We start from the raw sequence: 113,658 nt of genomic DNA, 5'->3' as shown, positions 1-113,658 counted from the left end.
GCTCGTTCGCTTCCAGCGCGTCGGCGAGCTTGCCGAAACGCGTGGCGAGTTCGGCATCGTTCGTCTGGTTCGCCAGCGCGCGCGCCCAGTACATCGCCAGGTAGAAATGGCTGCCGCGGTTGTCGATGCCGCCGACCTTGCGCGAGGGCGACTTGTCGTTGTCGAGGAACTTCGCGTTCGCCTCGTCCAGCGTGTCGGCCAGCACCTTCGCGCGCGCGTTGCCGGTGTGGTTGGCGAGGTGTTCGAGCGAAGCGGCCAGCGCGAGGAACTCGCCCAGCGAATCCCAGCGCAGGTAGTTCTCCTCGACGAACTGCTGCACGTGCTTCGGCGCCGAACCGCCGGCGCCGGTCTCGAACAGGCCGCCGCCGGCCATCAGCGGCACGATCGACAGCATCTTCGCGCTGGTGCCCAGTTCCATGATCGGGAACAGGTCGGTGAGATAGTCGCGCAGCACGTTGCCGGTGACCGAGATCGTGTCCTTGCCGTCGCGGATGCGCGAGAGCGACAGCTTCATCGCCTCCACCGGCGACAGGATGCGGATGTCCAGGCCTGCGGTGTCGTGGTCCTTCAGGTAACGCTCGACCTTCGCGATCAGGTTCGCGTCGTGCGCGCGCTGCGGATCGAGCCAGAAGACCGCCGGCGTGTTCGACAGGCGCGCGCGGTTCACCGCGAGCTTCACCCAGTCCTGGATCGGCGCGTCCTTGGTCTGGCACATGCGCCAGATGTCGCCGGCTTCGACCGTGTGCTCCATCAGCACGTGGCCGGCGTCGTCGAGCACGCGCACCACGCCGTCGGCGGGAATCTGGAAGGTCTTGTCGTGGCTTCCGTATTCCTCGGCCTTCTGCGCCATCAGGCCGACGTTGGGCACCGAGCCCATCGTCGCCGGATCGAACGCGCCGTGCGCCTTGCAGTCGTCGACCACGGCCTGGTAGATGCCGGCGTAGCAGCGGTCGGGAATGATCGCCTTGGTGTCCTGCAGCTTGCCGTCGGTGTTCCACATGCGGCCGGAGTCGCGGATCATCGCCGGCATGGACGCGTCGACGATGACGTCGCTGGGCACGTGCAGGTTGGTGATGCCCTTGTCGGAGTTGACCATCGCCAGCGACGGGCGACGCGCGTATTCGGCGGCGATGTCGGCCTCGATGGCGGCGACGGTCTCCGGCGGCAGCGACGGCAGGCGCGCGTAGAGGTCGCCGATGCCGTTGTTCGCGTCGAAGCCGGCGCGGGCCAGCACGTCGGCGTGCTTGGCCAGCGTGTCGCGGTAGAAGCGCTTGACGACGATGCCGAACATGATCGGATCGGACACCTTCATCATCGTGGCCTTCAGGTGCAGCGAGAACAGCACGCCGCGCGCGAGCGCGTCGTCGATCTGCGCATCGACGAACGCCGACAGCGCCTTGGCGCTCATCAGCGAGGCGTCGATCACTTCGCCGGCCTGCACCTTGATGTTGGTCTTGAGCATGTTGCGGCGGCCGTCTGCGCCGGTGAGCTCGATCGAGACCGTGCCGGCCTTGTCGATCACCTTCGACTGCTCGCTCGCGTAGAAATCGCCGGCGTCCATGTGCGCGACGTGCGAGGCCGAATCGGCGCTCCACGCGCCTATGCGGTGCGGATGCTTGCGCGCGTAGTTCTTCACCGACAGCGGCGCGCGACGGTCGGAATTGCCTTCGCGCAGCACCGGGTTCACCGCGCTGCCCTTGACGCGGTCGTAGCGCGACTTGATGTCGTTCTCCTGCTCGCCCTTCGGCTCTTCCGGGTAATCCGGCAGCGCGTAGCCCTGCTGCTGCAGCTCGGCAATGGCGGCCTTGAGCTGCGGCACCGACGCGGAGATGTTGGGCAGCTTGATGATGTTCGCGTCCGGCGTGGTCGCGAGCTGGCCCAGTTCAGCCAGGTCGTCGGCGATCTTCTGGTCGGGCTTAAGCAGTTCGGGGAACTGCGACAGGATGCGGCCGGCCAGCGAGATGTCGCGCGTTTCCACCGCGATGCCCGCCGGCGCGGTGTAGGCCTCGATGATCGGCAGCAGCGACTGCGTGGCCAGGAACGGCGCTTCGTCCGTCAGCGTGTAGAGGATCTTGGGCGTGTTGGGCATGTCGGCGTGACTCGCTAGCGGAAGACGGGGGCGGGTGCGCGGCTCGTCGCGGCGTGGCGCCGGCGCGGCCTGTTCGACGCGCGCGCCTGGGCGGCGCGCAACCCTGGCATTGTCGCGGTTTCGATGCAGCGCGGCAAAGCGCGTGGGCGCAACAGTGAGGCGCGCGGGTAGCGCACGCCGAGGCGCGCGCTACCGCACGCGAGGGTATGGCGTCGGAGGCTGGCGGCGGGCGATCAGGCCGCGCCGCAGCACTTCTTGTACTTCTTGCCGCTGCCGCACGGACAGGGCGCGTTGCGGTCGGGCGTGGCCTCGCGCCGGATCGGCTCGCGCGGCGTCAGCGTGTCGATGCGCAGGTGGTGCAGGTCGGCGAGCATGCCCGGCAGCGAGGCGATGATCTCCAGCCGTTCGCGATAGCTGACCGGCTCGCCGGGCGCTTCGGGATCCTCGCCGACGATCTCGCCGCTGGCGAGGCGATCGAAGCGCAGGAAGATCTCGTCGACCCAGTCGTGCTCGTCGAGCCACTGGTCCCACTTGATCTCGCTCAGCTCGACCGCGCGGAAGAAGCCGAATGCCCAGTCGCGGCCGACATCGAGTTCGTCGTCCTGTTCCTCTTCCGGGTTCTCCGGCAGCCAGAGCAGCGGCGCGAGATGGTCGGGCAGGTCGTCCTCGCCGAAGCGCACGCGCTGGTTGACCATGTTCCAGTGGCCCAGCAGCAGCGCCTGGACCTGTTCGCGTTCTTCCTCGTCCTTCCAGCGCGGGGGCGTGCCCCACACGGCGTCGTGCCACTGTTCGAACGGGACGGTTTCCGGCGCCACCGCGAGCGCGGAAAGGTAACCGTCCAGCGCCTCCAGGTTGAACCCCTTGAACGGCACGGCGCGCTGCTCCAGCAGTTCGGCCAGGCGTTCGATCTGGTCGTCGTCGAGGTAGTTCGGGGCGGCTTTCATGGCGGCTCGTGCTTCGCGGGGGCGCGTCATGGTAGTCGCAGTGGGGTTGCCTCGCCGAGAATTCGCACATGAACCCGAAGCCGTCCGCGCCCATGGCGCCCTCGACCCCGTGCCCCTGCGGCCGCGGCCGCCCGTATGGCCAGTGCTGCGGCCCGCTCCACGCGGGCGCGCCGGCGGCCGATGCCGAGGCGCTGATGCGCTCGCGCTACTGCGCCTACGTGCTCGGTGATGCCGCGTACGTGCTGGCCAGCTGGCATCCCGACACGCGGCTGGAGACGCTCGACCTTGAGGACACCGCGTCGACGCGCTGGCTCGGGCTCGACGTGAAGCGCCACACACCGCTGGATGCGGACCACGCGACCGTCGAGTTCGTCGCGCGATATCGCGTTGGGGGCGGCTCGGCGTTCCGGCTGCACGAAATCAGCCGCTTCGTTCGCCAGGACGGCCGCTGGTATTACGTGGACGGCATCCTGCCGCCGCGTTGAACCCCGCGCCGGGGGAACACGCAGATAAAAGCACGCGGATAAAAACACGCGGATAAAAAAAGGGCGCGGTAACGAGCCGCGCCCATGCTTGCCCACCAGTGAGGTGGGGGAGAGAGACGGTTACTTCACCTCGAAGTCGCGCGTCTGCACGACCGCGCCATCGAGGAGGACTTCAAGCTTGTACTTGCCGGTCGGGAACCCGCCGGGCTTGCTGATGGTGAAGACGGTCTGGCCGGGACCGGCGAAGTTCACGTCGGCGGTGTCTTCCTTGACGGTCTGGCCGTCCTGGAAGGTCCACTTCGCGCCGAGCTTGGCCGGCACCGCGGCCGCCGGATCGGACGTCGTCGTGCCGACGGACGCGTTGATCGTGTCGCTGGGCTTGAACGTCGCGGTCGGCGAAGCGACCTTCTTGTCGGCGCCGACGGTCGGGCCGAGGTCGACCGTCGTGACGGTGACGGTGGCGACAGGAGCAGGCGTCGGAGCCGGCGCGGGAGCGGCCGGTTCAGTCGTCGCCGGCGGCGTGCTGGTGACGACGGGTTCTTCCTTCTTCTTGCAGCCGACCAGCGCGACGGACGCGAGCAGCGCGGTAGCGACGGCGGTGTGCAGGTGGTTGCGGATCATCGGGACGTCTCCTGGATTGTCGTTCGTTCACTCGCCCGCCGGCGGGATGCGCAGCACCTGGCCCGGCTGGATGCGATCGGGATCGTCCAGCTGGTCGCGGTTCGCGTCGAAGATCGCGTTCCACTTGCTGGCCTTGCCGTAGAACTGCTTGGCGATGTGCGAAAGCGTGTCGCCCTTCTGCACGGTGTAGGACTGCGCTTCGCCCGCGGTGGCGGACGTGATCTGCTCCGTCGAGCTGATCGACGACTGGACGTCGCTGAAATCGGGACGGATCTGTTCCGTGCTCTCGACCTTGCTCTGCACGTCCGAGAAATCGGCCTTCTTGTCGGGTTGGGTCACGTTGGAAGCCTCCTGTCGTGAGGGCGGAGGCACATTGGCACGCGTCCCGTTAAGGAAATATGGCGACCGGGTAAGCGCTGCGCTTGTTCATTGCCGTTCGTCGCGACCGGGTGCAGGGCGCTCGATTCCCGGCGTCGCGCGCCACGGATTGATGTCCAGTCCACCGCGCCGCGTGTAGCGCGCTTCGACCGACAGCCGCTGCGCGCGCGTGTGTGCGAGGAGATCGACGAACACGCGTTCGACGCATTGTTCGTGGAACTCGGCGTGATCGCGGAACGACACCAGGTAGCGCAGCAGTCCAGCGCGATCGAGCTTCGGCCCGTGGTAATCGATCACGATGCGCGCCCAATCGGGCTGACCGGTGACGGGGCAGTTCGACTTGAGCAGCGAGCTGGTAAGCGTCTCGGTGACCACGCGCGACGCATCGGCGGAGAGATGGTCGGCGTTCGGCGGGCCGTAGTCGTCGATCTCGACGTCGAGCGAATCGATGCAGTCGAGCACCGCGTTGTCGGGAGCGGCTTCGTCGATCGGCGGCAGGCCGAACCGGACGTCGACCGGCGCGCCGGCGACACGCGTGAGGTCTTCGACGATGCGTGCGTGCACCTCGGCGTCGGAGTCGAAACGCGCCGCGTTGAACGAGTTCAGGTAGAGCTTGAGCGACTTGGATTCGACCAGGTTCGGCGACGTCGCGGGCACCGTGATGGTCGCGGTGCCCACGCGCGGCTTGCCGCGGCGGTCGAGCCAGCTGAGCTCGTAGGCGTTCCAGCGGTCCACGCCGATGAAGGGCAGCTCGCCGGATGCGATGCCGATGTGATCGCGGCCGAGCGAGCGGGCGATCGGGAACAGCAGGCTCGCGTCGTATTCGCGCGGATAGTCGACGTGGCGACCGAGGGGGAGATCGTGGGTCATGCGGCGATTTTACAGGTGCGACCTGCGCCGCCTTCTTTGAAGCTGCGGATGAAGCGACGTGGCGATGTGCCGATCGCGGCGGGGGACCGTCACGTTTCGATGAAGTTCCTGCACCTCCCAGTACAGTATTCAGGTTAAATTTCGGTTAGGTCCGGATACTCCACGGCACCGGCGCCACTCGCGTTTCCCCCAAACAGGCGCCGGGCACCTAATAAAGAGGCTGAGACCTTATGAAGCGTTCCCTGCTTGCCCTGACCCTGCTCGCCGCGCTGCCGTTCGCCGCGTCGGCTGCCGACAACGTCTCGTACAACTACATCGAAGGCGGCTACGTCGGCACCAGCACCGACACCATCGGCGGCTTCAACGACACGCCGGATTCGGATGGCTGGTCGGTCGGCGGTTCCGGCGCCATCGCGCCGAACTTCCACCTGTTCGGCAACTACAGCAGCCAGGAGTTCGACCATAACTTCGGCGACCTGGACCGCTGGCGCCTGGGCGTGGGCTACAACCACGAGATCAACTCCAGCGTCGATTTGCTCACCCGCGTCGCCTACGAGAAGGCCGAGTTCGATGCCATCGACCTGGACGGCTGGAGCGTGGAAGCCGGCGTGCGCGCGGGCCTGACCCCGAACATCGAAGCCTTTGCGCTGGCCGGTTACGAGGACTACGACCAGGGCGTCGACGGCGAGTTCTACGGCCGCGTCGGTGCGCAGGTGAAGTTCAACCAGACCTGGGGCATCAACGGCGAAGTGAAGTTCGTCGACGGCTACACCGAGTACTTCGTCGGCCCGCGCATCAGCTTCTGATCGCAGCGTCCGATCCCGCCACTGGCGGACAACGAGTTACACGACAGCGTTCTCTCTCCCCCATGTCGTGATTGGAAGCCCGGCCCCCGCCGGGCTTCTTTTTGTGACTACAGGCACCCTTGTATTAACGATTTCTTCACGATATGGTGCGCCGGCCGCTGCAATGGCGGTCAGGGACCAATACCAAAAGGATCAGGGGACTCATGAAGAAGCGTTTTGTTCTGGCTGCCATGCTGGCGGCCGCGCCGTTCGTCGCCTCCGCTGCGGACAACGGTGTCAGCTACACCTACATCGAAGGCGGCTACAACCAGGCCCGCATCGATCACGACGACGAAATCCTGGGCGACTTCGACGCCGACGGCGGCTATCTGCGCGGTTCGTTCGGCGTGAGCAAGTCCGTTTACCTGTTCGGCAGCTACGCCAGTGGAGAAGACAGCGACAACGTCAGCCTCGACATCGGTCTGCCCGATCCGTACGAAGCCAAGGTCGACGACGAACTGACGATCAGCGAATTCGGCGTGGGCTTCCACTCGGCCATGGGCGAGCGAGTGGACTTCATCGGCGAGCTGGCCTACTTCCGCATGGAAGAAGACTTCAAGGTCCACGACGACGAAGGCACCTTCACCGACAAGTGGCACGTCAACGGCGGCCGCGCCTCGGTCGGCATCCGTGGCGGCAACGAGCACGTCGAAGGCTGGGTTAAGGTCGGTTATCTCGACGCCAGCGACTTCAGCGGCAACTTCGTCGGCGGCGTCGGCGGCCAGTACAAGTTCAACCAGACCTGGGGTCTGGTGGGCGAAGTGGAAGTGTTCGACGACCTGTCCCGCTACATGGTCGGCGTGCGCGCGAGCTTCTGACCGGCGCTGCAACGCAACCACCAAAGACCCGGCTCCGGCCGGGTCTTTCGTTTGCGATGCCCGCCTCATGCCGCGCGGGTGCTTTCGTGCCAAAGTGCGGCCTGGTTTGCACGCGCCTTTTCTGGGGATCGGATGAAGAAACAACTCGCACTCGCGGCTGCGCTGGCGGCCGCGCCGTTCGCCGCACTCGCCGGTGGACACAGCTACACGTACCTGGAAGCCGGGTACGCGCAACTCAACCAGGAACTGCCGGCACCGGCAGGATTCGACATCGACGACATCGAGGCCGGCGGCTTCTACGTGGCCGGTTCGGCGGAGGTCGCGCCGTCGATCCATCTGTTCGGCGCCTACCGCAAGGGCGACGACGACGTCAGCGTCTCGCTGCCGATGGGCGGGGGTGAAATCGGCAGTGCCGGCATCGACATGTCGCAGGGCGTGCTCGGCGCCGGCTGGCACCACGACCTGCGCGATCGCACCGACTTGGTCGCCGAACTGAGCTGGCTCCGCACGAAGATCGACGTCAAGGACGACGAGGAAGGCGCGGACGAAGGCGACGATGTCCGCATCGCCGTGGGCGTGCGCCATCTCATCGCCGACAACGTGGAGCTGTGGGTGAAGGGCAACTACACCGACGGCGATCTCTACGACGGCGCCTTCAGCGCCAGCGCCGGCGTGCAGTACAAGCTCACGCAGACGTGGGGCCTGGTGGCCGAAGCCGAAGGCGGTGGCGACACGTCGATGTTCGGCGTGGGCGTGCGCGCGAGCTTCTGACGAAGTGATCACGCGGGAAACAAAAAACCCGGCCTCGGCCGGGTTTTTTCATGGATCTGCGAAAACTCAGCCGAACAGGTTGCGCGGGTATTCCGGTTTCTGTTCGCGCGAGAGCAGGAGCTTCAGGCCCTCGGCCGGCGTCAGGTCGCCATGCAGCACGCATTGCACCGCGCTGGAGATCGGCAGTTCGATGCCGTGGCGCTCCGCCTGGCGCATGACCTCGTCGGCCGTCTGCACCGATTCGACCACCTGTCCGATCTCGCGCACGGCGTCCTCGATCGACTGGCCGCGGCCAAGCGCGAGGCCCAGGCGACGGTTGCGCGAAAGATCGCCCGTACACGTGAGCACCAGGTCGCCCAGGCCCGCCAGGCCCATCAGCGTCTCGGCCTTGCCGCCGATGGCGTGATTGAGGCGGAGCATCTCGTTGAGCCCGCGGGTGATCAGGCCCGCACGCGCGTTGAGGCCGAGCTGCATGCCGTCGGCGACGCCGGTGGCGACTGCGAGGACGTTCTTCATCGCGCCGCCGAGTTCGGCGCCGAGCATGTCGTTGCCGGTGTAGGCGCGGAACGCCGGACCGTGCAGCGCGTCGGCGACGGCCTGCGCGAACGGGGCGTCGTTACCGTGCACGGTCAGTGCGGTGGGCAGGCCCTGCGCGACTTCCTTCGCGAACGACGGGCCCGTCACGACGGCCAGCGGCACGTCGGGACCGAGCACCTCTTCGGCGACTTCATGCAGGAACCGGCCGCTGCCCGGCTCGAAGCCCTTCGTCGCCCACGCCACGCCGGCGTGCGCCGGGCGATGCGGGGCGAGCTTGCGCAGGGTTTCGGCGAAGGCATGCGAGGGGACGACGACGAGGACGAAGTCGGCCCCCTTCAGCGAATGCTCGAGATCGGTGGTGGCACGCAGCGACGCCGGCAGCGGAATGCCGGGCAGGTAGCGCGGGTTCTCGTGGCGGGTTTCGATGGCCTCGATGCCGTCGGCATCGCGACCCCACAGCACGGTCGGGTGACCGTGCCGTGCGATCAGGGCTGCCAGGGCGGTGCCCCAGGAGCCCGCGCCAAGGACCGCGACGTTAGGAAGTGCGTTCGCTTCCATGCCGCGGCGCGATCAGGCGTTGCCGGCGGTCTCGGCGTCGGCCAGACCCGACTGCTGCTGCGCGGCGCGCTGGCGGAGGCCTTCGGCGTAGAGCGCGTCGAAGTTGATCGGCTGCAGGTAGAACGGCGGGAAGCCGCCGGCCTGGATGAGGTCGCTGATCAGCTGGCGGGTGTACGGGTACAGGACGTTCGGGCAGTGCGTGCCGAGCATCGCGTCCAGCGTCTGCGCGTCGAAGCCGGCCAGGCCGAACACGCCGGCCTGCTTCACTTCGGCGACGTACAGGGTCTTCTCGTTGGCCGAGCAGGTCAGCGTGATGCCCAGGACGACTTCGAAGGCGTTGTCGTTGAGGCGCTGCACGCTCTGGTTGAGGTTCATCTGGAGCTGCGGCTGCGCCTGCTCGTTGAAGATCGCCGGACCGCCCGGAACCTCGAAGGAGACGTCCTTGACGTAGATCTTCTCGACGGTGAACGCCGGGCCGTTGGTTTCGGCGGACGCGGCATTGCCGTTGACGTTTTCTTCGGACATCTCTCGTGCTCCAAGCGTTGAAATTGCGGTAAGTGGTCGATTATGGCACGCGTTCACGACGTGCCCGGCTGTTCAGAATGCGTGGGCGAAGGCGCCCCGACGAGCCACGAGGGCCGGTCCCCAGGGACGGTGTTGGGGCATGCGCGACGGCGATCAACCCCGCCGCGCGCGGCAAAAATCGCGCGTCAGGCGCGACCCTTCACCAGCGGCAGGTCGGCCGCCTGCCAGGCGCCGATGCCGCCGTCGAGCCAGTACACGTGCTTGAAGCCGGCCTTCTTCAGGCGCTTGGCGGCATCGGCCGAGCCCTGGCCGTTGCGGCAGACGACCACGACCGGAAGTTCCTTCGCGCCGGCGAGCAGCTTGCTCTCCGGATCGAACTGGCTGGGCTGCACCGACTTGCTGCCGGCGATGTGGCCCTTCTCGAAGTCGGCGCTGGCCGACAGGTCGACCACCAGCGCGTTCTCGCGGTTCATCAGGCCCGTCAGCTCGGCCGGGCGCAGCGCCTTGTAGCCGCGGAACAGGCGCGCGACTTCGGTGTAGAGGATCGCCACCGTCAGGCCGACGAGGCCGAGCGAGAGGTAGAGGTGGCGCTCGGCGAAGGCCAGCAGGTCTTGGAAAGTCACGGCATCACGGCGCAGGAAACGGGGCCGGGATTGTCGCCCAGTGGCGACGGCGGCGCAAAACCGCGCGTTTTGTTACTCGCCATCCCACAGGTCCCGGCATGCCGGACACCAGCCACCAGTTCTTGGACGCCTCGTCCCAGCGCCATTCCTCGCGGTAGCGGACCGTGCGTTCGGCCTGCGTGTGGCGGTTGACCACGCCGATCTCGATGTCCCGCAGCGCGATGCCGCCCTTCTTGTCGGCCGAGCTGTTGCGCTCACGATAGGCGGTGATCTGGACCTGCTCGTAGCGCTTGAGCTCCAAGTCCGACACGGGATGTGCTTCACGGTAGCCCGGTTCGATCAGGCTCAGCGCGCCCTCGAAGTCGCCCCAGCGGATCGCCCCCGACCACGCGTACTGGTTGGCCTGCAGCTGGTCCATCTTGCCGCGGGCAAACGCCGGCGCGGCAGCCACGAGCAGCAATGCCAGCACGGCCAGCAGCAGGGTCTTGGTCAGGCGCATCGCGTTCCCCTCGATTCGAGCGCCCATGCTAGCCGCTGATCGCGCCCGCCGCGCGCGGCTTGGCGATGGCGACATAGCGGGCGGTGAACTCCGTCGCGATTCCGCCGTCGGGCAGCTTCGCTCGGGCGACCAGGCCGATGCGCGCCCGGCCGCGTTCGCGCAGCGTGGCGATGAAGCCGGGCCACGCGGCCTCCGGCGCCAGTTCGGCTTCGACGTCCAGGTCGGCGAACAGCGGCGCGAGGTAGCGGATCTGGCTGTCGGCGACGAACACCTCGGCCTCGAGTCCCGCTTCCTCGACATGCAGCGACACCAAGCCCCAGGACGCCAGCGTCATCATCGACGCCAGGCTGCCGCCGAACGCGCACCCCTTGTCGTTGACGTGCGTGGACAGCGGCGCGTGCAGGCGCAGGCGGTAGCCGTCGTAATCGGCGACCGACACGTCCATCGCCGCGACCGGCGGCATCGACTGGTAGTGATGGTGCAGGCGGGCGAGTGCGTCGGCGTACGGATGCAGGGCGCGTGGATCGGAAGTCATGCGAAGGCCGGAAATGGGGGACGCGCGGGACGGCTATGCTGGTGCGATGCACGCTCCCGCGACGCCCGGATGGTACGTGATCTCGCTGCGCGCACGCGGCGAGCACGCGCCGATGCGCGCTGCGGCCGCTTCCGCGGGTGCGGGATTGATCGCGATCTCGCCGTGGCGCCTTCATCTGCGCGACGACGCCGACACACGCGAGCGACTGCGTGAAGCGCTCGCCGCACCGCGCGTGGTCGTTACCAGTCCCGTCGCGGTGCGTGCGGCGCGACGCCTGCAACCGTTGCGCGCGCTGCCCGGACAGCGCTGGTTCGCGGTCGGCGAAGGCACGGCGATCGCGCTTCGCCGCGCGGGTGTCGCCGATGTGGAAGCGCCGCGTCGCATGGACAGCGAAGGGTTGTTGTCGCTACCCGGACTGGCGGAACTGACCGGGCAAACGGTCGGTTTCGTCACCGCGCCCGGTGGGCGTGGCGTGCTGGTTCCCGCACTCGAAGCGCGTGGTGCACGGGTGATCCGCGCCGACGTGTACGAACGCATCGCCGTCGCGCTCTCGCCGCGTTCGCTCTCCCGTCTGGCCGAACTGGACGCGCCGGCGAAGCTCGCGCTCTCCAGCGCCGAAGCGCTGCAGCTCGTCGTCGATGCGCTTCCCGAGCCATTGCTCGAACGCCTGCGCCGCGCGCAGGTCATCGCCGCGAGCGAGCGTCTGGCCGACATCGCACGTACGCACGGTTTCACCGACGTGGTCATCGCACGCAGCGCGCGACCGGCCGACCTCGTTGCTGCGGCGGCCGGCACGCCCGCGGAGTGACGCGCGTCGCCATCCGGTAGCATGGCGCCCTCCGCGCTTTGCCGAGTCAGCCGTGTCGACCGTGTCCCCTCCCGCCCCGACCCCGCCGCCCGCCCGCCGCTCGCGGGGCTGGATCGCGTGGCTGATCGTCGTCGTGCTCGCCGTCATCGCCGGCGCGTGGGGATGGACGCAGTGGCAGGCGCGCAACGAGCGCGACCGCGAGCAGCAGCTCGATGCCGGCCAGCGCCTGGACGCAGTGGAAGGCCGCATCGATTCGATCCGTCGCGACCAGCGCTCCCAGCTGCAGCGACTGCAGCAGGCCGACGCGACCAACCGCGTGCTGCGCGATGAAGTGCTTGGGATCGGCCAGCGTTCGTCGCTGATCGAGGACACCGTGTCCAAGCTCGCCGATCCCAACCGCCACGGCGAACAGGCGCTGCGCCTGGACGAAGCCGAGTTGCTGCTCAACATGGCGCAGCAGCGCCTGCTGATCGCCGGCGACCTGGAAGGCGCGCGTCGCGCCTACGTGCTCGCGGGTAACGTGCTGGACGGCATCGACGATCCGGCGTACCTGAGCCTGCGCCAGACGCTGCAGCAGGAGCGTGCCGGCCTCGACGCCCTCGGCGTCGAACCGCGCATGCGTGCGATGGCCGAACTGGACGCGTTCGCGCAGACGATCAGCACCGCGCCGGTCGAAGCGCAGTCCACGTTGCCGTCCGACGCGCCGTGGTGGCGCCGCGCGTTCGCGACGCTGATCGACGTGCAGCCGAGCGACCGCACCGTCGCCGTGCAGCCCGCCGATCGCATCGCCGCGGCGTCGGGATTGCAGCTGGAAATCTCGCTGGCGCGCGCCGCCGCAGAACGTCGCGACGAAGCCGGTTTCCGCAAGGCGCTGCAACGCGCCGAAGGCTGGATGACGCGCCTGTGGCCGCCGTCGCCGATGCTCGACCAGCAGCGCGCCAAGCTGCGCGAAATCGCCGGACGCGAGCTTTCACTCACGCTTCCGACGCTGGGCAGCACACTGCAGCAGCTGCGCCAGTTGCGCGCCGCGGGTTGATCGCAACCTCGCCCGCGCGCATCGCCGGATGGCCCGGCACGCACGAACACATCGACGACCCCGCGACAAGGAGCCGCCCATGAACCTGTTCCGCAACGTGCTGTTCTGGATCGTCCTGGCGCTGGTCGGCGCGCTGGTCGCGCAGTTGCTGGTGCTCGACCCGGGCTACGTGCTCGTGCGCTACGGCGGCAACGACTACACGACGAATGTTCCCAAGGCGATCGCGCTGCTGGTCGTCGCGCTCGCCGTGCTGTGGTTGCTGTGGAAACTGGCGACGCTGCCGTTCGTGGCGATGCGTCGCCATCGCCGCAAGCAGTCGCGCGCGCGGCTGATCGACGGCATCGATGCCGTGCATCGCGGCGAATGGACGCGCGCGGAAAAGCTGCTGGAGCAGGCCGCGCAGGAACCCGACGCATTGGCCGTCGGTCGCATCGGCGCGGCACGTGCGGCGATGGCGCGCGGCGACGAAACTGCGGCGCGTGCGCACCTCACGGCGATCGGCACGGCGAACCCGGCTTCGCGCGCGATTGCCGAAGCCGAACTCGCGCTGGCGCAGGGCCGCGCGAGCGAGGCGCTGTCGATCCTCGATGCGCCTTCGGCGACGCCGCTGCCGCCGCGCGGGCTCGTGTTGCGCGGCGAAGCGCTCGCGTTGCTCGGCCGCAGTGGCGAGGCCTACGGCACGCTGGGCGCGCTGCGCCAGCAGCAGGCATTGTCGAACGAACGGCTCGGCGCGCTGGAAGCGCAGTGGGCCGCCGCGTCGTTGCGCGACGCGGCCGATGCGAACGTGCTCGCCGATCGCTGGGAGGCCTTGCCCAAGCCGCTCCGCAACGATCCCGCCGCCGTGGCCGCCTACGCCGAGCGCGCCGCCGCGATGCGCTGGGACGAAGCGGCGTCGAAAAGCATCGAGCAGGCGCTGGACGCGCAGTGGGACGAATCGCTCGCCGCGTTGTACGGACGGTTGCCGGTAAACCAATTCGAGCAGCGCCGCGCCACGGCCGAACGCTGGCTGCCTGCGCACCCGGCGAGCCCCGCGCTGCTGCTCACGCTGGCGCGCCTGTCGCGCGCGCAGGGCCAGTGGCCGCAGGCGGAGCAGTACCTGCATCGCGCGCTGGCGCAGGGTGGCAACAGCGAGGCGTGGGAAGAACTGGGCGATGGCTTCGCGGGGTCTGGCGAGGAGAAGCTGGCCCGCCATTGCTACGCCAACGCGCTGCGCGCCGCGCGCGGCGAAGCGACGCAGCCGTTGCCGGGGCGCGACATGCGGCAGACGATCTTCGACCAGGCGGTCGTGGAGGAGCGCGACGCGCACGGGGTACCGCGGTTGCGGGAGTGATGGGCGCCGCGGTGTGCTTCGTGGCGACGTTCGCCGCGGGTGCCCATTCGCGACCGCATGACCGTCATCTCAGCGACGGCTGGCTTCGCTCCCATCGTCATCCCGACGAAAGCCGGGACCCAGGCTCGTAACGTGCGGGCACTCTCGGGTCGATGACCCACCTCACCGTCATTCCAGCGAAAGCTGGAATCCATCTTGATCTTGCGGTTGCCGGTTGCCGGTTGCCGTTGCCGTCGCTGTTGCTGTTGCTCGTCATTCCCGCGAAGGCGGGAATCCAGGGACGTTTCATGCTTTCCCTGGTTACGTTCGAAGAGCAAAGAAGAATCACCAGCCAGGCTTCCGATCGCCTGCGGCGCTCGGGTCACTTTTCTTTGCTTGCCCAAAGAAAAGTAACCAAAAGAAAGGGCCTTCCATTTGCCCAAATCAATCCCACGACCGGCAAGCGAGTAGGCGCGTTCGCGATTCGCCATCCATGGCTCAGCGCTCACCGCCGCACATCCTGTGCGGCGCCCTTCGGGGCTAGCAACGTAGAAGGCTGTTCAACAGCAACAGCAACAGCAACGGCAGTAGCAACGGCAAATGGTTTCCAGCTTTCGCCGGAATGACGCCGCGTGCGCTTTAGCCCCTCTCCAATGGGCGAGCGAAGGGAGTGCAGAGCTGAGAGGGGTTGGGCAACGAAGCGTCAACGGCAAACGACCTTTGCCGCACAGCGCTCGCTTTAGCCCCTCTCCCATCGGCGACCGAAGGGAGTGCAGAGCTGAGAGGGGTTGGGGTGAGGGGAACGAAGCGTCAACGGCGAACGACCTTCGCCGCACAGCGCTCGCTTTAGCCCCTCTCCCATCGGGAGAGGGGTTAGGGTGAGGGGCAACGAAGCGTCAACGGCAAACGACCTTTGCCAGACAGCGCTGCGCTGTTGCTCGGCCCGTCACACGCAGAAGAAAAGTGGTTCCAGCTTTCGCCGGAATAACGACGCGTGCGCTTCAGCCCCTCTCCCGCCTGCGGGAGAGGGGTTGGGGTGAGGGCAGGCTGGCGGGAGCCTCACCGCGTCCGATAAAACGCCGGCAGCGTCGCCAGGAAGTCCGCTCCCGCGCCGCGAAAGCGTGTGTAGTTCTCGCCGATGCGCGTCACCACCAGCAGGCGGGAGCCGACGATGCCGAACATCAGGCTCGCCAGCATCAACGCGATGCCCGCGAAGGTCACCGGCAACACGTCGCGCTGCACGCCCATCGCGATGACGCCCAGACCCAGCGTCACGCCCACCGACGCCACCGCGAGATTGGCGCGACGGCGCCGCAGATGGCGCGCGCACAGGCCCAGCGTCACCGGCGTGCGGCGACGCACGAACAGCGCGATGACGAGATAAAGCAGCAGGCCGGCAAACACCACCAGGTACAGCGCCGGGTGATGCCAGTAGAAGCGCGCATGTCGCAGCGGCAGTTCCGCCGGTTCATTGCACTTGATGCAGCGGCCGGGCAGCGTGCAACCCGGCCGGACGACCAGGTCCTTGCCGTCGCGCCAGCAGTCGCCACCGAGTTCCGCGGACAGCGCTTCGCTCAGCCGCGACACAGGCGGCTGGTACGGATTCAACGTCCCCATCGATTTCCCCTCGAACCGCAGTGCCAGCGCACACGCCCGCTGGGAGCGTTCGCGGACCGCATCGCCGACGGTGTCCCCACACCGCCTGGCCCGCGTGTCGATCCTAGGCCCGAAAGGACAGATTGTGCAAACTCCGTTCCAGTTCGAGGGGGTCGGAACGACGGCGCCAGCCAGAAAGACTGGCGCGCGAGTCGCAGACACTGGCGCATCAGGCCAGATCACTGGCGCGCGAGTCGAAATGAGTGGGGCGCGAGGTAAAACGGCTGGCGCTTCAGCCAGAAAGGCTGGCACGCCAGTAAAAAACACTCGCGTGCGAGTCTTCGAACCTGGCGCGCGAGGCGAAAAGACTGGGACGCCAGTCCCGCGCACTGGCGCGCGAGACGGAAAGACTGGCGCGCCACGTCATGACACTGGCGCACCCGGACCGCGACACGGCCGGGCGGCCAGCAAGGACGCTCAGCGCTCCAGGATCGCCACCACCCCCATGCCGCCGGCGGTGCAGATCGACACCAGGCAGCGGCCGCCGCCGCGCTGCTTCAGCTCCTTCGCGGCCGTGGCGACGATGCGCGCGCCAGTCGCCGCGAACGGGTGACCCGCCGCCAGCGAGGAGCCGTTCGGGTTGATCTTCGCCACGTCGATGCGACCCATCGGCGCGTCCAGGCCGAGGCGGGCCTTGCAGTAGTCCTCGCTCTCCCACGCGCGCAGCGTGCACAGCACCTGCGCGGCGAAGGCCTCGTGGATTTCGTAGAAATCGAAGTCCTGCAGGGTCAGGCCGTTGCGCTTGAGCATCTCCGGAACCGCGACGGTCGGCGCCATCAGCAGGCCTTCGCCGTGCACGAAATCCACCGCCGCGACCTGCGCGTCGCGCAGGTAGCACAGCGGTTCCAGGCCGTGCGAACGCGCCCATTCGTCCGAAGACAGCAGGCAGGCCGCCGCGCCGTCGGTCAGCGGCGTGGAATTGCCCGCCGTCAGCGTGCCGCGGCCGGAGGTCTTGTCGAAGGCCGGCTTCAGCGAGGCCAGCTTCTCCAGCGTGCTGTCGGCGCGCAGGATGTTGTCGCGCGCCACGCCGCGGAAGCTCACGACCAGGTCGTTGAAGAAGCCGCGCTCGTAGGCGGCGGCGAGCTTGAGGTGCGAGGACAGCGCCCATTCGTCCTGCGAATCGCGCGAGATGTTCCACTGCTTGGCCATGTCCTCGCAGTGCTCGCCCATCGACTTGCCGGTGCGCGGCTCGGCCACGCCCGGAAACTCGGGCTTGAGTTCGCGCAGGTGGAAACCCTTGAACGCGGCCAGCTTGTCGCGCGGCGTCTTGGCGCGCGAGGCCTCGAGCAGGCGGTGGCGCAGCTTGCGGCCGTAGACGATCGGCACGTCGGACGTCGTGTCCGAACCGCCGCCCACGCCCACATCGATCTGGCCGGCGGCGATCTTGTTGCCGATGGTGATGATCGAATCCAGCGAGGTGCCGCACGCGCGCTGCAGGGTGATGCCCGGCGTCAGCGGCGACAGGCCCGAGGACAGCGCGGCTTCGCGGCCGAGGTTCCAGTCGCTGGAGTGCTTGATCACCGCTCCCATCGCGACTTCGCCCAGCTGCTGGCCGTGCAGGCCGAACTTCTCGACCAGCGCGCCGAGCGTGCGCACGGACATGCCGAGGTTGCCGACGTCCGAATAGGCGGTGTTCTGGCGGCAGAACGGGATACGGACGCCGCCGAGCACGGCAACGGGACGGGCAGGACGCATCGCTACACCTCGCGAAAAACTCGGAAAGGGGGAAGTCGCCGGGGCCTTTACACCCGGGCGGGCATAATGGCCCTGAAGTGTACCGCCGGCTCCCGCGGGCGACCACACGCCACCGTATCCTCGATACCGGAAGCCATGACTCCAGCGCAGATCGCCATGCCCACGCCGCCCGCCACCCTCCACGTGCTCGGGGCGCTCGCCCTGGAACTGCGCGGCGATGCGCCGGTCCACCGGCAGGCGCTGGCGCAGGCCGAAGTGGGCGCGCTGGCGGAGCTGATCGCGGACGACCTGGCCGGCTTCGTGCCCGAAGCGGCGTCGCTGGACCTGATCACCGTCGGTGCGCATTACGACCCGGTCGAGCTGCTGCGTCCGGGCTGGCCGCTGCATCGCGAACTCGACCAGCTGGCCGCCCGCGCCCCGCGCGCCGGCGTCGCGCCGGATGCGGGGCGGGTCATCGCGTTCGGCGCGCACGACGCGCACCTGCCTGGCGCATTGACGCCGTCGACCGATCACCTGGGCGGTCCGTTCCGCCTGGTCCCGTTCGTGCTCGGCGGCAGCGAAGCCGTGGCGGCGCGCGTGGGCGAGGCCTTCGAGCGCGAACTGCTGGAACGCGGCATGGCCGGCGCGGCGACCGCGCTGGCGGCGCAGCAGGCCTTCGGCGTGCAGGTCGAACACGCGCGCTACCTCACGGTGCACGACCTGGCCGCGATGATGGCGATGCAGTACGACCATGCGGGCCTTGCCGAACTGTGGCCGCTGCTGGAAACCGCGCTGCTGCAGCCGGAAGGCGAGCACTGGCTCGACGCGCCGCCGGAACCGCTGGTGCACTACACCAGCGGCGAGGCACGCATCGCGATGTTCGAGCCGCGCGCGTGGAAGACGCGCTACGCCACCGAAGCACCCTGCGACACGCCCGAATGCCGCGCCAAGCTCGAGGCACAGCATCGCCATTTCCAGGCACGCCAGCGGCAGATCGCCGCGGTGCTGGGCGCGCACGGGATTCCAGTGAATTTCGTGCATTGCCCGGATGAGGGGCGCGCGGCGCTGGCGTGAGGTTGTCGCGCGGTGGTGGTTCTTCGGAACCGTCGTTCCCGCTGACGTTGGAACCCTTCCAACCGGCATCCCGGCGAAAGCCGGGACCTAGGCCCGCAGCGTCTGGGCACTCCGATGGCGGTGAACCACATCACCGTCAGCGACAGCTGGAGTCCCCCCAACGTCATCCCGGCGAAAGCCGGGACCCAGGCCCGCAGCGTCCGGGCACTCCACGGCGGGTGAACAACCTCTCCGTCATCCCGGCGAAAGCCGGGATCCAGGCCCGTAACCTCCGGGCATCTCGTGTCGGCGACCCACCTCACCGTCATTCCAGCGAAAGCTGGAATTCATCCTGACCTTGCCGCTGCCGCTGCCGTCACCCTTGCCCATGCTCTTGCTCGTCATTCCCGCGAAGGCGGGAATCCATGGACTTTTCACGCTTTACCCGCAGCGTCGAAGAGCAAAGAAGAATCACGATCCAAGCTTCCGATCGCCTGCGGCGCTCGGATCACTTTTCTTTGCTTGCCCAAAGAAAAGTAACCAAAAGAAAGGGCCTTCCATTTGCCCAAATCAATCCCACGACCGGCAAGCGAGTAGGCGCGTTCGCGATTCGCCATCCATGGCTCAGCGCTCACCGCCGCACATCCTGTGCGGCGCCCTTCGGAGCTAGCAACGTAGAAGGCGGTTCAACAGCAACACCAACAGCAACGTAAGCCACCGCGGCTCCGCTTACGCCGCCCCGCCCCCCACCTCAGCCGCAGCCGCCGGCTTCGCGCTTTCCGGGCTGATCTTTTCGATCGTGTGGCGCAGTTCGCGGCCGAGGATGAACTTGGCGTCCTTCGCCCACGTGTCCAGGCGGCTGTCGAAGGCGAGCTTGCTGTTCTCGTCCGGCCACACCAGGCGCATCTCGCGCAGCTTCTGGATGAAGCCGCGGAACAGCGTCTTGTCGAAGAACTCCGGCGCGGCCGGCGCGTAGAGCAGCGACAGGCGCTGCGCGGCCAACTGGCAGAGGCTTTCCAGTTCGGCCGCCGTCAGCGTGCCCGGGCCGTTCTTCACCAGCACCGAAATGGCGATGTAGTAGCGCTCGAAGGCCTGCTGCAGCGAATGGCCGATCGCGCGCAGTCGGAACACCTCGTCGCTCTGGCCGGAATTGCGCGCGAGGATGCCGCCTTCGTCGTCGCTGATCTTTTCCAGCAAACCTTCGCGGATGAAGACGTCGATGGTGCGGTTGAGGCGCTCGGCGAACTGCTCCTCCGTCCACGGCAGGAACAGCTCGGCCTGCAGGAACGGATACACGCTGCGGCCCAGGCGCTGCACGCCGTTGATGCTCATGCGGCGGTTGTTCTGGAAACAGCAGGCGATCCACGACGCCGCCGTGAACAGATGCAGCACGTTGTTGCGGAAATAGCTCAGCAGCACCGCGTTGTCGCCGCTCACGCCCAGCACGTCGCCGAGGGGATGCTTGGTGCGGGTGAGGACGTTGATTTCCTCGCCGTGCGCGATGATTTCCTCGACCGGGTGCGGCGTCACCGTGACGCGGTCGGAATAGGGCAGCTCGGCCAGCAGCGTCTTGCTCAGCTGGATCTGCGCGCGCAGGTCGGCTTCGCCCATCGCGTGCTTGGGCGTGGACAGCAGGGCGAGTGCGAGCAGGTTGATCGGATTGACGTCGGCGGCGCGGTTGACGTTCACCTGGATGCGCTGCGCGAGCGCGTCCACGGTGTCGGACAGCCACGCCGGCTTTTCCTCGTCGCTGACCGGCGCGCCGTCCCAGTCGGGCGCGTGCTCGGCCAGCACGTCGCCCAGGCGGATCGGTTCGCCGAAGTTCACCACCACCTGGCCGTAATTGCTGCGCAGCACCTTCGGGATGCCCATCAGCAGCTGCCAGATGGATTCCTTTTCCTTCGGCTTGCCGGACAGCTCGTCGAGGTAGCTGTTGCCTTCCATCAGCTTCTCGTAGCCGATGTAGATCGGCTGGAACAGTACCGGACGCGTGGGCTGGCGCACGAAGGCGCGCACCGTCATCGCGACCATGCCGCCCTTCGGCGGCAGCAGGCGACCCGTGCGTGAACGGCCACCCTCGACGAAGTACTCGATCGAATAGCCGCCGGCGACCAGCTGCGCGACGTACTCGCTCAGCACCGCCGAATACAGCGCGCTGCCGCGGATGCTGCGACGGATGAAGAACGCACCGCCCTTGCGCAGCAGCGTGCCGACGACCGGCAGGTTGAGGTTGATGCCGGCCACGATGTGCGGCGGCACGATGCCGCGCGTGTACAGCAGGTAGCTCAGCAGCAGGTAGTCCATGTGGCTGCGGTGGCAGGGCACGTAGACCACTTCGAAACCGGGCGCGTCGTCCTTCAGCTTGTCCAGGTGGTGGACGAGCACGCCGCGGTAGATGCGGTTCCACACCGGCGTCAGCAGGAAGCTCGCCGAACGCACGACCGGATGCGAATAGTCGGCCGCGATCTCGTACGCGAAGCCGTGCGCCTTCTTCCACGCATCGGCGAGCGAACTCTTGTCGCGCGCGGCCTGGTCGGCGATGGCGTCCTTCACCGTGGGCGAAGCCAGCACCTGGTCGACGAGCAGGCGGCGCGTGGAAAGATCCGGGCCGATCACCGCCGCTCGGATGCGGCGGAAATGCGCGCGCAGCACGCGCGAGAGCTTTCGAACCGTGCGCTCGGGCGGCAGGCCTTCGTCGACGATCGCACGCAGGCTCACCGGCGGGGCGAAGCGCACCAGCGTGTCGCGACCGTTCAGCGCGATCGCCAGCAACCGGCGGAAGCGGCCGACCAGCGTCCAGTTTTCCGAGAACAGCACCGAGAACCAGCCGCTGTTCTTGTCCGGCGCGCGGCCGACGAAGATCGACACCGGCACCAGTTGCACGTCCATCGACGGATCGGCGCGGTGCGCGTCGAGCAGGTGCGCGAGCGAGCCCGAATGCGTCTTGCGCGACGGCGGCGCGGTACCCAGCGACTGCTGCAGCTGGGTCAGCGTGTTGACGTTGCGGCGGGACAGCGCGAGGTAGGCGCGCTTGCGCTTGAGCGGGTCGCCCGGCAGCGGCTGCAGTGGCGAGGGCAGGCCGGCCTCGCGGCAGGCGCGTTCGAGGATCAGCGCGTTGGACAGGCCGTAGTCCTCGAGCACGTAGCAGACCGGTCGGCCGCTCCATTCCTCGGGGATGTCGGCCGCCGGATTGCGCGGTTCGACGGTGACCTGCACCCACGGCGCCATGATCCGGCCGAGCAGCTTCGCCCACCACGGGCGACGCACGGACGGACGACGCGGGCCGCCCGGGCGACGACCGCGGTCGTCATCGCGAACGTGGCCGGCGGCGTCGATGGGGAGTTCGGTCTGCGCCGGGTCGGCGCCGGATCCGGACGGCTCCGCGGCTTCGGGCTCGCGGGGCGCTTCAGCGTCGGGCGACGGGACAGCGGGAGTCGTCGCCGCATCCTCTCGGGCGGGCGAAGCGGCGGTCGTCGCGTCCTTGTCGGCGTCCGGGAAAGGCAGGGGCGTCTGGTTCGGCATCGCGGGCATTATGCCCTTGCGGCCTTGCGCGTTCAGGGCGCGGTGGCGGCAGGCGGGGCGTGGGTGGCGGCCGGCGGAGCGGTTCGCGCGGCGCCGTCGACGGCGGCGACGGGCGCATTCTGATCGGTCGCTGGCTTGGGAGCCGCGCCGTTGGCCGAGCGGGCGGCTTCGGCCTCGGCGTGGCGCAGGGCGTCGGTCAGGTACCAGTGGCCGTCGCGACGTTCGACCGCGAGCTCGGCCTCGATCGCCTTGCCGGCCAGCGTGTACTGCAGGCGGATCCGGGCGCGCTCGCCCTCGCGTGCGATCAGGCGCGCGCGCGCGGTGGCGAGGTCGGCATCGACATCCAGCCCGTACACCTTCACCACGCGCTTCATCCGCTCGAAGAACGGACCCATGCGCTCCAGGCTGTGGCGCATGCCCAGCTGGCGGAAGCGGTCCGGCCCGCCGGCGAGGCCCGTCTGGCGAGCGCCGGCGACCAGCGAGGGAATCGTCTGGCGCGCGAGTTGCACGTCGCCCAGCGGTGCCTTCTGCGCCCAGCGGCTGATCGCGCTCACCAGTTGCACGTAGTGCGCGCGTTCGTCGTCGCTGTAATCGCCTTCCGCGCGCAGGTACTGCGTCGCGAACAGTCCCAGCGTGGCCGCAGCGGAGCGGAGCTCGGCGTTCGCGCCGGAAAATTGACGCCGGTAGACGGTCAGCAGCTGCTTCTCCGCACCGGGTGCGGACAGGGCGTCGATGAAGGCGGGCAGGCGGTCGTCGAGCGGGAGGTCGGTCAGCGGCCAGCGCGTGCGGCCTTCGTTCCAGGCGGTGTCGAGCCGGGCGTGCAGCTCCGGCGGGACGGCGTGGCGCGAGTAGCTCACCAGGTCGTTGCGGCGAAGGTCGCGGATCAGCTGTTCGACCGCCTGCGTGGGTTCGGTCGGGGTCGGCTCGACCACCGGCGCGGGCGCGCGCTGGCACCCGGCCGCCACGAGGGCGGCCAGCAGCGTCAGCGCGGCGGTGGCGCGGGTGATCGGTCTCATGCGGATGCGGCTTCCCCCAAGTCGCTCGCGGCATCTTGGCGGCGTGACTGGAAGCCGGCAAGCCAAGGCCGTCCCGGATTGGAAATGTGGATGCGCGCGTCGAAATACCGGCATGGCGTCACATTCTTTGGGTCAAAAAGTGACGCGAACCGTCCAAATACGTCTTCAGCTTCGGAAAATGTGATCGAAATCTCGTTCAGGATTGGCGAAATCAGCTGCTTCACGCATTCCTAACGGGTCGAAACCCGTTTTGAGACTCTTGGCACAGTTTCTGCTTTCCAAGCCCTGACCCGGCATTTTCGCCGGCGCAAGCGTCCTGCCACGCGCCGGACCTTATTCACTCCAAGGGCTTAGTACTCATGAAGAAGATCCTCCTCGTTGCCGTCGCTGCTGCCGGCCTCGTCTCGGTCGCTCCGGCCTTCGCCGTCGACGGCACGATCACCATCAACGGCGCCGTGACCGGCACCACCTGCACCATCGCCAACAACGGCAACGTCACCGTGACCCTGCCGTCGGTCTCCACGACCTCGCTGACCGCCAACGGCGCCGTCGCCGGCCAGAAGGCGTTCGCCCTGAACCTGAGCGGCTGCGCCGCCAGCACCAAGGCCACGGCCTACTTCGAGCCGGGCGCGAACATCGATCCGGCCACCGGCAACCTGCGCAACGCCACCGGCGCGGGCAACGCGACCAACGTCCAGGTCCAGCTGTACAACTCCGACCTGAGCGCCATCAACCTGTTCAGCAACAACGCCAAGCAGGTCACGATCGGCACCGCCGGCCCGATGAACTTCTACGCCGGCTACTACGCCACCGGCCAGGCCACCGCCGGTACGGTCGCCACCAGCGTCATCTACACGATGACCTACCAGTAAGCAGCCGTACCCCGGGCGCGGCTTTCGGGCCGCGCCCGCCTCGGTTCCCCCGGACCGACCCTTTCCAGGACCCTCCCATGACCGCCTTCCTCCGCGCCGCCGCCGTGGCGCTGCTCGCCGCGTGCACCCTCGCTCCGGCCGCCCAGGCCAACGTGCTGATCGGTGGCACCCGCGTGATCCTGCCCGCGAAGGACGGCGAGGTCACCCTGCGCCTCACCAACGAGAACGACACGCCGGCCCTCGTGCAGGCCTGGATCGACAACGGTGATGCGAAGTCCACCCCGGACAATGTCGACACGCCGTTCCTGATCACCCCGCCCATGTTCCGCATGGAGCCCAAGCGCGATCAGAACCTGCGCATCCTCTATACCCGCGAGCCGCTCCCGGCGGACCGCGAATCGCTGTTCTGGCTCAACGTGCTCGAAGTGCCGCCCAAGCCGGTCGAGCGCGGCCCGGACGCCAACTACCTCCAGCTGGCGCTGCGTTCGCGCCTCAAGCTGTTCTTCCGTCCGGAAGGGCTGCAGGGCGATCCGATCAAGGCGCCGGCCGAACTGGTGTTCCACGCCGTCGGCAACGCGCTGGTCGTGAACAACCCGACGCCGTTCCACATCACGCTCACCGACATCGTCGTCCAGGTGGGCGGCAAGGCCGTGGCCGTCGAAGGCGGCATGGTCGCGCCGAAGTCCGAACTGCGCCTGGCTGCGGCCGGCCTGTCCGCGCCTGCCGGCACGCCGGTCCGCTTCAACGCCATCAACGATTTCGGCACCCCGGCGCCGTTCGTGGGGGCGACCGCTCCGTGACGTTGCGCACCGGCCAATTCGTGCCGGTACCCTCGCGCGTGCCGGGCCGGGCCCTGCTCGGCGCGGCGATCGCCTGCGCGCTGCTGGCGGCCACCGCCGCGCACGCCGCGCCGGCGCCGACCGCCCCGGCCGATGCGCAGTTCGACATGTCGCTGCTCGTCGGCGGCAGCCAGCAGACCGACCTGACCCGCTTCGAGCGCGGCAACGTCGTGATGCCGGGCATGTATCGCCTCACGCTGTTCCTTGCCGACGAATTCACCGGCTTCGCCGACGTGCGTTTCGAATCGCCCGAACCGAACGCCAACGCCCTGCCGTGCATGACGCCGGAACTGTTCGGCGCGCTCGGCCTGCCGATGGAAAAGCTCGACGAGGCCGCGCGTGCGCGCCTGGACTCGGGTTGCGTCGCGCTGCCGGAGCTGATTCCCGGTGCCACCGCCACCTACGACCAGAGCGAGCTGCGCCTGGACGTGACCGTGCCGCAGGCCTGGCTCGGCTACCGCGCGCGCGGTTACGTCAGCCCCGACCAGTGGGACGACGGCGTCACCGCCGGCCTGCTCAACTACAACGCCAACCTGTACCGAACGCGCAGCGGCGGGCTGGAGCAGACGTCTGGTTTCGTCGGCCTCAACGCCGGCCTGAACCTCGGTGCCTGGCGCCTGCGCCACGACGGCAACTACAACTGGCAGTCGTCGGTCGACGGCGCGCCGTCGACCCATCAGTACCAGTCGATCTCCACCTACGCCCGGCGCGACATCGCCCAGTGGCAGGCGCAGCTCACGCTGGGCGACAGCTACACCAGCGGCGAGATGTTCGACAGCGTCGGCGTGCGCGGCGTGCAGTTGTCCACCGACGACCGCATGCTGCCCGAATCGCAGCGTGGTTACGCGCCGACCGTGCGCGGCGTGGCCGAGACCAACGCGCGCGTCAGCATCCGCCAGAACGGCATGCTGCTGCTCGAAACCACCGTGTCGCCGGGTCCGTTCGTCATCGACGATCTCTACGCCACCGGCTACGGCGGCGACCTCACCGTCACCGTGACCGAGGCCGACGGCCGCGTGCGCGAGTTCCAGGTTCCGTATGCGTCCGTGCCGCAGCTGCTGCGCCCGGGCACGTCGCGCTTCTCCATCGCCGCCGGCGCCGTGCGCGACGACGCCTCGGAAGACGAGCCGATGATGGTGCAGGCGACGCTGCAGCGCGGCCTGACCAACCGCGTGACCGGCTATGCCGGCGCGCTCACCACCGACGGCTACGTCGCCGGCTTGGGCGGCGTCGCGCTCAACACGAGCCTGGGCGCGATCGCGCTCGACCTCACCGCCGCACGTACCAAGATGCCGACGCAGGAAGCCGAGACCGGCCAGAGCCTGCGCGCGACGTACAGCAAGATCCTCCCGAACTCCGGCACGTCCTTCAGCCTGGCGTCGTACCGCTATTCGACCAGCGGCTACTACAGCCTTCGCGAGGCGCTGGCGGCGCGCGATTTCGCGCTCGGTCGCCCGGTCGACACCGGCATGGACGACACGCTGCCCGGCGTGCTCACGCCCGAACAGCGCGAAGCCCTGCAGGGCCGCGACGCACGCCTGGACGCCTACACCAGCGCCCTGGAGCGCCAGCGCAACCGCTTCGACATCAACGTCAGCCAGCAGCTGGGCGAACGCGGCGGCCAGCTGTACGCCACCGCGTCGGCGCGCGACTACTGGACGCGCGAAGGCACCGACACGCAGTTCCAGCTTGGCTACAACAACCACTTCCGCGCCTTCAACTACAGCGTGTCGGCTACCCGCCTGCGCAATTTCGATGGCCGTTACGACAACCAGTTCTTCGTCAATTTCAGCGTGCCGCTGGGCAGCTCGCCGCGCGCGCCGACCCTGACCGCCGGCGTGGTGCGCCAGGACGACGGCCAGCAGCAGACGCAGCTGAGCGTCAACGGCACCGCCGGCGAAGACGGCCGCTTCAGCTACGGCGCCACCGCTGCGCACAGCGACGAGGTCGGTTCCTACGGCAGCGTCAATGGTGCGTGGCGCGGCAGCGCCGGCGTGCTGTCGGGCAGCTACGGCGAAGGCGATGGCTATTCGCAGGGTTCGGTCGGCCTGATGGGCACGCTGGTCGCCCATCCGCACGGCGTCATCGCCGGCCAGCCGATCGGCGACACCATCGCGATCATCTCCGCGCCGAACGCCAAGGGCGCGCGCGTGGTCAACGCACCGGGCGTGCGCGTCAACCGCTTCGGCCAGGCGCTGGTGCCGTACCTGACGCCGTACCAGTACAACTCCATCGAGCTGGACCCCAAGGGCCTGCCGCTGGACGTGCAGCTGCAGTCGACCAGTGCCCGCGTCGCGCCGCGCGCCGGTGGCGTGTCGATGCTGACCTTCGAAACCGAATACGGCCGCGCGCTGCTGCTGCGCGTGCGCATGGGCGATGGCCGCCCGGTGCCGTTCGGCGCCGAAGTCACCGACGTGCAGGGCCATGCGCTGGGCACCGTCGGCCAGGGCGGCCGCCTGCTGCTGCGCGGCGCCATGAAGGAAGGCACCGTCTCGCTCAGCTGGCAGGAAGAGGACAAGCCGATGCAGTGCACCTTCACCTACCAGACGCCGGAGCCCAAGCCCGGCGCCGCTCCCACCGCCCTGCCGATGGCCGACGCGCGCTGCACGCCGACCGTCACCTTCGCCGCCGCCAGCCTGTGATCGACTAGGCCTCCCGATGACGACCGACCCGACCGCGAACGTTGCCCAGACCACCACGCTGATGCGCCTGTTCCGCGTGTGCTGGGCGCTGCTGATGCTGGGCTTCCTGTATGCGGCGCTGCCGTCGAACGCGTTCGCCGCCACGTCGAACTGTTCGACCAGTTCGTCCGGCAGCCTGACGATGGGCAGCGTGAGCGTGCCGGTCAACGCGGCCAACGGGACCACGCTGGGCACGCCGGTGCAGCTGACGATGACGTTCAACTGCACCAACGTGCCCACCGATTCGTCGGGCAACAACCTGTACGTGCAGGCGGGCAACCTCGCCGCGCGCGATGCGGCCGACACCGGCGCCAACGGCATCCTGTTCGACACCAGCATCGCCGGCATCGCGCTCAAGATCACCGCCAGTCCCGACCAGGCGTCGGCCAGCGCGTGTCTGCGCTGCGGCCCCAACTCGACGGCCGGCTTCGAAATCGGCGCGCTCGACCGGACGTGCACGGGCAACGGCAACAACCGCCGCTGCACCGCGACCATAACCGAGACCTTCACCGCGCAGTTCGTGAAGACCGGCACCGTCACGCCGGGCACCGTGCAGGGCCTGCAGCTGATGCAGTTCTGGTGGTACGAGTACGGCACCACGGCCAGCAGCGGTCCGATGGGCACGGCGCTGACGCTCAATGGCGGCGCGCGGGTCTCCTCGGTGGGATGCAACGTCGATACCGGTTCCCAGAACATGACGGTGACGATGCCGACGGTCTCGACGTCCGCACTGAAGACGCAGGGCGCGACCGCCGGCCGCACGCGCTTCAACATCAACCTGTCCTGCCAGGCGGGCACCACGGCGAGCATCACCTTCGCCACGACCAACGCCTTCAACAACGCCAGCGGCATCATCGCGCCGACGACGGGCACCGGCATGGCGGCCAACATCGGCATCCAGCTGCTCGACGGCACGGCGTCGGCGGCGGTGCCGTTCAATGCCGCGCAGTCGCTGGGCACCACGCCCAGCGGTGCGTGGGCGGTGCCGTTCCATACGCAGTACTACCGCACCAGCAGCAGTGCGATCACCTCCGGCACCGTGCGCGGCACGCTGACCTTCACCATGACCTACCAGTGAACCGCGCGGGTGCGGCGGCTAAAGCCGCGCGCATCCGGGTCGTAAACCTTCCTGTTCAATCGTAGGTCTGCGTCGCCACCCATACCGCGTTCTGGTTGCCGGCGTCGCGGACGTAGCCCGCGTAGTAGCTCACCAGTTGCGAGCGCGCATGCGCCGCGGCGGGTTCCACCTGCAATGTGTAGGTGGTGGTGTTCGACGAACCCGCACATTGGGTTCGAAGGTGATGCGGCACGGTCTGTGCAGGGGTTTGGATTGCGGCAGGCATGCACGTGGGATTGACCACGCTGCCCGTGAACGTCATGCGGCCGCCGGCCGCGTGCGCATTCGCGCCTGCCGTTACCAGTACTACCACCATTGCGCAGAGCACGGCGCCCACCGTGACTCTGACTCGCTTCATGGCCTTTCCTTGCGCCTCTATGCGCGTAGTTCGCCTGTTCGCTCCATCGGCCGGGCTGAAGCTTCCTGAAGGGCTTTGCCCGGTCGGCGTCCGAGAATTGCAACCGACGTCACAGTTCAAGCGGCATCGTGCCGCCCGGACAGCGAAGCGCATCCGGGATCACGGCGGTGTGTTCTGGCGAAGGAAAGACCGACCGTCCGTCGCCGGCGTGGGCGCGCGGGCGAAGAAAAAGGAGGCCGGGGGCCTCCTTCAAATCCGGCCGGGGCCGGAGGACTTCGAGTTGTGGCATGGCTCCGGCTCGCGCCGGACGGAGGGCAGACTACCTGCCCTCCAAACCTAATGCAACCTCTCAAGAAACAGGTTGCAACCCATTGATTTCAAATAACGAAATCAGGGCGCGAGGTTCAACGCCGCGCGCTTGGCCTCGCGGCGCGCTTCGCGCGGCTGGGCCCAGTCGTTGTTGAACAGCGCCGGCTCCCAACTGCCGTAGGTCGGGTTGGGGAGCATGAACCAGCGCTCGCCGAACCAGTCGCCGTATTCGTCCAGCAGCTGCGAGCGGCCGTCGCGCGTGTTCGCCGTGACCTGCACGAAGTCGCCGAGCTGGTCGCCGAACTGCATTCAGCACGCGGTACTGCTGCCCGGCGAGGCGGCGACGGCAATCCTTCTCGCTGCCGTTCTGCTCGCAGCCTTCCACGACGGTGCCCAGGCCGAGGAACACACTGTCGTCCTTCACCGGCATGCCGACGGCCTTGAGGTTGGCGATCGTCGCGTCCTTCAGGTGCACCGCGCGGTTGGAGAGGTAGAGGATCGTCACGCCCTTCGCGCTCGCGGCCTTGGCGAACTCGACCACGCCCGGCACCGCCTTGGCTTTCTTCTCGGCGACCCAGGCGTCCCAGGTGACCTCGTCGTACTCCTTGCCCTGACTGACCAGGCGGGCCTGGTAGGGCGAGTTGTCGAGCACGGTCTCGTCCACGTCCATGACCACTGCCGCCGGCAGGCCGGTGGACGGGTTGCCGCGCTCGCCGGTGACCAGCGCGTCCCAGTTCTTTTCGTTCAATGCGACATCGAGCCTGTCCGCCGCGGCGCGGTAGACGGTCGTGGTCGCGGCCTGGTATTCGGCGCTGGTCTGCACCCAGAGCACGGCGTTGAGGTTGTCGTCGGCCGGCGCGGTCGGCTTCGCGGTCGCAGCGGAGGACGCTGCGGGCGCGGGCGCGGGTGCGTCGGCGGCCGGTGCCAGCGTGTCGCTCCGCTTGCATGCGCCCAGCGCGAGCGCGCAGGCCAGGACGGTCAGGGTGAGTACGCGGTGCGACATGGCGTGGGGCCGTTGACGATTGGGCCCGCGAGTTTAGCCGACGTCGTCGGCATGTCCGGTTTCAGCCGCATGGCAGCGGCAATGCGACAGGGCCGGCAAGGCCGACCCTGTCATGGTGCTTCGAAAGGATGCTTCAGAAGCGCAGTTCGACACCCAGCGTCGTGGTCGAGGCCGTGCCGATGTCCTCGTCGTAGTCCGCATCGTCGAAGTCGGAGTACGCGTAGCCGTTCACCATCACGTTGACGCTGAGGTAGCGCGTGAGATCCACGCCGACGCCCGCACCGAAGTACGCGCCATCGGTGTCCAGCTGCGTCGAGCTGGTGTAGGTCTCGCGCGGGAACGTCAGCACCTGTTCCTCGTAGCGCTCGTCGAGATCGGCGCGGAAATCGGCGTAGCCGGCGCGCGCGATCGCGAACCAGCGGCTGTTGCCGAAGGCGAAGCGCGCGTTCGCGCCGATGTGGTTGTAGCGCGTCTCCAGGCTGCTTTCGGAACGGCTCCGGATGAAGGAATCGGAGTACTCCTCCACGTTGCCGACCGCATCGACGCGGCCCGTGCCGGCCTCGATGCCCACCTGGACGTAGGGGCCTGCCTGCCAGCGGTAGCCCAGGCTGAAGGCCTGCGTGTCGGCGCTGTCCTCGCCGGTGTCGATATCCTCGTACGTCGCTTCGCCGAAGTTGCCGGCCAGGAAGAACTGCCCCTGCGCGTGCGCCATCGGCGACAGCGCGCCGCACGCGAGCGCCAGCAGCGCCGCGTATCCATGCTTGATCATCTAAACCCTGCTCCTGTGATTGACAGGGCGCTCCCCGCGCCCCGGCCCGCTCCGGGCGCGCGAATTCTAGCCGTGCGCGCGCCCGCGCGCCCAGCGTCTGCTCAGGTTGTGGCTACTTGCAGCGATACCTGCTTGCGACCGTCGGCAACCCATTGCGAGCCGACTTCGCTGAAACCGAAGGCCGCGTGGAAACGCCGCGACGCCTCGTTCGGCGGCACGGTGTAGAACTCGCAGGTCACGGTGTCGACGTCCGACGCGCGCGCAAAGTCGAACAGGTCGCGATACAGCAGCGGCCCGAGCTTGCGTCCCTGGTGCGTGCCGGCGACGACGACGCGATCGACGTACAAAAAGCGCGGATAACGCTGCGCGAACCACACGTAGTTGGGACTGTCGTAGGCGACGCCTTCGCGGAACGCCAGCAGGAACGCGACGACCTCGTCGTCCTCGCACGCGACGCGGTGGTACGCGGCCATCGCATCGAGTCCGCGCAGGCGCGAGGCGTCCATCGGACTGAGCATCTCTTCCGATTCGAGGTTCAGCGCGAGGATGCGTGCGTGATCGGCCGCGCTGGCGGGACGAATGGAGAAGCTCACGCGGCGGCCTCGTAGAGTTCGATCGGCAATCCGTCGGGATCGGCGAAGAAGGTGAAGCGCCGACCGGTGTATTCGTCCACGCGCAGCGGCTCCACTTCGACGCCAAGCGATTCCAGTTCCGCCGCGCTGGCGGCCACGTCGGTCACTTCGAACGCGAGATGACGCAGACCGCGCGCTTCCGGTCGCGACGGGCGCGGCGGCGGCGACGGAAACGAAAACAGTTCGATCTGCGTGCCATCCGGCAGCGCGAGGTCGAGCTTCCACGAGTCGCGCGCTTCGCGGTACGCCTCGGCGACGACGCGCAGGCCGAGCACGCGCGTGTAGAAATCCTTCGAACGCGCGTAATCGGAGGCGATGATGGCGACGTGGTGGATGCGGTGGAGATGCATGTGGTTCGTCATTCCACGAAAGCTGGAACGCATTCTGCGCCGCGCGAGGATCGAAAGCGATCCGCGCGACTCGCGGAGTTACTCGCCCAGCAATGCCTTGATCGCCGCGAATCCCGCCGCCGCGCGTTCCTGCTTGCGTGCCGCGTCGGCGACCGGATCGGCGCCGTCGCGCTGGATCTCCGCCGCCGGCAGTTCGTCGAAGAAACGGCTGGGCTTCAGGCGCAGCTTGTCGCCCCACTTGGACGCCTCGCGCGAATGCGACAGCCACAGCTGTTCCTTCGCGCGCGTGATGCCCACGTAGAGCAGGCGGCGTTCTTCTTCCAGCGAGCCTTCCTCCAGCGCCATTTCGTGCGGCAGCGTGCCGTCTTCCATGCCGACGATGAAGACGTAGCGGAACTCCAGGCCTTTGGCGGCGTGCAGCGACATCATGCGCACCTGGTTGCCGGCTTCGCCCTTGTCGGCGTGCGACAGCAGCGCGAGTTGCGCGGCGAGTTCGCCCGGGCCGGAGCCCTTGCCGCCGTCGAACCATTCCGACAGCTCTTCGAGGTTTTCCTTGCGTCGCTGGAAACTCGCCTCGTCCTTGCACTGCGCGCGGATCGACGCGAGCAGGCCGCTCTTTTCGGCGAGCATGCGCACCAGTTCCGCCGGCGAGATCTTGAAAGCCTCGCCGCGCAGGTGGCGCACGATGCTGACGAAACCATCGAGCGCGTTGGCCGCACGCGGCTGCAACTGCTTGAGCACGCCGATCTGCTCGGCCGCGCGCGACATCGGCATGTGCGCCTGCTGCGCGAGTTCGGCGAGCCTGGCCAGCGTCGTCGCGCCGACTTCACGCTTGGGCGACTGCACGGCGCGCAGGAACGCGGCGTCGTCGTCCGGATTGGCGATCAGGCGCAGCCACGAAAGCGCGTCCTTCACTTCGCCGCGTTCGAGGAACGCCGTGCCGCCGCTCAGGTGGTACGGCACGCGCAGCAACTGCAGCGATTTCTCCAGCACGCGGCTCTGGAAGTTGCCGCGGAACAGGATGCAGAAATCGCTCCACGGCGCCTGCTTGGCGGCGGCGAGGAAGTGGATCTCGGCGGCAACCTTCTCCGCTTCGTGCGCGCTGTCGCGGCATTCCCACACGCGGATACGCTCGCCGTCGGGCTGGTCGCTCCACAGCGTCTTGGGATGCTCGTGCGGGTTGTGCGCGATCAGCGCGTTGGCCGCGCGCAGCACGCGGTTGGAGCAGCGGTAGTTCTGCTCCAGCTTGATGATCTGCAGCGATGGATAATCCTTGCCCAGCTGCAGCAGATTGTCCGGATTGGCGCCGCGCCAGGCGTAGATCGACTGGTCGTCGTCGCCCACGCAGGTGAACAGGCCCTTCTCGCCGGCCAGCGCCTTCAGCAGGCGGTACTGCGCGTCGTTGGTGTCCTGGCATTCGTCGACGAGCAGGTAGCCGATGCGTTCGCGCCATGCCAGCCGCAGCGTTTCGTCGCCTTCCAGCATCTGCACCGGCAGGCGGATCAGGTCGTCGAAATCCACGGCGTTGAACGTCGAAAGCCGCGCCTGGTAGCGCTGGTACATCAGCGCCGCTTCCATTTCGCGCGGGCTCTTCGAGACGGCCAGCGCTTCCTCCGGCGACAACCCCGCGTTCTTCGCGCGCGAGATCAGGTTGCGCATGTCGTCGATCGCGTCGGGCTTGCTGCCCGGCGGCATCAGGTCCTTGATCTGCGCAGTGCTGTCGTCGCTGTCGAAGACGGAAAAGCCGCGGCGCAGGCCGGCCTTGGCGTGGTCGATCTGCAGGAACTTCAGGCCCAGCGCATGGAACGTGCAGACCGTCAGGCCTTCGGCGGCGTCGCCCTTGATGCGCTTGGCGACGCGCTCCTTCATTTCCTTCGCCGACTTGTTGGTGAAGGTGATGGCCGCGATGCGCTTGGCCGGCATCGCGCGCGAGGCGATCAGGTGCGCGATCTTCTCGACGATCACGCGCGTCTTGCCGCTGCCCGCGCCGGCGAGCACGAGCAGGGGGCCGTCGGTGTGCAGGACGGCGGCGCGTTGAGGAGGATTGAGACCGTGCATGGGGCGCGTTTGCTGCCGCTGGGGCGGCCGCGTATTGTGCCGGAAGCGCCTTTCGGATGGGCGCGGCGCGAGGCTGAACACGCCGTGGGATGATCCGGTGGCCACCGTGCCGATGTTCCGTATCCGAGTGGAAGTCCCGACGAAAGGAAGGATCGCCATGCCAACCGCACGTTTCCTGATCCCGGCGCTGCTCGCGCTTGTGTTCGCGACCGACGCGCGCGCCGACGAGGCGCCGCCGCTCACCGGCGCCAGCTTCATGGAGCTGGACGCGATGCTGCCATCGCTGCGCGGACGCCCGAACGAGGAGTTCCGCGTGCAGGGTCTGAAGGCGTACCAGCAGCGCCACTTCGACGAGGCGATCGCCCGGTTCGAACTGGCCTCCGGCTATGCCGACAAGTATTCGCAGCACTATCTCAGCCTGATCCACTGGCACGGGGTCGGCACGCCGGTCGATCGCGTGCAGGCCTACATCTGGAGCGACCTGGCCGCGGAGCGCGGCAACGCGCGCCTGCTCGCGATACGGGAGAAGATGTGGGCGCAGCTGAGCTCGCAGGAACAGGCGCGTGTTCCGCGCGAAGGCGAGGCGTACTACGCACGATACGGCGACGACATCGCCAAGCCGCGCGCCGAAGCCGAGATGCGCCGCTTCGCGCGCGACATGACCGGCAGCCGCGTGGGTTATCGGAACCAGCGCATCGAAACCGGCGGCGGTCCGGTGAACGGCGTGTTCCTCACCGAGGTCGGCAGCAACGCCGCGGCCTACGCGGTCTCGGTCGCGGGTTCGCCGGACGAGCTGTACGGCAGGGAAGGCGGCCTGCGCCGCCTGGACGGATACTGGCAGGAACAGGATCGCCTGCTCGACGGCACGGTCGAAGTGGGTGAGCTCGAAACGGTACGACGCGGCGGCCGCGGGCCGATCGCTCCGCGCGAACGCTGACGCACGACCCCCATCATCATCGCGGAGAACGCCATGGAACTGGTTGCCTCGATCCTCTTCGCCACCGCGCTGGCCGCCGGGCCGACGACGCCCTCGCCGGAGGCACTGGACGCCGTCGTCGCGCCCAGCGATCGCATGAACGCCTCGGACCTCGACGAACGCACGCGCCTGGCGGCGAATTTCCCGAACGAACGCAACCGCCTGTTTGCGAGCGAGGCCGCGGCGCAGGGCCGCTGGGACGATGCCCTGCGTCTGTTCACCACCGCCGCTCGCTACGCCGACAAGTACTCGCAGCACCGCATCAGCCTGATGTACTGGCATGGCGTGGGCGTGGAGCGCGATCCCGCGCTCGCCTACGCGTGGGCCGACCTCGCGGCCGAGCGCATGTATTCGAGCTTCGTCGTGCTGCGCGAGAAGATGTGGCTCGAGCTTGATGAAGCCCAGCGCGAGCGCGCGCTGCACGAAGGCGCGGCGCTCTACGCGCGATTCGGCGACCAGGTCGCCAAGCCGCGGCTTGCCGCGGAGATCACGCGCCAGAACACGCAGATCACCGGAAGCCGCGTCGGCTACACCGACGGCCGCCTGTACGTGCACGCGCCGGCGCCCGGTGCGAACACCATCGAGGACACGCAGGGCGGGTTCGACCTGCGCGCGATGTACGCGCCGTGGCGACTCGACCCCGAGCGCTACTGGGCCGTCGAGGACGCGATCTGGAAGGACGGCTCGGTCGAAGTTGGCCCGGCCCGCAAGGCGCACGCACGCGACCGCGCCGACGACTGATCCGTCCCCCTGAAGGCGCGCGCGGCCGCGGTTAGACTCGGCGCTCGCCCCTCGAACGGATCCGCCATGCGCCTGGGCCTGGCCGCCAACCGCCTGCACCACCTTCGCGAAGACGCCGCACTGTTCCGCTGGCTGCAGGCTTGCGAGCCGGGCATCCGCGAACTCGGGCTGGAACTGCACACCGTCGGGCGCACATTCGACGCGATCGCCTCGGCGGGGTTGCTGCCCGGCTACACCGGGCTTCGCCGCTATCCGTACGGACGCGACGGCGGCTTGATGAAGCTGGTGGCCGAAGTCGTCGGCCTCGGGAGCCCCGAACGCACGCTCGACGGCGCGATCTACCTCATCGATCCGGTCGATCCGTCGTCGGTGTTTCCCGAAGCGATCGCGCTCAAGCGCCAGTGCGTGATCCACGGCAAGCCGTTCATCTCGACCGTGGCGTCGGCACGCGACTGGATCGAGGTGGAGCGCATGCACGCCGGTTTCGCGCCCGATCCGAAGGCCGACCCGCTGCACGCATTCGAAACGCAGACGCTGGCGCTGATCGCGCACGACGCGATGAAGCCGCAGATGATGGCCTACGCCGCCGAGCACTTCGACGTGCTGTCGCGATTCCAGCGCCGCGTCGCCACGGGCACCACGGGGCAACGCCTGAACGAGCTCGCATGGAGCCGCGGCTGGCCGCAGGGGCAGGCCTGGGTCCAGCGGTTCGAAAGCGGCCCGATGGGCGGCGACGCGCAGATCGCCGACCTCGTGCTGGAGCGCCAGTGCCAGCGCGCGATCTTCTTCGAGGATCCGCACGTCGCGCGGCAGCACGAGGCCGACATCCAGCTGCTCGAACGCGCCGTCACCACCGTCACCTTCGACGCCGTGTGCATCACCTCGCCGGCCGTGGCGACCCGCTGGGCGGCCGCGGTGCGCCTGCGGGCGGAGCGTCGCGGCTGACCAGCGCCGGAGACGCATTCCGGCCTTGATTTCAAGCCTGTAGTGCGTGCCGTGCGCGCCGTACACTGCACGCATGGCGAAGCTCTATTTCTATTATTCGGCGATGAACGCCGGCAAGACCACGACGCTGCTGCAGTCGGCGCACAACTACCGCGAGCGCGGCATGCGCGTGGCGATCCTGACGCCGCGCCTGGACGATCGCGCCGGCACCGGCGTGGTCGCCTCGCGCATCGGCCTGCGCTCGGAAGGCATCGCGTTCGAACGCACCGACGACCTGGACGCCATCGTGCGGCGCGACATCGCCGAACACGGCCCGCTGAACTGCGTGTTGGTCGATGAAGCGCAGTTCCTGACGAAGTCGCAGGTGTGGCAGCTCAGCGAAGTCGTCGATGCGCTGCGCATTCCGGTGCTGTGTTACGGCCTGCGCACGGATTTCCGCGGCGAGTTGTTCGAAGGCAGCCAGTACCTGCTCGCGTGGGCGGACGAGCTCACCGAGATCAAGACCATCTGCCACACCGGCAAGAAGGCGACGATGGTCGTGCGCGTCGACGCGCAGGGCCGCGCGGTGCGCGAAGGCCCGCAGGTCGAGATCGGCGGCAACGATCGCTACGTGTCGGTGTCGCGCGCCGAGTACAAGAAGGTCATGAGCGGCGAGGGCACGATCGAGCCGGTGCAACCGCCGCTGCCGTTGTAGCTCGAATCAACCGCAGCCGCGGACGATCGCCGCGACCTCGCGCGGGATCGCGCCGCCGTCGGGCTGCGCCTCGCGCAGCTGTTCCTGCAGCGTATCCAGCCGCGCCATGGCGGTATCGCGGTCCGGCCCATGGCAACGCAGCTGCGCCGCATAGGCCTGCGCGCGCCACGCGGTGCGGCGCAGATCCAGATCGCCGTGCGACAGGCCTGCCAGCGCATCCAGACGCGTCAGCGCGCCGTCGTCGCCTTCCAGCGCCTGCGCGTGCGCGAGCGAGAGTTCGGCTTCGCGCGTGTTCGGATGCGTGCTGCCGTAACCGCTACGCGTCAGCGTGACGGCCTGCGCGAGATGCGCCATGCCCTGGTCGTGCTGGCCGAGCGAGAGTTCGATCACGCCCAGCAGCCGGTCGCTGTCGCCGATCAACGCATGTCGCGGCCCGAAACGCGCGATGCGCAAATCGCGCGCTTCGGTCAGCGACTTGAGCGCGGCGCGGTCGCGGCCGATCGCGTGCAGCAGCCGCGCCTGGTCGAACAGCGCGTCGGCGAGCCGCGCGTTGTCTTCCTCGCGACGCGCCAGCGCGACCGCATGCTGCATCGACGCCAGCGCCGTCGCGTTGTCGCCGCGTTCCCATGCGACGAGGCCGAGCTGCCGCTGCAGGCGTCCGAGTTCGCTCGCGCCGCGCTTCGTTTCCGCCGGATCACCGCCTGCGTGCACGCGCCGCTGCTGCAACGCGATGGCCTCGCGCAGCTCGCGATCGGCTATCGCGTAACGGCCCTGTTCGATATGCAGCCCCGCGAGCTGGCGACGCAGCGACAGCGTGGCCGGGTGCTGCGCGCCGTACACCTCCAGCCCGAGCGCGAAGGCATTCGCAGCGGATCGCTCGGCGGCATCGATCTGTTCGAGGCCCTGCTGGAGCGAGGCCATGTGCGAGCCGATCTCGACCATCAGCGCGTGCCGCGCGCCGACCTTCTGCTGCAGCTGCGTGCGCGCCTGCTGGTAGCCCTGCAGCGCGGCGCCGGACTGCCCGGCATCGGCCTGCAGGTTCGCGAGATCAATCAGGTTCTCGACCGTGCCGACGTCGTCGCGATCGTCGCGTCGCAAGGTGAGCGAGCGTTCGAACAGCTGGCGCGCACCTTGCCGCTCGCCGTTGTCGCGGCGGCAACGTCCGAGCTGCGAGTAGAACTCGCTGACCTGCGGCGGCAGCTGCGCCTGTTCGCGGCGCGCGGTCGGCAGCGCGGGCTGCATCAGGCCGATGCACTGGCGCGGCTCGCCGAGCAGCCGCAGCGCCTGGCCGCGCTGCGTCAGCGATTCCAGCTGCAGGCTCACCGGCGCATCGGCGGCGGTTTCCAGCACGCCCGCCTGCCGGTTGAGCAGCACCAGCGCTTCGCGGTAATCGCCCAGGCCGATGCGCAGGCGCGCGATCACGCCGAGCAGTTCGGCGCGCGCGCGGGGTTGCAGCGCGAGTTCGCGATTGCCGCGATCGAGCGAATCGTCGAGCAGCCCGCGCAGGTCGAGCGCCTGCCCCTCCGGCGTGCCGCGTGCGCTTTCGAACACGCCGACCATGAAGTCCTGCATCGCCTGGGCGCGTCCGGCTTCCGCGACGGCCTGCCGCGCCTGCCACGCGACGATCGCGAGCGCCGCGGTCAGCACGACCGCGACCAGCGTGCCCGTCGCCAGCGCCCAGCGATGGCGACGCAGATATTTGCCGAAGCGGTACCCGAGGTTCTGCGGACGCGCCTGCACCGGGCGCCCGGCTTCGTAGCGACTCAGATCCAGCGCCAGCGCCTCGACCGACGGATAGCGATGTTCCGGCCGCTTCGACAGCGTCTTGAGCACGATGTTGTCGAGATCGCCCGACAGCATCCGCGCGTGGCGGCGCAGCGCGTGCACGTCTGCGCCCGCGTCTTCGGCGCGACGCAGCACGGTGTGCGAAGGGCGCTGCGGATCGGCGGCGAGGATCGCTTCCTCCCATTCCGCATCGGTCTGCCGCTTCAGCCGATACGGCTTGGTGTCGGTGAGCAGTTCGAACAGCACCACGCCGAGTGCGTACACGTCGGTCATCGTCGTGACCGGTTCGCCGCGGACCTGTTCGGGCGCCGCGTAGTGCAGCGTGAACGCGCGCACGCCGGTGCGCGTCTGCTCGATCATCGGCGCGTCGGAGTCGAGCAGTTTCGCGATGCCGAAATCGAGCAGGCGCACGTCGCCGCTGGGCGTCACCAGGATGTTCGATGGCTTCAGGTCGCGATGCACGATCAGGTTCGCGTGCGCGTGGCTCACCGCATCGCAGATCTGGTGGAACATGCGCAGCCGCTGTTCCAGCGGCAGCTGGTGGTTGCGGCAGTAATCGGTGATCGGCTCGCCTTCGACGTATTCCAGCGCGAGGTACGGCAGCCCGTCGCTGCTGATGCCGGCATCGAGCAGGCGCGCGATGTGCGGATGCGCCAAGCGCGCGAGGATCTGCCGCTCGCGCGAGAAGCGCAGGCGGAGATTGCTGTCGGCCAGGCCCGGGCGCAGCAGTTTCAGCGCGACGCGGCGCTGGTACAGGCCGTCGGCGCGCGCGGCCAGCCACACCTGGCCCATGCCGCCTTCGCCGAGCAGGCGTTCCAGGCGATACGGCCCGACCTCGCCACCGGCGCGCAGCGCGGACAGCGGCGGGATCAGCGGTTCGGAAAGGAAATCCTCGTGGCTTTCGTCCAGCGTGATGAGCGTCTGCAGCTCATCGGCGAGCGCCGGATCTTCCTCGCGCAACTGCGCCAGGCGCAGTTCGCGCGCCGGCGGCTCCAGTTCGAAGAGCGCGTCGAGCAGCGGGGAGATGCGTTGCCAGCGCTCGGGATCCATCGTTCAGGGTCCGGGGGCCAGGGATCGGGAGAGCGGTCGGCGCGCGGCCTCCGGCCTCACTCCTTCAATGACGCGAGCAGGAACAGCCGCGCCTTCTGCCAGTCGCGGCGGATGCTGCGCTCGGAGCGCTCCAGCAGCGCGGCGATCTCCAGTTCCGACAGGCCGGCGAAGTAACGCAGCTCCACCACCTGCGCCAGGCGCGGATCGACCGCGGCCAGCTTGGTCAGCGCGGTGTCGAGGCCGAGCGTGTCCTCGTCCAGACGCAGGCCGCCCTCGACGTCGTCGGGCAACTCGGTGACGCGATGCAGGTCACCGCCGCGCTTCTGCGCCAGTCGCTGCCGCGCGTAGTCGACCACGACGCTGCGCATCGCGGAGGCGGCATAGGCGAAGAAATGGGCGCGATCGTCGAACTGCGCCTCGCGGCGGCCGATGAGCTTCAGGTAGGCCTCGTGCACCAGCGCGGTCGCATCGAGCGTCTGGCCGTGCTGTCCGGCGAGTTGCCGGCGGGCCATCGTGTGGAGTTCCTGGTAGAGCGTCGCCAGGACGCGGTCCAGGGCACCCCGGTCCCCTTCCCGTGCGGCATCCAGCAGCAGCGTGATATCGGCGGTATCGGCCATGGGACGCCCCGTGCGCAGTGCTCCGGACTATACGCTTTTCCGTGATTGTCACCACGAAATAGTCGTGTAGGGATAGCGCGCGATGGCTTTCAGTTTTTTCCGACACGCCCCGGAAAAAAGCGTCCCGATCCGGACTTATTTCTGACAGTGCCCGCACCACACGGTGGTGCGCTGGCCGATCGACGCCTGCTTCAGCGGCCGCCCGCAACGCGGGCAGGGTTCACCGCCGCGGCCGTAGGCGGACAGTTCCTGCTCGAAGTACCCGGGCGCGCCATCCGGCGCCAGGAAGTCCCGCAGCGTCGTCCCGCCACGTTCGATTGCGTGGCCCAGGATGCGGCGGATTTCCTCCGCCAGCCGCTGGTAGCGCTCACGCGAGACCTTGCCGGCGGCGCGCAGCGGCGAGATGCCGGCGGCGAACAGCGCTTCGGCCACGTAGATGTTGCCGACGCCGACCACGACCCGCTGGTCCATCAGGAAGGTTTTCACCGGCGCGCTGCGGCCGCGGCTCAGGGCGAAGAGGTAGTCGTCGTCGAACTGGTCCGACAGGGGTTCCGGGCCCAGGTCGGCGAGCAGTTCGTGCGTTTCGCCCGGCGGTTGCCAGAGCAGGCAGCCGAACCGGCGCGGGTCGTTGAAGCGCAGCACGCGCGCGCCCTCCCGGCCGCTGGGTTCCAGCGCGATGTCCACGTGGTCGTGCGTGCGCACCGGCGTGTCGGCGGGCAGCACGCGCAGGCTGCCGGACATCCCCAGGTGCAGCAGCGCGCTGCCGGCGCCGGTATCCAGCAGCAGGTACTTGGCGCGACGGCGTACCGCCGTCACGCGCTGGCCGGGGAGCAGGCTCACGACTTCGTACGGGATCGGCCAGCGCAGGTCCGGCCGGCGCAGGACGACGTTGGCCACGCGGCGGCCTTCGACATGCGGCGCCAGTCCGCGACGGGTGGTTTCGACTTCGGGAAGTTCGGGCATGGGGCGAGCGTACTATCGGGGCCGTTCCCTCCGGCTTTCGCCGTCATCCTGGCGAAGGTCGGGTTTGGCGACCGGAGACCGAGGGATGGGTTCGGGAACGGGCAACGACAAGGCCACCCCGACGTCCGTGCTCCAGCCCGCGCTGGGTACGGCGCTGCGCGACTACACGCGCGGCGAGCTGGACCTCGCGCATGCCGCGCTGGGCGATCCCGACCTGCACGAAGGCGTCCACCAGGCGCGCAAGGCGATCCGCCGCGCGCGCGCCGTGCTCGCGATGGGCGACGGCCTGCTCGGGCCCGGTGCCGGCCTGGTCGACCGCGAACTGCGCGCGCTCAACGACGGCCTGTCGAGCCTGCGCGACGCGCACGCGCTGGTGGAGGTGATCGACCGGCTGCTCAAGCGCGAACGCCGCGACGACGCGCGCGAGGTGCTCCAGCGCGCCCGCGAGGCCGCCGTCGCCACGCGCACGCAGGTCGCCAACGTCGCGACGCGCTCCGACCCCGGCCTCGTCTCGCGCCGCGGCATGCTCGACGTGCTCCGCGCCGCGCTGACCGCACTGGACTGGTCGCGCCCGACGCCGGCCGGGCTGCGCATGGCCATCGCCGACAGCGACCTTCGTTCGCACGAAGCACGCCTGCGTGCGTACGAAGGCGGCGATGACGACGACTGGCACCGCTGGCGCCGTCGCGTCCGCCGCGCCTCGCACCAGCGCCGCGCGATGGAGGGCGTCGGACTGGCGGCTCCGGAGGCTTCGGACCGCTTCGACAAGCGCACTACGCACCGGCTGGGCGAAGCGCAAGATCTCGCGCTGCTGCTCGATCACTGCCGCCGCGACTCCCCATTCAGCAAGGACGATCGCGACGCCCTTCGTGCGCGTGCGCGACCGGCGCTGCAGCGCGCGAGGCGGCGCATTGCGCGCCAGGTGGCTGAACGCCGCGACGCTTGCCCGACCGACTGAACGACCCCATCACATAACCACGCCATACCGGCGCGAAGGGTGCGTTCGGGCTGGCATGATCCGGTTCGTACCGCGCGAAAGCCGGTCACTTCCTGCCGGCAATGTGCTGCACCGGCGTTTCCGGAGTCGAAGAATGTCCCTGTCCGTGCTCGACCTCATCGCTGGCGGTTTGCTGCAGGCCAGCTGGGGTGAACTGCTGATCTACCTGCTGGTGGTCACCCAGCTGACGATCTTCTCCGTCACGCTCTACCTGCATCGTTCGATGGCGCATCGCTCGGTGGACTTCCACCCGGTGCTCGCGCACTTCTTCCGGTTCTGGAGCTGGCTCACCACCTCGATGATCACGCGCGAGTGGGCCGCGATCCATCGCAAGCACCACGCCAAGTGCGAGACCGAGGAAGATCCGCACAGCCCGCAGTTCAAGGGCATCGACACGGTGATGTGGCGCGGCGTCGAGCTGTACCGCGACGCGCGCGGCCAGCGCGAGGACATCGAGAAGTACGGCAAGGGCTGCCCGGACGACTGGATCGAGCGCCACCTGTACACGCCGCACGCGACGATGGGCCCGGTGCTGATGCTGGTCATCAACACCGCGCTGTTCGGCCTGTGGGGCGTGGCGCTGTGGGCCATCCAGATGGTGTGGATCCCGTTCTGGGCCGCAGGCGTCGTCAACGGCCTGGGCCACTGGTGGGGCTACCGCAATTTCGAAACCACCGACACCGCGACCAACCTCACGCCGTGGGGCTTCTGGATCGGCGGCGAGGAACTGCACAACAACCACCATGCGTTCCCGTCGTCGGCGAAGTTCGCGCTGCGCAAGTGGGAATTCGACATCGGCTGGAGCGCGATCAAGCTGCTCGAGAAAGTGCGCCTGGCGAAGGTGCTGCGCGTGGCGCCGACGCTGGATGTGCGCCCGAACATCGCCATGCCGGACGGCGAAACGCTGAAGGCGCTGCTGGCCCTCCGCTTCCAGGCAATGACGGACTACTACCGCAACGTCACGCTGCCCGCGTTGCGCGAAGCCAAGCTGAAGCTGCCGCGCAACCTGCGCCAAGGCCTGGCCGACGACGGCCGCTGGCTCGACGACGACAAGCGCGCGAAGCTGCAGGCGTGGCTGGCCGAGCGCCCGAAGATGGCCACGCTCGCCGAGTTCCGCCAGCGCCTGGCGCAGGTGCTCGACGACCGTTCGCACGACGCGCAGGCGACGCTGCAGAAGCTGCACGCGTGGTGCACCGAGGCCGAAGCCAGCGGCATCCATGCGTTGCAGCAGTTCTCCGCGCGCCTGAAGGGTTACGCGATCGCGCCGGCACGCATCGCCTGACCTCGCCGATGGTCGCGACGGATCGCATCGCCACGCACAAGCCCGCGCCGAAACGCGCGGGCTTCGTTTTGCTTCTCGCCATGACATGCGCGGGAAGCGCATCCGCCCAGTCGATTCCGCTTCGCCTGAACCGCGCGCCCGCGACGGCGACGACACCCGCACCGGAGCCCGCCCCGGCGCCAGTGGAAACGAACCTCGGCGCGGTGGACGCAAGCACCGACTACGTCGCGCGCATGGACGCCGATCGCAATGGCCGCGTCTCGCTCGCCGAATACCAGGATTGGCTGAGCTACGCCTTCACGCGCATGGACGCCAACCGCGACGGCGTGCTCTCGGCCGATGAACTCCCAGGCGGCCGCGGCAAGCCCGTCACGCTGGCCGACCATCGCCAGACGGTGGCCGAGCGTTTCGGCCGCCAGGATCGCAACCGCGACGGTTACCTCGACGCGCAGGAATTGCTGGCGCCGCCGCAGTAACCGAACGCGGCGGACTGGTTCCTCCGGATCCGCCGAAACCGGTCCACGCGGCGCACCGAACGCTTTCTACGCTGGCCTCGACTCCTTCGAGGCCACGACCATGCCCTGCTTCATCTGCGAGACCTGCGGCACCCAGTTCGCCGAACGCGCATCGCCGCCACCGCACTGCCCGATCTGCGAGGACGAGCGCCAGTACGTCGGCTGGAACGGTCAGCGCTGGACCACGCACGATGAGCTCGCGCAACGCTTCAGCCTTCGCGTCGAAGAGGACGCCGGCCTGCTCGGCATCGGCATCGATGGCGATTTCGCCATCCCGCAGCGCGCGCTGCTGCTGCCGACGGGCGCGGGCCATCTCATGTGGGAATGCGTGAGCCTGGTGACCGACGCCGCCGTCGCCGCGTTGAAGGCGCGCGGCGGCGTGGATCGCATCGTCATCTCGCACCCGCATTTCTACAGCGCGATGGTGGAATGGAGCGACGCGCTCGGCTGCGTGCCGATCCTGTTGCACGAAGCCGATCGACGGTGGGTGCAGCGACCGTCCGAACGCATCGAATTCTGGCGCGGCGATGCATTGCGGCTGTCCGACGACGTTACGCTGCTGCGCGTGGGCGGCCACTTCGACGGCAGCACCGCGCTGCACTGGAAAGGTGGCCCACGCGACGGCAGCGCCCTGTTCCCGGGCGACGCGCTGCAGGTCGTGCTCGATCGCCGCCACGTGACCTTCATGTACAGCTACCCGAACTACATCCCGATGAAGACGCGCGACGTGCACGCGATGCGTGCGCTGCTGGACGGCTTCGATTTCGCCGACGTGTACGGCTTCACCTGGGGCCGCAACATCCTCGGAGGCGCACGCGCCGCCGTGGACGCGTCGTTCGAGCGGCATCTGGCGGCCGTAGCCGCATGACTCCCTCGACCTCGCGGCTTGAGCCCCTCTCCCCCCGGGAGAGGGGTTGGGGTGAGGGTCGGGGCATGCGACCACGCCCGCATTCGCGATGCCCCAACCGTTCCGCTCGAACACTCACCGCCGCAACGCTTTCTCCAGCGACGCCAGGCGCTCGCGAATCTCAACCTCCCCCACGCACCCCAACCCGAACGCCACGCCACGCACCCCATCCTCGCGCCGCGACAACGCGCGCAGCGGCATCGCACCCATCGCATGCTCGCGCACACGCGGCAGCAGCTCATCCGCGGCCTCCGCATCGATGAACCGCGCCGCGACATGGATGCCCGCCTCCGACGGAATCGCCACGAGCCATCGCGACAGCCGGCCGTCGAGCATCTCGAACAACGCCGCGCGCCGGCCTGCGTACACGCGCCGCATGCGTCGCACATGACGCGCGAGATGGCCTTCGAGGATGAAGTCCGCCAGCGCGTCCTGCACCTGCGCGTTGCCGCAGGTGTCGGCGCCTTCCTTCGCCGCGGCGAGCGCATCGCGCAGCCATTCCGGCGCGACCACGTAACCCACGCGCAGCGAGGGAAACAGGCTTTTCGAGAACGTGCCGACGTAGACCACGCGCCCGTCGCGATCGAGCGTCTGCAGTGCGTCGAGCGGACGCGCGCCGTAGCGGAACTCGCCGTCGTAGTCGTCCTCGATGATCAGCGCGTCGCGTTCGCGCGCGAAATCGAGCAATGCGCGCCGACGCGCCATCGACATCGCGACGCCCGTCGGATACTGGTGCGACGGCGTCACGTAGACGATGCGCGCCTCGCGCGGCAATGCGTCCACGCGCAGGCCTTCATCGTCCACGGGCACCGGTACGACGTCCGCACCGGCCGCGGCCATCGCGGCGCCCGCGGTCGGATAGCCGGGGTCTTCGACCGCGACCACCGTGCGTCCCGGCGTCACCAGCAGGCGCGCGAGGAGGGCGAATGCCTGCCGCGCGCCGGATGTCACGATCACGTCCTCCGCGCGGCACGCCACCGCGCGAGCGAACGACACGTGCCCGGCGATGGCCTCGCGCAGGCGCGGCCGCCCGTGCGGCGGTTGGTACGCAAACGCCGAGCCGTTGCGCGGATGGAACGCGCGCGACAGCAGGCGTCGCCACACGTCGAATGGAATCTCGCGATGGTCCGGCACGCCGAGGCGGAAGTTGGACGTCCACGCGTCGTCGCTCGCGACCGCGCTGCTCCACGACGGCGCCTGCCATCGCGTGCGCAAATGACCGTCCGCCAGCCGAGGTGTGCGCGACGCCGGACGCGTGGCGACGTCGGCGACGATGGCCTTCGCGCCCGCGCGCGTGATCACGTAGCCCTCCGCGACCAGCAGGTCGTACGCGGCGATCACCGTGTTGCGCGCCAGGCCGTAGGCGGTGGCGACGCGACGCGTCGAGGGCAGTTCGGCGCCCGCGCGCAGTCGGCGATCGAGGATCGCCTCGCGCAGCGCCTCATGCAGGGCGCGCGTGCGGCCCGTCGCGGCGATCACCGCCAAGTCCAGCGCGAACTCGAAAACTGGTTCCGTCGAAGTCATGGCAACTGGCCTGCGCGTGGGTCCAGTCCAAGCCTACGGTATGGCCATCGACCCCGCACCCGGAGCGCCGCCATGACCGCACGCCATCGCCCGATGGACGACTTCCTGCCCGCCCGCGTCGCTGCCGCCGGCGACACGCCGTGGATTCCGATGTCGGCCGAAAAGTCCTGGAAGCCGCTGCGATTTCTCGAAGACGGCCGGGGTTTTGTCGAACTGCTGCGCATGGCACCGGGCGCGATCATGCCGCTGCATCGCCACACCGGCGAAATCCACGCCTACAACCTCGCCGGCACGCGCACGCTGTGCACCGGCGAGGTGATCGGCCCCGGCGATTACGTCTACGAGCCGCCTGGCAACACCGACTGGTGGCGCGTCACGGGCGACGCGGAAATGACCGCGCTGGTGGTCGTCATCGGCGCAGTGGAGTTCCTCGGGCCGGGCGGCGTGGTGACCTCGCGCGCGGATGCGCATTCGCAACGGCGCGCATACGAGGCCTGGTGCGCCGAATCCGGCCTTCCGGTGCTCGACCTCTCCGAATGAAGCGCGCCGCGATGTCAACGGGTACCGCGCCGCGGTGCACATTGCGACAATCGGCCTTCTCCCGGATTCCCCGGGCTTTGACGATTGGAAGCAATGCAGCACACCCCGCAAGTCGCCGCAAAGATCGCCCGCCTCATCGCCGAGGAAATCAACGCACAACCGCAGCAGGCGCTCTTCGCCATCGCGCTGCTCGACGAGGGCGCGACCGTTCCGTTCATCGCGCGCTACCGCAAGGAAGTCACCGGCGGCCTCGACGACACGCAGCTGCGCAACCTCGAAACGCGCCTGACGTACCTGCGCGAACTGGAAGATCGCCGCGTTGCGGTGCTGGCCAGCATCGAGGAGCAGGGCAAGATGACCGACGCGCTGCGCGCCGACATCATCGCTGCCGACAGCAAGGCGCGCCTGGAAGACCTCTACCTGCCCTACAAGCAGAAGCGCCGCACGCGTGCGCAGATCGCGCGCGAAGCCGGCCTGGAGCCGCTCGCCGATGGCCTGCTCGCCGATCCGACGCAGGTTCCCGAAACGCTTGCGGCGACTTACGTCGATGCCGAGAAGGGCGTCGCCGACGCGAAGGCCGCGCTCGACGGCGCACGCGCGATCCTGATGGAACGCTGGGGCGAGGACGCCGCGCTCGTCGGCGAACTGCGCAACTGGCTGGCCGAAGTCGGCGTGATCCGCTCGCGCGTGGCCGAAGGCAAGGAAGCAGCCGGCGAGAAGTTCCGCGATTACTTCGACCACGCCGAACCGCTGTCGAAGATCCCGTCGCACCGGTTGCTCGCGCTGTTCCGCGGTCGTCGCGAGGAGTTCCTGTTCATCGACCTCGATCCCGGCACCGATGCCGACGCCGGTCACCTGCAGGGCGAAGGCCGCGTCGCGCACCACGCCGGCATCAAGGCGCAGGGTCGCGCCGCGGACAAGTGGCTGATGGATTCGTGCCGCCTGACGTGGAAGGCGAAGCTGCACCTGCACCTCACGCTCGACCTGTTCTCGCAGGCGCGCGAAAAGGCCGAAGCCGAGGCCATCGACGTCTTCGGCGACAACCTCAAGGACCTGCTGCTCGCCGCGCCTGCCGGCCCGAAGGCCGTGCTCGGCCTCGATCCGGGCCTGCGCACCGGCGTGAAGGTCGCCGTCGTGGATCGCACCGGCAAGCTTGTCGATACCGCGACGATCTATCCGCACGAACCCAAGCGCCAGTGGGACCAGTCGCTGATGATCCTGCGCGCGCTGTGCGCGAAGCATTCGGTGGAGCTGATCGCCATCGGCAACGGCACCGCCTCGCGCGAAACCGACAAGCTTGCCGGCGATCTCATCAAGCTCGCGCCCGAGCTGAAGATGCAGAAGATCGTCGTGAGCGAAGCCGGCGCGTCGGTGTATTCGGCGTCGGAGTTCGCGGCGAAGGAGTTCCCGGACCTCGACGTGTCGATCCGCGGCGCGGTGTCGATCGCGCGCCGGTTGCAGGATCCGCTTGCGGAACTGGTGAAGATCGAACCCAAGGCGATCGGCGTCGGCCAGTACCAGCACGACGTGGACCAGTTCAAGCTCGCGCGCGCACTCGACGCGAAGGTCGAGGACTGCGTGAACGCCGTCGGCGTCGACGTGAATACCGCCTCGGCGGCGTTGCTCACGCGCGTGTCGGGCCTGTCGTCGACGATCGCGCAGAACATCGTCGTGTATCGCGATGCGAACGGCGCGTTCAAATCGCGCAAGGAACTGCTGAAGGTGCCGCGCCTGGGCGACAAGACGTTCGAGCAGTGCGCCGGCTTCCTGCGCATCGCCGATGGCGACCAGCCGCTGGATGCCTCGTCGGTGCATCCGGAGGCCTATCCGGTGGTCGAGCGCATCCTCAAGCAGTGCGGCCGCGAGGTGAAGCAGTTGATCGGCGACGCGTCGCTGTTGCGCTCACTCAAGGCCGAGCAGTTCATCGATGAAACCTTCGGCGTGCCGACGGTGCGCGACATCCTGAAGGAGCTGGAAAAGCCGGGCCGCGACCCGCGTCCGGAGTTCAAGGCCGCGCGCTTCGCCGACGGCGTGGAAGACATCAAGGACCTGCGCGAAGGCATGATCCTGGAAGGCGTGGTCAGCAACGTCGCCGCGTTCGGCGCGTTCGTCGACATCGGCGTGCACCAGGACGGCCTGATCCACATCTCCGCGCTGTCGGACAAGTACGTGAAGGATCCGCGCGAAGTGGTGAAGGCGGGCGACATCGTCAAGGTGAGGGTGCTGGAGGTCGACGTCCCGCGCAAGCGCATCGCGCTGACGCGTCGCCTCGACGACACCGCGCCTGCGCCGCGTGGCGATCGCGACGACCGCAACGCGCCGCGTGGCAATGCATCGCGCGGTGGACGCGATGGCGGCCGCGACGCACGCGGTAGCGGTTTCAATACCGCGCGCGCGAACACCCCGCCGCCGATGAACAACGCGCTGGCGGCTGCCTTCGCGAAGGCGAAGAAGAGCTAGTTCCCGCGCCGTCGTTCAGGGCGATCCCTTCTCCCCGCGCGGGAGAAGGTGCCGGCACAGCCTGCCCCGGACTTGATCCGGGGCTTGATCCGGGACGGATGAGGGCAGGGTGCCGCTGACGTTTCAGTCTTCACCAGCCTCTCCCGCGGGAGAAGCGAGAGGACGAGCTCGCTCCCGACACATGACGATTGCGCATGAGGCCAGTCGCGCATCGCAGAACGCGCGCCAGATGCCGCATCGTGCGCCGCGCCGGGTCGGGCTAGGATCGACCGATCCCTCCGACCGTCGCCCGCCATGCGCCCGAACCTGCTCGCTCTCCTGACCGCTTCCCTGCTCGCCGCGCCGGCTTTCGCGCAATCCACGCAGGCCCCGCCCGACACCGCCGCCGCCGCACAGGCGGTGCAGAAGGACGTCGTCGCGTGGCGTCGCGACATCCACCAGCATCCCGAACTCGGCAACAACGAAGTGCGCACCGCGAAGCTCGTCGCCGACCAGCTGCGCAAGCTCGGCCTGCAGGTGAAGACCGGCATCGCGCACACGGGCGTCGTCGCGGTACTGAAGGGCGGCAAGCCCGGTCCGCGCATCGCCTTGCGCGCCGACATGGACGCGCTGCCGGTGACCGAACAGACCGGCCTGCCGTTCGCATCGAAAGTGCGCACGACGTACCGCGGACAGGACGTCGGGGTCATGCACGCCTGCGGTCACGATGCGCACGTCGCGATCCTGCTCGGCGTCGCGACCGCGCTCGCCGCGCAGAAGGCGACCTTGCCGGGCGAGGTGATGTTCGTCTTCCAGCCGTCGGAGGAAGGCCCGCCGAACGCGGGCGAAACCTTCGGCGCCAAGCTCATGCTCGACGAAGGCGTCTTCCGCGATTTCAAACCGGATGCCGTTTTCGGCCTGCATGTATGGGCCGGATTGCCGGTGGGACAGGTCGGCGTGCGCAGCGGGCCTATGCTCGCCGCGGCCGACGAATGGAGCCTCACCGTGCGCGGCGCGCAGACGCACGGCTCGCGTCCGTGGGACGGCGTCGATCCGATCACCGTCGCCGCGCAGATCCTGCTGGGCACGCAGAGCGTCATCGCACGCCAGGTCAACGTAGCAGCGTCGCCGGCGGTGCTTACCGCGGGGCAGTTCAATGCCGGCGTGCGCTTCAACATCATTCCCGACGAGGCGAAACTCGTCGGCACGCTGCGCACGTTCGATGCGGCGCAGCGCGAGGACATCATCGCGCGCTTCCGCCGGACGGCCGAGGATTTCGCGCATGCCAGCGGCGCGACGGCGACGCTCGATGTCGCCGCGAACGCGCCGGCGACGGTCAACGATCCCGCGCTCACCACGCGCGTGCGCCCGTCGCTGCAGCGCGCGGTGGGCGAGGCCAACGTCGTCGAGATGCCGTTGCAGACGGTCGCCGAGGACTTCGCGCAGTTCGCCAACGTCGTGCCGGGCGTGTACTTCTTCGTCGGGTCCACCGCGAAGGGCACCGATCCCGCGAAGGCGCCGATCAACCATTCGCCGCAGTTCCTGCTCGACGAAGGCGCGCTCGACGTTGGCGTTCGCTCGATGCTGCAGGTGGCGCTGGATTACCTCGGCGCGAAGTAGCTCCGGATGAGGCCGGCGGCCGCGCGAGCGGACGAAAGCGCGGACGCGGCCCGATCCGGCACAGCCGCTTGGGCTAGGATCGACGCATCACTCCGGGGAGTCACCGTCGATGCGCCTGATGCCCGCGCTGCTGAGCAGCGCACTGCTTGCCACGCCCTTGTTCATGACCTCGCACGGCGCCCACGCGCAGGCCGCGCCTGCCGGCGAGCGGCCGGAAGTGGCAGCCGCCGCGAAGTCCGTGCAGCAGAAGGTCGTCACGTGGCGACGCGATTTCCATCAGCATCCGGAGCTGTCCAACCGCGAGGAGCGCACCGCCGCGAAGGTGGCCGAACACCTGCGCGCGCTGGGCCTGAAGCCGAAGGTCGGCATCGCGCACCACGGCGTGGTCGCGATCATCCAGGGCGGAAAGCCCGGCCCGAAGGTCGCGCTGCGCGCCGACATGGACGCGCTGCCGGTGACCGAGCAGGTCGACCTGCCGTTCGCATCGAAGGCCACCGCGACCTTCCGCGGCGAGACCGTCGGCGTCATGCACGCCTGCGGCCACGACGCGCACACCAGCATCCTGCTCGGCATCGCCGACGCGCTGGTGAAGATGAAGGCCGATCTTCCGGGCTCGGTGATGCTGGTGTTCCAGCCGTCGGAAGAAGGCGCGCCCGACGGCGAGGAAGGCGGTGCGTCGCTGATGCTCGAAGAGGGCCTGTTCAAGGACTTCAAGCCCGACGCGATGTTCGGCCTGCACGTGTTCTCGACGCTGCCGGTCGGCCAGATCGGCGTGCGTCAGGGTCCGCTGATGGCCGCGTCCGACAAGTTCACCATCAAGGTGAAGGGCCGCCAGACGCACGGTTCGCGCCCGTGGGGCGGCATCGATCCGATCGTCGCCGCCGCCGACGTGATCGGCACCGCGCAGACCATCGTCAGCCGTCGCACCGACATCGCGAAACTGCCGGCGGTGGTGAGCTTTGGCGCGATCAAGGGCGGCATCCGCTACAACATCATTCCCGACGAAGTCGAACTGGTCGGCACCATCCGCACCTTCGATGAAGGCATGCGGCAGAAGATCTTCGGCGACCTGAAGAATGTCGCCGAGCATGTCAGCGCCGCCAACGGCGCGACGGCCGAGGCGAGCGTTCCCGACCAGGGCGGCAACCCGGTGACGGTGAACGACCCGGCGCTGACCGCGCGCATGATCCCGAGCCTGAAGGCCGTGGCCGGCGCCGACAACGTCATCGAACCGCCGCTGCAGATGGGGGCGGAGGACTTCTCGTTCTACGCGAAGGAAGTGCCGTCGATGTTCTTCTTCGTCGGCGCGACCGCGAAGGGCATCGATCCGGTCACCGCGCCGAGCAACCATTCGCCGAAGTTCGCGCTGGACGAAGCGTCGCTCGACCTCGGCCTGCGCGCGCTGCTGCAGGTGACGCTGGACTATCTGCATTCGCCGACGGGCGCGGTGGCGGTCGGTGATTTCGAAGTCGGGATGAGCGCCGGTATTTGAGGTCGCATCGACCTGTCCGGAACGTCATCCCGGCGAAAGCCGGGACCCAGGCCGTCACCGCTTCGAGTCGCAAGCGCCTGCTTCTTCCATCAGATGCTGTGGGCCTGGGTCCCGGCCTTCGCCGGGATGACGGGCTAGGAAGACGCGAGCGTCCTCACGCGCTCCCTTCGAACCCCATCTGCCGCCACGCCTCGAACACGCACACCGCGACCGCGTTCGAGAGATTGAGGCTGCGGTTGTCCGGTCGCATCGGCAGCCGCAGGCGCTGTGCGGCGGGCACGCTTTCGAGCACGTCGGCCGGAAGGCCGCGCGTTTCCGGTCCGAACAGGAACGCATCGCCCGGCTGGTAGCGCGGCGTATCGAAGCGCACCGTGCCGCGCGTGCTCAGCGCGAACAACCGCGGCGGCGCCTGGTTCGCGGCGGTGATCGACGCCAGCGCCGCGGACAGGTCCGCATGCACCTGCAGCGTCGCGTACTCGTGGTAATCCAGCCCCGCGCGCTTGAGCTGCCTGTCTTCCAGCGTGAAGCCGAGCGGTTCGATGAGATGCAGCCGTGCGCCGGTGTTGGCGCACAGGCGGATCACGTTGCCCGTGTTGGGCGGGATTTCCGGCTGGAAGAGGATGACGTCGAACATGCGCCCATGATCGCCTTCGCGGGCGTCCGCGTCACCACGGCACGGGCTTTCCGCGGTAATCCAGGAACGTTCCGCTGTCGCCGATGCGCACGCCGTCGATGACCTTGAGCAGCCCGCGCACCGAATCGACCGGCGTTATCTGCGCGCCGCTGCCGCCCATGTCGGTCTGCACCCAGCCCGGATGCAGCGCGATCACGGCGATTCCGCGCTCGCGCAGCGCGGAGGCGAGCAGCACGGTCGCCATGTTCTGCGCGGCCTTCGACATCGCGTAACTCGGCGTGCTGAAGCTGGCGGTCGAGGCGATCGAGCCCAGCACGGAGGACAGGTTCGCGACTGTCGCGCCATCGACGAGGCGCTCGGCCAGCGTCTGCGTGAGCAGGAAGGGGCCGCTCGCGTTGGTGCGCAGGCTGTCGTCGAGATTGGCCGGCGGCACGTGGCCGAAGCGCTCGCCCGAATGCAGCACGCCGGCGTTGTTGATCAGCAGGTCGATGCCGTCCATCACCAGCGGCAGCTCGCGCGCCAGTTCGGCGTGCGATTTCGGATCGCCGACGTCCAGCGGCAATACGTGCAGGCGGCCGGGGTGTTCGCCGACCAGCTGGTTGAGCGCATTCGCGCGCCCGGGATGGCGACAGGTGGCGACGACGTGGTCGCCGTGCGCGAGCAGTTGTCGCGCGAATTCCAGGCCCAGCCCGCGGTTGGCGCCGGTGACCAGACTGCGACGTGGCGGCTGTCGGGACGTCATCGCACGAGTTCCGGAAGGTCGGGCGGGCAGTGTAGGGGCGTTCATGTGAGCGTCCGACGACGGCCGCCCGACCCGAACACGAGCCAAACTCCTACGCCCGATGGGACTTGTGGCCTAGTGCTCCGCCTCGCGGGCGACGGCTAGGATGCCTGTTCGAATCACAGGAGTCCGTCATGTCCGCTTCGTCCCGCCCGCGCCTGGCCGCGCTCGCCCTGGCCCTGGCCGCCACCTTCGGCGGGGTCGCCGCGCTCACGCCGGTGGCCGCGATGGCCGCGGCTAAGACGACCGTCGACATTCCCTTCGAGGAATTCACCCTGCCCAACGGGCTGCGGGTGGTGGTGCACACGGACCGCAAGGCGCCGATCGTCGCGGTGAACCTCTGGTACCACGTGGGCAGCAAGGACGAACCGGCCGGCCGCACCGGCTTCGCGCACCTGTTCGAACACCTGATGTTCAACGGTTCGGAAAACCACCGCGGCGAGTACTTCGAACCGTTCGAACTGGTCGGCGCCACCGACATGAACGGCACCACCAATTCCGACCGCACCAACTACTTCCAGAACGTGCCGACCACCGCGCTCGACATGGCGCTGTGGATGGAATCCGACCGCATGGGCCACCTGCTCGGCGCGATCGACCAGAAGACGCTCGACGAGCAGCGCGGCGTCGTCCAGAACGAGAAGCGCGAGGGCGAGAACCAGCCTTACGGCCAGGTATGGGACGCGCTGGGCAAGGCGCTGTATCCGAAGACGCACCCCTACCACCACAGCACCATCGGCTCGATGGCGGACCTCGACGCCGCCTCGCTCGACGACGTGAAGGGCTGGTTCCGCACGTGGTACGGGCCGAACAACGCCGTGCTCGTGCTGGCCGGCGACATCGATGTCGCGACGGCGAAGGAAAAGGTGACGAAGTACTTCGGCGACATTCCTGCCACGCCGACCATGGCGCAGCCGCAGGTCGACGTCGCGCCGCTGGCCAAGTCCACGCGCAGCACGATGACCGACAAGGTGCCGCAGGCACGCGTGCATCGCGTGTGGAACGTCGCGCAGGCCGGCACGCCGGACCTCGACAAGCTGCAGCTGTTCGCCCAGGTGCTGGGCGGCAGCAAGTCCTCGCGCCTGGACAAGCGCCTGCTGCACGAGGAGAAGCTGGTCGACAACGTGTCCGCCGCGGCGTACTCGATGCAGCTCAGTTCCAACTTCGTCATCACCGCCGACGTGAAGCAGGGCGTGGACCCGGCGAAGGTCGAGGCGATCATCGACGAGGAGCTGCAGAAGCTGCTGAAGGACGGCCCGACGAAGGCCGAACTGGAACAGGCGCGTACCGTCTTCAAGGCCGGCTTCGTGCGCGGTATCGAACGCATCGGCGGCTCCGGCGGCAAGGCCGACGCGCTCGCCGAGTGCACGGTCTACACCGGGGATCCGGGGTGCTTCCGCGACAGCCTGAAAATCATCGACACGGCCAGCGCTCGCGACCTCACGGCCGTTGCGAACAACTGGCTGACCAAGGGCAGCCACACGCTCGTCGTCGTGCCGGGCGATCGCACCCTCGTTGCCGAGGATCCCTCGGTCACTCCGGCACCGATGAAGCTGCCGGCGGTCGATCCCAGGTTCACCACTACGGCGAGCACCGTCGACCGCAGTGCGGGCCCGCCGAAGACCAGCCAGTTCCCGGACCTTCGCTTCCCTTCGCTGCAGCGTGCGACGCTGAAGAACGGCACGACGGTGATCCTGGCCGAGCGCCATGACGTTCCCGTCGTGCAGATGAGCTACGAGTTCGCCGGCGGCTTCAGCGCCGACCAGGGCCGCAAGCTGGGTACGTCGAGCTTCGCGATGGGCATGATGGACGAGGGCGCGGGCGAGCTCGATTCGCTGGCCTTCGGCGACGCTGCGGAGTCGCTGGGCGCCAATCTTGGCGCGGGCGCCTCGCTCGATGGCGGCAAGGCCTACCTCTCGGCGCTGAAGCAGAACCTGGATCCGTCGGTCGCACTTTTCGCCAAGATGCTGCGCGAGCCCCGTTTCGACCAGAAGGAAATCGATCGGGTAAAGGCGAGCTGGGTCGCCGGCATCAAGCAGGAGAAGGCGCGTCCGAATGGCGCCGCCATGCGCGTGCTGCCGCCGCTGCTGTACGGCGCCGGCCACGCGTACGCGATTCCCTTCAGTGGCAGCGGCACCGAGGCCTCGATCGCGTCTTTGACGCGCGATGACCTGCTCGCCTTCCATCGCGACTGGGTCCGCCCGGACGGCGCCACGTTGATCGTCGTGGGCGACACGACGCTGAAGGAGATCGTCCCGTTGCTCGACAAGCACCTGGGCGACTGGAAGCCAGCCGGCAATGCGCCGGCGCGTCCGCAGATCGGCGAGGTCGCGCGCCCGGCCAAGCCGCGCGTGTACCTGATCGACCAGCCCGGCGCGGTGCAGGCCAACATCTTCGCGGGCGAAGTCGTGCCCTCGACGAAGGACGCCGACTCGGTCCGCTTCGACATCGCCAACTCCGTGCTGGGCGGCGAGTTCTCCTCGCGCCTCAACATGAACCTGCGCGAGAACAAGCACTGGGCCTACGGTGCCTACAGCTTCTCGGCCAACGCGCTCGGCCAGCGCCCGTGGATGGCGTTCGCGCCGGTGCAGATCGACAAGACGGCCGATTCGCTCAAGGAACTGAACCGCGAAATCACCGACTACGCCACAGGCAAGGCGCCGCCGAAGCCGGAAGAAGTGGCGAAGATCCAGGCGACCGAAATCCTGAGCCTGCCGGGCGCGTTCGAGACGGCCTCGTCGGTGATGGGCGCCATCAGCGGCATCGTCCGCTACGACCGTCCCGACGACTACGTGTTCAAGCGCAAGGCGCAGATCGAGGCGCTGACTCCGGAACAGGTAAAGGCCGCCGCGGCGACGATCGACCCGAACGCGCTGACCTGGGTGGTCGTCGGCGACCTCAAGCAGATCGAGAAGCCGGTGCGCGCGCTGAAGCTGGGCGACGTGCAGGTGCTCGATGCCGACGGCAACGCGGTGACGGGTACGCCTTGACGCGCACGCCGTTGACCCCGGTACCCGCCGCCATCGCCCGCTCGTGACGCCGCCTCTGTCAGAACGCGCTGTCCGACAGAAGCGGCAAACCGCGACAACTGCCTCAGTCGTGGTTCACCGCCCGGCGTTCACAACGATGGCGGGTGCGGCGACAATCGCGCCCGTCCATTCATGCGCGGCGACGGCGTCGCGCGAATCAGGGGTCACGATGCGCAAGTCGATGGTGGGGATGGTTCTGGTCTCGGCGCTGGTCGCTGGCGGCTGCACGTGGGTCGACATGGCGCCGGGCGCGTCGTCGGTGCGCGTGATCGACGGCAGCGGTCCGCCCGCCGGCTGCGAGAAGCGCGGCGAGGTCGAGGTGACGGTCAAGAACAAGGTGGCCTTCTACGAGCGCAACCAGCTGCGCGTCCGCGAGGAGCTGGAAACCCTCGCCCGCAACGAGGCCATCGGCCTGCAGGCCGACACCGTCCAGCCGATGGGTGGACCGATGAACGGCTCCCAGCGCTTCGCCGCCTGGCGTTGCGGCGCACGTCGCGGAGCGACTGCGCCGTCCTCGCAGCCGACCACGGGCAGCGCCCAGACCTATCCGATCGGCGGCTGAGCTTCACAGCGCTTAATCGATTCGCGCCGTCCGTCGTCCGAACGACCCAACCATACGGGGCCGGATGGCGGAGGGCAGGATTTAAGCGTTAACATGGCGTGTTCTTTTCCGTTTTCGGTCAGCCGCCCATGTTGTTCCAGCACGTCGCCATCGCCGGTCTTGCTCATATCGATGCACCCCGCCGGCTGACCTCGGACGAAATCCACGCTCGTCTCAAGCCCACGCTCGATCGCCTCGGCATCAAGTACAACGTGCTTGAGGAAGTCGCCGGCGTTCGCGAACGCCGCTTGTGGGACGGCGAGGTCAAGGCCTCCGACGCCGCCACGCTCGCGGGCGTCAAGGCGTTGGCCGATGCCGGCATCGACGCCGACCGCGTCGGCCTGCTGGTCAACACCTCCGTCAGCCGCGACTACCTGGAGCCGTCCACGGCCTCCATCGTCTCCGGCAATCTGCGCCTGCCCGACACCTGCCAGAACTTCGACGTCGCCAATGCGTGCCTGGCGTTCCTCAACGGCATGGACATCGCCAGCCGGATGATCGAGCGCGGCGAGATCGACTACGCGCTGGTCGTCAACGGCGAGACCGCCGAGCTGGCCTACGAGAAGACGCTCGACCGCCTCAGCCGCGACGACGTCACCGAAGAGCAGTTCCGCGACGAAATGGCCACGCTGACGCTGGGCAGCGGCGCCGCCGCGATGGTCCTGGCGCGCAGCGAGCTCGCCCCGGGGGCGCCGCGTTACCGCGGCAGCGTCACGCGCTCGGCGACCGAGTGGAACCAACTCTGCCGCGGCGACCTCGTGCACGACCGCATGATCGCCGACGGCCGCATGCTGATGATCGAAGGCCTCAAGCTCGGCCAGAAGACCTTTGCCGCCGCGCGCGCCGCGCTCGGCTGGGTGGTGGAAGAGCTCGACGAATTCGTCATCCACCAGGTCAGCAAGGCGCACACCAAGGCCTTCCTGAAGGCGTTCCGCATCGATCCGAAGAAGGTGCTGACCATCTTCGGCGAGCACGGCAACATCGGCCCGGCGTCGGTGCCGATCGTGCTGAGCAAGCTGCGCGAGGGCGGCCGCGTCAAGAAGGGCACGCGCATCGCGCTGCTGGGCATCGGCTCGGGCCTTAACTGCTCGATGGCCGAAGTGGTCTGGTAAGCGCCGCCCGCGTCACATCGAAGAACCCGGCCGCGTGCCGGGTTTTTCTTGGGCGACGCGAATGCGGCCCGCCCGGCACCACGACCCGAACACACCCACTCCGTCATCCGCGCGAAAGCGGATCCAGGCGACTCCAAGCGACGTAGCGAAAGGCGCCGGATTCCCACGCTGGCGAGAATGACGAGCAGGAAACCAACGATGACGATCCACCTGCCGCTCCCTGATTACCCCTTCACGCCGCAGCGCTTCGACGTGCGCCCCGGCATCGCGATGAGCTACCTCGACGAAGGCCCGCGCGACGGCGAAGTGGTGGTGATGCTGCACGGCAATCCGTCGTGGAGCTTCTATTGGCGCAAGCTCGTGCTCGGCCTGCGTGATCGCTACCGCTGCATCGTCCCCGACCACGTCGGCATGGGCCTGTCGGACAAGCCGTCCGACGATCGCTACCGCTACACGCTGCAATCGCGCATCGACGACGTCGAGACGCTGCTCGACCGCCTGGGAATCGAAGGCGACGTCACGCTCGCCGTGCACGATTGGGGTGGCGGCATCGGTTTCGGATGGGGCCTGAAGCACGCGTCGCGCATCCGCCGGCTCATCGTCACCAACACCGGTTCGTTCCCGCTGCCGGCGAGCAAGCCGTTGCCGAAGTCGCTGAAGTTCGGCCGCGATTCGGGCCTCGGCACGCTGCTGATCCGCGGCGTCAACGCGTTCTCGTCGGTCGCCTCGTACGTCGGCGTCGAGAACCGCATGCCCGCCGACGTGCGACGCGCGTACGTCGCGCCGTACGACACCTGGGCCAACCGCATCGCGACCTCGCGCTTCGTGCAGGACATCCCGCTGGGCGAAGGCGACGCCGCATGGCCGCTGGTGCAGGCGATGGGCCGCAAGTTGCCCGAGTACGCCGACCGCCCGGCGTTCATCGCCTGGGGCCTGCGCGACTTCGTTTTCGACAAGCACTTCCTGAAGGGCTTCACCGACGCGCTGCCGAACGCGCAGGTGCATGCGTTCGAGGACGCGGGCCACTACGTTCTGGAAGACAAGGTCGATGTCCTCGTGCCGAAAATGCGGGCCTTCCTCGACGCGAACCCGCTCTAAGCCGGGGGACTTGGCCCCTCTCCCTGCGGGAGAGGGTTTGGGCGAGGGTCGGCGCGCGCGATCAGGCTCGCACTTGCGATGCGCCTTCGGATCGAAAGCAGCGCACCCTCAAACCTCCGGCAACGGATTCTTCTCGTCCTCGCCCACGCCGATCCAGTCGTCCGGCGTGAGCAGCGGCAAGCCGTGCGCGAGGCGCGCCTTGTCGCATTGCGCGCTCGCGTGGCCGAACTCCCACGACGCCGGCACCAGCGCGCAGACCGACGGGCGCCGATCATGGATCGTGCAGCGGCTGTAGCGGCCGATGTCGGCGTCCAGCGCGACGCAGCGCGGGTCCGACTGCGACGTCCCGCGCATCACGCGTTCGTGCGTGCGCAGCGATTCGGTCAGCTCGGGCGGCACCTGCCCGCCGAGTTCCGGGTCGGCTTCCGACCAGTGGAAACTCACGCGGAAGAAGGCGCAGCAGGCGCCGCAGGTCAGGCAGGGGTGGTGCATGGAAGGACCGTCACGAGGTCCGGCGAAACGGCGCCGGGTGCGGAATTCTGAGGCTTTGCGCGGCCCGTGCAAGCGGGCCGGACGCAGCGCCGCCCGTTCAGGCGAAAATGAGGCATGACCGACGTGTGCAACATCGCCGCGACCCTCCCGGGGCTGGCCGCCCGCTTTCCCGACCGCATCGCCATGCGCTGCCCCGGCACGCGCAGGCCGGACGGGATGGCGCGCTTCGACCTCACCTTGACCTACCGCGACCTCGACGCGCGCAGCGACGCGATCGCCGCCGGCCTGGCGCGTCGCGGCATCGTGCGCGGCACGCGAACGGTGGTGATGGTGCGGCCGTCGCCGGAATTCTTCCTGTTGATGTTCGCGCTGTTCAAGGCCGGCGCGGTGCCGGTGCTCGTCGATCCCGGCATCGACAAGCGCGCGCTGAAGCAGTGCCTGGATGAAGCGCAACCGGAGGCGTTCATCGGCATCCCGCTGGCGCACGTCGCCCGCGCCGTGCTGCGCTGGGCGCGATCGGCGCGCATCCGCATCACCACCGGCACGCGCGCGTGGCTCAGCGACGCGACGCTCGCGCAGGTCGAACGCGACGGCGCGAACGCCGGCTCGCAGCTCGCCGCGACGCAGCCCGACGAGGTTGCCGCGATCCTGTTCACCAGCGGCTCCACCGGCGTGCCGAAGGGCGTGGTGTACCGGCATCGCCATTTCGTCGCGCAGATCGCGATGCTGCGCGATGCGTTGGGCATCGAGGCCGGCGGCGTCGACCTGCCGACGTTCCCGCCGTTCGCCTTGTTCGATCCCGCGCTGGGCCTGACGTCGATCATCCCCGACATGGATCCGACCAAGCCCGCGCTGGCCGATCCACGCAAGTTGCACGACGCCATCGCGCGCTTCGACGTGGACCAGCTGTTCGGCTCCCCCGCACTGATGGCGGTGCTGGCGAACTACGGCGCGAAGCTGCCGACGGTGAAGCGCGTGACGTCCGCCGGCGCTCCGGTGCCGGCCGACGTCGTGGCGAAGATGCGCGAGTTGCTGCCAGACGACGCCGGCTTCTGGACGCCGTACGGCGCGACCGAATGCCTGCCTGTCGCGGTCATCGAAAGCCGCGAGCTGCAATCCACGCGTGCGGCGACGGAAAACGGCGCGGGCACCTGCGTCGGCCCGCGCGGTAGCGCCGAACGAGGTGCGCATCATCGCGATCACGGACGAGGCGATCGAGGACTGGGACCACGTGCGCGTCGTGGAAGCGGGCGTCGTCGGCGAGATCACCGTCGCCGGACCCACCGCGACCGACACCTACTTCAACCGTCCCGCGCAGACGAAGGCCGCGAAGATCCGCGAACGCGTTGCCGACGGCAGCGAACGCGTCGTACATCGCATGGGCGATGTCGGCTACCTCGATGCGCAAGGTCGCCTGTGGTTCTGCGGGCGAAAGACGCATCGCGTCGAAACCGCGCAGGGCCCGCTGTATACCGAACAGGTCGAGCCGGTGTTCAACGTGCACGAGAACGTGCGCCGCACCGCGCTGGTCGGCATCGGCGCGATGGGCGCGCAACGGCCGGTGTTGTGCGTCGAGCTGGCCCATGGCGTCGACGCGAGCGAATGGCCACGCATCGAGCGTGAGCTGCGCTGGATCGCATCGGCGCACGCGCATACGTCCGGCATCGACACGTTCGTGCGCCATCCGAAATTCCCGGTCGACATCCGCCACAACGCCAAGATCGGCCGCGAGAAGCTCGCCGTCTGGGCGGCGACGCGGGTGCGCTGACGCATGACGGCGCGCTACCGGCTCGACGATCTGATCATCGACGTGCCGCGTCAGCGCGTGGAGCGTGAGGGCGCGCCGCTCGACGTCGGCGGGCTGAGCTTCCGGCTGCTGGAATTCATGCTCGAACAGGGCCAGCGTGTCGTCGGTTTCGACGAGTTGATCGAGCGTGTGTGGGCGCCGGCCGTGGTGAACGAGGAAACCGTCACGCAGCGCGTGCGGCTGCTGCGACAGGCACTGGGCGACCACGGACGGAACTCGCGTTACCTGCGTTCGGTGCGCGGGCGTGGCTACCAGTTGTGCGTGGCGCCGCAGCGCGAGGATGAACCGCGCATCGACGCAACGCCGCCCGCGCCACGCAAGCGCCACATCGCGCTTGCAGGAGTGGCGCTCATCGCACTCGCCATCAGTGTCATCGCCTGGTGGATGCAACGGCCGGACGAAACGAAGAAGCCGCAATCGCCGCTCCTGCAGCGCGCGGCGTACTACGCCGGCATCGGCCAGCGCGACGACAACGAGCGCGCGATCGCGCTGTATCGACAACGCCTGCAGGAAGCGCCGGACGATCGCGATGCGATGATCGGACTGAGCCGCGCACTCAGCGCGGAGGCGTGCCTGTACAACGGCGAAGCCACGCAACTCGACCGTGCGCAGGCGATGGCCGAACGCGTGATCGCTGCCGATCCGCGCAATGCTGCGGCGCACGCGGCGCTGGGCTATTCGTTCGATTGCCGCGGACGCATCGACGACGCGCTGCGCGGTTACGAGCGCGCGCTGTCGCTGGATCCATCGAACGACGGCGCGCGTGCCTCGGCGGCGTACCTGTACGAACGGCGCGGGAGGCTGGCCGATGCGCTCGCAGCGAACCTCGCCGTTCGCGATCCGTCGCGTGTGCGCTTCCTGCAGATCCAGATCGCCGCGAATCTCGACCTGCTCGGTTACACGGCCGAAGCGGAATCGCGCTATCGCCGAAGTTTCCAGCTGTATCCGGACAACGTGTTCTCGAACCTGGCGTGGCCGTCGTTCCTGATGCGGCACGGGCGTTATGCCGAAGCTCAAGCGGCGCTCGACGAAGCGATGAAGCGCGGCACGGATCACGCAGGCCTGCATGTGCTGGCGGCGGAACTCGCGTGGTCGCGCGGTGATCGCGACACCGCGCGCGAGGAAGCCGCGCGTGCCGTCGCGCTGCGACCGCACAGCAGTTTCCCGCGCAGCGTGCAGTCGACGTTCGCGCAAGTGCAACCGCAGCCGGCGATGCTGCGCGAGCAGGCCGAATCGTTGCGGGCGGGTCTACGCGATGGCAGCGATCCTATCGACGGCATCGACGCCGCCTTGCTGCTCGACACGGCGGGCGACCGCGATGCCGCAATCGCTGCGCTGCGTGACGCCATCGCGATGGGCTATCGCGACGCGGCGTACCTGCTTGCGTCGCCGTTGTTCGCAGGACTTCGCGAGTCGCCGCGCTTTGACCAGGTGCTGGCCGCGATCGACACGGCCATCGCGCGCGAACGCGAGGCCGTGCGTTCGCGCAAGCTCGATATCAGGGCAGCGCCTTGAGGATGTAGTCCGACATCAGGCGCTGCGACTGCGCGTGCATGTCGCGCTGGTTGTAGCGCGTGCGTGTGATCACCGCGGCGAGTCGCTGCGACGGAACCACGAACACGTAATTGCCGCCGTTGCCCGACATCGCCCAGGCCGCTTCCTCCTTGCCGCGCACGTCGAAGCGGAAGCGCCACAGCAGGTAGCCGTAGTCCGCGTCGTCGCGCGCCTGTGCGTGCACGGTGGTCATCGCGCGGATCCAGTCGGCGGCGATCACCTGTTTGCCGTTCCAACGTCCGCCGTCGAGCAGCAGCTGTCCGAGTTTCGCCAGATCGCGGCTGCGGTAACGCGTGCCGCCGCCGCCCATGCCCACGCCTTCGGACGAACGCTGCCACTGGCTTTCACGGATGCCGAGCGGTGCTTCCAGTGTCTCGCGCGCGAACGTCGCAAGCGGCTTGCCACTGACGCGTTCGACCGCAGCGCCGAGCAGGAACGAGCCCGCGGTGCAGTACGAGAACGCGCGGCCGTGCGGGCTGTCCTCCGGACGCTTCATCCACGGTGCGTAGCCCTTGATCGGCAGGTCCAGCGCGAACTGCGTCCAGTTTTCGGCCAAGTACATGCGCTCTTCGTTGCCGGCGGAGAACGTGTTGTCGTCGTCGCATTCCCACTGAGAGCTCATCGTCAGCAGGTCCTCGACGGTGAAGCGGGCCTTGCGAGGATCGGGATGAAGCCACGTCCGGTCGGCGAAATAACCGTAGATTGGCGCCTGCGCGCCGTCGATCAGCTTGCGATCGACCGCAGCGCCGACCAGCAGCGCGGTGACGGACTTGGTCGCCGAGCGCGTGTCGTTGAGCACGTCGGGCCCGCCCGTGCCGAAGTAGCGTTCGTAGACCAGGCGGCCGTCGCGGGCGATGAGCACGCTGGTCGTGTCGGGGGCCTGCCCGGCGGCGATGGCGGCTTCCATGGCGGCGAGGGTCGCGGTGTCGAAGCCTGCGCTCGCGGCGTCGGCGACGGGCCAGCCGTCATCGCGCGCGGCCGGCGGGGCCGCGGTGACGGCGCTGGTGGCGAACAGGACAAGCAGGGGCAGGGCGAACAGGCGACGCATCGGCAGGCTCCTTGGTTGGAGCGACCATTGGCTGCCGGGCCTCGATGAAGTGCCTGAAATGCGAATGAAGAATTGTGAAGCGCGCGATCCGCCGGCTTTTGCCCCCGCCGGCAGGCGTTGGAACCTGCCGCCGGCCCCGTTATGGTGTGACCCCTTTTCGCACGGAGACGGCCGATGAAGATCCTGGTGACCGGCGGCGGCGGTTTCCTCGGGCAGGTGCTTTGCCGTGGCCTGCGCGACCGCGGCCATGAGGTCGTCAGCTTCAACCGCGGCCGCTACGACGCACTCGACCGCCTCGGTGTGACGCAGGTGCAGGGCGACCTCGCCCAGCGCGACGCCGTCATCGCCGCGGCCGCGGGCTGCGAGGCGATCTTCCACAACGCCGCCAAGGCCGGCGCCTGGGGCAGTTACGAGAGCTACCACCTCGCCAACGTCGTCGGCACGCAGAACGTCATCGACGCCTGCCGCGCGCAGGGCATCGGCCGGCTGGTCTACACGTCCACGCCGAGCGTGACGCACCGCAAGACGCATCCTGTCGAAGGCGGCACCGCCGAGACCGTGCCGTACGGCGACGACCTCAAGGCGCCGTACGCGGCAACCAAGCAGATCGCCGAGAAGCTCGTCATCGCCGCCAACGACGCCGCGCTCGCCACCGTGTCGCTGCGACCGCGGCTGATCTGGGGCGTGGGCGACAACCAGCTGCTGCCGCGTCTGGTCGAACGCGCGAAGGCAGGCCGCCTGCGTATCGTCGGCGACGGCAACAACCGCATCGACACGACCTACGTCGACAACGCCGCGCAGGCGCACTTCGACGCGTTTGAACATCTCGCACCCGGCGCCGCGTGCGCGGGCCGCGCATACTTCATCAGCAATGGCGAACCGCGCACGGTGCGCGAGATCCTCAACGGCCTGCTCGATGCCGCCGGCGCACCGCAGGTCGACAAGACGATTCCCTTCGGCGTCGCATACGCGGCGGGCGTGTTGTGCGAAGGGTTGTGGCATGCGTTGCCGCTCAAGGGCGAGCCACCGATGACGCGCTTCCTCGCCGAACAGCTCAGCACGACGCACTGGTACGACATGACGCCGGCGCGACGCGATTTCGGCTACGTGCCATCGGTCAGCATTCACGAGGGGCTCACCCGACTGAAGGTGGCCTGCATGGGACGGGCGTAGAGGCGCGCAGGCGTTCGGATCGTCACTTTTTGCCGACTGCCCCGTGCCTAGCATCGATTACACCCAGTCAGGCGCACCGCGCCACGGAGTGCACCGATGCTTAGCTACGCTGTCATCTTCTTCGTCATCGCGATCATCGCCGCGGTCCTCGGCTTCAGTGGTATCGCCGGCGCTGCCAGCAACATCGCCTGGATCCTGTTCGTCGTGTTCCTGGTGCTGGCCGTCATCTCGATGCTGCGCGGCCGCAGGGTCTGACCGGCGGATCGATCCATCGATCGAATCTGCTGATCTGACCTGCTGATCCAACCCTGCAACACCCGCGCCGGACGGCTGCCTCGAGGGGGCCGTCCGGCGCGAGCAGCCGGTGCGGGGACCGGGTACGGGCCGCGGCTACAATGACCGCATGACCGACCCGACTTCCTCGCCGCTGGCCGCTCTGAAGCCACTGGCCGGGCGCGCCCTCGAAACCGCCCTCAACCGCGCCCTCGCGCTCGATCCCGACACCCGCGACCAGTTGCGCGCCCTCGACGGGCGCCGCGTCGTGCTGCGCCTGTCCGCGCCCGCGCTCGCCTTGCAGGTACGCGTGGCGGGGGAACGGCTGGAAGTCGGCCCGGTCGCCGAAGACGAACCCGATCTCTCCGTGCGCGCGACGCTCGGCGGACTGCTATCGCAGCTGCCGTTCCTTCGCAACGACGACGCGCCGCCCGTCGGCAAGCTCCGCATCGAAGGCGATGCGGACCTCGCGCGTCGCCTGCAACGCCTTGCCGAACGATTCGATCCCGACTGGCAACAGCCCTTCGTGCGCGTGTTCGGCGAGATCGTCGGCGTGCAGGTCGCCAATGCCGTCGCCGCCGGCCTGCGTCATGCGCGCGGCGCGGCCGGTGCTTTCGCGACGAACGCCGCCGAATTCGTGACCGAGGAATCGCGCGACGTCGTGCCGCGCGAGGAACTCAACGCCTTCCACGACGACGTCGACACGCTGCGCGACGACGTCGAGCGCCTGGCCGCGCGCGTATCGCGGCTGCGCGCGCGCGCGCGGGGCGCCGCATGAAGCCGGTCTTCCGCGCCTGGCGCATCGGCCGCGTGCTGCTGCGCTACCGCCTGGACGACCTGCTCGACGACACGCCCGTCGAGGGCTGGCTGAAGCTCGCGCGCCCCTTCGTCCCGCGTGCATCGGTCGAGGTCGCGAACCTCTCGCGCGGCGCCCGCCTGCGCATGGCCCTGCAGGAACTCGGGCCGATCTTCGTCAAGTTCGGCCAGATCCTGTCGACGCGACGCGACCTGGTGCCGCCGGACGTCGCCGAGGAGCTCGCGCTGCTGCAGGATCGCGTGCTGCCGTTCGACGGCGAGACCGCGCGCGCGATCGTCGAGAACGCACTGCAGATGCCGGTGAGCCAGGCCTTCGCGACGTTCGACACCACGCCGCTGGCGTCGGCGTCGATCGCGCAGGTGCACGCGGCGACGTTGCCGCCGGACGCGAACGGCGTCTCGCGCGAGATCGTGGTGAAGGTGCTGCGTCCGGACATCGAGAAGCAGATTGCCGGCGACATCGCGCTGCTGAAGGCGGTCGCGGGCGTCGTCAATCGCACGCATCCGGCGGCCGACAAGATCCGCCCGCACCTGATCGTCGAGGAAATCGAGAACACGCTTGCCGCCGAGCTCGACCTGCAGCGCGAAGGCGCCAACGCCAGCGTGCTGCGGCGTTTCTGGCAGGACAGCGACGACCTCTACGTGCCGGAGGTGATCTGGTCGCACACCGCCGAGCGCGTGCTGACGCTGGAGCGCGTGTACGGCATTCCGTCGGACGACATCGCCGCGCTGGACGCGGCCGGCATCGATCGCCGCGCGCTCGCCGCCAAGGGCGTGCGCGTGTTCTACACCGAGGTCTTCCGCGACAACTTCTTCCACGCCGATGCGCACGCCGGCAACATCTGGGTCGACAGCGATCCCGCGCGCCGCGCGAACCCGCGTTTCATCGCGCTGGATTTCGGCATCGTCGGCCAGCTTTCGGACGAGGACCAGTACTACCTCGCCGAGAACTTCATGGCGATCTTCAACCGCGATTACCGCCGCATCGCCGAGCTGCACGTGCGCGCCGGCTGGATGCCGTCGCACATCCGCATCGACGAACTCGAGGCCGCCGCACGCGCGGTGTGCGAGCCGTATTTCACGCGGCCGCTGAGCGAGATCTCGCTGGCCGAGGTGCTGCTCAAGCTGTTCCGCACCGCGCAGCGTTACGAACTGACCCTGCAGCCGCAGCTGATCCTGCTGCAGAAGACGCTGCTGAACATCGAGGGCGTCGGTCGCCTGCTCGATCCGAAGCTCGACATCTGGGCGGTGGCACGGCCGGTGCTGCAGCGGATCCTCGTCGAGCGCTACAGCCCGCAGCGACTGGCGACGGAATTCCGCAAGCGCCTGCCGGAACTGGTGACGCACGCGCCGGAAATGCCGCGCCTGCTGCACGCGTGGCTGACGCAGCAGGTCGAAGGCAGGCATGAGTTGAACCTGCGTTCGCGCGACCTGGTCGAACTCAACCGCACGATCCACACCGCGCAGCGCAAGACCGTCGCGGCCGTGCTCGGCGTCGGCCTGCTGATCTGCGCGGCCGTGCTCTACGGCCTGGAAGCCGGCGGCCCGCGTTTCTGGTCGGTACCGGCGTCGGCGTGGATCGCCGGCCTCGGCGGCCTCTGGGCGCTGCTCGCGGCGTGGCCGCGTGGGCGCTGACGTTTCGGTCGAGCCGGCAGTCGACGACCTGCCGCCGCTCGACGTCATCCACGCCGACGACACGCTCGCCATCGTCAACAAGCCCGCGGGGCTGATGGTGCACGACAGTGCGCTGGCGCGCGGCGAGACGGACTTCGCGGCGGACCGTCTTCGCGAGCAGTTCGGAAAGCCCATCTTCCTTGTTCATCGTCTCGATCGCGCCACCAGCGGCTGCCTGCTGCTGGCGTTCGATCGCGAAACCGCATCGGCGCTCGGCAAGGTGCTGATGTCGCGCGAGGTCGAGAAGGAATACTGGGCCGTGTGCCGCGGCTGGCCGGAGGAGGCGTTCACCGTCGACCATCCGCTCGACGGCGGCCCGGGCAAGCCGCAGAAGAAGCCGGCGATCACGCACTTCCGGCGGCTGGCGACGACGGAGCTGTCGATGCCATCGGCGGGCTTCGACACCTCGCGCTACGCGCTGCTGAGCGCGACGCTCGACACCGGGCGTTTCCGCCAGATCCGTCGCCACCTGAAGCACCTGTCGCACCACCTGATCGGCGATACCAGCCACGGCGACGGCCGCCACAACCGCAATTTCCGCATGATGGGAATCCACCGGATGCTGTTGCACTCGCGGCGGCTCGCGTTCGTGCATCCGGGCAGCGGCGCGCGCGTGGAAGCGGTAGCGCCGGTCGATGCGGAATTCGCCAAGGCGCTGGCGTTGTTCGACGGATTCACCGGCGCATAAGGCGTTGCCGAAGCCCGCGTCATCCCGATTCGGCTAAAGTCGCGCCCCATGCTCGAGATCACGCCCCGTCTGTCGATTCCCGACTCGGAACTGGTCGAGCGCTTCGTGCGTTCGTCCGGTCCGGGCGGGCAGAACGTCAACAAGGTCGCCACGGCGGTCGAGTTGCGTTTCGACATCGCCACCTCGCCGTCGCTGCCCGAGCCCTTGCGCGAGCGGCTGCTGGCCAAGCGCGACCGCCGCATCACCGACGAGGGCGTGCTGGTGATCAGCGCGCAACGCTTCCGCACGCAGGACCGAAATCGCGAGGACGCGCGCGAGCGGCTCGCGGCGTTCATCGCGGGCGGCCTGGCCGTCGCGGCGCCGCGCATCGCGACCCGTCCGACCCGCGCGTCGAAGGAACGCCGGCTCAGCGGAAAGCGCGAACGCGGTACGATCAAGCGCGAGCGGACCCGGCGGGACTGGGACTGATCGACGCACCGAACCACCGCAGGATTCCACGAGGGGACATGTCCGACGCCGCTTCTCCGGTGCTGCCGCTGCCGCCCAGCGCGCCGCGCATCCACCGCAACGCCCTTGTCCGCTGGATCGGGCGGACCATCCTCCGACTCGGCGGCTGGCGCATGGAAGGCGCGTTCCCCGACCTGCCCAAACTGGTCCTGATCGGCGCGCCGCACTCGTCCAACTGGGATGGCGTTTGGGGCTTCGCGGTGGTGATGGCCACGGGCCTGGACCTGAAGGTGCTCGGCAAGGACACCCTGCTCAAGGCGCCGGTGGTCGGGCCGATCCTTAAGCGCCTGGGCGTGATCCCGGTGGACCGCAAGGCGGCGCAGGGGGTGGTCGAACAGGCCGCGCAGATGATCCGCGGCGCCGACAAGTTCTGGTACGGCCTGGCGCCGGAAGGCACGCGCAAGGTCGTGGAGAAGTGGAAGCCGGGCTTCTGGCGCATCGCCAAGGCCGCCGCGGTGCCGGTCGTGCCGGCGTACTTCCACTACGGGCGCCGCACCATCGGCATCGGCGCGCCGTTCGAGCTGACCGACCATTACGAATCCGACGTGGCCCGCATCCGTGAGTGGTACCGGAGCGTGTCCAACGGCAAGAACCACGACGCCTGACGCTCACGTGCGCGTGAGGTCGCTGATCGCTGCTTGAACGTCAGCGCTCGGACTGACCGGTCGAGTAATAATCCCCGCGTTCGAACAGCGCGGGCTTTATAAGCTCCACAAATGCCCGCGCCTGCGGGGACAAATACTTCCCCTTCCGGACCACTACGCCGTAGGTGCGCGAGGGAAAATACTCGGCCAGCGAGCGGGCGCAGAGCCGCTCGCGATCGGCTTCCGTGAGGCAGATCGCCGTGACGATGCTGATGCCCAGGCCCATCGCCACGTACTGCTTGATGACCTCCCAGCCGCCGACTTCCAGCGCCACGGTGTAGGGCACGCGGTTCTGCTGGAACACGAGGTCGATCAGGCGATAGGTCGTGAGCCGCTGCGGCGGCAGGATCAGGCCGAAGGGCGAGAGGTCGTCGAGCGCGATCGTCGCCTTCTGCGCCAGCGGATGGTCGCGCGGCGTAATCAGCATCGGCTCGAAACGGTAGACCGGCTCGTAGCTGAGGTCGGCCGGGACATCGAGCATCGAGCCCACGGCCAAGTCCACGCCGTCCGAACGCAGCAGGTCGAGACCGCCGGCGCCGGTGACGTTGTGCAGGCTCAGCCGGACCTCCGGGTGCGCGGCGCGGAAGGCTTCGACGATCCGCGGCAGCAGGTAGAGGATCGTCGAACTGCCCGCGGCGACGTTCAGCTCGCCCGCGTCCAGCCCGCGGATGCGCTCGTGGAAGGCCGCGTCGAGGCCATCGAGGCCTTCGACCAGCGGGCGGGCGAGGTCGTATAGCTCCTGACCCTCACGAGTGAGTGCGATACGGCGCCCGGTCCGTTCGAGCAGCCGCACGCCCAGTTCCCGTTCGAGCGCCTGCAATTGCAGCGTCACGGCCGGCTGGCTGAGGTACAGCGCCTCGGCCGCGCGGGAGACCGAACCCAGTCGCGCCGTCTGGCAGAAGGCGCGAAGGGGCTTGAGGCGATCGCCCTTGTAGGCGAAGCGCGGCGTGCCGGCGGCGTTCGAGCCCATTTCCTCAGTCTCATATTAGCTGGGCAAATGATATGCATTGACAAACCTTCATTGTCAAATAACAAACGCCAGCGCATGGTGGCTCCCCACGGTTACCACGGAGTTACAGCATGTCGGCAGTCATGGCGCAGCCCCAGCAGGCGGGCTTCCAGCAGGCCCGCGTCGAGGTCATCGCACAGGTCCCCGGCCAGACCGACGTACTGACGCCGGCCGCCCTGTCGTTCCTCGCCGGGCTCCACGCGCGGTTCGAACGCGTCCGCCAAGCACGGCTTGCCGCCCGCCGCGAACGCCAGGCGTTCTTCGACGCTGGCGGACTGCCGGACTTCCGTGAGGACACCAGGGCCATCCGTGCGGGCGAGTGGAAGGTGGCCCCGCTCCCGAAGGCGCTGCTCGACCGCCGCGTCGAGATCACCGGCCCGGTCGATCCGAAGATGGTGATCAACGCGCTGAACTCGGGCGCGAAGGTCTACATGGCCGACTTCGAGGACAGCACCTCGCCGACGTGGCCGAACCTGGTCGCCGGCCAGCGCGCGCTGTTCGACGCGGTGCGCGGCACGCTCGAATTCACCGCTGACACTGGCAAGCACTACGCGCTGCGTCCGTTCGAGGAGCAGGCGGTGCTGATGGTCCGGCCGCGCGGCTGGCACCTGGACGAGAAGCACGTGCTCGTCGACGGCACGCCGATGTCCGCCGGCCTGTTCGACCTGGGCCTGTTCGCGTTCCACAACGCGCGCGAGCTGATGGCGAAGGACCGCGGCCCGTACTTCTACCTGCCGAAGCTGCAGTCGATGGAAGAGGCGCAGCTGTGGAACGACGCGCTCGACCACATCGAGCGCGAACTGCGCCTGCCGCCGGGCCAGCTCAAGGTCACCGTGCTGATCGAGACGCTGCCGGCGGTGTTCGAGATGGACGAGATCCTGCACGCGCTGCGCACGCGCATCGCCGGCCTGAACTGCGGCCGCTGGGATTACGTGTTCTCGTACATCAAGACCTTCCGCGCGCATCGCGACAAGGTGCTTCCCGAGCGCGCGCAGGTGACGATGACGCAGCCGTTCCTGAAGTCGTATTCGGAACTGCTGATCCAGACCTGCCACAAGCGCGGCGCGCACGCGATGGGCGGCATGGCGGCGCAGATCCCGATCAGCGGCGACGAAGAGGCAAACGAAGCCGCGCTCGCGAAGGTCCGCGCCGACAAGCTGCGCGAAGTCACCGCCGGCCACGATGGCACGTGGGTCGCGCATCCGGCACTGATTCCGCTGGCGCAGGCGATCTTCGACGAACGCATGCCGACGCCGAACCAGCGCCACGTGCTGCGCGAGGACGTGTGGGTCACGCGCGACGATCTCATCAAGCCCTCGCTCGGCACGATCACGCGCGCAGGTTTCGAAGGCAACGTCGAGGTGTGCGTGCGATACCTCGCCGCGTGGCTCGACGGCAACGGCTGCGTGCCGATCCACTGGCTGATGGAAGACGCGGCCACGGCGGAAATCGCCCGCACGCAGCTGTGGCAGTGGCTGCATAGCGACGGTTTGTTCCTCGACGACGGCACGCCGGTCGATTTCGCGCTGCTCGAGCGCGCCTTCCTGAACCTGCCTTCGCGCCTCGGCGACCGCACGCGCATTCCCGGCGGAAGCCGCATCAACGAAGCGATCGGCGTGCTCGATCGCCTCACGCACGCCGACGAGCTGGAGGACTTCCTCACGTTGCCGGCGTACGCGCGCCTGGACTGACTCCTCATTCGCAACACGCCTGAGCTGTTCCGCTTTTCCATCATCGATACCGAAAGGAACACCGCCATGAGCACCACGCTGCAGACCGCCGAACAACTCCGCCACGACTGGGCAACCAACCCGCGCTGGGCCGGCATCACGCGTCCGTACTGCCCGCAGGACGTCGTGCGCCTGCGCGGCACGGTGCAGGTCGAGCATTCGATCGCCAAGCTCGGCGCGGAGAAGCTGTGGAATTCGTTGCACAGCGAGCCGTTCGTCAACGCGCTCGGCGCGCTCACCGGCAACCAGGCGATGCAGCAGGTGAAGGCCGGCCTGAAGGCGATCTATCTGTCGGGTTGGCAGGTCGCGGCCGACGCCAACATCGCCGGCGAGATGTACCCCGACCAGTCGCTGTATCCGGCCAACTCCGTGCCGCAGGTCGTGCGCCGCATCAACAACACGCTGCTGCGCGCCGACCAGATCCAGTGCGCCGAAGGCACGGGCGACGTCGATTTCCTGCAGCCGATCGTCGCCGACGCCGAAGCCGGTTTCGGTGGCGTGCTCAATGCGTTCGAACTGATGAAGGGCATGATCGAGGCCGGCGCCGCGGGCGTCCACTTCGAAGACCAGCTCGCCAGCGTGAAGAAGTGCGGCCACATGGGCGGCAAGGTGCTGGTGCCCACGCGCGAGGCGGTGGAAAAGCTCGTTGCCGCGCGCCTGGCCGCCGACGTCATGGGCGTGCCGACGCTGATCGTCGCCCGCACCGACGCCGAAGCCGCCGACCTCATCACCTCCGACATCGACGACAACGACAAGCCCTTCTGCACCGGCGAGCGCACCGTCGAAGGCTTCTACAAGACGAACAAGGGCCTGGACCAGGCGATCAGTCGCGGCCTGGCATACGCGCCGTACGCCGACCTGGTGTGGTGCGAGACCGGCAAGCCGGACCTGGAATTCGCCCGCAAGTTCGCCGAGGCGATCCACGCGAAGTTCCCCGGCAAGCTGCTGGCCTACAACTGCTCCCCGAGCTTCAACTGGAAGAAGAACCTGGACGACGCGACGATCGCCAAGTTCCAGAAGGAAATCGCGTCCTACGGCTACAAGTTCCAGTTCATCACGCTGGCCGGCTTCCACAGCCTGAACTACGGCATGTTCAACCTGGCGCACGGCTACGCGCGCCGCCAGATGAGCGCGTTCGTCGAGCTGCAGGAAGCGGAGTTCGCCGCGGCCGAGAAGGGCTTCACTGCGGTGAAGCACCAGCGCGAGGTCGGTACCGGCTACTTCGATGCGGTGACGCAGACCATCCAGGGCGGGCAGTCCTCGACCGTCGCGCTGAAGGGTTCGACCGAGGAAGAGCAGTTCCACGAGAAGCGGGCTGCGGCGGCGTAAGGCCTGACGCTTCCCTTCTCCCGCGCGCGGGAGAAGGTGCCCGCAGGGCGGATGAGGGCGGGCGTCGCCCTCACCCCAACCCCTCTCCCGCAAGCGGGAGAGGGGCTTCAAGACAGCGGTCGACCCCGCGGTCCAGCGCATTCAGGCCCACGCGTCCGGTCCCGGCGGCCCAGTCCGTTTCACACTGGATTCCGGTGCTATTCTCCAGCCTCCCCAGGGACTGGGCCCTCGTTGGATGACTCGTGACAGCGCGGCGTCTCTCCGGACGCGCGATTCCATCAACTCCGGCAAGTACGGCTCGGCGCCTGCGGACGTGGCGACGGCGGTGCTCACCGAAGCGGAATACGAGCTGTTCGCCGAACTGGGTCGCCCGCGCCGTGTCGAAGCCGGCCAACTGCTGTTCCGCCGGGGTGAACTGGGCACGACGATGTTCGTCATCGCCCGCGGCGTGGTGGACCTGGATTTCGGCGACGACCTCGTCGGCAAGCGCCTGGGCCCCAGCGAATTCTTCGGCGAACTCGGCCTGCTGATCGGCGATCACGTCCGGAGCGCTGACGCCGTGGCCGCCAGCGACGGCCTGCTGATCGAACTGCGCCACGAGGAATTCCAGCGTCTGGTCGATCGCGATCCGGGCCTGGTGTCGTATTTCCTGCGCCGCGCGATCCTGCGCGTGGTGCTGAACGAGCAGAGCCTGATCCGCCGCCTGCGTCGTCGCAACGAAGAACTTCAATCCGCGCTCGATAGCCTGTACGCGGCGACGCACCAGCTCAACCAGACTGAAGAGCTCGTCCGCACGGACGAACTCACGCGCCTGTACAACCGTCGCGCGCTGACGCTGCACCTGCAGGAACGCCGGGAACTTGGCGAGCAACGCAGCATGGGATTGCTCCTGGTCGACTGCGACCGCTTCAAGCAGGTCAACGACGACCACGGCCATCTCATCGGCGACCGCGTGCTGCAGGGCGTGGCGAACATCCTGCGCTCGGTGGCCGGGCCCGAGGACCTTGCCTGCCGCATCGGCGGCGACGAGTTCTGCCTGCTGGTGGTGTCGGACCAGCGCGAGGAGGTGATGCGCTTCGGCGACTTCATCGTCTCCACCGCGCAGGGCCTGATGCAGATGTCGCACGGAACGCCGCTGATGTGCCCGCTGAGCGTCGGTGCCTGCCTGATCGACCCCGCGCGCGACTGGAACGACGGATACGCACACGCCGACGCGGCGCTGTACCAGGCCAAGCGCCTGGGCGGCAATCGCGTGCATTGGCACGACATGGAACTGACTTCGGCCTGAGCCGACGGAGCGGACGGACGCGATGAACGAGATGACCCATCGCCCCTCGATCGAAGCGCCACAGCTGCGCACGCTGCTGCTGACCGACCTGTGCGATTCGACCACGCTGGTCGAGCGCATCGGCGACGTGCAGGCGGCCACGCTGTTCCGCGACCACGATCGACTGGTGCTGGATCTGCAGCAGCGCTGGCGCGGACGGTTGATCGACCGTTCCGATGGCCTGTTGCTGCTGTTCGAACGCCCCATCGACGGCTTGGGCTTCGCGCTCGACTACGTCCGCGAACTGCGCGAGATGGGCGACGCGCGCGGGCACGAACTGCGCGCGCGTGCGGGTTTGCATGTCGGCGAAGTGCTCACCTGGCGCAACAGCGACGAAGCGGTGCAGGTCGGCGCCAAGCCGCTGGAAGTCGAGGGTCTGGCCAAGCCGATGGCCGCGCGCCTGATGGCGATGGCGCGCCCCGGGCAGATCCTGCTGTCGGCCGTCGCCGAACCGCTGGCGCATCGCGCCGCGCGCGAACTGGGCGAACGCGGCCAGCACCTGCTGTGGAAATCGCACGGCCGCTGGCGCTTCAAGGGCGTGCCCGACGGCCAGCAGATCTACGAAGTCGGCGAGCCCGGCATCGCGCCGCTGCGCATGCCGCCGAACACGCCCAAGGCCTGGCGCGATCTTCCGCTGTGGCGTCGCCCCGCCGCGCTCGCCGCCGAGGCCGCGATCATCGCCGGCATCGGCGTGGGCGTCTGGTTCGCCACGCGCCCGGCGCCGGCGATCGCCTTCAACCAGCGCGACTGGGTCGTCGTTGCGGATGTCCGGAACCTGACTGGCGAAAGCGTGCTAGACGACTCGCTGCAGCAGGCATTCCGCATCAGCCTGGAGCAGTCGCGCTACGTCAACGTGCTAAGCGATCTGAAGGCGCGTGACACGTTGGCGCGGATGCGCCTGAAGCCGAACACCGTGCTTGATCGCGCGATTGCCTCGGAAATCGCGCTGCGTGACGGCGCTCGCGCCGTCATCCTGCCGACCGTGGCTGAAGTGGGCGGCAAGGTGCGTGTGAGCGCGGAGGTCGTCGATCCGCACACGCAGGCCACGATCCTCGCGAAATCCGCCGACGGCACGGGTCTGGGCTCGGTGCTCGCCAGCATCGACGTGGTGAGCACGGGCCTGCGTAGCGATCTCGGCGAGGCCGTCAACACGGTCGAACGCGATTCGCTGCCGCTCTCCAAGGTCAGCACGGCGAACCTCGATGCACTGCGTGCGTATTCGCTGGCCGAGATTTCCCATGCCAAGGGGGAATTTGCGCAGGCGCAGGCGCTTTATGAGAAGGCTACCCAGCTCGATCCCGATTTCGCGCTGGCGTGGATCGGCATCATGCGCGTGCGTTACGCGCAGGTGGACGCGCCGGGTGGCGAGGCATCGCTGCGCAAGGCTCAGGCGCTTCGCGACCGCCTCGCGCCGCGTGAAGCGATGTACGTTGATGCATGGGTCTCCCGCTTCGACAGGCCGGGCAAAACGACGAGCATGTGGTCGAACTTGGCCAAGCTCTACCCGGATTACCTTCCGGCCGCAAGCAACGCGGCGATGTGGCTGTTCACCGAGAATCGGTTCAAGGAGTCTCTCGCGTTCGCCACTGCAGCTGCCGTACCGCAGAACTCGACCATCGCAATCGACTACGACTCGATCGGTCGCGCCCGGCTGGCGTTGGGCGAGTACGACAAGGCTGCAGCGGCATTCGATCAGGCCTTAACGCGGGCGCCCGGCAGTAGCGCGCGGCGTCGAGCCGCAGTCGATGCCGCGCGCGGCGATTTCGTCTCGGCCCGCAAATGGCTGGATCGCGTCCCGGCGGACAATCTCCACGGGAACCTGGAGCGCGTTGCGGTCGCCATCGACCAGGGCAAGTGGAGCGAAGCGGGGCGGACCGCCGACAAGGCACTTCAAATGGCGCGCGAGACTGGAGGCCTGGACGCACGGACGTTCCTCATACCGGCCGCTGTCGTCGCCTGGAAACGCGACGACAAGTCGACGGCACTGCGGCATATCCGCGAGGCGGTCCAGCTAGCCCTGCAGTCGCTCGGGTCGGCAGGTGCGCTGGGCGCGGACGCCGAGGACGATGCCGTGCTCGCATTGGCCGCGGGCATGCTCGCCGTCAGACTGGGCGAGGTCGAAATCGCAAAGGGAGTGCTCGACAAATTTCCACAGCGGCCGGAACTGCTCGAAATTCCGGTTGTCTCCGAGTTCCACACGATCCTCCGCGCCGAAGTTTTGAGGGCGTCGGATAAACCTGCCGACGCGCTCCGATTGCTACTTCCGCTGACGACGGCGGGCCACGAACGGTTTCAGGCACGCGTCGCGTTGATGCAAGCGTACGAGGACCTAGGCGAAAACGAGAAGGCAGCCGAGCAGGCACGTTGGCTGCAACAGGCGCGTGGGCTGGCTTACATTGAGATGGCCTGCAACTCGTGTTTGCAGGCCCTCAACGTTGCCGACATCTCGAAAGCGGCAACGAAGGCGTGATTTTGCCCGGCGCATGCCAGACGGTCACGCTCAATCACTTCAGCGTGTACGTCGCATCCGACATTCGCGCATCGAGCTTCGGCGTGTTCTGGGCGAGACCCTGCGTAAGCATGGCCTTGATCTCCCCCCTCGCGGCTCGAATGGCATCCTTGGAGGCGAGATCCCGGACCCTGCAATCGCGGAACGGTTCCATTGCGGCAACGGGCGACACTTCGCCACACGCCGTCATCTGCCCTGGCGTTGGCGATTCGTAGCCGATCGTTCGCAGCGCGGCGAGGTGGTCGCGCTGGAAACGCTCGCGGAACAGGTCGTCGGTGCTCAGAAGGTCCAGAAGCCGGTCGGCCAAGGCCGGGTCCAGCGGTGCGGTCAGCGGCTTGTTCATCCCCAATCTTCCCCGTCAAAGAGCCCGTTGCGGGCCAATCCGGCAAAATCTAACCGGTATGTGCGTGCTGTCACAACCGCGGACGTATGACGTCCGACGTGCGGAAGGCAAACGCCCGGCCAGGGAGCGCTAACAGGTTTCGCCGACTCTGCATGTCGGCATGCGTTTCGACGCTGCGCTCCCCCTTCCGCGGAACAGCGCGCGCACGCACAGTAGCGGCTTCGCTGAAGGGAACCAGGCATGCGCATCCGTCGTTGTGGAGTGGTGTATTTCGAGCCGCGGGAACAGGTCGAGTTCGATCTTTCCCTCCTGTTGACCGGCGGCGATGGGCTCAATCGCGAGCGGCGCTGGCTCGCGCTCGCGCCGCATCTGGGCCAGGAAGTCGAGGTCGATGGCGACGAGCGCGAACTGCTTGGTGTGCTTAGCCCTGGTCAATGGATCGACGCGGATTCGATAGAGGCAGACGCGGATACACTCGCGCGCCTGCTGCGCGAAGGCCTGGTGGTCAGCGACGCGCCCGAACACGTCGACATGCGCGAACGCGACGAATCGCTGCGTCGCACGTACTGGCATCCGCTCGCGGCAACGCTGCACGCGTTCACGCGATGGAGCGGCGTGGACACCGTGCAGAACCAGAAGGACAGCGGCACCGAAACCGCGGTCGCGATGCGGCAGGTGCTCGGTGCGCCGCCGGTGGAAGCCGCGCGCCGCGTCGATGACGATGCGCGCGTGCGGCTTCCGCGCATCGCGCCGACCTCGTTCGACGAGCTGCTCGCGCGCCGTGCGACCTGCCGCAATTTCGATGCGTCGCGCACGTTGCCGTTCGACACGTTCGCGCAGGTGTTGCAGCGCGTGTTCGCCGCGCAGGCGGAAGTGCGCGTCACCGACGACACGGTGTTCCTGAAGAAGAACGTGCCGTCCGGCGGCGGCCTGCATCCGATGGAGTGCTACCTGATCGTGCAGCACGTCGACGGCGTCGCGCCGGGGCTGTACCACTACCAGTCGCAGGAGCACGCGCTGGAACCGTTGCCGGCGCCGGCCAAACCGCTGCGCGAGTTCGTGATGGACATGGTCGCGCAGCAACACTGGTTCGCCGACGCGCACGTCGTGGTGCTGCTCTCGCCGCGCTTCGATCGGACCTTCTGGAAATACCGGCACCACGCGAAGGGCTATCGCGTGATCGCGCTGGAAGGTGGCCACCTGTCGCAGACGCTGTACCTGGCCGCGACCGACGCCGGACTCGGCGCGTTCATCACCGGCGCGATCAACGAGGTCGAGCTGGAGCAGGCCTTCGGCCTGGACCCGATCCACCAGGGCGCCCTGGCGATCTGCGGTTTCGGCTGGCGCGGGCCCGTGATGGAGACGGCCGAGCTGGACCCGGCAGAGCGTGTCTGGCAACGGGCGGACGGCTGACCCGGTAGGCGGCCCGGCCTTGATGCGGTCCGAAGCCCGGTGTGATCGGCTGAATGGCCGATTTTGCAGGTCTAGGCAGTCGACATTGCCAAATCTGGCGCGCTATGTTTGGAGGCCCACCACAAGGATTGTCGCAATGCGTGCCATCCGCTTCGTTTCCGCCGCCCTCCTGAGCCTGGCGCTCGTCGCCCCGGCCGCGTTCGCGTCCGTCGACAGCCGCGTGCTGATGCTCGACGACATCCGTACCCAGCAGACCGAGATTCGCGACGGCGTGGAAGCACGCACCGGTCGGTACAAGGACCTGTCGAGCTCGCAACGCAGCGAGCTGCTCACCAAGCAGGCGCGCATGCTGCAGACCATCGAAGGCAAGCATTCCACCGCCGAACTCAACGACCAGCAGAAGACCGAAGTCTTCAACACGCTGGAGTGGATCGAAGCGGTAGTGAACAACGATGGCGAAGACCGCATGGTCTGCGAACGTCGCCCGGTACTCGGCAGCACCCGCAAGGAGCGCGTCTGCAAGACCGCTACCCAGTGGCGCGAAGAGCGCGAAGCGGCACGCAACATGATGGATTCCCGCGGCAGCTGCATGGACTGCAAGAGCAACTGATCGCGACGCATCTGGCGTCGTAACCGGAGCCGGCCCGCCGGCTCCTGCGGCATCGGCAGGGGGATTGCATGAACAAGCAAGCGCACTGGGGAGTGTGGCTGGCCTTGACGATCGCGTGCTCGGCGTCGCTCACGGCGATCGCGCAGGACGAAGCTCCGGCACCGCAGAAGCTCGAACGCATCCTCGCGCAGCAGCAGGAACTCAAGCGCGATCTCGACGCGGGCAAGACCGACGGCCTGACGACGCGACAGGTCAATGCGATCCGCAAGGCGCAGGTGGATGTCTTCGCGGTCACGGAAGGCAAGACCACGCTCGATCAACTGTCGATGGACGACAAGGTCCGGCTCGAGAACGCACTGGAGCGGATCAACGCCGAAGTGAAGAACACACGCGCCGGCCACGATGAAAAGCAGGTCTGCTGGCGTGAGCGCGCGTCCGGTACCACGATGAAGGTGACCCGCTGTGGCACCGAAGCCGAGAAGCGCGAGGCACGCGAAGGCGCGCGCGACTACCTGGATCGCCCGAAGGTGTGCGGCGATCGCTGCGGCTGATCGCTGGGAAGCGCGTTGGCCAGGCCCGTACACGGTTCGACGTGAGCAAGCACGCCGGACGTTGTCGTTCGCGATTGGCTCGCCGACTCGCCGCTCCCCGAAGACTCACGCCACCGCGGCTTCCATCCCGCGCGTTGCGCGTCGCAGCGAAATGGCTTCCGTCAGGTGGGCCGTGCCGATGACGTCCGCGCCGTCGAGGTCGGCGATCGTTCGTGCGACACGCATGATCCGGTGCATCGAGCGTGCCGACAGCTGCAGGGCGTCCACGGCGCGTTCGAGCAGCAGCCGGTCGGCGTCGGCGAGCCGACACGCGGCTGCGGTCTCGGGCTGGTCGAGCACCGCGTTCGTCTTCCCGGCGCGCGCATGCTGCCGCCCGCGGGCTTCGACGACGCGTGCGCGTACGGTCTCGGTGGATTCGCCGGCGGGCGCGTCCGGTCGCAGCGCGGCGGGCGGCAGTCGCGCGACTTCGACATGCAGGTCGATGCGATCGAGCAGCGGCCCCGACACGCGGCCTCGATAGCGTCGCACGGCGTCCGGACTGCAACGGCATCGTCCGGACGGATCGCCGGCCCAGCCGCAGGGGCAGGGATTCATTGCCGCCACGAGCTGAAATCGCGCCGGAAACTCCGCACTGCGCGCCGCGCGCGACACGGTGATGACGCCGGACTCCAGCGGTTCGCGCAGGACTTCCAGCGCGCGGCGATCCCATTCGGGCAATTCGTCCAGGAAGAGCACGCCTTGGTGCGCAAGCGAGATCTCGCCCGGCCGCGGCTGCGCGCCACCGCCGACCAGCGCGACCGCACTGGCGGTGTGGTGCGGCGATCGAAAGGGCCGCGCGCGCCAACGCGCCGGATCGAGCCCGCGCCCGCTGACCGACGCGATCGCCGCCGCTTCCAGCGCCTCGCTTTCGGTCGCCTCCGGCAACAGACCCGGGAGGCGCGACGCCAGCAACGTCTTGCCGCAACCGGGCGGGCCGATCAGAAGAAGGTGGTGACCGCCGGCCGCGGCGATCTCCAGCGCGCGTCGCGCTTGGGCTTGGCCACGCACGTCGGCGAGGTCCGGTCCGGGTGTGCGTTCAAGTGCGGGCGCTTCGGCGAACGGAAGCGGCTTGCGCCCCGTGAGGTGCGCGCAGACTTCCAGCAACGTGCGCGCCGTGCGGACTTCGACGCGGCTGGCCAGCGCGGCTTCGGCGCCGTTTCCCGCCGGGACGATCAGTTTCCGCCCCGCATCGCCGGCGGCCAGAGCCGCAGGCAGCACGCCGTCGACCGCGCGCAGTTCGCCCGTGAGTCCGAGCTCGCCAAGGAATTCGCCGTCGGCCAGCGCCTCCAGCGGGATCTGTCCGCTGGCCGCGAGGATGCCCAGCGCGATGGGCAGGTCGAAGCGGCCTCCGTCCTTGGGCAGGTCGGCGGGCGCGAGGTTGACCGTGATGCGGCGTGCCGGGAACTCGAACTGCGCGCAGAGGATCGCCGCGCGCACGCGATCCTTCGATTCGCGTACCGCCGCTTCGGGCAAACCGACGATGGACATTGCGGGCAATCCGCCCGCCAGATGCACTTCAACGCGTACTGCGGGCGCACGGACGCCCGATCGTGCACGGCTGTGCACGAGTGCCAGGTTCATGGGATTGGCCGCTTAGTGGTGCGGCTGCGACAGCGTTCCGGACTGCGAGGACGGCGGCTCGGACTGCGAGAGCTGCGTCTCCAGTTCGGCGACGGTGCGCTGCAGTTCTTCGAGCTTCTCGCGCGTGCGAAGCAGGACCGCGCGCTGGACTTCGAACTCCTCGCGCGTCACCAGATCGAGCTTGGCCAGCCCGGACTGCAGCACGGCCTTGAAGTTCTGCTGCAGTTCCTCGCGCCCTTCGCGGACGCTCGGGGGGACCAGGGTGCTCAGGCGGCGGGCGAGATCGTCGATGGGATTCAGGTCGATCATGGTGAGGGATGGTCCTCGGGTGTTCCCGCCAGAGTGGGGGGTCGGCCGTGAGGACGCCGTCGGCATGGGCCGCGGCGGAATGTGGGGGAAGTCCGAAAGTGGCGTCACTCTACCCGAGACCCCACCCGGGGCGGCACCGTCTTCGTTATCCTCCCGCCACGATCGAAGGCGATCGCAGGAGAACGTAGCGATGAAGATGGTCATGGCGGTGATCAAGCCGTTCAAGCTCGACGACGTGCGCGAAGCGCTCGCCGAGGCCGGCGTGGCGGGCATCACCGCGACCGAGGTGAAGGGCTTCGGGCGCCAGAAGGGTCATACCGAGCTCTACCGCGGCGCCGAGTACGTGGTCGACTTCCTGCCCAAGATCAAGCTGGAAGTCGCCGTGACCGACGAGCAGGTCGACGGCGTCGTCGAGGCGATCATGAAGGCCGCCGGCACGGGCAAGATCGGCGACGGCAAGATCTTCGTCTGGGACCTGGAACGCGCCGTGCGCATCCGCACCGGCGAGCTGGACGGCGACGCGCTGTAATCCATCCGCCGTTCGCCGGCGACGCCGGCAGGCCATCCATCGAAAATGACGTCATGACGCGCCTTCCCGGACTCGACCTGCTCCGCGCGATCGCGGTGGTGTGGGTGATGCTCTTCCATTCCTTCCTCGTCGGCGGACTCGGGCCGGACTTCAAGTGGCTCGAGCGCTACGGCTGGATGGGCGTGGACATCTTCTTCGTGCTGAGCGGCTTCCTCATCGGCCGCCAGGTGCTGGCGCCGCTCGCGCGCGGCGAACGGCTCTCCTTCAGCGACTTCTACGCGCGGCGCGCCTGGCGGATCCTGCCGGCGTTCGTCGTGGTGCTCGCGATCTACGTGGCGTTTCCGCAATGGCGTGAAGCCGAAGGCCTGGCGCCGTGGTGGATGTTCGCGACCTTCACCTTCAACCTGCTGGTCGACTACGGCACGCAGCAGGCGTTCTCGCACGCGTGGTCGCTCTGCGTGGAGGAGCACTTCTACCTCGTGTTCCCCGCGCTTGCCGTGTTCATGGCGAAGCGGCCTTCGGTCGGGAAGTTCGTGGGCCTGTGCGCGTTCGTCGTGGTCGGCGGCATCGCGGTGCGTGCCGGCACGTGGCTCCACTACGACGCCGTGCAGCCCGACCGGCCGTGGTTCGTCGAGGACCTGTATTACCCGACGTGGTGCCGCCTCGACGGGCTGCTCGCGGGCGTGGTGCTGGCCGTGATCGCGGTGTACCGCCCGGCCACGTGGGAGCGCCTGACGCGCTCGGGCAACGCGTTCCTGATGCTCGGCGTGGCCGGCATGGCGCTGGCGTTCTGGCTGTTCGCGCAGCGCACTGGTCTGGTCGGCAATGCGGTCGGCTGGCCGGTGCTCTCGTGGTCCATCGCGTGCCTCGTCGTCGCCGGTGCGAGTTCGCGAAGCTGGATCGGACGCCGCGCGCTGCCCGGCGCGGGATGGATCGCCGCGATCTCCTATAGCCTCTACCTGAGCCACAAGCTCGTGTTCGCCGCGGTGGATCGCACGTGGGGCGACGCGCTCGTGGGACAGGGCTTCGCGACGTTCGCCGTATATGCGGTGGCGACGCTCGCCGGTGGCGCCGCGCTGCATTACGCCGTCGAGCGCCCCTTCCTGCGCCTGCGCGAACGTCGCCGCCGCGCCGCGCGGTTGCGGCTGGCCGACGCGGCGGCCTGAGTCAGCCGCCCTTGATCCGCCGGTAGACGCGCTTCCACCCCAGGCGGATCGCGTCGACCCAGCGCGGCGGTGCGAGCAGTTCGGCCTCGCGCGCGCTGGGGCCCTGCCCGGTCAGGCGCTGGCGCATCTTCGCGACGTTCGCCAGGTCGCTGCGGCGCAGTTCGCGCGCCAGCGGCAACCAGCGCAGCCAGCGCGGGGTGCGCATGGCGGAGGCGAAATCGATCAGCACCGGTGTCGAGCCGGCGACCAGCACGTTCGCCGGATGCAGGTCGTTGTGCGTGATCCCCGCCGCATGCAGCGAGGCCACCGCGCCGCGCAGTTGCTGGAACACGTGCGAACCGGCGTCGAGGGCGACCTCGCCCAGCGTCTGGCCGGGAATGAACTCGATGCCCAGCGCGAGGCCACCGATCGTGCCCAGCAGCGCCGGCGCATGGCGCCAGCCGCGCAGCCGGTCGAGGACGCGCGCCTCGCGCCGCACGAGCAGCCGCGCGGGCAGCGACAGTGGCGTGCGGCGATACCGCCCGTAGTCCTTGACCACGGCGGGGCGTCCGTCGACGTCGAGCACGTAGACGTCGGGTTCGAGGAAACGTTCGCCACGCTTGAGCAGGCGAACATCGGGCGGCAGCGACCGGGGGTCGCGCGGCAGGGTGGAGGCGTTCATTGGGGATCCGGCGACGCGCGTCGTGCTCGGGGGAGGGCGGCGCGGCGGTTCTCTGAACCGGACGGTTCAGTTATTGAAATTTTAATGTCGCGAACGAAGTCGTCGACGCGCCCCTGCGGCACTCACCGTTCCGCGGCCGCACCACATTCGGCACAAGGCGCGTATCGGTTCGCGCCAGTAAAAAAGCCCCGCCGGAGCGGGGCCTTGGACAGATCGAAGCGGGGACCTCAGCGGCCGTCCAGCTCCGCGGCCACGAACGGCGGCAGCACCGCGGCGCCCTGGTGCGCGTCAGCGGTGTAGTACTTGGTGTCGAAGTCCTTCGCGCGGGCGTCCGCCACGCGGAAATCGAAACCCTGTCCCTTGCGCGCCAGCGTGCAGCTCCACCAGCCCGTCGGGTAGCAGGGCTGCGGGAAGGGCAGCGTCTGGAACGTGGTGAAGCCGGCCTTGCCCATCTCTGCGCGCATTTCCTTGATGAGCGAGAGCAGCATCAGCGGCGACTCGGACTGCTGGACGAGGATGCCGTCGTCCTTCAACGCGCGGAAGCAGCTCTCGAAGAAGGCCTTGTTGAACAGGCCCTCGGCCGGGCCGACCGGGTCGGTGGAGTCCACGATCACCACGTCCAGCGAGCCCGGCTCGCAGTTCTTCATGTAGGCGATGCCGTCGTCGAACAGCAGCGTCGCGCGCGGGTCGTCGTTGGCGTCGCACAGTTCCGGGAACCACTTCTCGGCCATGCGCGTGACCTGCTCGTCGATGTCGCACTGGACGGCCTTCTTCACGCCCTTGTGCTTGAGCACCTCGCGCAGCGTGCCGCAGTCGCCGCCGCCGATGATCACCACGTTCTCGGGCCTGGCGTGGGTGAACAGCGCCGGATGGGACATCATCTCGTGATAGAAGAAGTTGTCCTTCGTGGTCAGCATCATCGCGCCGTCGATGAGCATCAGGTTGCCCCAGTCGGTGCTCTCGAAGATCTCGATCTTCTGGAACGGCGACTGCACTTCGTCCAGCTTCCGGGTGATGCGGTAGCCGATCGCCGAACCGGTCGGGTCGAAGTTCTCGTAATGCCAGGAAGTGTTGGTGCTCATGCGCGCGTCCCAGGGGAAAGGCCGTCCGAACGCCGTCGTCGACGGGTCGGGGCGGCGGGAAAAGGGGCGGCATTGTAGCGGAGAGCGTGTTACGGGCCGGATTCGTCGCCGATCGGCCCAGGGGACAGGACCGTCCGCCCCCGGGCTGTAGAATGCGCGTCCCCCCGCCTCCCCCGGAACCGCGCCGATGTCCCACTGGTCGCTCGATCAGGCCCGCAAGACCTACTCGATCCCGCACTGGTCGGAAGGCTATTTCGACGTGGGCGCGAACGGGCAGGTCGTCGTGCGGCCGCGCGGCGAGAAGGGCCCGGCGATCTCGCTTCCGCAGGTCGTGGACGCCGCCAAGGCCAACGGCGCCAAGCTGCCGCTGCTGGTGCGCTTCCCGGACATCCTCGGCGACCGCCTCGGCAAGCTGCAGGCCGCCTTCGCGCAGGCGCAGGCCGACTGGGGCTACGCCGGCGGCTACACGGCGGTATATCCGATCAAGGTGAACCAGCATCGCGGCGTTGCCGGCACGCTGGCGTCGCACACCGGCGAAGGCTTCGGCCTGGAAGCGGGCAGCAAGCCTGAATTGATGGCCGTGCTCGCGCTGTCGCGGCCGGGCGGCCTGATCGTCTGCAACGGCTACAAGGACCGCGAATACATCCGCCTGGCGCTGATCGGCCGCAAGCTCGGGCTGGAGACCTTCATCGTCATCGAGAAGCCGTCCGAACTGGCGCTGGTGATGGATGAAGCCGCGGCGCTCGGCGTGAAGCCGGGCCTCGGCGTGCGCATGCGCCTTGCCTCGCTCGGCGCGGGCAAGTGGCAGAACAGCGGCGGCGACAAGGCGAAGTTCGGCCTCTCGCCGCGCCAGGTGCTGGATCTGTGGAAGAAGCTGCGCGATTCGGACATGACCGATTCGCTGCAGCTGCTGCACTTCCACATGGGTTCGCAGATCTCCAACGTGCGCGACATCGCCAACGGCATGCGCGAGGCGACGCGCTATTTCGTCGAGCTCTCGCGCCTGGGCGCCAACGTGCGCTACATGGACGTCGGCGGCGGCCTGGGCATCGATTACGAAGGCACGCGTTCGCGCGGCTTCTGTTCGATCAACTACGGCGTGCAGCAGTACGCCAACTCCATCGTGCAGCCGCTGTCGGACGCCTGCGCCGAGCACGGGCTGGTGCCGCCGCGCATCGTCACCGAGTGCGGCCGCGCGATGACCGCGCACCACGCCGTGCTGGTGGCGAACGTGGCCGAAGTCGAGGAAGCGCCGGAAGGCCGCATCCCCGACGTGCACGACGACGAGCCGGCCGTGATCCGTCACCTGCGAGAGGTCTACAGCGAGCTGGAGCAGCGCCCGCCGGTGGAGTTGTTCCACGAAGCGCAGCACCACCACGCCGAAGGCCTGCAGCTCTATGCGCTGGGCCAGCTCGACCTGGTGCATCGCGCGCGCATCGACGACCTGTTCTACGCGATCGCGCACTCGGTGCGTAAGCGCCTGAGCTACGACGAGAAGAGCCACCGCGAGCTGCTGGACGAACTCAACGACCGCCTCGTCGACAAGTACTTCGTCAACTTCAGCGTGTTCGAATCGATCCCGGACGTGTGGGCGATCGACCAGGTGTTCCCGATCGTTCCGATCGAACGCCTGGACGAGGAACCCACGCGCCGCGGCGTGCTGGCCGACATGACCTGCGACTCGGACGGCACGGTAAAGACCTACGTCGAGAACGAAGGCCTGGACACCTCGCTGCCGCTGCACGCGCAGCGTCCGGGCGAGACGTACCGCATCGGGTTTTTCCTGGTCGGTGCGTACCAGGAAATCCTCGGTGACATCCACAACCTGTTCGGCGACACGGACGCGGTGGAAGTGCGTATCGAAGGCGACGGCGACACGCAGGGCAAGGGCTACAGGCTGACGCAGCAGCGTCGCGGCGACACGACCGACGTGATGCTCGACTATGTCGGCTACCGGCTCGACGACCTGCGCGCGGCGTATCGCGAGAAGGTCGCCGCCGCCGGCTTGCCGGCCGACGAGTCGGCGCGTCTGGACGCCGCACTGGAAAGCGGCCTCACCGGTTACACCTACCTCGACGACGTGCCGCTGGCATGAGCGGGGAACGAAGGCGGTACCTCGTCCCCGCACGGCGGCTTTCGACGAGGCGGTGATCGGCCCGCACCACGCGCATCTGGACGCGCTGCGCGGGCAAGGCCGGCTGGAGCTGGCCGGTCCGTTTTCCGACAGGAGTGGCGGCGCGTACATCGTCCGGGCGGGTAGTCTGGCGGAGGCTGAAGCCATCGCGTTCGCCGATCCGCTCCACGTCCGCGGTTCCTCGGAAGTGACCGTGCACGAATGGAACGCCGCGCCCTGAACGGCCGGCGCTCTTCTCAATCAATCAACGGAACAAGCAGATGAAAGTTGGCTTCATTGGCCTCGGTGCGATGGGCGCCCCGATGGCCCGCTACGTGCACGCCAAGGGCCTGCTCACCGCGGTGGGCAACCGCACCCAGGCCAAGGCCGACGCGCTCGCCGCGGAACTGAACGTGCGCGCGGCACGCTCCGGCGCGAACTTCGCCGATTGCGATGTCGTGGTGCTGTGCGTGTCGCTCGATGCCGACGTGCTGGAAAACGTCGCCGCGCTGGCGGACGTGCTGAAGCCGGGCGCGATCGTGATCGACCATTCCACCGTCGCGGTGGATACCGCACGCCGCTGCGCCGCGCAGCTGGCGCAGCACAACATCGGCTTCCTCGACGCGCCGGTGTCCGGCGGCGTGGAAGGCGCGCGCAACGGCAAGCTGTCGGTGATGGTCGGGGGCGATGCGGACGTGCTGGAAGTCGCGCGTCCAGTGATCGAAAGCTACGCGGCGCGCATCAGCCACATGGGCGCGACCGGCGCCGGCCAGGCAACGAAGGCCGTGAACCAGGTGCTCGTGGCGGGTATCAACGAAGCCGTCTGCGAAGGCTTGGCGCTGGGCGAGAAGCTGGGGCTGGATCCGGAAAAGCTGCTGCCGACGCTGCTGGCTGGCGCGGCGAACAACTGGTTCCTCGACAAGCGCGGCGCGACGATGCTGCGCGACGAGTTCAACCCCGGCTTCAAGTGCGCGCACATGCTCAAGGACCTGCGCATCGTCGCGGCGATCGCGCGCGATACCGGCGTGCGCATGAGCACGGTCGAACAGGCGCTGGCCGATTACGCCGAACTGATCGAACGCGGACAGGGCGAATCGGATACGTCCGCGCTGATCACGCTCAAGCGCGGCGGCTGAGGCGCTCGGTTACGCGGTCCCGCGCCGGGCGCTGGGCCGTTCCCTCAGGCGCGCGCCCACGAAGGCGCCGAGCCATGCGAGCAGCAGGCTCGATCCGATCGCCAGGCGATTGAAGCGCAGCACCTTCGCGAGGGTCATTTCCGGCTGCACCGACACCAGCACGAACACGATCGCGAACCACATCAGGGCGACCAGGCCGACCGCGAACCACGTGAAGCGACGGCCGGCCAGCGCGCCGCCGGCGACCATCGAGACGAATATGCCGGTCAGGTCGAGCAGCGGCAGCTGGCCCCACGGCGTGGTCTGCACGTGTTGCAGCTTCGCGCCGAGCACGTAGCCGATGAGCGTGAACAGCATCAAGCCGACCAACGCGGCGATGCAGCCCGACAAAGTGCGCTTGTCCATCCGTTCCCCAGAGATCCCGTTGCGGGACCGCGGCAGTCTAGCCGCGGAATGGCGCCGCAGCGGTGACCGCGGTCGCGCCTCGCCGGTTTGTGCACGCGTTGACCGGATCAACGGTGGTTTGTGGTGGCTGATCGGTTTGGGGCCGTCTGTTCGGCCAGCCGAAACACCAGCGTCATTCCAGCGAACGCTGGAATCCATTTTGCTTCTGCCATCCGCGCGAGCGTGGAGAGCAGCGCGAACGCCAGCGCGGCCGCACGCCCAGCTCTTACCCCAACGCACGGGAGAGGGGCTTCACCACGCCCGTCACACCCTCCTGAATACGAAGAGGGCCCGCATGCGCGGGCCCTCGAATCGTCACTGGCGCGCAGACGGGGGCGCGGCCGATGCGACGTGCTACTTCACCTTGATCGCCATCGCCTGCAGGCCGCCGCCGGCGAGCTTGCGCTTGGCATCGGCGAGATCGCTCGCCGTGCCGTACGGGCCCATGCGTACGCGGTACACCGTGCTGCCGTTGATGGCCGCCGATTCGACGCGCGCGCTGAGGCCGAGCATCGCGATGCGCGCCTTCATTTCCTCTGCCTGGCCCGAAGCCTGGAACGCGCCGGCCTGCAGCAGATAGCGGGTGCCATCGTCGTTAGTGGTCGAGGACGCGGCCGGCGTCGCAGCGGTAGTAGCGGGCTTCGCCTCGGACGGCGCGTTCGACGCCGTGGTCGCCGGCGTCGCGGCGCTGCCCGTGGTCGGTGTGCGCGACGGCACCGTGTCGGTCTCGACCGGGCGCGGCAGCGGAGCGGTCTGCGTGGCCGTCGCCGGCGTGGCCGCGGCGTCGGCGTCATCGGCCAACGGGCGCGCCTGCTTCTCGCGCTCCGCTGCACGCTTGGCTTCGGCCTTCTCGCTCGCGGCGAGCTCGGCATCCGTCATCGGCACTTCCTTGCCCGGGAGCAGCGTGTAGAAGTCGTAGTCGGTGTCCTTTTTCGCCGCTTCGTCCTGCGCGCCCTTGCCCTTCCCCTTGGCAGGAGCAGGCGGGGCGTCCTGGGCGATGGCCTCCTCGTCCGCGCCACTGGCCGTGGCTGGCTGCGCGTCGGGGTTGGGCTGCGGGCGGAAGAACCCATCGCCGCTGGACTTGAAGTACTTCGGCGCGACCAGGATCGCGACCACCGCCAGCAGGATGCCCAGCACCATCCAGGCCCAGCCGGGCAGGCCGCTGTCGCCGCCGGAATTGCGTCGTGCCTGGGACTTGCCTCGTTTCGCCGCCACTTACATCACCTCGGGGGCGCTGACGCCCAGCAGTTCGAGACCGTTGGCCAGTACCTGCCGCGTCGCCATCGCGAGCACGAGACGCGCATCGCGGGTGTTGGCGTCGTCGACCAGGAACTGGTGGTCGTTGTAGTACGTCTGGAACGTCTGCGCCAGTTCGAGCAGGTAGGCGGCGATCTGGTGCGGTTCCAGGTCGCGGCCGGCGGTCTCGACGACGTCGGAATAGCGCAGCAGCGTGGCGATGAGTTCGCGCGCGGCGACGTCGTCCAGATCCAGCGGCCGGGCGAGGCCGTTGGCCGCGTCGAACGACAGGCCGCGCTCCTTCAGCTGGCGCATCAGGCCGTACATGCGCGCATGCGAGACCTGCACGTAGTACACCGGGTTGTCGAGCGACTGGCTGCGCGCGAAGTCGATGTCGAAGGTCAGCTGCGAATCGGGCTTGCGGGCGATCAGGAACCAGCGCGTCGCATCGCGGCCAACTTCGTCGACCAGATCGCGCAGCGTGACGTAGCTGCCGGCGCGCTTGGACAGCTTCACTTCCTCGCCGCCGCGCATGACGGTGACCATCTGGTGCAGCACGTATTCCGGCCAGCCGGTCGGGATGCCGCAATCCAGGGCCTGCAGGCCGGCGCGCACGCGGGCGAGCGAGCCGTGGTGGTCGGCGCCCAGTTCGGTGATCGCGCGCTCGTAGCCGCGCTGCCACTTGCTGAGGTGATAGGCGACGTCCGGCAGGAAGTAGGTGTACGTGCCGTCGGACTTGCGCATCACGCGGTCCTTGTCGTCGCCGAAGTCGGTGGTACGCAGCCACAGTGCGCCGCCTTCCTCGTAGGTGTGGCCGTGGGCGACGAGCTCGCGCACGGTCTCCTCGACCTTGCCGTCGGTGTAGAGCGAGGACTCCAGAAAGTAGACGTCGAACGAAACGCCATAGGCTTCCAGGTCCAGGTTCTGTTCGCGACGCAGGTACGCGACGGCGAACTGCCGGATCGCGTCGAGATCGTTCGCGTCCTTCGCGCCCGTCACGACGTGGCCTTCCACCTCGACGCTGTCGCCGCGCAGGTAGGCCGCCGCGACGTCCTTGATGTAGTCGCCGCGATAGCCGTCTTCCGGCCAGTCGGGATGTTCCGGACCGTGGCCCTGCGCGCGCGCCTGCACCGAAATGGCGAGGTTGTTGATCTGCGCGCCGGCGTCGTTGTAGTAGAACTCGCGCGCCACGTTCCAGCCGTTGGCATCGAGCACGCGCGCGATGCAGTCGCCGATCACCGCTGCGCGACCGTGGCCGACGTGCAGCGGACCGGTCGGATTGGCCGACACGTATTCCACGCCGGCACGATGGCCCTTGCCGCTCTCGTTGCGACCGTAGGCGGCGCCCTGTTCGAGCACCTGGCCGATCTGGCGACGCCATGCGGCTTCGTCGACATGGAAGTTGATGAAGCCGGGGCCGGCGATCTCCACCTTGGCCAGGTCGGCGTTGGCCGGCAGCGCATCGACCAGCGCCTGCGCCATTGCGCGCGGATTGGATCGCGCGGGCTTGGCGAGCAGCATGGCGGCGTTGGTGGAGAAATCGCCTTGAGCTGCGTTCTTGGGACGCTCGATGACGAACTCGGGCGTGACGAGGTCGGCCGGCAAGGTGCCGGCGGCGCGGAGGGCGTCGATCGCCTGCGCCACGAGGGCGCGGAGAGTGGATTTCACGGGATTCTGCGGGGTGCTGCGGGACCGGGCATTGTACGCGAGCGGGCCCGTGGGGCCGGCCGTTCACACCCAGCCTCGCGCCGCCAGCGAGACCGGCGTCCCGTCGCCGACCACGATGTGATCGAGCAACCGCACGTCGACCAGCGCCAACGACTCCTTCAGGCGCGCGGTGATGGTGCGGTCCGCCCCGCTGGGCTCGGGATTGCCGCTGGGATGGTTGTGCCCGCAGATCGCGGCGGCCGCGTTGAGGGCCAGCGCGCGACGAACCACTTCGCGCGGATGAACCTGGGCGCCATCGATGGTGCCCTGGAACAGCTCCTCGAACGCGATCGCCCGATGGCGGGTATCCAGGAACAGCACGGCAAAGACCTCATGTGGCCGGCCGCGAAGGCGCTGCGCGAAATAGCGGCCGGCCGCATGCGGATCGCTCAGCACGGCGCCCCGTTCGAGCTCCGCGCCGAGGAAGCGATGCCCGAGTTCGAGCGCCGCGGCGAGCCGGCACGCGCGCGCCGGCCCCAGCCCCGGCAGCTTCGACAACGCATCGGCCGGCTGTTCCAGCAACGTGCGCAGCGGTCCATGCGCGTGCAGCAGGTCGCGTGCGGTAGTCACCGCATCCCGGCCGCGCAGCCCGGAGCCGAGGAAGATCGCCAGCAACTGGGCGTCGGACAACGCCTTCGCGCCATAGGCGAGCAGGCGTTCCCGCGGACGTTCGTCCGTCGGCCATTCGCGGATGTGGAGGGGGCGGATGGATGCGTCCATGGTGACCGAATGCGGGGAAGGACCGGCAGTGCTGCGCGGAAGTGGGCGGGCGACCGCCGTTGCGCCGCCGCAGGCGATGCACCACTGAGCACCACCGCGGCGCCGCACGCCGAACCCGCACCACCGCGTTCGTGTGACGGCCGCCCGCCGTATGCGTATTCCATCGCGTCGCCGCCGCGCGCACAGGCGGGCTGGGCAGGTCGTTCGGGTAAGCTAAACGCTGATTCGGCGGTAGGTATTTTCCAGATGGTCGAGCCTCGCTCCCTGCGCGGAACCAAGATCCTGCTGTGCGTGTGCGGCGGGATCGCCGCCTACAAGTCGGCCGAACTGGTACGCCGCCTTCGCGAGGCCGGCTGCGAGGTGACCGTTGCGATGACGCAGAACGCGCAGCAGTTCGTCGGCACCACGACCTTCCAGGCGCTCTCGGGCGTGCCGGTGCGTACCTCGCTGTGGGATGCCGCGGCCGAAGCTGCGATGGGCCACATCGAACTGGCGCGCTGGGCCGATCGCGTCGTCATCGCCCCCGCAACCGCGAACACGCTCGCCAAGCTCACGCACGGATTCGCCGACGACCTCGTCACGACGTTGTGCCTGGCGACGACCGCGCCCATCACGGTTGCGCCGGCGATGAACCACCGCATGTGGCTGCATCCGGCCACGCAGGCGAACATCGCGACATTGCGCGAGCGCGGCGTGCAGATCGTCGGACCGAACGACGGGCCGCTGGCCGAAGGCGAATCCGGGCCGGGACGCATGAGCGAGCCGGCGGAAATCCTCATTGCAATCGGGCAGGCCCTCGCATGAGCGCGATCGAACGCCTGCGCGGATTGCGCATCGTCGTCAGCGCCGGTCCGACCTACGAGGACATCGATCCGGTCCGTTTCATCGGCAACCGCAGCAGCGGGAAGATGGGATTCGCCGTCGCGCAGTCGGCCGCGCGGCTCGGTGCCCACGTCGTGCTGGTCGCCGGCCCCGTGTCGCTCCCGACGCCCGCGGGCGTGACGCGCATCGACGTGCGTTCGGCCGCGCAGATGCACGCGGCGGTGCTTTCGCAGTTGCCGGCCGACATCTACATCGGCGCCGCGGCGGTCGCGGATTTCGCCCCCGCGCAGGCGGCGTCGAACAAGATCAAGAAGACCGCCGGACAGGACACGCTGAACCTGACGCTGGTCCGCACGCGCGACATCCTGGCCGACATCGCCTCGCACGCGCAGCGGCCGCGACTGGTAGTGGGGTTCGCGGCCGAAACCGACCACGTCGAGGCCTACGCGCGCGGCAAGCTCGAGAACAAGCGCCTGGACCTGATCGCCGCCAACCGCGTCGGCGTATCGGGCAGCGGTTTCGAGAGCGACGACAACACGCTGTCGGTCTTCGCCGTCGACGGCACCAGCCACGTGCTCGGCCCCGCGCCGAAGACGTCGCTCGCCGACGACCTGCTGGAACTGATCGCCGCGCGAATGCCCGCCTGACGCGTGCCGTTGGCACGATGCTTGCGTCTCCAACACGACATCGCGTCGGTACGATACCGCGCGCACCTTCACGACGGACCGCATGAACCACACGCTCGAACTGAAGATCCTCGACCCGCGCTTCGGCGGGGAATGGCCGCTGCCGACCTACGCCACGCCGGCGAGCGCCGGGCTCGACCTGCGCGCCGCGCTGGAGGAACCGCTGGCGCTTCAGCCGGGCGATGCGGCACTGGTGCCGTCGGGGCTGGCGATCCACCTGGGCGATCCGACGATGTGCGCGGTGATCCTGCCGCGTTCGGGCCTGGGGCATAAGCACGGCATCGTGCTCGGCAACGGCACGGGGCTGATCGACGCCGACTACCAGGGGCCGCTGCTGATCAGCGTATGGAACCGCGGCCGCGAGGCTTTTACGATCCAGCCGGGGGACCGTATCGCGCAGCTGGTGATCCTGCCGATCGTGCGGGCCGAGCTTGCGGTGGTGGACGAATTCGAAACCAGCGCCCGCGGCACGGGTGGCTTCGGCCACACCGGCGTGCGCTGACAAAGGGGATGGGAATGAAGGGTCTGGAAAAGGGACAACTGGCCGCCGGCGCCGCGCAGCTCAAGGTGCTGATCCCGGCGGTGATCGCGCTGTTCGCGCTGCTGGCGGCGTTCTTCGCGTGGAGCGGCTATCAGCTTCACCGCGACGGCTCGCGTCGGCTGGCGATCACCGAAGCGCGCAACGCCGCCGTCGAAAGCGCCGTGAGCGCCCTCGGCGTCGAACAGAAACAGCTCACCGACCGCCTGGCGTCGCCGACGCTGCAGGCGGCGCTCGCTGCCGGCGATCTGACCGCGGCTTCGCAGGAACTGGGCAAGGGCTGGACCGGGGCGAGCGATGCCGCCGTGCTGCCGCTGGACCTCGCCGGCGAGTACGCGGCGCTGCCGAAGGGCGGCTACGGGCGGCTGGGCGTGATCGAAGCCGCGGTCGCCGCTGCCCGTCCGGTCTCCGGCTTGGTCCAGCACAACGGCGGCCCGCAGCTGGCGCTGGCGGCGCCGGCGCACGTCGGCGACAAGGCCGTTGGTGTCGCGTACGTGCGCCTGCCCATCAGCCGCATCGGTGTCGGCCTCTCGCAGGTAGACGTCTCCGATGACAGCTATCTCGCGTTGCGCCAGGGCGGCTACAGCGCGATCGAGCGCGGCGACAAGGCCCTGGCCGGCGGGGCCGAGGCGCTGGCGGCCAAGGTCCCGGGCAGCGACCTGCGCGTGGCCGCTGCGGTGCCCGACGTCGCCGGTGGCCCGTTCGGCATGGAGGCGCTGGGATGCTTCATCGCTGCGGCGGTGTTCGTGCTGCTGGCCTTCCTGGCGTGGCGCGCGCCGAAGTTCGCCGCCAAGGGCAAGGGGGCTGGCGAGGAAGATGAAGGAGCCGTTCAGACGCTGGCGGAGAGCATTGAGGCCAATCCCCCTGTCCAGGCCACCGCACCCGTGACTCCGCCCAAGCCCGCCGCCCCCGTTCCGTCCATCGCCATCGACCGCGGGATCTTCCGCGCCTACGACATCCGGGGCGTGGTCGGGCAGACGCTGGACGCGGGCGTCGCCGAGCTCATCGGCCACGCGATCGGTTCGCTGATGCACGAGAAGGGCCTGACCGACATCGTCGTGGGCCGCGACGGCCGCCTGTCCGGTCCGGCGCTGGTCGAAGGCCTGATCGCCGGCCTGCGCAAGGCCGGCCGCAACGTCATCGACATCGGCCTGGCGCCGACGCCGGTGGTGTACTTCGGTGCCTACCACCTGCGCGCCGGCTCCTGCGTCTCGGTGACTGGCAGCCACAATCCGCCGGATTACAACGGCTTCAAGATCGTGGTCGGCGGCGAGACGCTCTCCGGCGACACGATCACCGACCTTTACGCGCGCATCGCCGACGACCGCCTGCACCTGGGCGATCTGGGTTCGCTGGTCCAGCGCGACATCTCCGAGGACTACGTCCAGCGCATCGCCTCGGACGTGCAGATCGACCGCCCGCTGCGCGTGGTGGTCGATGCGGGCAACGGCGTGGCCGGCGAGATCGGCCCGCGCGTGCTGGCCGCCATCGGCGCGGACGTCACGCCGCTGTACTGCGACATCGACGGCACGTTCCCGAACCACCATCCGGACCCGAGCGAGCCGCACAACCTCACCGACCTGATCCGCATGGTGCAGCGCCTGGAAGCGGACGTCGGCATCGCCTTCGACGGCGACGGCGACCGCCTGGGCGTGGTGACGCGCGAGGGGGAGAACATCTTCCCGGACCGCCTGCTGATGCTGTTTGCCGCCGACGTGCTCGAACGCAACCCGGGCGCGGTCATCCTGTTCGACGTGAAGTGCACCGGTCGCCTGCCGGGCCACATCCTGCGCCACGGCGGCAGCCCGCTGATGTGGAAGACGGGCCATTCGCTGATCAAGGCCAAGATGCGCGAGACCGATGCGGAGCTGGCCGGCGAGATGAGCGGGGCCACTTCTTCTTCAAGGAGCGCTGGTACGGCTTCGACGACGGCATCTACGCCGCCGCGCGCCTTCTGGAGATCCTCGCCGCATCGCCGCGCAGCCCGAGCGAGACCCTCGGCGCGCTGCCCAACGGCATCTCGACGCCGGAGATCAAGGTCGACGCGCCCGATGGCGACCCGCACAGCTTCGTGGAGTGGTTCCGCGACGAGGCCAAGTTCGAGGGCGCGCGCCTGTCGACGATCGATGGCCTGCGCGTGGACTTCCCGGACGGCTGGGGGCTGGTGCGCGCGTCGAACACCACGCCGGTGCTCGTGATGCGCTTCGATGCGGATTCGCCCGAAGCGCTCGCGCGCATCAAGGCCGACTTCCGCACCCAGCTGCTGGCGCTGCGCCCGGATCTGGCGCTGCCGTTCTAACGCGGCCGCCGCCCCGGAACGAAGAAGGCCGACGGTGCGAACCGCCGGCCTTTTTCTTTCCGCGCTGGTTTGAACGATCCCGGTCTGGACCGTCTGCAAATCAGCCCTTGGAGGGCTGCTTCAGCGCGTGGTAGCGCTCCAGGGCCGCGGCGAGTTCCTCGTCGATCATCTCGCGTTCGGCCAGCTGCTGGACAAGCAGTTCCTGCTGGCGGATCAGCTGGTCGTGCTGGATGCGCACATTCTGCTGCGCCGGGACCGGCACCGGCTTGCCGGACAGTTCGTTCTCCCCGGCGCGACGAAGCAGGGCGACGAGCGTGTCGCGACGGCCCACAATGCCCAGGCGCGAGGCCTTGATCGCCTCGTCCATCACGGCCTGGCGTTCGCCGAACGCGCGGCGCAAGTCGTCCTCGGTGGCGTAGGACTCGACCATTGCCTGCTCGCGACGGCTGTTCGCTTCGGCGATCGCGGCCTTCTCCTTGTCGAGCTTCGCCTGCGCCTCGGCAGCGGCACGTTCCTCGGCCGTCAGCGCGCGGGCGATCTGCTTGCTTGCCAGGCCGCTTCTGGCGTTGATCTCGGTGCGCGCGCTGTCCACCGCGTGGGCGGGCAGGGCGTCGCCGCACACCCGGGCGCCGTTCTCGTTCCAGCAGTAAAGCTTCTTGCCGCCAGGGGCCCCCTGGGCCATGGCGACGCCGGCGAACATCAGCGTGCAGGCGAGCAGCGGCACGGTGCGGCTCATCAGGGTGCGATGGATCACATTGCGCTTCGTCACGTCAGCAAAGTCCGAAGGATTTGTCGGGATTCCCCCAGAATCATGCAAGAGTCACGCCAGCATCGGCACTTGGAATACCGCGGGGATCAGCCGGCCGAGTCGCTGCCGTAGGCCTGCCGATAGGCCAGCAGGCGCCCGCGCTGCGCCGCCAGCTCCGCGTTGCCGCCAGCGAAGTCCAGCAGGTCGGACAGCGTTGCGACCGCGATGACCGGCAAGCCATGGTCGGCCGCGACCGATTGTGCCGCTGAGCGTCGGGTTTTGGCCGGGTCGATGGCTTCCTGCCGATCGAGTGCAATGACAATGCCGGCGGTTTCGCCACCTGCGTCACGAATCAGTCCAAGCGCCTCGCGGATCGCGGTGCCGGCGGTGATCACGTCGTCGACGATCAGCACGCGGCGGCCCTGGAGGGGTGCGCCGATCAGGTTGCCGCCTTCGCCATGGGTCTTGGCTTCCTTGCGGTTGAACGCCACGGGCAGGTCGCGGCCGCGACGTGCGTACTCGCACGCCAGCGCGGTCGCCAGCGGAATGCCCTTGTAGGCCGGGCCGAAAAGCAGGTCGAACCCGACGCCGTGCGCATCGATCGCATCGGCGTAGCACGCGGCCAGGCCGGCCAGCGCGGCGCCCGAGTCGAAGCGTCCCGCGTTGAAGAAGTACGGGCTTTGGCGCCCGGACTTCAGCGTGAAATCGCCGAAACGCAGGGCGTCGGCGCGCAGGGCGAGGTCGAGGAAACGGGCGCGGTGGTCTTGGGTCATGTCGTCGTGTGCGGATGGAGGAACTGCAGCATCACGTGCTGCGGGCCGGCGCTGCCGCCGTGGAAAAGCTCGCCGGTGTCGATGAAACCGGACTTCAGGTACGCCGAGATCGCCGGCGCGTTGATGCAGTTGACCGTGAGCACCAGCACCTCGCGGCCGGGATGGCGCGCGCGCAGGTCGTCGCAGCAGGCGTTCATCGCCATGCGGCCGTAGCCGCGGCCCTGCTGGCGGTGATCGATCACGAACGCACGCAGGCCGACGCTCGGCATGCCTAACGAACGGCCGACGACCGCATTGGGCGCGAAATCGAGCCGGTAGAAGCCGACGATCGCGTCGTCGGCGATCACCGCCATCGCCTCGCTCATCAGGTCGCGCAGCGTGTCGCCGAGATTGAAGGCCGTGTCGCCGACGTACCGGTACTGGTCCGGCGCCACGCGCAGCGCACGCACGGCGCGCGCTGCGGTGGAGTCGGGATCCACGATCGGTTCGACGCGGACGCGGGCGGTGACGGCGGACATGGCGGGAATGATAGCCCCGGGGCCATTTGAACCGCCCTGCCGCGCCGTTGCCGCACGCCGGGCCGACGGCGACGCGCAGGGGCTATGATCGCCGGCACATCGTCGTGGAGTGCGCATGCGCATCATCAGCTTCAACGCCAACGGCCTGCGTTCGGCCGCCAACAAGGGCTTCTTCGACTGGTTCCGCACGCAGGACGCCGACGTGTTGTGCGTTCAGGAAACCAAGGCGCAGGAGCACCAGCTCGCCGGCCCGCAGTTCCTGCCCGAGGGGTATCGCGCGTGGTTCAAGGACGCGATCACGAAGAAGGGCTACAGCGGCGTGGCGATCTACAGCCGGCGCGAGCCCGATGAAGTCCGCACGAGCATGGGCTGGGCGCCGTTCGACGACGAAGGCCGCTATATCGAGGCGCGCTTCGGCAACCTGAGCGTGGTGTCGTTCTACATCCCGTCGGGTTCGTCGGGCGAGCTGCGGCAGGGCTTCAAGTTCGAAGTGATGGAATGGCTGAAGCCGCATCTCGACCAATGGCTCGCCAGCGGCCGCGACTACGTGCTGTGCGGCGACTGGAACATCGTGCGCTCGAAGCTCGACATCAAGAACTGGACGAGCAACCAGAAGAATTCCGGCTGCCTGCCGCCCGAGCGCGAATGGCTCAACGGGGTGTGCGTGGACACCTCGGGCTGGGTCGATGCCTACCGCGCGCTGCACGCCGAGGGCCAGGACTACACCTGGTGGAGCAACCGCGGCGCCGCGCGCGCAAATAACGTCGGATGGCGCATCGACTACCAGCTGTGCACGCCGTCGCTCGCCTCGAAGCTGAAAGCGTGTTCGATCCTGCGCGAGCCGCGCTTCTCCGACCACGCGCCTTTCAGCGTCGACTATGACCTCTGAAACCGCGCCGGCTGCCGAGCCGAAACTGAAGGGCTGGCGCCTGGTCGCCGCGAACCTGCGCGAGCCCAAAGTGCTGGTGATGCTGCTGCTGGGCTTCAGCTCCGGCATCCCGATCTACCTGGTCGGCAACACGCTCGGCTACTGGATGCGCGAGAACGCGATCGAGCTGTCGACGATCGGGTTCCTCTCCTGGGTCGGTCTCGCGTACTCGCTGAAATTCCTGTGGGCGCCGCTGATCGACAAGCTCGACGCACCGGTGCTCGGCAAGTGGCTGGGGCGTCGTCGCGGCTGGATGCTGTTGTCGCAGGTCATCGTGGCGATCGCGCTGTTCGGCATGGCGAACGTGCAGCCGCAGGAAGGCCAGCTGGTGCTGTGGGGCCAGACGCTGGACCAGCTGGTGGTATTCGGCGTGCTGGCGCTGGTGGTGGCCTTCGCGTCGGCGACGCAGGACATCGTGATCGACGCCTGGCGCATCGAGATCGCCTCCAGCAACGAGCAGCAGGGCCTGCTGACGGCGACGTCCGCGCTCGGATACCGTGGCGCGCTGCTGGTCACCGACTCGCTGATCCTGATCTTCGCCGCGCACATCGGCTGGTCGCTGTCGTACGAGGTGATGGCGGCGCTGATGGGCGTGGGCATCCTCGCCACCTTCCTGGCGCGCGAGCCCGCCGCCAGCGTGCAGGCTGCCGCTGCATCGCATGGTTCGATGCTGTCGGCCCAGGGGATTTACGACGCGATCATTGCCCCGTTCGTCGTGTTCTTCCGCGAGCACGGCAAGTGGGCGCTGGTGATGCTGCTGGCGATCAGCCTATATCGCCTGCCGGACTTCGTGCTCGGTCCGATGGCAAATCCCTTCTACGCCGATCTCGGACTGGACAAGGAAACCGTCGGCGCCGTCCGCGGCAGCTTCGGCCTGCTGGCGACCACGCTGGGCATCGCCGCCGCCGGCCTGTGTGCGGTGCGCTTCGGCTTCTTCACGACGCTGATGGCCGGCGCGGTGCTGGGACCCGGATCGAACCTGGCCTTCTCCTACCTGGCGCTGCACGGGGCCGACGCCGGCGTCTTCACGGCGGTGATGGTGATCGACAACTTTTGCTCGGGCTTCGCCGGCGTGGCGCTGATCGGCTACATGTCCAGCCTGACCAGCGCTGGCTACACGGCCACGCAGTACGCCCTGCTCAGCTCGTTCTACGCGCTGCCAGGCAAGGTACTGAAGGGAATGTCCGGCTGGACGATCGAACAACTGGAAGTGGGCCGCAGTTTGCTCGAGGCGTATTCGCTATTCTTCGCCGGAACGGCCCTGATCGGGATACCCGCACTGCTACTGTGCCTGGTCCTGGCCGCTCGCCGCACGGGCGCCCGCGCACCAGCGGTGGAATGACCAGGCACCGGCCTGGAAGGAAACCCGAATGACCGACATCATCCTTCACGACATCGACCCGCTGCTGCTGGACCGCGTCAAGCGTGTCGCGCAGGCGCGCAGCTGGCCGCTGCAGGAAGCGCTGATGCACCTGCTCGAGCACGGGCTGTTCGCGTGCGAAGCCGAGCTCGCCGCGCGCTTCACCGACTCCGATGCGATGGCGCTGCAGGCCGCTATCGCCGCGCTGGAGCACATTCCGAGCGATCCGGGTTTCTCGAAGATCGGCCGCATGGAGCGGCCCGCGGACGTGAGCGTTGCCCCGCTCGAAAGTGCCGGCTTGACCGACGTCGACCGCGACCTGATGGCCTACGCCCAGAAGGGCTGATTCCCGCGGATGCGGGGAAAGCCCCGCCTCAGGCGACCGGATGCACCACGCCGAGCACGCGCAGGCCGCGCGCGCCGGTCACGCTGGGCAGGTTGCCGGGCAGGCCCGACAGCGTCTGCCGCGCCAGCCACGCAAACCCCATCGCCTCGATGAAATCCGGATCCACGCCGTGACGTGCGGTGGATTCGACGACCGCCTCCGGAAGATGCGCGCCGATGCGCTCTAGCAGGCGCGGGTTGTGCACGCCGCCGCCACAGGCGAGCACGCGACGCGTCGTCGGCTGGTGCGCGCGCAATGCGTCGGCGATGGTGATGGCGCTCAGTTCCAGCAGCGTGGCCTGCACGTCGGCAGGCGACTCGTCGCCATCGAGGCGGCGTTCGACCCAGCGGAGGTGGAACTGCTCGCGGCCGGTGCTTTTGGGCGGGGGCAGCATGAACCAGGGCTCGTCCAGCAGGCGAGCCAGCAGCTCGGCATCGAGTTCGCCCTGTGCAGCGAAGGCGCCACCGGCGTCGTAGGCGGCGCCCGTGTGGCGCAGGCACCACGCGTCGAGCAGGCAGTTCGCCGGGCCGGTATCGAAGCCACGCACGGAGCCATCGACCGGCAGCAGGGTGAAATTGGCGATGCCGCCGAGGTTCAGCACCGCGCGGTCCTCGTCCGCGTCGGCCAGCAGCGCCGCGTGCAGCGCCGGCAGCAGTGGCGCGCCGTGTCCGCCGGCCGCGACGTCGCGGCGGCGGAAATCGGCAGCGGTGGCGATGCCGGTGCGTTCGGCGATCAGCCCGCCGTCGCCCATCTGCCAGGTGAAGGGGTGGCGGCCGTCGAAGCGCGCGCCTTCCGGGCGGTGGCGAACCGTCTGGCCGTGCGAGCCGATCGCGCGCACGTCGCCGGCCGGCACGCCGGCTTCGGCGAGCAGGCGCTGCGTCGCGTCGGCGAAGGACTCGGCGATCTGCACGTCCAGCGTGCCCAGTTCGTCCAGCGACTGCGCATCGGACCCCTGGCCCAGCGCGACCAGGCGCTCGCGCAGCGCGTCGTCCCAGGCGTAGGTGCGGCCCAGCAGCAGTTCGACGGCGTCGCGGCCGTCGGGGTGTCGTTCGAAGCGGACGAGCGCGGCGTCGATGCCGTCCGCGCTGGTGCCGGAGATCAGGCCGACGAAGAGTCCGTCGACCGGCGGGCCCGAAGACCCGGCCGCGGAAGCCGGCACGTCAGGCCTTGGTCTTCGCGGTCTTGGCCGGCTTGCGCGCGGCCGGCGAGGGCTCGGACGCGTCGGCGTAGATGATGTTCTCGACCTTCTGGATCCGCGCCAGCGCGACGGACGTCTGCGCGCGGAACTGCGCCAGCGCGTTGCCCGACAGCGGCTCCGGCGGCGGCATGGTGATCGACAGCGGGTTGCGGTGCACGCCGTTGACGCGGAATTCGTAATGCAGGTGCGGACCGGTCGACATGCCCGTGCTGCCGACGTAGCCGATCACCGTGCCCTGCGCGATGCGCTGGCCCGGGCGGATCTTGCCGATGCGCGACATGTGGCCGTACAGGGTGCTGTAGCCGCGGCCGTGGTCCAGCACGACGGCGTTGCCGTAGCCGCCCTGCCAGCCGGCCGAGACGACGCGCGCATCGCCGGCGGCCATGATCGGCGTGCCGGTGCGCGCGGCGTAGTCCACGCCCTTGTGCATGCGCGTGCGGCCCAGGACCGGGTGCTTGCGCGTGCCGAAGTTCGAGGTCAGGCGCGCGTACGGGATCGGCATGCGGATGAAGCTCTTCTTCAGCGGACGACCGTCGCCGGTGAAGTACTCGGCCTTGCCGTCGCGCTCGAAGCGGAAACCGGTGTGCAGCTTGCCGCCGGTGGTGAAGGTCGCCGCCAGCACCGGACCGGTGCGCAGCAGTTCGCCTTCGCGCCAGGTCTGCTCGACCACCACGCTGAAGCGGTCGTCGGCCCCGACGTCTTCGTTGAAGTCGATGTCGTACTTGAAGATGTCGTCGGTCAGGGTGTTGATGTTGTTGCCCGACAGGCCCAGCTTGCGGGCCGAACGGAACAGCGACTTGCCGACCTTGCCGCTGATCACCACGGTGCGGGTCTCGGTCGGGCGGACGGTGACCTTCTCGGTGACCTTGTCGCCGGCGATGGCCAGCTCGACGCGGTGGCTGTCGTCGCGGTCGTAACGGAAGGTGCGCAGTTCACCGCTGACCGGCAGGTCGAACGCGAGCTCGGTGCCGGGCTTCAGGCGGGTCAGGACGGACTTGTCGTTCGGGACGGCCTCCAGGATCTGATGCATCGTCGAGGCCGGAAGGTCCATGTCCTCGAAGACCGCGCCGAGCGTCTGGCCGCGCTCCACGCGCACGATCTGCCAGCTGTCGCCGCTGTGGCCCTTCAGCCGCGACAGCGGGAGCGGCGGCAGCGCCAGCGCCAGCGAGCTGCGCTGGGCATGGACCGGCGCCGGGACGTTGGAAGTGGGACCGAAGCCGGGCACGATCGCGGCAACAAGCACGCCAAGGGTGGCAAACAGGCTGGCGTGCGCCCAGTGGCGGCGCGTCCAGCGGCCATTGAAACCCCGGGACACCTGGCTTGCGGCGACCGGACGGTGCAGAGCGGCTTCACGCAGCGCCTTGAGTCGTTGGCGCCGATCCGTACCGGTCTCGGAAGTCGTCATGTGTGTGTCCCGCGCGCAGGTGTGAAGGCGATGTAGCGGCGTTACCATAGAGGCGCGAGCAGTGTGCGTCAAACCCTTGAACTGAATAGGGTTTTTCTTCACGTGCCCCGGCGGTTATGTTTAACCATGATTTAACCCGAATCCATGATCGTGATCGCATTGCGCGTTCACCATTCACCAGCGAGTCCCACTTTGTCCCCCCAGATTTCCGCCCCTGTCCAAGATGCCCTCGACCTGATCGGCCGCGGCGCCGACGAGATCCTCAAACGCGAGGAGCTGGAGGCCCGGCTCAAGCTCGGCCGTCCTCTGCGAGTCAAGGCCGGCTTCGACCCGACCGCGCCCGACCTGCATCTGGGCCACACGGTGCTGCTGAACAAGATGCGCCAGTTCCAGGACCTGGGCCATCAGGTGATCTTCCTGATCGGCGACTTCACCGGAATGATCGGCGACCCGACCGGCAAGAACGTCACCCGCAAGCCGCTCACCCGCGAAGACGTGCTCGCCAACGCGCAGACCTACGCCGACCAGGTCTTCAAGGTGCTGGACAAGGAGCGCACGGAAGTGCGCTTCAACTCCGAATGGTTCGGCCAGATGGGCGCGGCCGACATGATCAAGCTCGCCGCGCAGCACACCGTCGCGCGTATGCTCGAACGCGACGATTTCGCCAAGCGCTACGCGGCGCAGCAGTCGATCGCGATCCACGAGTTCCTGTATCCGCTGGTGCAGGGTTACGACTCGGTCGCGCTGAAGGCCGACGTCGAACTCGGCGGTACCGACCAGAAATTCAACCTGCTCATGGGGCGCGGCCTGCAGGAGCATTACGGCCAGGCGCCGCAGATCGTGCTGACGATGCCGTTGCTGGAAGGCCTGGACGGCGTCAACAAGATGTCCAAGTCGCTGGGCAACTACATCGGCATCAATGAGCCGGCCATCGACATGGTCACCAAGACGATGAAGATCGACGACGTGCTCATGTGGCGCTGGATCGATCTGCTCAGCTTCGAGATCGGCATCGCGGAAGCCGCGCAGCTCAAGCGCGATATCGAGGGCGGACAGCTCAATCCGCGCGACCTGAAGCTGCGCCTGGCGCGCGAGCTTGCTGCGCGTTTCCACGGGGAATCGGCTGCGGAACTGGCGATCGCCGGGTGGAATGCCGCGGTGCGCGGCGAGGGCGATATCGCGTCGCTGCCCATCAACGACGTCGCCGTGCCCGCCGAAGGCGTGCGCATCGCGGCGTTGCTGACGGCGGCGGGCCTGACGCCCAGCAATTCAGAGGCGAACCGCAAGCTGAAGGAACGTGCGGTGCGACTCGACGGCGAAGTCATCGAAGACGTGCAGCGTGTGTTCGTGCCGGGCTTCGAAGGCGTGCTTGCGGTGGGCAAGCGCACGTTCGCGCGCGTTCGCCTGATCGCGGCCTGACGTCTTATTCCATGCGTTATTGAACGCGCGCATCGATGTTGTGCGCGGCGTTCATGAAGCTTCAAAAAATTTCTTCGTAAACCTCTTCCAATTCCGATTGTGCGTGTGCACAATGCGCGCCCCGCCGAGGTGAATCACTGACGCGGGACGCGGTTGAAGCGGCGGTTTTCGAAGGGCGGTTGACGAACTCCGAAGGTGCTGTAAGATGCGCGGCCCTGCTGACGGGACGGCCTTGAAACGAGGCGCTGAACGGGAGGCGGGGGCAGCGAAAAAGATCTCGACACGGTGTTGACGGAATCGAAATTCGCTGTATAGTAGTCGGCTCCCTCGGGCACTTCGGTGCGGCGGGGTGAGGCAAGGGAAAGGCGCTGAGGCCGGCCCCGAGATCTTTGACAGTGTGCGCAGGTGACTTGTGCGGGCGTCTGGCTAGTGGATGGTTGTCCATCAGCAGATGTCCTGTAACAAGCATTAATGATTCAAAGCATGCAAATGCAAGCGAGTAATTGATGCCTGGAACGGGCTCTGCACTCAAGATATTGAACCTTCGGGTTCTGCAATTTTAAGTGAAGAGTTTGATCCTGGCTCAGAGTGAACGCTGGCGGCAGGCCTAACACATGCAAGTCGAACGGCAGCACAGAGGAGCTTGCTCCTTGGGTGGCGAGTGGCGGACGGGTGAGGAATGCATCGGAATCTGCCTATTTGTGGGGGATAACGTAGGGAAACTTACGCTAATACCGCATACGTCCTACGGGAGAAAGTGGGGGACCTTCGGGCCTCACGCAGATAGATGAGCCGATGCCGGATTAGCTAGTTGGCGGGGTAAAGGCCCACCAAGGCGACGATCCGTAGCTGGTCTGAGAGGATGATCAGCCACACTGGAACTGAGACACGGTCCAGACTCCTACGGGAGGCAGCAGTGGGGAATATTGGACAATGGGCGCAAGCCTGATCCAGCCATGCCGCGTGTGTGAAGAAGGCCTTCGGGTTGTAAAGCACTTTTGTCCGGAAAGAAAAGCGCTCGATTAATACTCGGGTGTTATGACGGTACCGGAAGAATAAGCACCGGCTAACTTCGTGCCAGCAGCCGCGGTAATACGAAGGGTGCAAGCGTTACTCGGAATTACTGGGCGTAAAGCGTGCGTAGGTGGTTTGTTAAGTCTGATGTGAAAGCCCTGGGCTCAACCTGGGAACTGCATTGGAAACTGGCTTACTAGAGTGCGGTAGAGGGGTGTGGAATTCCCGGTGTAGCAGTGAAATGCGTAGATATCGGGAGGAACATCTGTGGCGAAGGCGACACCCTGGACCAGCACTGACACTGAGGCACGAAAGCGTGGGGAGCAAACAGGATTAGATACCCTGGTAGTCCACGCCCTAAACGATGCGAACTGGATGTTGGGGGCAACTTGGCCCTCAGTATCGAAGCTAACGCGTTAAGTTCGCCGCCTGGGAAGTACGGTCGCAAGACTGAAACTCAAAGGAATTGACGGGGGCCCGCACAAGCGGTGGAGTATGTGGTTTAATTCGATGCAACGCGAAGAACCTTACCTGGCCTTGACATGCACGGAACTTTCCAGAGATGGATTGGTGCCTTCGGGAACCGTGACACAGGTGCTGCATGGCTGTCGTCAGCTCGTGTCGTGAGATGTTGGGTTAAGTCCCGCAACGAGCGCAACCCTTGTCCTTAGTTGCCAGCACGTAATGGTGGGAACTCTAAGGAGACCGCCGGTGACAAACCGGAGGAAGGTGGGGATGACGTCAAGTCATCATGGCCCTTACGGCCAGGGCTACACACGTACTACAATGGTAGGGACAGAGGGCTGCAAACCCGCGAGGGCAAGCCAATCCCAGAAACCCTATCTCAGTCCGGATTGGAGTCTGCAACTCGACTCCATGAAGTCGGAATCGCTAGTAATCGCAGATCAGCATTGCTGCGGTGAATACGTTCCCGGGCCTTGTACACACCGCCCGTCACACCATGGGAGTTTGTTGCACCAGAAGCAGGTAGCTTAACCTTCGGGAGGGCGCTTGCCACGGTGTGGCCGATGACTGGGGTGAAGTCGTAACAAGGTAGCCGTATCGGAAGGTGCGGCTGGATCACCTCCTTTAGAGACTAAAGACAGCAAATTGCTGGCCGGACGTCCGCACAAGTGACCTGCATCTAGTTCCGGGACCTCCCAAGGGGGAAGTCCGCGGGAGCGTCCCTCGTTTGAACAAGGGGCTTTAGCTCAGCTGGGAGAGCACCTGCTTTGCAAGCAGGGGGTCGTCGGTTCGATCCCGACAAGCTCCACCAAACCAGCCGTGCACGACTTTTGGGTCTGTAGCTCAGGTGGTTAGAGCGCACCCCTGATAAGGGTGAGGCCGGTGGTTCGAGTCCTCCCAGACCCACCACTCCCGAACGAAACTAGATTGCGCACACATCAAGAATTGAAGCGGTACGGCGTTGAGGCCGGATCGCGTTCTTTGAAAACTGGGAAAGTAGCGAGCGTTTTGAGACGAATGTCCATGACGTGTCGTGAGGCTAAGGCGGGTGCCGAAAGGCACCTTATAATTGAGTCGTTGAATTCGCGTTTGGGCTTTGTACCCCCGAACACAGACGACCCTGAGGCGACTTGGGGTTATATGGTCAAGCGAATAAGCGCACACGGTGGATGCCTTGGCGGTCAGAGGCGATGAAGGACGTGGCAGCCTGCGAAAAGTGCGGGGGAGCTGGCAACAAGCATTGATCCCGCAATGTCCGAATGGGGAAACCCACCTAGCAATAGGTATCCTGCAGTGAATACATAGCTGCTGGAAGCAAACCCGGAGAACTGAAATATCTAAGTACCCGGAGGAAAAGAAATCAACCGAGATTCCCTAAGTAGTGACGAGCGAACGGGGACCAGCCCTTAAGTTGATTGAGTTCTAGCAAAACAACCTGGAAAGGTTGGCCATAGACGGTGACAGCCCGGTATGCGAAAGAGCTCTTTTGATGAAATCGAGTAAGGCGGGGCACGAGAAACCCTGTCTGAACATGGGGGGACCATCCTCCAAGGCTAAATACTCCTGACCGACCGATAGTGAACCAGTACCGTGAGGGAAAGGCGAAAAGAACCCCGGAGAGGGGAGTGAAATAGACCCTGAAACCGTGTGCGTACAAGCAGTCGGAGCCCGCAAGGGTGACGGCGTACCTTTTGTATAATGGGTCAGCGACTTACTGTTCGTGGCGAGCTTAACCGTATAGGGGAGGCGAAGGGAAACCGAGTCTGATAAGGGCGCATAGTCGCGGGCAGTAGACCCGAAACCGGGTGATCTAGTCATGCCCAGGGTGAAGGTTGAGTAACATCAACTGGAGGCCCGAACCCACTCCCGTTGCAAAGGTAGGGGATGAGGTGTGATTAGGAGTGAAAAGCTAATCGAACCCGGAGATAGCTGGTTCTCCTCGAAAGCTATTTAGGTAGCGCCTCATGTGAATCTTCCTGGGGGTAGAGCACTGTTATGGCTAGGGGGTCATTGCGACTTACCAAACCATGGCAAACTCCGAATACCAGGACAGACTGCATGGGAGACACACGGCGGGTGCTAACGTCCGTCGTGAAAAGGGAAACAACCCAGACCCACAGCTAAGGTCCCAAATTTCGTGCTAAGTGGAAAACGATGTGGAAAGGCACAGACAGCCAGGAGGTTGGCTTAGAAGCAGCCACCCTTTAAAGAAAGCGTAATAGCTCACTGGTCGAGTCGGTCTGCGCGGAAGATTTAACGGGGCTAAGCACGGAACCGAAGCTTGGGGTGCACACTTTGTGTGCGCGGTAGAGGAGCGTTCCGTAAGCCGATGAAGGTGGATTGAGAAGTCCGCTGGAGGTATCGGAAGTGCGAATGCTGACATGAGTAACGATAATGCGGGTGAAAAGCCCGCACGCCGAAAGCCCAAGGTTTCCTTGCGCAACGTTAATCGACGCAGGGTGAGTCGGCCCCTAAGGCGAGGCAGAAATGCGTAGTCGATGGGAAGCTGGTTAATATTCCAGCACCTCGCGTAAGTGCGATGGAGGGACGGAGAAGGTTAGGCAGGCCGGGCGTTGGTTGTCCCGGTGAGAGAGTTGAGGCGGTCCCCTTAGGCAAATCCGGGGGGGCAACGTTGAGACTAAGGACGAGTCCTTTAGGACTAAGCTGCCGATATCACGCTTCCAGGAAAAGCTCCTAAGCTTCAGCTTACGCAGACCGTACCGTAAACCGACACAGGTGGGCAGGATGAGAATTCTCAGGCGCTTGAGAGAACTCGGGTGAAGGAACTAGGCAAAATAGCACCGTAACTTCGGGAGAAGGTGCGCCCTTTTTGGTTCATAGCTGAGAAGGGCCGCAGTGACCAGGCCGCTGCGACTGTTTATCAAAAACACAGCACTCTGCAAACACGAAAGTGGACGTATAGGGTGTGACGCCTGCCCGGTGCCGGAAGGTTAATTGATGGGGTCAGCCGCAAGGCGAAGCTCTTGATCGAAGCCCCGGTAAACGGCGGCCGTAACTATAACGGTCCTAAGGTAGCGAAATTCCTTGTCGGGTAAGTTCCGACCTGCACGAATGGCGTAACGACAGCGGCGCTGTCTCCACCCGAGACTCAGTGAAATTGAAATCGCTGTGAAGATGCAGCGTTCCCGCGGCAAGACGGAAAGACCCCGTGAACCTTTACTATAGCTTTACACTGAACGTTGAGTTCGTCTGTGTAGGATAGGTGGGAGGCTATGAAACCGAGGCGCTAGCTTCGGTGGAGCCATCCTTGAAATACCACCCTGATGTGCTTGACGTTCTAACCTAGGTCCGTAATCCGGATCGGGGACCGTGTATGGTGGGTAGTTTGACTGGGGCGGTCTCCTCCCAAAGTGTAACGGAGGAGCACGAAGGTACGCTCAGCGCGGTCGGACATCGCGCACTGTGTGCAAAGGCATAAGCGTGCTTGACTGCAAGATCGACGGATCAAGCAGGTACGAAAGTAGGTCTTAGTGATCCGGTGGTTCTGTATGGAAGGGCCATCGCTCAACGGATAAAAGGTACTCCGGGGATAACAGGCTGATACCGCCCAAGAGTTCATATCGACGGCGGTGTTTGGCACCTCGATGTCGGCTCATCACATCCTGGGGCTGTAGTCGGTCCCAAGGGTATGGCTGTTCGCCATTTAAAGTGGTACGCGAGCTGGGTTCAGAACGTCGTGAGACAGTTCGGTCCCTATCTGTCGTGGGCGTTGGAGATTTGAGAGGGGCTGCTCCTAGTACGAGAGGACCGGAGTGGACGAACCTCTGGTGTTCCGGTTGTCACGCCAGTGGCACTGCCGGGTAGCTATGTTCGGAAGCGATAACCGCTGAAAGCATCTAAGCGGGAAGCGCGCCTCAAGATGAGATCTCCCGGGAGCTTGACTCCCCTGAAGGAACCATCAAGACCAGGTGGTTGATAGGCTGGGTGTGTAAGTGCAGCAATGCATTGAGCTAACCAGTACTAATGATCCGTGTGGCTTGACCATATAACCTCAAGTGGCCTTGGACTTACGACAACGTCGTGACGTTCGGCTCACTCGCTACTTATCCCAACCTATCCGCTGAAGACGGCTTGCCGTCCTAAGCAAACCAACGAGAGCGTGCGCGCAACTCTGTACACCGAGCAATGCGACCCTCCACCCTCTCCCTGGTGACAATAGCTGTGTGGTCCCACCCGATCCCATTCCGAACTCGGAAGTGAAACGCACATGCGCCGATGGTAGTGTGGCTCAAGCCATGCAAGAGTAGGTCATCGCCAGGGGCTTTACCCCAGAAGGCCGGTCCATCAGGACCGGCCTTCTTCTTTTTGCGCGATAAAAAAGCAAACTGGCGCATTACGGCCTCGCAGGACAAACGGA

At 67.8% G+C, this 113,658-nt stretch carries 97 protein-coding genes, 2 tRNA genes, 3 rRNA genes and 5 pseudogenes (1 of these 107 only partly in view); 62 read left to right on the top strand and 45 right to left on the bottom strand.

Annotation, left to right across the window (positions count from 1 at the left end):
• Both ABIE51_RS00540 and ABIE51_RS00535 read right to left on the bottom strand, forming a co-directional pair.
• Window positions 1-2,089 carry the 5' portion of an NADP-dependent isocitrate dehydrogenase gene (locus ABIE51_RS00540; protein ID WP_192631839.1) on the bottom strand. Its footprint begins 137 nt before the window's first position, so only the first 2,089 of its 2,226 coding nucleotides appear in the window; its start codon is at window positions 2,087-2,089; the stop codon falls past the left edge of the window.
• A gap of 233 nt (window positions 2,090-2,322) precedes the next feature.
• On the bottom strand, window positions 2,323-3,033 hold the full coding sequence (locus ABIE51_RS00535; RefSeq protein ID WP_157031480.1) for a UPF0149 family protein: 711 nt from the start codon (window positions 3,031-3,033) through the stop codon (window positions 2,323-2,325).
• A 68-nt stretch (window positions 3,034-3,101) separates the two neighbouring features.
• Here ABIE51_RS00535 and ABIE51_RS00530 point away from each other — a divergent pair, with 68 nt between their 5' ends.
• Window positions 3,102-3,518, top strand: a complete 417-nt coding sequence (locus ABIE51_RS00530; protein ID WP_354503073.1) for a YchJ family protein — start codon at window positions 3,102-3,104, stop codon at window positions 3,516-3,518.
• A gap of 120 nt (window positions 3,519-3,638) precedes the next feature.
• On the opposite strand, the gene ABIE51_RS00525 is transcribed toward ABIE51_RS00530, so the two are convergent.
• The 3 genes from ABIE51_RS00525 to queF all read right to left on the bottom strand — a co-directional run bounded on the left by ABIE51_RS00525 (window position 3,639) and on the right by queF (window position 5,387).
• Window positions 3,639-4,139, bottom strand: a complete 501-nt coding sequence (locus ABIE51_RS00525) for a hypothetical protein (RefSeq protein WP_115843257.1) — start codon at window positions 4,137-4,139, stop codon at window positions 3,639-3,641.
• A gap of 27 nt (window positions 4,140-4,166) precedes the next feature.
• Window positions 4,167-4,478, bottom strand: coding sequence for a LysM peptidoglycan-binding domain-containing protein (locus ABIE51_RS00520; RefSeq protein WP_115843259.1), 312 nt, complete (start codon window positions 4,476-4,478; stop codon window positions 4,167-4,169).
• Window positions 4,479-4,565: 87 nt separating this feature from the next.
• The gene (gene queF, locus ABIE51_RS00515; protein WP_192631838.1) at window positions 4,566-5,387 is read right to left on the bottom strand and encodes an NADPH-dependent 7-cyano-7-deazaguanine reductase QueF; all 822 of its coding nucleotides are present in this window, start codon (window positions 5,385-5,387) and stop codon (window positions 4,566-4,568) included.
• A 230-nt stretch (window positions 5,388-5,617) separates the two neighbouring features.
• Between queF and ABIE51_RS00510 the strand changes: the two genes are divergently transcribed.
• From ABIE51_RS00510 to ABIE51_RS00500, 3 genes are all read left to right on the top strand, one after another.
• Window positions 5,618-6,193, top strand: coding sequence for an outer membrane beta-barrel protein (locus tag ABIE51_RS00510; protein ID WP_115843263.1), 576 nt, complete (start codon window positions 5,618-5,620; stop codon window positions 6,191-6,193).
• Window positions 6,194-6,396: 203 nt separating this feature from the next.
• A complete protein-coding gene (locus ABIE51_RS00505; RefSeq protein ID WP_192631837.1) occupies window positions 6,397-7,050 on the top strand; it encodes a hypothetical protein in 654 nt (217 codons plus the stop codon).
• A gap of 132 nt (window positions 7,051-7,182) precedes the next feature.
• Entirely contained in the window at window positions 7,183-7,821 is a 639-nt protein-coding gene (locus tag ABIE51_RS00500; protein ID WP_192631836.1) for an outer membrane beta-barrel protein, read from the top strand.
• Between the two features lie 66 nt (window positions 7,822-7,887).
• Here ABIE51_RS00500 and ABIE51_RS00495 read toward each other — a convergent pair whose 3' ends face one another.
• The 5 genes from ABIE51_RS00495 to ABIE51_RS00475 form a co-directional block, all read right to left on the bottom strand.
• Window positions 7,888-8,916 (bottom strand): NAD(P)H-dependent glycerol-3-phosphate dehydrogenase, encoded by a 1,029-nt coding sequence (locus ABIE51_RS00495; RefSeq protein ID WP_157031435.1) that lies wholly within the window; start codon window positions 8,914-8,916, stop codon window positions 7,888-7,890.
• A gap of 12 nt (window positions 8,917-8,928) precedes the next feature.
• On the bottom strand, window positions 8,929-9,441 hold the full coding sequence (gene secB / locus ABIE51_RS00490; RefSeq protein ID WP_115843272.1) for a protein-export chaperone SecB: 513 nt from the start codon (window positions 9,439-9,441) through the stop codon (window positions 8,929-8,931).
• A 185-nt stretch (window positions 9,442-9,626) separates the two neighbouring features.
• The gene (locus tag ABIE51_RS00485) at window positions 9,627-10,064 is read right to left on the bottom strand and encodes a rhodanese-like domain-containing protein (protein ID WP_115843274.1); all 438 of its coding nucleotides are present in this window, start codon (window positions 10,062-10,064) and stop codon (window positions 9,627-9,629) included.
• 4 nt (window positions 10,065-10,068) lie between these two features.
• Window positions 10,069-10,563, bottom strand: a complete 495-nt coding sequence (locus ABIE51_RS00480; RefSeq protein ID WP_354503064.1) for a hypothetical protein — start codon at window positions 10,561-10,563, stop codon at window positions 10,069-10,071.
• Between the two features lie 28 nt (window positions 10,564-10,591).
• Window positions 10,592-11,098 (bottom strand): YiiD C-terminal domain-containing protein, encoded by a 507-nt coding sequence (locus ABIE51_RS00475; protein WP_354503062.1) that lies wholly within the window; start codon window positions 11,096-11,098, stop codon window positions 10,592-10,594.
• Window positions 11,099-11,111: 13 nt separating this feature from the next.
• Between ABIE51_RS00475 and ABIE51_RS00470 the strand changes: the two genes are divergently transcribed.
• The 4 genes from ABIE51_RS00470 (at window position 11,112) to ABIE51_RS00455 (ending at window position 14,877) form a co-directional block, all read left to right on the top strand.
• Complete coding sequence (locus ABIE51_RS00470) at window positions 11,112-11,906, top strand: uroporphyrinogen-III synthase (protein WP_502913319.1); 795 nt, start codon at window positions 11,112-11,114, stop codon at window positions 11,904-11,906.
• Between the two features lie 61 nt (window positions 11,907-11,967).
• Window positions 11,968-12,942 (top strand): uroporphyrinogen-III C-methyltransferase, encoded by a 975-nt coding sequence (locus tag ABIE51_RS00465; protein ID WP_192631833.1) that lies wholly within the window; start codon window positions 11,968-11,970, stop codon window positions 12,940-12,942.
• A gap of 79 nt (window positions 12,943-13,021) precedes the next feature.
• Window positions 13,022-14,272 carry a heme biosynthesis protein HemY gene (locus tag ABIE51_RS00460; protein ID WP_192631832.1) on the top strand — a complete coding sequence of 417 codons (1,251 nt, stop codon included), beginning with the start codon at window positions 13,022-13,024 and terminating at the stop codon, window positions 14,270-14,272.
• Window positions 14,273-14,424: 152 nt separating this feature from the next.
• Window positions 14,425-14,877, top strand: coding sequence for a hypothetical protein (locus tag ABIE51_RS00455; protein WP_192631831.1), 453 nt, complete (start codon window positions 14,425-14,427; stop codon window positions 14,875-14,877).
• A 433-nt stretch (window positions 14,878-15,310) separates the two neighbouring features.
• On the opposite strand, the gene ABIE51_RS00450 is transcribed toward ABIE51_RS00455, so the two are convergent.
• Window positions 15,311-15,868, bottom strand: a complete 558-nt coding sequence (locus ABIE51_RS00450; protein ID WP_192631830.1) for a hypothetical protein — start codon at window positions 15,866-15,868, stop codon at window positions 15,311-15,313.
• 456 nt (window positions 15,869-16,324) lie between these two features.
• A complete protein-coding gene (locus ABIE51_RS00445) occupies window positions 16,325-17,602 on the bottom strand; it encodes an acetyl-CoA C-acetyltransferase (protein WP_115843283.1) in 1,278 nt (425 codons plus the stop codon).
• Window positions 17,603-17,758: 156 nt separating this feature from the next.
• Here ABIE51_RS00445 and ABIE51_RS00440 point away from each other — a divergent pair, with 156 nt between their 5' ends.
• Window positions 17,759-18,655: a hypothetical protein gene (locus ABIE51_RS00440; RefSeq protein WP_192631829.1), complete on the top strand. Its 897-nt coding sequence runs from the start codon at window positions 17,759-17,761 to the stop codon at window positions 18,653-18,655.
• Window positions 18,656-19,068: 413 nt separating this feature from the next.
• Here ABIE51_RS00440 and ABIE51_RS00435 read toward each other — a convergent pair whose 3' ends face one another.
• The 4 genes from ABIE51_RS00435 to ABIE51_RS00420 form a co-directional block, all read right to left on the bottom strand.
• A complete protein-coding gene (locus ABIE51_RS00435) occupies window positions 19,069-19,269 on the bottom strand; it encodes a hypothetical protein (protein ID WP_192631828.1) in 201 nt (66 codons plus the stop codon).
• Between the two features lie 94 nt (window positions 19,270-19,363).
• On the bottom strand, window positions 19,364-22,165 hold the full coding sequence (gene plsB, locus ABIE51_RS00430) for a glycerol-3-phosphate 1-O-acyltransferase PlsB (protein WP_192631827.1): 2,802 nt from the start codon (window positions 22,163-22,165) through the stop codon (window positions 19,364-19,366).
• 23 nt (window positions 22,166-22,188) lie between these two features.
• Window positions 22,189-23,172 carry a hypothetical protein gene (locus tag ABIE51_RS00425; RefSeq protein WP_192631826.1) on the bottom strand — a complete coding sequence of 328 codons (984 nt, stop codon included), beginning with the start codon at window positions 23,170-23,172 and terminating at the stop codon, window positions 22,189-22,191.
• Window positions 23,169-23,396 carry a hypothetical protein gene (locus ABIE51_RS00420; protein WP_192631825.1) on the bottom strand — a complete coding sequence of 76 codons (228 nt, stop codon included), beginning with the start codon at window positions 23,394-23,396 and terminating at the stop codon, window positions 23,169-23,171. Before ABIE51_RS00420 ends, ABIE51_RS00425 begins: the two co-directional genes overlap by 4 nt.
• A 135-nt stretch (window positions 23,397-23,531) precedes the next feature.
• Between ABIE51_RS00420 and ABIE51_RS00415 the strand changes: the two genes are divergently transcribed.
• From ABIE51_RS00415 to ABIE51_RS00400, 4 genes are all read left to right on the top strand, one after another.
• Window positions 23,532-24,044 (top strand): fimbrial protein, encoded by a 513-nt coding sequence (locus ABIE51_RS00415; RefSeq protein WP_192631824.1) that lies wholly within the window; start codon window positions 23,532-23,534, stop codon window positions 24,042-24,044.
• Between the two features lie 77 nt (window positions 24,045-24,121).
• Window positions 24,122-24,844, top strand: a complete 723-nt coding sequence (locus ABIE51_RS00410; RefSeq protein WP_192631823.1) for a fimbrial biogenesis chaperone — start codon at window positions 24,122-24,124, stop codon at window positions 24,842-24,844.
• Window positions 24,841-27,525, top strand: a complete 2,685-nt coding sequence (locus tag ABIE51_RS00405; protein ID WP_192631822.1) for a fimbria/pilus outer membrane usher protein — start codon at window positions 24,841-24,843, stop codon at window positions 27,523-27,525. The genes ABIE51_RS00410 and ABIE51_RS00405 overlap by 4 nt, the downstream gene beginning before the upstream one ends.
• A gap of 16 nt (window positions 27,526-27,541) precedes the next feature.
• Window positions 27,542-28,642, top strand: a complete 1,101-nt coding sequence (locus ABIE51_RS00400) for a fimbrial protein (RefSeq protein WP_192631821.1) — start codon at window positions 27,542-27,544, stop codon at window positions 28,640-28,642.
• A gap of 55 nt (window positions 28,643-28,697) precedes the next feature.
• Here the strand turns inward: ABIE51_RS00400 and ABIE51_RS00395 are convergent, their stop codons facing one another.
• The 6 genes and pseudogenes from ABIE51_RS00395 to ABIE51_RS00370 form a co-directional block, all read right to left on the bottom strand.
• Complete coding sequence (locus ABIE51_RS00395) at window positions 28,698-29,039, bottom strand: hypothetical protein (protein WP_192631820.1); 342 nt, start codon at window positions 29,037-29,039, stop codon at window positions 28,698-28,700.
• Window positions 29,040-29,429: 390 nt separating this feature from the next.
• Window positions 29,430-30,351 (bottom strand): annotated as a pseudogene (locus ABIE51_RS00390) (HAD family acid phosphatase).
• 133 nt (window positions 30,352-30,484) lie between these two features.
• Window positions 30,485-31,120, bottom strand: coding sequence for an outer membrane protein (locus tag ABIE51_RS00385; RefSeq protein ID WP_192631818.1), 636 nt, complete (start codon window positions 31,118-31,120; stop codon window positions 30,485-30,487).
• Window positions 31,121-31,221: 101 nt separating this feature from the next.
• Complete coding sequence (locus ABIE51_RS00380) at window positions 31,222-31,713, bottom strand: GNAT family N-acetyltransferase (RefSeq protein WP_354503047.1); 492 nt, start codon at window positions 31,711-31,713, stop codon at window positions 31,222-31,224.
• Entirely contained in the window at window positions 31,710-32,102 is a 393-nt protein-coding gene (gene gloA2, locus ABIE51_RS00375; RefSeq protein ID WP_192631817.1) for an SMU1112c/YaeR family gloxylase I-like metalloprotein, read from the bottom strand. The genes ABIE51_RS00380 and gloA2 overlap by 4 nt, the downstream gene beginning before the upstream one ends.
• Window positions 32,103-32,180: 78 nt before the next feature.
• Window positions 32,181-34,160: a UvrD-helicase domain-containing protein gene (locus ABIE51_RS00370; RefSeq protein WP_192631816.1), complete on the bottom strand. Its 1,980-nt coding sequence runs from the start codon at window positions 34,158-34,160 to the stop codon at window positions 32,181-32,183.
• A 157-nt stretch (window positions 34,161-34,317) separates the two neighbouring features.
• Between ABIE51_RS00370 and ABIE51_RS00365 the strand changes: the two genes are divergently transcribed.
• From ABIE51_RS00365 to ABIE51_RS00350, 4 genes are all read left to right on the top strand, one after another.
• Window positions 34,318-35,097 (top strand): SEL1-like repeat protein, encoded by a 780-nt coding sequence (locus ABIE51_RS00365; RefSeq protein ID WP_192631815.1) that lies wholly within the window; start codon window positions 34,318-34,320, stop codon window positions 35,095-35,097.
• Window positions 35,098-35,130: 33 nt separating this feature from the next.
• Window positions 35,131-35,877 carry an SEL1-like repeat protein gene (locus tag ABIE51_RS00360; protein ID WP_192631814.1) on the top strand — a complete coding sequence of 249 codons (747 nt, stop codon included), beginning with the start codon at window positions 35,131-35,133 and terminating at the stop codon, window positions 35,875-35,877.
• 66 nt (window positions 35,878-35,943) lie between these two features.
• On the top strand, window positions 35,944-36,822 hold the full coding sequence (locus ABIE51_RS00355) for a methylglyoxal synthase (RefSeq protein ID WP_157031413.1): 879 nt from the start codon (window positions 35,944-35,946) through the stop codon (window positions 36,820-36,822).
• Window positions 36,823-36,895: 73 nt separating this feature from the next.
• Window positions 36,896-37,516 carry a thymidine kinase gene (locus ABIE51_RS00350; RefSeq protein ID WP_192631813.1) on the top strand — a complete coding sequence of 207 codons (621 nt, stop codon included), beginning with the start codon at window positions 36,896-36,898 and terminating at the stop codon, window positions 37,514-37,516.
• A 6-nt stretch (window positions 37,517-37,522) separates the two neighbouring features.
• Here ABIE51_RS00350 and ABIE51_RS00345 read toward each other — a convergent pair whose 3' ends face one another.
• From ABIE51_RS00345 to mutM, 3 genes are all read right to left on the bottom strand, one after another.
• Window positions 37,523-40,351, bottom strand: a complete 2,829-nt coding sequence (locus tag ABIE51_RS00345) for a protein kinase domain-containing protein (protein ID WP_192631812.1) — start codon at window positions 40,349-40,351, stop codon at window positions 37,523-37,525.
• Window positions 40,352-40,407: 56 nt separating this feature from the next.
• Window positions 40,408-40,968, bottom strand: a complete 561-nt coding sequence (locus ABIE51_RS00340; protein WP_115844418.1) for an ECF-type sigma factor — start codon at window positions 40,966-40,968, stop codon at window positions 40,408-40,410.
• 135 nt (window positions 40,969-41,103) lie between these two features.
• On the bottom strand, window positions 41,104-41,931 hold the full coding sequence (mutM, locus tag ABIE51_RS00335; protein WP_192631811.1) for a bifunctional DNA-formamidopyrimidine glycosylase/DNA-(apurinic or apyrimidinic site) lyase: 828 nt from the start codon (window positions 41,929-41,931) through the stop codon (window positions 41,104-41,106).
• A gap of 85 nt (window positions 41,932-42,016) precedes the next feature.
• On the opposite strand from mutM, the gene ABIE51_RS00330 reads away from it, so the two are divergent.
• The 4 genes from ABIE51_RS00330 (at window position 42,017) to ABIE51_RS00315 (ending at window position 45,593) form a co-directional block, all read left to right on the top strand.
• Window positions 42,017-42,889, top strand: coding sequence for a CHAD domain-containing protein (locus ABIE51_RS00330; protein WP_192631810.1), 873 nt, complete (start codon window positions 42,017-42,019; stop codon window positions 42,887-42,889).
• A 133-nt stretch (window positions 42,890-43,022) separates the two neighbouring features.
• A complete protein-coding gene (locus ABIE51_RS00325; RefSeq protein WP_192631809.1) occupies window positions 43,023-44,210 on the top strand; it encodes a DesA family fatty acid desaturase in 1,188 nt (395 codons plus the stop codon).
• Window positions 44,211-44,413: 203 nt separating this feature from the next.
• The gene (locus ABIE51_RS00320; protein WP_354503038.1) at window positions 44,414-44,686 is read left to right on the top strand and encodes an EF-hand domain-containing protein; all 273 of its coding nucleotides are present in this window, start codon (window positions 44,414-44,416) and stop codon (window positions 44,684-44,686) included.
• Between the two features lie 100 nt (window positions 44,687-44,786).
• Window positions 44,787-45,593, top strand: a complete 807-nt coding sequence (locus ABIE51_RS00315) for an MBL fold metallo-hydrolase (protein ID WP_192631808.1) — start codon at window positions 44,787-44,789, stop codon at window positions 45,591-45,593.
• A gap of 114 nt (window positions 45,594-45,707) precedes the next feature.
• Here ABIE51_RS00315 and pdxR read toward each other — a convergent pair whose 3' ends face one another.
• Complete coding sequence (gene pdxR, locus ABIE51_RS00310) at window positions 45,708-47,156, bottom strand: MocR-like pyridoxine biosynthesis transcription factor PdxR (RefSeq protein ID WP_192631807.1); 1,449 nt, start codon at window positions 47,154-47,156, stop codon at window positions 45,708-45,710.
• Between the two features lie 72 nt (window positions 47,157-47,228).
• On the opposite strand from pdxR, the gene ABIE51_RS00305 reads away from it, so the two are divergent.
• From ABIE51_RS00305 to ABIE51_RS00290, 4 genes are all read left to right on the top strand, one after another.
• Window positions 47,229-47,696: a cupin domain-containing protein gene (locus tag ABIE51_RS00305; RefSeq protein ID WP_354503033.1), complete on the top strand. Its 468-nt coding sequence runs from the start codon at window positions 47,229-47,231 to the stop codon at window positions 47,694-47,696.
• A gap of 93 nt (window positions 47,697-47,789) precedes the next feature.
• Entirely contained in the window at window positions 47,790-50,156 is a 2,367-nt protein-coding gene (locus ABIE51_RS00300; RefSeq protein WP_192631806.1) for a Tex family protein, read from the top strand.
• A 294-nt stretch (window positions 50,157-50,450) separates the two neighbouring features.
• Window positions 50,451-51,755, top strand: a complete 1,305-nt coding sequence (locus ABIE51_RS00295) for a M20 family metallopeptidase (RefSeq protein ID WP_192631805.1) — start codon at window positions 50,451-50,453, stop codon at window positions 51,753-51,755.
• A gap of 118 nt (window positions 51,756-51,873) precedes the next feature.
• Complete coding sequence (locus tag ABIE51_RS00290) at window positions 51,874-53,247, top strand: M20 family metallopeptidase (RefSeq protein WP_502913318.1); 1,374 nt, start codon at window positions 51,874-51,876, stop codon at window positions 53,245-53,247.
• 154 nt (window positions 53,248-53,401) lie between these two features.
• Here the strand turns inward: ABIE51_RS00290 and ABIE51_RS00285 are convergent, their stop codons facing one another.
• Both ABIE51_RS00285 and ABIE51_RS00280 read right to left on the bottom strand, forming a co-directional pair.
• Window positions 53,402-53,881, bottom strand: coding sequence for a tRNA (cytidine(34)-2'-O)-methyltransferase (locus ABIE51_RS00285; protein WP_192631803.1), 480 nt, complete (start codon window positions 53,879-53,881; stop codon window positions 53,402-53,404).
• Between the two features lie 31 nt (window positions 53,882-53,912).
• Complete coding sequence (locus tag ABIE51_RS00280) at window positions 53,913-54,623, bottom strand: SDR family oxidoreductase (protein WP_192631802.1); 711 nt, start codon at window positions 54,621-54,623, stop codon at window positions 53,913-53,915.
• Window positions 54,624-54,796: 173 nt separating this feature from the next.
• On the opposite strand from ABIE51_RS00280, the gene ABIE51_RS00275 reads away from it, so the two are divergent.
• The 4 genes and pseudogenes from ABIE51_RS00275 to ABIE51_RS00260 all read left to right on the top strand — a co-directional run bounded on the left by ABIE51_RS00275 (window position 54,797) and on the right by ABIE51_RS00260 (window position 60,502).
• Window positions 54,797-57,652 (top strand): M16 family metallopeptidase, encoded by a 2,856-nt coding sequence (locus ABIE51_RS00275; protein WP_192631801.1) that lies wholly within the window; start codon window positions 54,797-54,799, stop codon window positions 57,650-57,652.
• A 223-nt stretch (window positions 57,653-57,875) separates the two neighbouring features.
• A pseudogene (locus tag ABIE51_RS00270) lies at window positions 57,876-58,184 on the top strand (DUF4156 domain-containing protein); the annotation flags it as partial.
• A gap of 197 nt (window positions 58,185-58,381) precedes the next feature.
• Entirely contained in the window at window positions 58,382-59,404 is a 1,023-nt protein-coding gene (locus ABIE51_RS00265) for a 3-oxoacyl-ACP synthase III (RefSeq protein WP_115844387.1), read from the top strand.
• 198 nt (window positions 59,405-59,602) lie between these two features.
• Entirely contained in the window at window positions 59,603-60,502 is a 900-nt protein-coding gene (locus ABIE51_RS00260) for an alpha/beta fold hydrolase (RefSeq protein ID WP_192631799.1), read from the top strand.
• Window positions 60,503-60,610: 108 nt separating this feature from the next.
• Here ABIE51_RS00260 and ABIE51_RS00255 read toward each other — a convergent pair whose 3' ends face one another.
• Window positions 60,611-60,994: a YkgJ family cysteine cluster protein gene (locus ABIE51_RS00255; RefSeq protein WP_192631798.1), complete on the bottom strand. Its 384-nt coding sequence runs from the start codon at window positions 60,992-60,994 to the stop codon at window positions 60,611-60,613.
• Between the two features lie 114 nt (window positions 60,995-61,108).
• Here ABIE51_RS00255 and oleC point away from each other — a divergent pair.
• A pseudogene (gene oleC / locus ABIE51_RS00250) lies at window positions 61,109-62,762 on the top strand (olefin beta-lactone synthetase).
• Between the two features lie 3 nt (window positions 62,763-62,765).
• Window positions 62,766-64,316, top strand: coding sequence for a tetratricopeptide repeat protein (locus ABIE51_RS00245; RefSeq protein WP_192631796.1), 1,551 nt, complete (start codon window positions 62,766-62,768; stop codon window positions 64,314-64,316).
• Here ABIE51_RS00245 and ABIE51_RS00240 read toward each other — a convergent pair.
• Window positions 64,300-65,403 carry a serine hydrolase domain-containing protein gene (locus ABIE51_RS00240; RefSeq protein WP_354503024.1) on the bottom strand — a complete coding sequence of 368 codons (1,104 nt, stop codon included), beginning with the start codon at window positions 65,401-65,403 and terminating at the stop codon, window positions 64,300-64,302. The two genes, ABIE51_RS00245 and ABIE51_RS00240, sit on opposite strands and share 17 nt — an antisense overlap.
• A gap of 174 nt (window positions 65,404-65,577) precedes the next feature.
• On the opposite strand from ABIE51_RS00240, the gene oleD reads away from it, so the two are divergent.
• The 7 genes from oleD (at window position 65,578) to ABIE51_RS00205 (ending at window position 71,139) form a co-directional block, all read left to right on the top strand.
• Window positions 65,578-66,576: a 2-alkyl-3-oxoalkanoate reductase gene (gene oleD, locus ABIE51_RS00235; RefSeq protein ID WP_192631795.1), complete on the top strand. Its 999-nt coding sequence runs from the start codon at window positions 65,578-65,580 to the stop codon at window positions 66,574-66,576.
• Between the two features lie 96 nt (window positions 66,577-66,672).
• Window positions 66,673-66,831, top strand: a complete 159-nt coding sequence (locus ABIE51_RS00230; RefSeq protein WP_115844375.1) for a DUF1328 domain-containing protein — start codon at window positions 66,673-66,675, stop codon at window positions 66,829-66,831.
• A gap of 148 nt (window positions 66,832-66,979) precedes the next feature.
• A complete protein-coding gene (locus tag ABIE51_RS00225; RefSeq protein ID WP_115844373.1) occupies window positions 66,980-67,627 on the top strand; it encodes a ubiquinone biosynthesis accessory factor UbiJ in 648 nt (215 codons plus the stop codon).
• The gene (gene ubiB / locus ABIE51_RS00220) at window positions 67,624-69,300 is read left to right on the top strand and encodes a ubiquinone biosynthesis regulatory protein kinase UbiB (protein ID WP_192631794.1); all 1,677 of its coding nucleotides are present in this window, start codon (window positions 67,624-67,626) and stop codon (window positions 69,298-69,300) included. Before ABIE51_RS00225 ends, ubiB begins: the two co-directional genes overlap by 4 nt.
• Window positions 69,301-69,328: 28 nt before the next feature.
• Window positions 69,329-70,027, top strand: a complete 699-nt coding sequence (locus ABIE51_RS00215; protein ID WP_502913317.1) for a pseudouridine synthase — start codon at window positions 69,329-69,331, stop codon at window positions 70,025-70,027.
• Between the two features lie 48 nt (window positions 70,028-70,075).
• Entirely contained in the window at window positions 70,076-70,495 is a 420-nt protein-coding gene (gene arfB / locus ABIE51_RS00210; RefSeq protein ID WP_157031396.1) for an alternative ribosome rescue aminoacyl-tRNA hydrolase ArfB, read from the top strand.
• Window positions 70,496-70,533: 38 nt separating this feature from the next.
• Window positions 70,534-71,139, top strand: coding sequence for a lysophospholipid acyltransferase family protein (locus ABIE51_RS00205; RefSeq protein WP_115844364.1), 606 nt, complete (start codon window positions 70,534-70,536; stop codon window positions 71,137-71,139).
• 40 nt (window positions 71,140-71,179) lie between these two features.
• Here the strand turns inward: ABIE51_RS00205 and ABIE51_RS00200 are convergent, their stop codons facing one another.
• Window positions 71,180-72,148, bottom strand: a complete 969-nt coding sequence (locus tag ABIE51_RS00200; RefSeq protein WP_115844362.1) for a LysR family transcriptional regulator — start codon at window positions 72,146-72,148, stop codon at window positions 71,180-71,182.
• Between the two features lie 110 nt (window positions 72,149-72,258).
• On the opposite strand from ABIE51_RS00200, the gene aceB reads away from it, so the two are divergent.
• From aceB to ABIE51_RS00180, 4 genes are all read left to right on the top strand, one after another.
• Window positions 72,259-73,878 (top strand): malate synthase A, encoded by a 1,620-nt coding sequence (aceB, locus tag ABIE51_RS00195; protein WP_192631792.1) that lies wholly within the window; start codon window positions 72,259-72,261, stop codon window positions 73,876-73,878.
• Window positions 73,879-73,944: 66 nt separating this feature from the next.
• On the top strand, window positions 73,945-75,246 hold the full coding sequence (gene aceA, locus ABIE51_RS00190; RefSeq protein ID WP_192631791.1) for an isocitrate lyase: 1,302 nt from the start codon (window positions 73,945-73,947) through the stop codon (window positions 75,244-75,246).
• 235 nt (window positions 75,247-75,481) lie between these two features.
• Window positions 75,482-76,534: a GGDEF domain-containing protein gene (locus ABIE51_RS00185; protein WP_192631790.1), complete on the top strand. Its 1,053-nt coding sequence runs from the start codon at window positions 75,482-75,484 to the stop codon at window positions 76,532-76,534.
• Between the two features lie 22 nt (window positions 76,535-76,556).
• The gene (locus tag ABIE51_RS00180) at window positions 76,557-79,043 is read left to right on the top strand and encodes a putative peptide modification system cyclase (RefSeq protein WP_192631789.1); all 2,487 of its coding nucleotides are present in this window, start codon (window positions 76,557-76,559) and stop codon (window positions 79,041-79,043) included.
• Between the two features lie 34 nt (window positions 79,044-79,077).
• Here the strand turns inward: ABIE51_RS00180 and ABIE51_RS00175 are convergent, their stop codons facing one another.
• Window positions 79,078-79,425 carry an NHLP-related RiPP peptide gene (locus tag ABIE51_RS00175; RefSeq protein WP_192631788.1) on the bottom strand — a complete coding sequence of 116 codons (348 nt, stop codon included), beginning with the start codon at window positions 79,423-79,425 and terminating at the stop codon, window positions 79,078-79,080.
• A gap of 240 nt (window positions 79,426-79,665) precedes the next feature.
• On the opposite strand from ABIE51_RS00175, the gene ABIE51_RS00170 reads away from it, so the two are divergent.
• From ABIE51_RS00170 to ABIE51_RS00160, 3 genes are all read left to right on the top strand, one after another.
• Entirely contained in the window at window positions 79,666-80,838 is a 1,173-nt protein-coding gene (locus ABIE51_RS00170; protein WP_192631787.1) for a putative peptide maturation dehydrogenase, read from the top strand.
• Between the two features lie 136 nt (window positions 80,839-80,974).
• A complete protein-coding gene (locus ABIE51_RS00165) occupies window positions 80,975-81,448 on the top strand; it encodes a hypothetical protein (RefSeq protein WP_192631786.1) in 474 nt (157 codons plus the stop codon).
• Window positions 81,449-81,516: 68 nt separating this feature from the next.
• Window positions 81,517-81,999, top strand: coding sequence for a hypothetical protein (locus tag ABIE51_RS00160; RefSeq protein ID WP_192631785.1), 483 nt, complete (start codon window positions 81,517-81,519; stop codon window positions 81,997-81,999).
• A gap of 105 nt (window positions 82,000-82,104) precedes the next feature.
• On the opposite strand, the gene ABIE51_RS00155 is transcribed toward ABIE51_RS00160, so the two are convergent.
• Together ABIE51_RS00155 and ubiK are read right to left on the bottom strand one after the other, a co-directional pair.
• Window positions 82,105-83,619: a YifB family Mg chelatase-like AAA ATPase gene (locus tag ABIE51_RS00155; RefSeq protein ID WP_192631784.1), complete on the bottom strand. Its 1,515-nt coding sequence runs from the start codon at window positions 83,617-83,619 to the stop codon at window positions 82,105-82,107.
• Between the two features lie 12 nt (window positions 83,620-83,631).
• Complete coding sequence (gene ubiK, locus ABIE51_RS00150; protein ID WP_115844335.1) at window positions 83,632-83,928, bottom strand: ubiquinone biosynthesis accessory factor UbiK; 297 nt, start codon at window positions 83,926-83,928, stop codon at window positions 83,632-83,634.
• 190 nt (window positions 83,929-84,118) lie between these two features.
• Here ubiK and ABIE51_RS00145 point away from each other — a divergent pair, with 190 nt between their 5' ends.
• Complete coding sequence (locus ABIE51_RS00145) at window positions 84,119-84,457, top strand: P-II family nitrogen regulator (RefSeq protein WP_115844333.1); 339 nt, start codon at window positions 84,119-84,121, stop codon at window positions 84,455-84,457.
• 53 nt (window positions 84,458-84,510) lie between these two features.
• Complete coding sequence (locus ABIE51_RS00140) at window positions 84,511-85,623, top strand: acyltransferase family protein (RefSeq protein WP_192631783.1); 1,113 nt, start codon at window positions 84,511-84,513, stop codon at window positions 85,621-85,623.
• 1 nt (window position 85,624) lies between these two features.
• Here the strand turns inward: ABIE51_RS00140 and ABIE51_RS00135 are convergent, their stop codons facing one another.
• Together ABIE51_RS00135 and speE are read right to left on the bottom strand one after the other, a co-directional pair.
• On the bottom strand, window positions 85,625-86,284 hold the full coding sequence (locus tag ABIE51_RS00135) for a phosphotransferase (protein ID WP_157031385.1): 660 nt from the start codon (window positions 86,282-86,284) through the stop codon (window positions 85,625-85,627).
• A gap of 227 nt (window positions 86,285-86,511) precedes the next feature.
• On the bottom strand, window positions 86,512-87,366 hold the full coding sequence (gene speE, locus ABIE51_RS00130) for a polyamine aminopropyltransferase (protein ID WP_192631782.1): 855 nt from the start codon (window positions 87,364-87,366) through the stop codon (window positions 86,512-86,514).
• A 187-nt stretch (window positions 87,367-87,553) separates the two neighbouring features.
• On the opposite strand from speE, the gene speA reads away from it, so the two are divergent.
• From speA to ABIE51_RS00115, 3 genes are read left to right on the top strand one after another with little or no spacing between them, the layout of a single operon-like run.
• Window positions 87,554-89,461: an arginine decarboxylase gene (speA, locus tag ABIE51_RS00125; RefSeq protein ID WP_192631781.1), complete on the top strand. Its 1,908-nt coding sequence runs from the start codon at window positions 87,554-87,556 to the stop codon at window positions 89,459-89,461.
• Window positions 89,346-89,720 (top strand): YciI family protein, encoded by a 375-nt coding sequence (locus ABIE51_RS19290; RefSeq protein ID WP_502913316.1) that lies wholly within the window; start codon window positions 89,346-89,348, stop codon window positions 89,718-89,720. The genes speA and ABIE51_RS19290 overlap by 116 nt, the downstream gene beginning before the upstream one ends.
• Before the next feature lie 19 nt (window positions 89,721-89,739).
• Window positions 89,740-90,615: an NAD(P)-dependent oxidoreductase gene (locus ABIE51_RS00115; RefSeq protein ID WP_267896528.1), complete on the top strand. Its 876-nt coding sequence runs from the start codon at window positions 89,740-89,742 to the stop codon at window positions 90,613-90,615.
• 9 nt (window positions 90,616-90,624) lie between these two features.
• Here ABIE51_RS00115 and ABIE51_RS00110 read toward each other — a convergent pair whose 3' ends face one another.
• The 4 genes from ABIE51_RS00110 to radC form a co-directional block, all read right to left on the bottom strand.
• Window positions 90,625-91,020, bottom strand: coding sequence for a hypothetical protein (locus tag ABIE51_RS00110; protein ID WP_192631779.1), 396 nt, complete (start codon window positions 91,018-91,020; stop codon window positions 90,625-90,627).
• A gap of 393 nt (window positions 91,021-91,413) precedes the next feature.
• Window positions 91,414-92,274, bottom strand: a complete 861-nt coding sequence (locus tag ABIE51_RS00105) for an SPOR domain-containing protein (protein ID WP_192631778.1) — start codon at window positions 92,272-92,274, stop codon at window positions 91,414-91,416.
• Complete coding sequence (argS, locus tag ABIE51_RS00100) at window positions 92,275-93,963, bottom strand: arginine--tRNA ligase (RefSeq protein WP_192631777.1); 1,689 nt, start codon at window positions 93,961-93,963, stop codon at window positions 92,275-92,277. It lies immediately after the preceding gene.
• A gap of 63 nt (window positions 93,964-94,026) precedes the next feature.
• Window positions 94,027-94,722 (bottom strand): RadC family protein, encoded by a 696-nt coding sequence (gene radC / locus ABIE51_RS00095; protein WP_192631776.1) that lies wholly within the window; start codon window positions 94,720-94,722, stop codon window positions 94,027-94,029.
• Window positions 94,723-94,968: 246 nt separating this feature from the next.
• Between radC and coaBC the strand changes: the two are divergent.
• From coaBC to ABIE51_RS00080, 3 genes and pseudogenes are all read left to right on the top strand, one after another.
• A pseudogene (gene coaBC / locus ABIE51_RS00090) lies at window positions 94,969-96,191 on the top strand (bifunctional phosphopantothenoylcysteine decarboxylase/phosphopantothenate--cysteine ligase CoaBC).
• 82 nt (window positions 96,192-96,273) lie between these two features.
• A complete protein-coding gene (gene dut / locus ABIE51_RS00085; RefSeq protein ID WP_115844310.1) occupies window positions 96,274-96,732 on the top strand; it encodes a dUTP diphosphatase in 459 nt (152 codons plus the stop codon).
• Between the two features lie 14 nt (window positions 96,733-96,746).
• Window positions 96,747-99,067, top strand: a pseudogene (locus tag ABIE51_RS00080) (phosphomannomutase/phosphoglucomutase).
• A gap of 100 nt (window positions 99,068-99,167) precedes the next feature.
• Here ABIE51_RS00080 and ABIE51_RS00070 read toward each other — a convergent pair.
• From ABIE51_RS00070 to ABIE51_RS00060, 3 genes are all read right to left on the bottom strand, one after another.
• Entirely contained in the window at window positions 99,168-99,791 is a 624-nt protein-coding gene (locus tag ABIE51_RS00070; protein ID WP_192631774.1) for a hypothetical protein, read from the bottom strand.
• A 131-nt stretch (window positions 99,792-99,922) separates the two neighbouring features.
• Window positions 99,923-100,588, bottom strand: a complete 666-nt coding sequence (gene pyrE, locus ABIE51_RS00065; protein WP_192631773.1) for an orotate phosphoribosyltransferase — start codon at window positions 100,586-100,588, stop codon at window positions 99,923-99,925.
• Window positions 100,585-101,106 (bottom strand): GNAT family N-acetyltransferase, encoded by a 522-nt coding sequence (locus ABIE51_RS00060; protein ID WP_192631772.1) that lies wholly within the window; start codon window positions 101,104-101,106, stop codon window positions 100,585-100,587. The genes pyrE and ABIE51_RS00060 overlap by 4 nt, the downstream gene beginning before the upstream one ends.
• A gap of 115 nt (window positions 101,107-101,221) precedes the next feature.
• Between ABIE51_RS00060 and ABIE51_RS00055 the strand changes: the two genes are divergently transcribed.
• Genes ABIE51_RS00055 through ABIE51_RS00045 form a run of 3 tightly spaced genes read left to right on the top strand, consistent with a single transcriptional unit; the run spans window position 101,222 to window position 103,740 of the window.
• Complete coding sequence (locus ABIE51_RS00055; RefSeq protein WP_192631771.1) at window positions 101,222-101,995, top strand: exodeoxyribonuclease III; 774 nt, start codon at window positions 101,222-101,224, stop codon at window positions 101,993-101,995.
• Window positions 101,985-103,376, top strand: coding sequence for an AmpG family muropeptide MFS transporter (locus tag ABIE51_RS00050; protein ID WP_192631770.1), 1,392 nt, complete (start codon window positions 101,985-101,987; stop codon window positions 103,374-103,376). Before ABIE51_RS00055 ends, ABIE51_RS00050 begins: the two co-directional genes overlap by 11 nt.
• A gap of 28 nt (window positions 103,377-103,404) precedes the next feature.
• Window positions 103,405-103,740, top strand: a complete 336-nt coding sequence (locus ABIE51_RS00045; RefSeq protein WP_192631769.1) for a hypothetical protein — start codon at window positions 103,405-103,407, stop codon at window positions 103,738-103,740.
• Between the two features lie 28 nt (window positions 103,741-103,768).
• On the opposite strand, the gene ABIE51_RS00040 is transcribed toward ABIE51_RS00045, so the two are convergent.
• Window positions 103,769-104,938 carry an anhydro-N-acetylmuramic acid kinase gene (locus ABIE51_RS00040; RefSeq protein WP_192631768.1) on the bottom strand — a complete coding sequence of 390 codons (1,170 nt, stop codon included), beginning with the start codon at window positions 104,936-104,938 and terminating at the stop codon, window positions 103,769-103,771.
• 1 nt (window position 104,939) lies between these two features.
• A complete protein-coding gene (locus ABIE51_RS00035) occupies window positions 104,940-106,382 on the bottom strand; it encodes a peptidoglycan DD-metalloendopeptidase family protein (protein ID WP_192631767.1) in 1,443 nt (480 codons plus the stop codon).
• Window positions 106,383-106,574: 192 nt separating this feature from the next.
• Between ABIE51_RS00035 and tyrS the strand changes: the two genes are divergently transcribed.
• From tyrS to rrf, 6 genes are all read left to right on the top strand, one after another.
• Entirely contained in the window at window positions 106,575-107,801 is a 1,227-nt protein-coding gene (tyrS, locus tag ABIE51_RS00030) for a tyrosine--tRNA ligase (RefSeq protein ID WP_354503002.1), read from the top strand.
• Window positions 107,802-108,361: 560 nt separating this feature from the next.
• Window positions 108,362-109,906 (top strand): 16S ribosomal RNA (locus tag ABIE51_RS00025).
• 109 nt (window positions 109,907-110,015) lie between these two features.
• Window positions 110,016-110,091 (top strand) — tRNA-Ala (locus tag ABIE51_RS00020).
• A gap of 21 nt (window positions 110,092-110,112) precedes the next feature.
• Window positions 110,113-110,189 (top strand) — tRNA-Ile (locus ABIE51_RS00015).
• Window positions 110,190-110,422: 233 nt separating this feature from the next.
• Window positions 110,423-113,286, top strand: a 23S ribosomal RNA gene (locus ABIE51_RS00010).
• A 160-nt stretch (window positions 113,287-113,446) separates the two neighbouring features.
• Window positions 113,447-113,561 (top strand): 5S ribosomal RNA (rrf, locus tag ABIE51_RS00005).
• The 16S, 23S and 5S rRNA genes sit together here with 2 tRNA genes alongside, the layout of an rRNA operon.
• Window positions 113,562-113,658: the final 97 nt, after the last annotated feature.

Origin of the sequence: Lysobacter sp. OAE881 (genome assembly GCF_040546665.1) — a bacterium.
Classification (GTDB): domain Bacteria; phylum Pseudomonadota; class Gammaproteobacteria; order Xanthomonadales; family Xanthomonadaceae; genus Lysobacter_J; species Lysobacter_J soli.
This window is presented reverse-complemented; position numbering and strand designations above follow the sequence as displayed.

Coding starts and splice junctions, on each gene's coding strand:
- ABIE51_RS00535 (WP_157031480.1), bottom strand. CDS start 3,033: ATGAAAGCCGCCCCGAACTACCTCGACGACGACCAGATCGAACGCCTG.
- ABIE51_RS00530 (WP_354503073.1), top strand. CDS start 3,102: ATGAACCCGAAGCCGTCCGCGCCCATGGCGCCCTCGACCCCGTGCCCC.
- ABIE51_RS00525 (WP_115843257.1), bottom strand. CDS start 4,139: ATGATCCGCAACCACCTGCACACCGCCGTCGCTACCGCGCTGCTCGCG.
- queF (WP_192631838.1), bottom strand. CDS start 5,387: ATGACCCACGATCTCCCCCTCGGTCGCCACGTCGACTATCCGCGCGAA.
- ABIE51_RS00510 (WP_115843263.1), top strand. CDS start 5,618: ATGAAGCGTTCCCTGCTTGCCCTGACCCTGCTCGCCGCGCTGCCGTTC.
- ABIE51_RS00505 (WP_192631837.1), top strand. CDS start 6,397: ATGAAGAAGCGTTTTGTTCTGGCTGCCATGCTGGCGGCCGCGCCGTTC.
- ABIE51_RS00500 (WP_192631836.1), top strand. CDS start 7,183: ATGAAGAAACAACTCGCACTCGCGGCTGCGCTGGCGGCCGCGCCGTTC.
- ABIE51_RS00495 (WP_157031435.1), bottom strand. CDS start 8,916: ATGGAAGCGAACGCACTTCCTAACGTCGCGGTCCTTGGCGCGGGCTCC.
- secB (WP_115843272.1), bottom strand. CDS start 9,441: ATGTCCGAAGAAAACGTCAACGGCAATGCCGCGTCCGCCGAAACCAAC.
- ABIE51_RS00480 (WP_354503064.1), bottom strand. CDS start 10,563: ATGCGCCTGACCAAGACCCTGCTGCTGGCCGTGCTGGCATTGCTGCTC.
- ABIE51_RS00475 (WP_354503062.1), bottom strand. CDS start 11,098: ATGACTTCCGATCCACGCGCCCTGCATCCGTACGCCGACGCACTCGCC.
- ABIE51_RS00470 (WP_502913319.1), top strand. CDS start 11,112: ATGGGGGACGCGCGGGACGGCTATGCTGGTGCGATGCACGCTCCCGCG.
- ABIE51_RS00460 (WP_192631832.1), top strand. CDS start 13,022: ATGAACCTGTTCCGCAACGTGCTGTTCTGGATCGTCCTGGCGCTGGTC.
- ABIE51_RS00455 (WP_192631831.1), top strand. CDS start 14,425: ATGACCCACCTCACCGTCATTCCAGCGAAAGCTGGAATCCATCTTGAT.
- ABIE51_RS00450 (WP_192631830.1), bottom strand. CDS start 15,868: ATGGGGACGTTGAATCCGTACCAGCCGCCTGTGTCGCGGCTGAGCGAA.
- ABIE51_RS00445 (WP_115843283.1), bottom strand. CDS start 17,602: ATGCGTCCTGCCCGTCCCGTTGCCGTGCTCGGCGGCGTCCGTATCCCG.
- ABIE51_RS00440 (WP_192631829.1), top strand. CDS start 17,759: ATGCCCACGCCGCCCGCCACCCTCCACGTGCTCGGGGCGCTCGCCCTG.
- plsB (WP_192631827.1), bottom strand. CDS start 22,165: ATGCCCGCGATGCCGAACCAGACGCCCCTGCCTTTCCCGGACGCCGAC.
- ABIE51_RS00425 (WP_192631826.1), bottom strand. CDS start 23,172: ATGAGACCGATCACCCGCGCCACCGCCGCGCTGACGCTGCTGGCCGCC.
- ABIE51_RS00415 (WP_192631824.1), top strand. CDS start 23,532: ATGAAGAAGATCCTCCTCGTTGCCGTCGCTGCTGCCGGCCTCGTCTCG.
- ABIE51_RS00410 (WP_192631823.1), top strand. CDS start 24,122: ATGACCGCCTTCCTCCGCGCCGCCGCCGTGGCGCTGCTCGCCGCGTGC.
- ABIE51_RS00400 (WP_192631821.1), top strand. CDS start 27,542: ATGACGACCGACCCGACCGCGAACGTTGCCCAGACCACCACGCTGATG.
- ABIE51_RS00395 (WP_192631820.1), bottom strand. CDS start 29,039: ATGAAGCGAGTCAGAGTCACGGTGGGCGCCGTGCTCTGCGCAATGGTG.
- ABIE51_RS00385 (WP_192631818.1), bottom strand. CDS start 31,120: ATGATCAAGCATGGATACGCGGCGCTGCTGGCGCTCGCGTGCGGCGCG.
- gloA2 (WP_192631817.1), bottom strand. CDS start 32,102: ATGCATCTCCACCGCATCCACCACGTCGCCATCATCGCCTCCGATTAC.
- ABIE51_RS00370 (WP_192631816.1), bottom strand. CDS start 34,160: ATGCACGGTCTCAATCCTCCTCAACGCGCCGCCGTCCTGCACACCGAC.
- ABIE51_RS00365 (WP_192631815.1), top strand. CDS start 34,318: ATGCCAACCGCACGTTTCCTGATCCCGGCGCTGCTCGCGCTTGTGTTC.
- ABIE51_RS00360 (WP_192631814.1), top strand. CDS start 35,131: ATGGAACTGGTTGCCTCGATCCTCTTCGCCACCGCGCTGGCCGCCGGG.
- ABIE51_RS00355 (WP_157031413.1), top strand. CDS start 35,944: ATGCGCCTGGGCCTGGCCGCCAACCGCCTGCACCACCTTCGCGAAGAC.
- ABIE51_RS00350 (WP_192631813.1), top strand. CDS start 36,896: ATGGCGAAGCTCTATTTCTATTATTCGGCGATGAACGCCGGCAAGACC.
- ABIE51_RS00345 (WP_192631812.1), bottom strand. CDS start 40,351: ATGGATCCCGAGCGCTGGCAACGCATCTCCCCGCTGCTCGACGCGCTC.
- ABIE51_RS00340 (WP_115844418.1), bottom strand. CDS start 40,968: ATGGCCGATACCGCCGATATCACGCTGCTGCTGGATGCCGCACGGGAA.
- mutM (WP_192631811.1), bottom strand. CDS start 41,931: ATGCCCGAACTTCCCGAAGTCGAAACCACCCGTCGCGGACTGGCGCCG.
- ABIE51_RS00330 (WP_192631810.1), top strand. CDS start 42,017: ATGGGTTCGGGAACGGGCAACGACAAGGCCACCCCGACGTCCGTGCTC.
- ABIE51_RS00325 (WP_192631809.1), top strand. CDS start 43,023: ATGTCCCTGTCCGTGCTCGACCTCATCGCTGGCGGTTTGCTGCAGGCC.
- ABIE51_RS00315 (WP_192631808.1), top strand. CDS start 44,787: ATGCCCTGCTTCATCTGCGAGACCTGCGGCACCCAGTTCGCCGAACGC.
- pdxR (WP_192631807.1), bottom strand. CDS start 47,156: ATGACTTCGACGGAACCAGTTTTCGAGTTCGCGCTGGACTTGGCGGTG.
- ABIE51_RS00305 (WP_354503033.1), top strand. CDS start 47,229: ATGACCGCACGCCATCGCCCGATGGACGACTTCCTGCCCGCCCGCGTC.
- ABIE51_RS00300 (WP_192631806.1), top strand. CDS start 47,790: ATGCAGCACACCCCGCAAGTCGCCGCAAAGATCGCCCGCCTCATCGCC.
- ABIE51_RS00295 (WP_192631805.1), top strand. CDS start 50,451: ATGCGCCCGAACCTGCTCGCTCTCCTGACCGCTTCCCTGCTCGCCGCG.
- ABIE51_RS00290 (WP_502913318.1), top strand. CDS start 51,874: ATGCCCGCGCTGCTGAGCAGCGCACTGCTTGCCACGCCCTTGTTCATG.
- ABIE51_RS00285 (WP_192631803.1), bottom strand. CDS start 53,881: ATGTTCGACGTCATCCTCTTCCAGCCGGAAATCCCGCCCAACACGGGC.
- ABIE51_RS00280 (WP_192631802.1), bottom strand. CDS start 54,623: ATGACGTCCCGACAGCCGCCACGTCGCAGTCTGGTCACCGGCGCCAAC.
- ABIE51_RS00275 (WP_192631801.1), top strand. CDS start 54,797: ATGTCCGCTTCGTCCCGCCCGCGCCTGGCCGCGCTCGCCCTGGCCCTG.
- ABIE51_RS00265 (WP_115844387.1), top strand. CDS start 58,382: ATGTTGTTCCAGCACGTCGCCATCGCCGGTCTTGCTCATATCGATGCA.
- ABIE51_RS00260 (WP_192631799.1), top strand. CDS start 59,603: ATGACGATCCACCTGCCGCTCCCTGATTACCCCTTCACGCCGCAGCGC.
- ABIE51_RS00255 (WP_192631798.1), bottom strand. CDS start 60,994: ATGCACCACCCCTGCCTGACCTGCGGCGCCTGCTGCGCCTTCTTCCGC.
- ABIE51_RS00245 (WP_192631796.1), top strand. CDS start 62,766: ATGACGGCGCGCTACCGGCTCGACGATCTGATCATCGACGTGCCGCGT.
- ABIE51_RS00240 (WP_354503024.1), bottom strand. CDS start 65,403: ATGCGTCGCCTGTTCGCCCTGCCCCTGCTTGTCCTGTTCGCCACCAGC.
- oleD (WP_192631795.1), top strand. CDS start 65,578: ATGAAGATCCTGGTGACCGGCGGCGGCGGTTTCCTCGGGCAGGTGCTT.
- ABIE51_RS00230 (WP_115844375.1), top strand. CDS start 66,673: ATGCTTAGCTACGCTGTCATCTTCTTCGTCATCGCGATCATCGCCGCG.
- ABIE51_RS00225 (WP_115844373.1), top strand. CDS start 66,980: ATGACCGACCCGACTTCCTCGCCGCTGGCCGCTCTGAAGCCACTGGCC.
- ubiB (WP_192631794.1), top strand. CDS start 67,624: ATGAAGCCGGTCTTCCGCGCCTGGCGCATCGGCCGCGTGCTGCTGCGC.
- arfB (WP_157031396.1), top strand. CDS start 70,076: ATGCTCGAGATCACGCCCCGTCTGTCGATTCCCGACTCGGAACTGGTC.
- ABIE51_RS00205 (WP_115844364.1), top strand. CDS start 70,534: ATGTCCGACGCCGCTTCTCCGGTGCTGCCGCTGCCGCCCAGCGCGCCG.
- ABIE51_RS00200 (WP_115844362.1), bottom strand. CDS start 72,148: ATGGGCTCGAACGCCGCCGGCACGCCGCGCTTCGCCTACAAGGGCGAT.
- aceB (WP_192631792.1), top strand. CDS start 72,259: ATGTCGGCAGTCATGGCGCAGCCCCAGCAGGCGGGCTTCCAGCAGGCC.
- aceA (WP_192631791.1), top strand. CDS start 73,945: ATGAGCACCACGCTGCAGACCGCCGAACAACTCCGCCACGACTGGGCA.
- ABIE51_RS00185 (WP_192631790.1), top strand. CDS start 75,482: ATGACTCGTGACAGCGCGGCGTCTCTCCGGACGCGCGATTCCATCAAC.
- ABIE51_RS00180 (WP_192631789.1), top strand. CDS start 76,557: ATGAACGAGATGACCCATCGCCCCTCGATCGAAGCGCCACAGCTGCGC.
- ABIE51_RS00175 (WP_192631788.1), bottom strand. CDS start 79,425: ATGAACAAGCCGCTGACCGCACCGCTGGACCCGGCCTTGGCCGACCGG.
- ABIE51_RS00170 (WP_192631787.1), top strand. CDS start 79,666: ATGCGCATCCGTCGTTGTGGAGTGGTGTATTTCGAGCCGCGGGAACAG.
- ABIE51_RS00165 (WP_192631786.1), top strand. CDS start 80,975: ATGCGTGCCATCCGCTTCGTTTCCGCCGCCCTCCTGAGCCTGGCGCTC.
- ABIE51_RS00160 (WP_192631785.1), top strand. CDS start 81,517: ATGAACAAGCAAGCGCACTGGGGAGTGTGGCTGGCCTTGACGATCGCG.
- ABIE51_RS00155 (WP_192631784.1), bottom strand. CDS start 83,619: ATGAACCTGGCACTCGTGCACAGCCGTGCACGATCGGGCGTCCGTGCG.
- ubiK (WP_115844335.1), bottom strand. CDS start 83,928: ATGATCGACCTGAATCCCATCGACGATCTCGCCCGCCGCCTGAGCACC.
- ABIE51_RS00145 (WP_115844333.1), top strand. CDS start 84,119: ATGAAGATGGTCATGGCGGTGATCAAGCCGTTCAAGCTCGACGACGTG.
- ABIE51_RS00140 (WP_192631783.1), top strand. CDS start 84,511: ATGACGCGCCTTCCCGGACTCGACCTGCTCCGCGCGATCGCGGTGGTG.
- ABIE51_RS00135 (WP_157031385.1), bottom strand. CDS start 86,284: ATGAACGCCTCCACCCTGCCGCGCGACCCCCGGTCGCTGCCGCCCGAT.
- speE (WP_192631782.1), bottom strand. CDS start 87,366: ATGAGCACCAACACTTCCTGGCATTACGAGAACTTCGACCCGACCGGT.
- speA (WP_192631781.1), top strand. CDS start 87,554: ATGTCCCACTGGTCGCTCGATCAGGCCCGCAAGACCTACTCGATCCCG.
- ABIE51_RS00110 (WP_192631779.1), bottom strand. CDS start 91,020: ATGGACAAGCGCACTTTGTCGGGCTGCATCGCCGCGTTGGTCGGCTTG.
- radC (WP_192631776.1), bottom strand. CDS start 94,722: ATGGACGCATCCATCCGCCCCCTCCACATCCGCGAATGGCCGACGGAC.
- dut (WP_115844310.1), top strand. CDS start 96,274: ATGAACCACACGCTCGAACTGAAGATCCTCGACCCGCGCTTCGGCGGG.
- pyrE (WP_192631773.1), bottom strand. CDS start 100,588: ATGACCCAAGACCACCGCGCCCGTTTCCTCGACCTCGCCCTGCGCGCC.
- ABIE51_RS00060 (WP_192631772.1), bottom strand. CDS start 101,106: ATGTCCGCCGTCACCGCCCGCGTCCGCGTCGAACCGATCGTGGATCCC.
- ABIE51_RS00055 (WP_192631771.1), top strand. CDS start 101,222: ATGCGCATCATCAGCTTCAACGCCAACGGCCTGCGTTCGGCCGCCAAC.
- ABIE51_RS00050 (WP_192631770.1), top strand. CDS start 101,985: ATGACCTCTGAAACCGCGCCGGCTGCCGAGCCGAAACTGAAGGGCTGG.
- ABIE51_RS00045 (WP_192631769.1), top strand. CDS start 103,405: ATGACCGACATCATCCTTCACGACATCGACCCGCTGCTGCTGGACCGC.
- ABIE51_RS00035 (WP_192631767.1), bottom strand. CDS start 106,382: ATGACGACTTCCGAGACCGGTACGGATCGGCGCCAACGACTCAAGGCG.